Annotated in this window: 83 protein-coding genes and 11 pseudogenes (2 of these 94 only partly in view); 38 read left to right on the forward strand and 56 right to left on the reverse strand. The window is 33.7% G+C overall.

The features are described from left to right. Window positions 1-804, forward strand: the 3' portion of a protein-coding gene (pdhA, locus tag HGO49_RS01035; protein WP_017532273.1) for a pyruvate dehydrogenase (acetyl-transferring) E1 component subunit alpha. Its footprint begins 177 nt before the window's first position; the window shows 804 of its 981 coding nt (coding positions 178-981); its start codon lies off the left edge, out of view; its stop codon occupies window positions 802-804. A gap of 205 nt (window positions 805-1009) precedes the next feature. Continuing rightward, complete coding sequence (gene gatB / locus HGO49_RS01040) at window positions 1010-2440, forward strand: Asp-tRNA(Asn)/Glu-tRNA(Gln) amidotransferase subunit GatB (protein WP_017532274.1); 1431 nt, start codon at window positions 1010-1012, stop codon at window positions 2438-2440. A gap of 213 nt (window positions 2441-2653) precedes the next feature. On the opposite strand, the gene HGO49_RS01045 is transcribed toward gatB, so the two are convergent. The 3 genes from HGO49_RS01045 to HGO49_RS01055 are packed head-to-tail and all read right to left on the reverse strand — an operon-like array spanning window position 2654 to window position 6058. After that, window positions 2654-3574, reverse strand: coding sequence for a tyrosine recombinase XerC (locus tag HGO49_RS01045; protein ID WP_026092663.1), 921 nt, complete (start codon window positions 3572-3574; stop codon window positions 2654-2656). A gap of 2 nt (window positions 3575-3576) precedes the next feature. Then, window positions 3577-4956, reverse strand: coding sequence for a dihydrolipoyl dehydrogenase (lpdA, locus tag HGO49_RS01050; protein ID WP_017532276.1), 1380 nt, complete (start codon window positions 4954-4956; stop codon window positions 3577-3579). After that, window positions 4949-6058, reverse strand: a complete 1110-nt coding sequence (locus HGO49_RS01055) for an outer membrane protein assembly factor BamB family protein (RefSeq protein ID WP_026092664.1) — start codon at window positions 6056-6058, stop codon at window positions 4949-4951. The genes lpdA and HGO49_RS01055 overlap by 8 nt, the downstream gene beginning before the upstream one ends. Window positions 6059-6381: 323 nt before the next feature. On the opposite strand from HGO49_RS01055, the gene HGO49_RS01060 reads away from it, so the two are divergent. After that, window positions 6382-7674: a cbb3-type cytochrome c oxidase subunit I gene (locus HGO49_RS01060; RefSeq protein ID WP_026092665.1), complete on the forward strand. Its 1293-nt coding sequence runs from the start codon at window positions 6382-6384 to the stop codon at window positions 7672-7674. Window positions 7675-7791: 117 nt separating this feature from the next. Here the strand turns inward: HGO49_RS01060 and HGO49_RS01065 are convergent, their stop codons facing one another. Next, window positions 7792-8439 carry a hypothetical protein gene (locus tag HGO49_RS01065; protein WP_017532279.1) on the reverse strand — a complete coding sequence of 216 codons (648 nt, stop codon included), beginning with the start codon at window positions 8437-8439 and terminating at the stop codon, window positions 7792-7794. 149 nt (window positions 8440-8588) lie between these two features. Between HGO49_RS01065 and HGO49_RS01070 the strand changes: the two genes are divergently transcribed. From HGO49_RS01070 to HGO49_RS01105, 8 genes are all read left to right on the forward strand, one after another. Continuing rightward, entirely contained in the window at window positions 8589-11153 is a 2565-nt protein-coding gene (locus HGO49_RS01070) for a valine--tRNA ligase (protein WP_017532280.1), read from the forward strand. Between the two features lie 41 nt (window positions 11154-11194). Beyond that, window positions 11195-11650, forward strand: coding sequence for a hypothetical protein (locus HGO49_RS01075; protein ID WP_237398559.1), 456 nt, complete (start codon window positions 11195-11197; stop codon window positions 11648-11650). A gap of 204 nt (window positions 11651-11854) precedes the next feature. Beyond that, a complete protein-coding gene (locus tag HGO49_RS01080; protein WP_017532282.1) occupies window positions 11855-12799 on the forward strand; it encodes an IS110 family RNA-guided transposase in 945 nt (314 codons plus the stop codon). 251 nt (window positions 12800-13050) lie between these two features. Then, the gene (locus HGO49_RS01085) at window positions 13051-14709 is read left to right on the forward strand and encodes a hypothetical protein (RefSeq protein ID WP_017532283.1); all 1659 of its coding nucleotides are present in this window, start codon (window positions 13051-13053) and stop codon (window positions 14707-14709) included. Window positions 14710-14758: 49 nt separating this feature from the next. Beyond that, the gene (locus tag HGO49_RS01090; RefSeq protein WP_096616077.1) at window positions 14759-15847 is read left to right on the forward strand and encodes an IS481 family transposase; all 1089 of its coding nucleotides are present in this window, start codon (window positions 14759-14761) and stop codon (window positions 15845-15847) included. A gap of 214 nt (window positions 15848-16061) precedes the next feature. Then, window positions 16062-17228, forward strand: coding sequence for a coiled-coil domain-containing protein (locus HGO49_RS01095; RefSeq protein ID WP_026092666.1), 1167 nt, complete (start codon window positions 16062-16064; stop codon window positions 17226-17228). A 43-nt stretch (window positions 17229-17271) separates the two neighbouring features. Beyond that, window positions 17272-17952, forward strand: a complete 681-nt coding sequence (gene pyrF / locus HGO49_RS01100) for an orotidine-5'-phosphate decarboxylase (protein ID WP_017532286.1) — start codon at window positions 17272-17274, stop codon at window positions 17950-17952. Between the two features lie 891 nt (window positions 17953-18843). Beyond that, complete coding sequence (locus HGO49_RS01105) at window positions 18844-19929, forward strand: phage major capsid protein (protein WP_017532288.1); 1086 nt, start codon at window positions 18844-18846, stop codon at window positions 19927-19929. Window positions 19930-19939: 10 nt separating this feature from the next. Here HGO49_RS01105 and HGO49_RS01110 read toward each other — a convergent pair whose 3' ends face one another. The 3 genes from HGO49_RS01110 to HGO49_RS07525 all read right to left on the reverse strand — a co-directional run bounded on the left by HGO49_RS01110 (window position 19940) and on the right by HGO49_RS07525 (window position 21889). After that, on the reverse strand, window positions 19940-21028 hold the full coding sequence (locus HGO49_RS01110; protein WP_096616077.1) for an IS481 family transposase: 1089 nt from the start codon (window positions 21026-21028) through the stop codon (window positions 19940-19942). Window positions 21029-21104: 76 nt separating this feature from the next. After that, complete coding sequence (locus tag HGO49_RS01115; RefSeq protein WP_172758437.1) at window positions 21105-21695, reverse strand: hypothetical protein; 591 nt, start codon at window positions 21693-21695, stop codon at window positions 21105-21107. Window positions 21696-21769: 74 nt separating this feature from the next. Beyond that, window positions 21770-21889, reverse strand: a complete 120-nt coding sequence (locus HGO49_RS07525; protein WP_202132371.1) for a phage major capsid family protein — start codon at window positions 21887-21889, stop codon at window positions 21770-21772. A 46-nt stretch (window positions 21890-21935) separates the two neighbouring features. On the opposite strand from HGO49_RS07525, the gene HGO49_RS01125 reads away from it, so the two are divergent. The 5 genes from HGO49_RS01125 to HGO49_RS01145 all read left to right on the forward strand — a co-directional run bounded on the left by HGO49_RS01125 (window position 21936) and on the right by HGO49_RS01145 (window position 27608). Continuing rightward, window positions 21936-23024: an IS481 family transposase gene (locus HGO49_RS01125; RefSeq protein ID WP_096616077.1), complete on the forward strand. Its 1089-nt coding sequence runs from the start codon at window positions 21936-21938 to the stop codon at window positions 23022-23024. A gap of 168 nt (window positions 23025-23192) precedes the next feature. Then, entirely contained in the window at window positions 23193-24914 is a 1722-nt protein-coding gene (locus HGO49_RS01130) for a hypothetical protein (protein WP_017532289.1), read from the forward strand. A 212-nt stretch (window positions 24915-25126) separates the two neighbouring features. Next, window positions 25127-25915, forward strand: a complete 789-nt coding sequence (gene dapB / locus HGO49_RS01135) for a 4-hydroxy-tetrahydrodipicolinate reductase (RefSeq protein ID WP_017532290.1) — start codon at window positions 25127-25129, stop codon at window positions 25913-25915. Beyond that, entirely contained in the window at window positions 25912-26670 is a 759-nt protein-coding gene (gene pstB / locus HGO49_RS01140; RefSeq protein WP_017532291.1) for a phosphate ABC transporter ATP-binding protein PstB, read from the forward strand. Before dapB ends, pstB begins: the two co-directional genes overlap by 4 nt. A 68-nt stretch (window positions 26671-26738) precedes the next feature. Continuing rightward, window positions 26739-27608, forward strand: a complete 870-nt coding sequence (locus tag HGO49_RS01145; protein ID WP_017532292.1) for an ankyrin repeat domain-containing protein — start codon at window positions 26739-26741, stop codon at window positions 27606-27608. Between the two features lie 241 nt (window positions 27609-27849). Here the strand turns inward: HGO49_RS01145 and dxr are convergent, their stop codons facing one another. Together dxr and HGO49_RS01155 are read right to left on the reverse strand one after the other, a co-directional pair. Then, the gene (dxr, locus tag HGO49_RS01150) at window positions 27850-29028 is read right to left on the reverse strand and encodes a 1-deoxy-D-xylulose-5-phosphate reductoisomerase (RefSeq protein ID WP_026092667.1); all 1179 of its coding nucleotides are present in this window, start codon (window positions 29026-29028) and stop codon (window positions 27850-27852) included. A 27-nt stretch (window positions 29029-29055) separates the two neighbouring features. Further along, a complete protein-coding gene (locus HGO49_RS01155; protein ID WP_017532294.1) occupies window positions 29056-29550 on the reverse strand; it encodes a hypothetical protein in 495 nt (164 codons plus the stop codon). A 318-nt stretch (window positions 29551-29868) separates the two neighbouring features. Here HGO49_RS01155 and HGO49_RS01160 point away from each other — a divergent pair, with 318 nt between their 5' ends. From HGO49_RS01160 to HGO49_RS01170, 3 genes are all read left to right on the forward strand, one after another. Beyond that, on the forward strand, window positions 29869-31446 hold the full coding sequence (locus HGO49_RS01160) for a hypothetical protein (protein WP_017532295.1): 1578 nt from the start codon (window positions 29869-29871) through the stop codon (window positions 31444-31446). 106 nt (window positions 31447-31552) lie between these two features. Beyond that, window positions 31553-32812 carry a proline--tRNA ligase gene (proS, locus tag HGO49_RS01165; protein ID WP_017532296.1) on the forward strand — a complete coding sequence of 420 codons (1260 nt, stop codon included), beginning with the start codon at window positions 31553-31555 and terminating at the stop codon, window positions 32810-32812. Continuing rightward, complete coding sequence (locus tag HGO49_RS01170) at window positions 32809-33180, forward strand: holo-[acyl-carrier-protein] synthase (RefSeq protein ID WP_017532297.1); 372 nt, start codon at window positions 32809-32811, stop codon at window positions 33178-33180. Before proS ends, HGO49_RS01170 begins: the two co-directional genes overlap by 4 nt. A gap of 59 nt (window positions 33181-33239) precedes the next feature. On the opposite strand, the gene HGO49_RS01175 is transcribed toward HGO49_RS01170, so the two are convergent. The 6 genes from HGO49_RS01175 to HGO49_RS01200 all read right to left on the reverse strand — a co-directional run bounded on the left by HGO49_RS01175 (window position 33240) and on the right by HGO49_RS01200 (window position 37103). Then, complete coding sequence (locus tag HGO49_RS01175) at window positions 33240-34328, reverse strand: IS481 family transposase (protein ID WP_096616077.1); 1089 nt, start codon at window positions 34326-34328, stop codon at window positions 33240-33242. A gap of 54 nt (window positions 34329-34382) precedes the next feature. Beyond that, window positions 34383-34979, reverse strand: coding sequence for a hypothetical protein (locus HGO49_RS01180; protein ID WP_017532298.1), 597 nt, complete (start codon window positions 34977-34979; stop codon window positions 34383-34385). A gap of 65 nt (window positions 34980-35044) precedes the next feature. Beyond that, complete coding sequence (locus HGO49_RS01185; protein ID WP_017532299.1) at window positions 35045-35434, reverse strand: phage tail tube protein; 390 nt, start codon at window positions 35432-35434, stop codon at window positions 35045-35047. Continuing rightward, window positions 35400-35810, reverse strand: a complete 411-nt coding sequence (locus HGO49_RS01190; protein ID WP_017532300.1) for a hypothetical protein — start codon at window positions 35808-35810, stop codon at window positions 35400-35402. Before HGO49_RS01190 ends, HGO49_RS01185 begins: the two co-directional genes overlap by 35 nt. A gap of 381 nt (window positions 35811-36191) precedes the next feature. Further along, window positions 36192-36722, reverse strand: a complete 531-nt coding sequence (locus HGO49_RS01195; protein ID WP_017532301.1) for a head-tail connector protein — start codon at window positions 36720-36722, stop codon at window positions 36192-36194. Window positions 36723-36824: 102 nt separating this feature from the next. Continuing rightward, window positions 36825-37103: a hypothetical protein gene (locus HGO49_RS01200; protein ID WP_017532302.1), complete on the reverse strand. Its 279-nt coding sequence runs from the start codon at window positions 37101-37103 to the stop codon at window positions 36825-36827. A 768-nt stretch (window positions 37104-37871) separates the two neighbouring features. On the opposite strand from HGO49_RS01200, the gene dut reads away from it, so the two are divergent. After that, window positions 37872-38333, forward strand: a complete 462-nt coding sequence (gene dut / locus HGO49_RS01205) for a dUTP diphosphatase (RefSeq protein ID WP_017532303.1) — start codon at window positions 37872-37874, stop codon at window positions 38331-38333. A gap of 68 nt (window positions 38334-38401) precedes the next feature. After that, window positions 38402-39046, forward strand: a complete 645-nt coding sequence (locus HGO49_RS01210) for a hypothetical protein (RefSeq protein WP_026092668.1) — start codon at window positions 38402-38404, stop codon at window positions 39044-39046. A 100-nt stretch (window positions 39047-39146) separates the two neighbouring features. Here the strand turns inward: HGO49_RS01210 and nusB are convergent, their stop codons facing one another. Genes nusB through yidC form a run of 3 tightly spaced genes read right to left on the reverse strand, consistent with a single transcriptional unit; the run spans window position 39147 to window position 41735 of the window. After that, window positions 39147-39629 (reverse strand): transcription antitermination factor NusB, encoded by a 483-nt coding sequence (gene nusB / locus HGO49_RS01215; protein ID WP_017532306.1) that lies wholly within the window; start codon window positions 39627-39629, stop codon window positions 39147-39149. Then, window positions 39629-40057, reverse strand: a complete 429-nt coding sequence (locus HGO49_RS01220; RefSeq protein ID WP_017532307.1) for a 6,7-dimethyl-8-ribityllumazine synthase — start codon at window positions 40055-40057, stop codon at window positions 39629-39631. The genes nusB and HGO49_RS01220 overlap by 1 nt, the downstream gene beginning before the upstream one ends. Then, window positions 40035-41735, reverse strand: a complete 1701-nt coding sequence (gene yidC / locus HGO49_RS01225; RefSeq protein WP_017532308.1) for a membrane protein insertase YidC — start codon at window positions 41733-41735, stop codon at window positions 40035-40037. The genes HGO49_RS01220 and yidC overlap by 23 nt, the downstream gene beginning before the upstream one ends. A gap of 113 nt (window positions 41736-41848) precedes the next feature. Here yidC and HGO49_RS01230 point away from each other — a divergent pair, with 113 nt between their 5' ends. Continuing rightward, on the forward strand, window positions 41849-42373 hold the full coding sequence (locus tag HGO49_RS01230) for a TIGR02281 family clan AA aspartic protease (RefSeq protein ID WP_006014802.1): 525 nt from the start codon (window positions 41849-41851) through the stop codon (window positions 42371-42373). Window positions 42374-42437: 64 nt separating this feature from the next. Here the strand turns inward: HGO49_RS01230 and HGO49_RS01235 are convergent, their stop codons facing one another. From HGO49_RS01235 to HGO49_RS01245, 4 genes and pseudogenes are all read right to left on the reverse strand, one after another. Continuing rightward, window positions 42438-43145 (reverse strand): IS6 family transposase, encoded by a 708-nt coding sequence (locus tag HGO49_RS01235; RefSeq protein WP_172758436.1) that lies wholly within the window; start codon window positions 43143-43145, stop codon window positions 42438-42440. 36 nt (window positions 43146-43181) lie between these two features. Then, window positions 43182-43313: a hypothetical protein gene (locus HGO49_RS07440; RefSeq protein ID WP_255419723.1), complete on the reverse strand. Its 132-nt coding sequence runs from the start codon at window positions 43311-43313 to the stop codon at window positions 43182-43184. Window positions 43314-43381: 68 nt separating this feature from the next. Next, a pseudogene (locus HGO49_RS01240) lies at window positions 43382-43729 on the reverse strand (transposase); the annotation flags it as partial. Between the two features lie 28 nt (window positions 43730-43757). Then, window positions 43758-44627, reverse strand: a complete 870-nt coding sequence (locus HGO49_RS01245) for a hypothetical protein (RefSeq protein ID WP_172758435.1) — start codon at window positions 44625-44627, stop codon at window positions 43758-43760. Window positions 44628-45818: 1191 nt separating this feature from the next. On the opposite strand from HGO49_RS01245, the gene HGO49_RS01250 reads away from it, so the two are divergent. Beyond that, a complete protein-coding gene (locus HGO49_RS01250) occupies window positions 45819-47144 on the forward strand; it encodes a hypothetical protein (protein ID WP_017532019.1) in 1326 nt (441 codons plus the stop codon). Between the two features lie 188 nt (window positions 47145-47332). Here the strand turns inward: HGO49_RS01250 and HGO49_RS01255 are convergent, their stop codons facing one another. Further along, window positions 47333-47989 carry an exopolysaccharide biosynthesis protein gene (locus HGO49_RS01255; RefSeq protein WP_172758434.1) on the reverse strand — a complete coding sequence of 219 codons (657 nt, stop codon included), beginning with the start codon at window positions 47987-47989 and terminating at the stop codon, window positions 47333-47335. A 322-nt stretch (window positions 47990-48311) separates the two neighbouring features. Between HGO49_RS01255 and HGO49_RS01260 the strand changes: the two genes are divergently transcribed. Beyond that, window positions 48312-49862 (forward strand): actin-bundling T4SS effector WalE1 family protein, encoded by a 1551-nt coding sequence (locus tag HGO49_RS01260; RefSeq protein WP_172758433.1) that lies wholly within the window; start codon window positions 48312-48314, stop codon window positions 49860-49862. A 295-nt stretch (window positions 49863-50157) separates the two neighbouring features. On the opposite strand, the gene HGO49_RS01265 is transcribed toward HGO49_RS01260, so the two are convergent. The 6 genes and pseudogenes from HGO49_RS01265 to HGO49_RS01290 all read right to left on the reverse strand — a co-directional run. Next, entirely contained in the window at window positions 50158-51402 is a 1245-nt protein-coding gene (locus HGO49_RS01265; protein WP_172758432.1) for a WD_0033/WD_0034 family tandem repeat-containing protein, read from the reverse strand. Between the two features lie 67 nt (window positions 51403-51469). Beyond that, window positions 51470-52945: a recombinase family protein gene (locus HGO49_RS01270; protein WP_172758431.1), complete on the reverse strand. Its 1476-nt coding sequence runs from the start codon at window positions 52943-52945 to the stop codon at window positions 51470-51472. Window positions 52946-52947: 2 nt separating this feature from the next. After that, entirely contained in the window at window positions 52948-53379 is a 432-nt protein-coding gene (locus HGO49_RS01275) for a DUF2924 domain-containing protein (protein WP_172758430.1), read from the reverse strand. 4 nt (window positions 53380-53383) lie between these two features. Then, the gene (locus HGO49_RS01280) at window positions 53384-53857 is read right to left on the reverse strand and encodes an ankyrin repeat domain-containing protein (protein WP_172758429.1); all 474 of its coding nucleotides are present in this window, start codon (window positions 53855-53857) and stop codon (window positions 53384-53386) included. Between the two features lie 25 nt (window positions 53858-53882). Further along, entirely contained in the window at window positions 53883-54611 is a 729-nt protein-coding gene (locus HGO49_RS01285) for an ankyrin repeat domain-containing protein (protein ID WP_172758428.1), read from the reverse strand. Between the two features lie 167 nt (window positions 54612-54778). Next, window positions 54779-55339, reverse strand: a pseudogene (locus HGO49_RS01290) (phage tail protein); the annotation flags it as partial. Between the two features lie 87 nt (window positions 55340-55426). Between HGO49_RS01290 and HGO49_RS01295 the strand changes: the two are divergent. After that, window positions 55427-56239: a transposase family protein gene (locus HGO49_RS01295; RefSeq protein WP_409350570.1), complete on the forward strand. Its 813-nt coding sequence runs from the start codon at window positions 55427-55429 to the stop codon at window positions 56237-56239. Between the two features lie 47 nt (window positions 56240-56286). Further along, window positions 56287-56565, forward strand: a pseudogene (locus HGO49_RS01300) (patatin-like phospholipase family protein); the annotation flags it as partial. A gap of 105 nt (window positions 56566-56670) precedes the next feature. Here the strand turns inward: HGO49_RS01300 and wmk (HGO49_RS01305) are convergent. From wmk (HGO49_RS01305) to wmk (HGO49_RS01325), 5 genes are all read right to left on the reverse strand, one after another. Further along, window positions 56671-57576 carry a WO male-killing family protein Wmk gene (wmk, locus tag HGO49_RS01305; protein WP_172758427.1) on the reverse strand — a complete coding sequence of 302 codons (906 nt, stop codon included), beginning with the start codon at window positions 57574-57576 and terminating at the stop codon, window positions 56671-56673. Window positions 57577-57614: 38 nt separating this feature from the next. Beyond that, window positions 57615-58535, reverse strand: a complete 921-nt coding sequence (gene wmk / locus HGO49_RS01310) for a WO male-killing family protein Wmk (RefSeq protein WP_172758426.1) — start codon at window positions 58533-58535, stop codon at window positions 57615-57617. 96 nt (window positions 58536-58631) lie between these two features. Beyond that, window positions 58632-59768, reverse strand: a complete 1137-nt coding sequence (locus HGO49_RS01315) for a hypothetical protein (protein ID WP_172758400.1) — start codon at window positions 59766-59768, stop codon at window positions 58632-58634. Between the two features lie 132 nt (window positions 59769-59900). Beyond that, window positions 59901-60557: a JAB domain-containing protein gene (locus HGO49_RS01320; protein ID WP_172758425.1), complete on the reverse strand. Its 657-nt coding sequence runs from the start codon at window positions 60555-60557 to the stop codon at window positions 59901-59903. 165 nt (window positions 60558-60722) lie between these two features. Further along, the gene (gene wmk / locus HGO49_RS01325; RefSeq protein ID WP_172758424.1) at window positions 60723-61631 is read right to left on the reverse strand and encodes a WO male-killing family protein Wmk; all 909 of its coding nucleotides are present in this window, start codon (window positions 61629-61631) and stop codon (window positions 60723-60725) included. A 129-nt stretch (window positions 61632-61760) separates the two neighbouring features. Here wmk (HGO49_RS01325) and HGO49_RS01330 point away from each other — a divergent pair, with 129 nt between their 5' ends. Further along, window positions 61761-62705 (forward strand): Rpn family recombination-promoting nuclease/putative transposase, encoded by a 945-nt coding sequence (locus tag HGO49_RS01330; RefSeq protein WP_172758423.1) that lies wholly within the window; start codon window positions 61761-61763, stop codon window positions 62703-62705. A 98-nt stretch (window positions 62706-62803) separates the two neighbouring features. Here the strand turns inward: HGO49_RS01330 and HGO49_RS01335 are convergent, their stop codons facing one another. Then, window positions 62804-71314, reverse strand: a complete 8511-nt coding sequence (locus HGO49_RS01335; RefSeq protein ID WP_172758422.1) for an ankyrin repeat domain-containing protein — start codon at window positions 71312-71314, stop codon at window positions 62804-62806. A gap of 32 nt (window positions 71315-71346) precedes the next feature. After that, window positions 71347-72642 carry a hypothetical protein gene (locus tag HGO49_RS01340; RefSeq protein ID WP_172758421.1) on the reverse strand — a complete coding sequence of 432 codons (1296 nt, stop codon included), beginning with the start codon at window positions 72640-72642 and terminating at the stop codon, window positions 71347-71349. A 711-nt stretch (window positions 72643-73353) separates the two neighbouring features. Between HGO49_RS01340 and HGO49_RS07480 the strand changes: the two genes are divergently transcribed. After that, window positions 73354-75819 carry a TomO hydrophobic C-terminal domain-containing protein gene (locus tag HGO49_RS07480; protein ID WP_172758420.1) on the forward strand — a complete coding sequence of 822 codons (2466 nt, stop codon included), beginning with the start codon at window positions 73354-73356 and terminating at the stop codon, window positions 75817-75819. Window positions 75820-76022: 203 nt separating this feature from the next. Here the strand turns inward: HGO49_RS07480 and HGO49_RS07530 are convergent. Beyond that, a pseudogene (locus tag HGO49_RS07530) lies at window positions 76023-76190 on the reverse strand (zinc ribbon domain-containing protein); the annotation flags it as partial. Between the two features lie 74 nt (window positions 76191-76264). On the opposite strand from HGO49_RS07530, the gene HGO49_RS01350 reads away from it, so the two are divergent. Next, the gene (locus HGO49_RS01350; RefSeq protein WP_096616077.1) at window positions 76265-77353 is read left to right on the forward strand and encodes an IS481 family transposase; all 1089 of its coding nucleotides are present in this window, start codon (window positions 76265-76267) and stop codon (window positions 77351-77353) included. 25 nt (window positions 77354-77378) lie between these two features. Here the strand turns inward: HGO49_RS01350 and HGO49_RS01355 are convergent. Next, window positions 77379-78554, reverse strand: a pseudogene (locus tag HGO49_RS01355) (IS4 family transposase); the annotation flags it as partial. 83 nt (window positions 78555-78637) lie between these two features. Between HGO49_RS01355 and HGO49_RS01360 the strand changes: the two are divergent. The 4 genes from HGO49_RS01360 to HGO49_RS01375 all read left to right on the forward strand — a co-directional run bounded on the left by HGO49_RS01360 (window position 78638) and on the right by HGO49_RS01375 (window position 81271). Beyond that, window positions 78638-79435, forward strand: a complete 798-nt coding sequence (locus HGO49_RS01360; protein ID WP_017531745.1) for a contractile injection system protein, VgrG/Pvc8 family — start codon at window positions 78638-78640, stop codon at window positions 79433-79435. Between the two features lie 52 nt (window positions 79436-79487). Continuing rightward, complete coding sequence (locus tag HGO49_RS01365) at window positions 79488-80021, forward strand: ankyrin repeat domain-containing protein (protein ID WP_017531746.1); 534 nt, start codon at window positions 79488-79490, stop codon at window positions 80019-80021. A gap of 72 nt (window positions 80022-80093) precedes the next feature. Then, on the forward strand, window positions 80094-80321 hold the full coding sequence (locus tag HGO49_RS01370; RefSeq protein ID WP_108784223.1) for a hypothetical protein: 228 nt from the start codon (window positions 80094-80096) through the stop codon (window positions 80319-80321). Window positions 80322-80341: 20 nt separating this feature from the next. Beyond that, a complete protein-coding gene (locus tag HGO49_RS01375) occupies window positions 80342-81271 on the forward strand; it encodes a patatin-like phospholipase family protein (protein WP_172758419.1) in 930 nt (309 codons plus the stop codon). 66 nt (window positions 81272-81337) lie between these two features. Here HGO49_RS01375 and wmk (HGO49_RS01380) read toward each other — a convergent pair whose 3' ends face one another. The 5 genes from wmk (HGO49_RS01380) to HGO49_RS07445 all read right to left on the reverse strand — a co-directional run bounded on the left by wmk (HGO49_RS01380) (window position 81338) and on the right by HGO49_RS07445 (window position 85662). Next, complete coding sequence (gene wmk, locus HGO49_RS01380) at window positions 81338-82303, reverse strand: WO male-killing family protein Wmk (protein WP_017532596.1); 966 nt, start codon at window positions 82301-82303, stop codon at window positions 81338-81340. A gap of 63 nt (window positions 82304-82366) precedes the next feature. Beyond that, on the reverse strand, window positions 82367-83566 hold the full coding sequence (locus tag HGO49_RS01385) for a hypothetical protein (protein ID WP_040754823.1): 1200 nt from the start codon (window positions 83564-83566) through the stop codon (window positions 82367-82369). A 335-nt stretch (window positions 83567-83901) separates the two neighbouring features. Then, entirely contained in the window at window positions 83902-84570 is a 669-nt protein-coding gene (locus HGO49_RS01390) for a JAB domain-containing protein (RefSeq protein ID WP_017532597.1), read from the reverse strand. Window positions 84571-84755: 185 nt separating this feature from the next. Beyond that, on the reverse strand, window positions 84756-85589 hold the full coding sequence (gene wmk / locus HGO49_RS01395) for a WO male-killing family protein Wmk (protein WP_458694618.1): 834 nt from the start codon (window positions 85587-85589) through the stop codon (window positions 84756-84758). Then, window positions 85534-85662, reverse strand: coding sequence for a hypothetical protein (locus tag HGO49_RS07445; protein WP_256390371.1), 129 nt, complete (start codon window positions 85660-85662; stop codon window positions 85534-85536). The genes wmk (HGO49_RS01395) and HGO49_RS07445 overlap by 56 nt, the downstream gene beginning before the upstream one ends. A gap of 129 nt (window positions 85663-85791) precedes the next feature. Between HGO49_RS07445 and HGO49_RS01400 the strand changes: the two genes are divergently transcribed. Next, complete coding sequence (locus HGO49_RS01400) at window positions 85792-86673, forward strand: Rpn family recombination-promoting nuclease/putative transposase (RefSeq protein ID WP_172758418.1); 882 nt, start codon at window positions 85792-85794, stop codon at window positions 86671-86673. A 353-nt stretch (window positions 86674-87026) separates the two neighbouring features. On the opposite strand, the gene HGO49_RS01405 is transcribed toward HGO49_RS01400, so the two are convergent. Continuing rightward, the gene (locus tag HGO49_RS01405) at window positions 87027-100133 is read right to left on the reverse strand and encodes an ankyrin repeat domain-containing protein (protein ID WP_172758417.1); all 13107 of its coding nucleotides are present in this window, start codon (window positions 100131-100133) and stop codon (window positions 87027-87029) included. 101 nt (window positions 100134-100234) lie between these two features. Then, complete coding sequence (locus tag HGO49_RS01410; RefSeq protein WP_172758416.1) at window positions 100235-101470, reverse strand: hypothetical protein; 1236 nt, start codon at window positions 101468-101470, stop codon at window positions 100235-100237. 670 nt (window positions 101471-102140) lie between these two features. Here HGO49_RS01410 and HGO49_RS01415 point away from each other — a divergent pair. Continuing rightward, a complete protein-coding gene (locus HGO49_RS01415; RefSeq protein WP_172758415.1) occupies window positions 102141-104390 on the forward strand; it encodes a hypothetical protein in 2250 nt (749 codons plus the stop codon). Window positions 104391-104630: 240 nt separating this feature from the next. On the opposite strand, the gene HGO49_RS01420 is transcribed toward HGO49_RS01415, so the two are convergent. The 4 genes and pseudogenes from HGO49_RS01420 to rnhA all read right to left on the reverse strand — a co-directional run. After that, window positions 104631-104786, reverse strand: coding sequence for a hypothetical protein (locus HGO49_RS01420; RefSeq protein ID WP_017531891.1), 156 nt, complete (start codon window positions 104784-104786; stop codon window positions 104631-104633). A gap of 33 nt (window positions 104787-104819) precedes the next feature. Then, a pseudogene (locus tag HGO49_RS01425) lies at window positions 104820-105998 on the reverse strand (recombinase family protein); the annotation flags it as partial. Further along, a pseudogene (locus HGO49_RS01430) lies at window positions 105999-106304 on the reverse strand (ATP-binding protein); the annotation flags it as partial. It lies immediately after the preceding pseudogene. A gap of 89 nt (window positions 106305-106393) precedes the next feature. Then, window positions 106394-106831: pseudogene (gene rnhA / locus HGO49_RS01435) on the reverse strand (ribonuclease HI); the annotation flags it as partial. A 423-nt stretch (window positions 106832-107254) separates the two neighbouring features. On the opposite strand from rnhA, the gene HGO49_RS01440 reads away from it, so the two are divergent. Then, complete coding sequence (locus HGO49_RS01440; protein ID WP_172758414.1) at window positions 107255-108124, forward strand: Rpn family recombination-promoting nuclease/putative transposase; 870 nt, start codon at window positions 107255-107257, stop codon at window positions 108122-108124. A gap of 228 nt (window positions 108125-108352) precedes the next feature. On the opposite strand, the gene HGO49_RS01445 is transcribed toward HGO49_RS01440, so the two are convergent. Continuing rightward, window positions 108353-109441, reverse strand: a complete 1089-nt coding sequence (locus HGO49_RS01445) for an IS481 family transposase (RefSeq protein WP_096616077.1) — start codon at window positions 109439-109441, stop codon at window positions 108353-108355. A 55-nt stretch (window positions 109442-109496) separates the two neighbouring features. Between HGO49_RS01445 and HGO49_RS01450 the strand changes: the two are divergent. Next, window positions 109497-110033, forward strand: a pseudogene (locus tag HGO49_RS01450) (integrase core domain-containing protein); the annotation flags it as partial. 103 nt (window positions 110034-110136) lie between these two features. Here HGO49_RS01450 and HGO49_RS01455 read toward each other — a convergent pair. From HGO49_RS01455 to HGO49_RS01475, 5 genes and pseudogenes are all read right to left on the reverse strand, one after another. After that, window positions 110137-111057 (reverse strand): annotated as a pseudogene (locus HGO49_RS01455) (recombinase family protein); the annotation flags it as partial. 10 nt (window positions 111058-111067) lie between these two features. Then, on the reverse strand, window positions 111068-111499 hold the full coding sequence (locus tag HGO49_RS01460; RefSeq protein WP_172758413.1) for a DUF2924 domain-containing protein: 432 nt from the start codon (window positions 111497-111499) through the stop codon (window positions 111068-111070). 4 nt (window positions 111500-111503) lie between these two features. Continuing rightward, complete coding sequence (locus HGO49_RS01465) at window positions 111504-111953, reverse strand: ankyrin repeat domain-containing protein (protein ID WP_172758412.1); 450 nt, start codon at window positions 111951-111953, stop codon at window positions 111504-111506. Between the two features lie 25 nt (window positions 111954-111978). Beyond that, a complete protein-coding gene (locus HGO49_RS01470) occupies window positions 111979-112677 on the reverse strand; it encodes an ankyrin repeat domain-containing protein (protein ID WP_172758411.1) in 699 nt (232 codons plus the stop codon). Window positions 112678-112845: 168 nt separating this feature from the next. Then, window positions 112846-113220, reverse strand: a pseudogene (locus tag HGO49_RS01475) (phage tail protein); the annotation flags it as partial. A gap of 221 nt (window positions 113221-113441) precedes the next feature. On the opposite strand from HGO49_RS01475, the gene HGO49_RS01480 reads away from it, so the two are divergent. After that, window positions 113442-114386, forward strand: a complete 945-nt coding sequence (locus HGO49_RS01480; RefSeq protein WP_017532282.1) for an IS110 family RNA-guided transposase — start codon at window positions 113442-113444, stop codon at window positions 114384-114386. Window positions 114387-114467: 81 nt separating this feature from the next. Here HGO49_RS01480 and HGO49_RS01485 read toward each other — a convergent pair whose 3' ends face one another. Further along, on the reverse strand, window positions 114468-115343 hold the 3' portion of the coding sequence (locus HGO49_RS01485; RefSeq protein ID WP_172758410.1) for a phage tail protein. Its footprint extends 78 nt past the window's final position; the window shows 876 of its 954 coding nt (coding positions 79-954); its start codon lies off the right edge, out of view; it ends in the stop codon at window positions 114468-114470.

Consider the following 115343-nt stretch of genomic DNA (forward strand, 5'->3'; position numbering starts at 1 on the left):
TCTGGTGATGCTTTTATCACAAGCTATAGAGACCATGGCTTAATGCTTGCATGTAATTCTGATCCGAATATTGTGATGGCAGAACTAACCGGCAAAAAAACAGGGTGTTCAAAAGGAAAAGGTGGCTCCATGCACATATTTGATGTTGAAAAAAATTTCTTTGGTGGACATGGAATAGTAGGTGCACAAGTCCCAATTGGTACAGGAATAGCATTTGCTAATAAATACAAGAAAAAAGACAACGTTGTATTCACATATTTTGGTGACGGTGCTACAAATCAAGGACAAGTATATGAATCATTTAATATGGCATCTTTGTGGAAGTTACCTGTGGTTTATATCATAGAAAATAACGGATACGCAATGGGAACTTCTGTGCAAAGATCAACTTTAGTAACTGAACTATATAAAAGAGGAGAGAGTTTTGGTATTTCTGGAAAACAAGTTGATGGAATGGATTTTTTCTCTGTCTATGAGTTAACAAGTGAAATAGCTGAGCACGTACGTGGGGGAAAAGGACCTCTCTTGCTTGAAATGAAGACATATCGATATCGTGGCCATTCAATGTCAGATCCTGCTACTTATCGCTCAAAAGAAGAAGTTGAAGATATGAAGCAAAATCATGATCCTATAAGCACCCTAAAGCAGTATATAACAGACAATAAAATCGCTTCTGATGAAGAATGCAAAGCTATTGATAAGGAAATACGAGATTTAGTAAAAAAGTCAGAAGATTTTGCTAAAAATAGTAAAGAGCCAGACATTGATGAACTATATACTGATGTTTATAAATTTGTTAGCTAATCAGTTTCCATCAAAATTATGTTTTGGCCTACTATAGATATTTTTTGGCAGCACTTAACTTTATTATATAACAGCCTAGTCAATAGAAACTGTAGTAACTCTTATATTATTGATATACACCGCTCTTGGATCATAGGTTAAATGAGTTTTATTTGACTTTTTGCGCTAGTTTGCAGAATATAAAGTTGTTAATTGAATAAAATACATGACAAAAGAAAACTGGGAGACAGTAATTGGACTTGAGGTACACGCTCAGGTTTCTTCTAAGACAAAGCTATTTTCTAGTTCACTAACGGAATTTGGCACTGAGCACAATACTCAAGTTTCTCTAGTTGATGCAGCAATGCCAGGTACATTGCCAATATTAAATTATTTCTGCATAGAGCAAGCAATATGTACCGGTTTTGCACTTTCTGCAGAAATTAATAAATGCTCTTACTTTGATCGTAAAAATTATTTTTATCCCGATTTACCACAAGGTTACCAAATAACCCAGTTCTTTGAGCCAATAGTTAAAAATGGTAAAGTGTTTATCAATAATAATGAAAAAGAAATAAGAATTGCAAGAATTCACTTAGAGCAAGATGCAGGAAAGAGTATTCATGAAGAAAGCAAAACTTACGTAGATTTAAATCGTGCAGGTGTTGCTTTAATGGAAATTGTTTCAGAGCCAGATCTTCGTTCATCTGCAGAAGCTGCAGAATTCATGAAAAAATTGAGGCAGATTTTGCGTTACATCGGTTCATGTGATGGTGATATGGAAAAGGGGTCACTCCGCTGTGATGCAAATGTCTCCGTTCGCCCAAAGGGTAGTAGCACATTTGGCACTCGTTGTGAAATAAAAAACTTAAATTCAATACGTTATATTGTACAAGCTATAGATTATGAAGCACAAAGGCAGATCAAAATTTTGGAAAGCGGAGGAGAAATAAGTCAAGATACCTTATTATTTGATGTCACTTTAGGAAAAACAAAAGTGATGAGAAGCAAAGAAGATTCAAGTGACTATAGATATTTCCCTGAACCTGATTTGCTACCTGTTGAAATAAGCCAAGACAAAATTGATTCTATTAAATCATCTTTACCCGAGTTGCCAGATCAAAAAAAACTTCGATACATAGAGGAATTAGGTATCAATGAATATGATGCAGACGTTATCACTTCTGATAAAGAAATTGCCGATTATTTTGAAAAATTAGCAAAAAAGCATGATTCAAAGATTGCAGTTACCTGGTTAACCGTCGAGCTTTTCGGTCGTTTAAATAAAACAAATATTGATATTGTTAGCTCTCCAATTAAAGCAGATGCTTTATCCGAACTCCTCGACTTTATCGTCGATGGAACGATCTCTGCTAAACTTGGTAAACAAGTTTTTGATATTATGTTTGAAACTGGAAAGCCTGCATCCCTTATTATAGAAGAGCAGAATCTCAAGCAAATAACTGACACATGTCAAATCTCAGAGGTAATAGATAAAATCATCAATGACAACCAAGATAAAGTTCAAGAATATAAGGGTGGTAAAACAAGATTGTATCGGTTCTTTGTTGGTGAAGTCATGAAATCCACCAAAGGAAAAGCCAGCCCTGATGTCGTAAACTTGGTTTTGAGTGAAAAATTAAAATTGAGTGCCTAGGTGTACGGTCCCAGATCTTTTGCTATTTGCTTGACTTGTTTCTTTACATAGCTTCTAATTTAAATTCCGCTGTCTATTCTCTTTCATTCATAACCTTTTGCAAAACGTTTTTGCTTTCTCCTCTGCTGGTCACTATTGCTTATATAAAGCAAGTATAGTACTGAATGATGTTGCAAGCACTCAGTTCGGCAATATTATCGATTTAAGACGAAGTTAAGATTTCGATTTTTTATTCAAACTCTTCTGAAAGTTTTTATACATATTGAAGACATCTTGATAATTCAGGTGAGTGTAAACTTGAGTAGTTTCAAGGCTTGAGTGGCCAAGCAGCTGTTGTATTGATCTTATGTCAATATCTTCCTGAAGCAAATGAGTAGCAAAACTATGGCGAAATGCATGTGGAGATAAAATTTCTGGTAAGTTTAAAAATCTTCTTATTTTTTGCAAACGATTAGCAACATAAGTTCTTCCCAATTTTTTTCCTCTTACCCCGACAAAAAGATGTCCCGCTTCGTCAAAGTGAGGACAAGCTTTTATATATTTTTGTATACACTTTTTTACTACTGGAAGAATAAATACCTGCCTTTGTTTATCTCCCTTACCTGTTACTATTAAACTTTCATTGCTAATATCACTAACCTTAAGATTCAGTGCTTCAGTGATTCTTAAGCCCGTACCATATAGCAGAACGACAATTGCAATTTCTCTTTTTACCACCCAAGGCTCGCCTAGATCAGGCAATTTCATTTCTTTCAATAGAGTTTCTATGTTAGATATTGAAAGTGCTTTAGGTAGAGTTCTTCTCTGAATTGGCCTTGATAAAGAAAATACCGCTTCATTATTTATTTCATAATTGTTTTTTATATATTTGAAAAAATTTCTGATTACTGACAATGCGCGAGTGTTAGATCTCGCATTTACACCTCTTGCATAACGAGAGGTAAACCAACTTCTCAGTTCAGGTATGCTTAATTTTTCTAAAGAGCCAACATTTACTTCTTCACCAATGTGAGTATTTAGGAAATTTATAAGATCTTTGAGGTCCCTCATGTATGACTCCAAAGTGTTTGGTGAGTAAGACCTGTTGTACTTTAGCCAATCATACCATTTTTCAATGATTGAACCGAGGTCCACAGTTACTTTTTAAAGAAAGCATCGATGCACGCATCCCTAAAGGCTTCATTTATATCAGGATGAGAGTGACAAATTCTGTATATATCCTCTGCTGCTGCACCATATGCCATTGCAACCGCTGCTTCATTGATTAGCGTATCAGCGTATGCTCCTATGATATGTACACCGAGTATTGTATCTGCTTTGCTACAAGTCAGAACTTTCACGAATCCCTCAGCATCATCAGTGACTTTTGCTCTACCGTTTGCAGCAAATTGACATTTACCAACTTTATACTTTCGACCAGCACTTTTTAGTTCTTCTTCAGTTTTACCGATTGAAGAAACCGCAGGATGAGTGTAAATGACTGACGGTATGATTTCATAATCAACGTGAGGCAATTGCCTTGCTAGTATCTCTGCAACTGCCACCCCTTCTTCCTCAGCTTTGTGAGCAAGCATTGCTCCGCCAATGACGTCACCAATAGCAAATATTCCTTTTACATTGGTTTCATACCTACTATTGACTTGAATAAAGCCACGACTGTCTTTTTCTATTTTTTCAAGACCATCAGAGCATGGCTTACGCCCTACTGAAATCAGTACCTTATTCACCTCTATAGTACTTGTTTGGTTATCTTTTACAGAACAAACTTTCACATTCAAAAAGTTACTACTTTGTTTTATCTCTTCAACTTTAGTACCAAGTAAAAATTTTATTCCCTGCTTTTGTAGACTAGAAAGCAGAGACTTACTTAATTCTCCATCCATTGCTGCAGCGATTCTATCAAGAAACTCTACTACGGTAACTTCAGATCCTAACCTACTCCATACAGAAGACATTTCAAGCCCTATTGCCCCAGCTCCAATCACAACAAGCTTTTTTGGCACTTCAGTGAGAGATAGTGCACCTGTTGATGAAATGATATTTTCCTCATTAATATCAATTCCTGGAAGAGAACTAACATCAGAACCAGTTGCAATTACTATATTTTTTGTCTTTAGTACCTTACCTTCAACTGAAACTTCAAGGTTGCCTTGATCAAAAGAAGTAATTTTTCCAAGTCCATTGATCTTAGTAATTTTGTAAAGGTTGAATAGATATTCTATGCCTTTTCCAAGCTCCTGAACTCTAGCATCTTTATAGCCTAGCATTTCTTTCAAATCAAGACTTACATCCTTAACCTTTATACCAAGTTTTGATAGATTATTTTTCGCGCTAGCATACTGATAAGAGGAATGTAGTAATGCTTTTGATGGTATACACCCAACTCGCAAACACGTGCCACCAAAAATGCTATTTTTGTCTATACAAGCAACTTTGAGTCCAAGTTTTGCAGCAGCAATAGCGCATTTGTAACCACCTGGGCCACCACCTATAACAATCAAATCATAATCAGTCATAAAGAACAAACCTATTTTCTAAAGAATAAACACCATTTCCTTCAGTCGTTATATACATCTTACCATGAGTAAATACTGGAGCATGAAACACATTACCAGGTATTTTAATTACCCTTCCTGTACTTTCAGATCCAGGAAAAGCAAACATTGAACCTTTATTGCTTGTCACCCACAGTGTATGGGCATACATAATTGGAGCAAACAATTGCACATTTTCTATTAAATCAGACGTCCAGACTGTTTTTCCACTTTGTATGTCAATGCCAATTATTTTATTATCTTTAGTCACCATGAAAATTCTTCCGCCTTCTTTTTGTTTCTCTGCAGGAATAAGAGGGCTATAATATGACTCTATGTCTGATACACTTTTTACTTGTAGTGGTTTTGACCATAAGATATTTCCTGATTTTACATCAATACCGTAAATATAAGAATTACTCGTAGCTATTAAGATGTTATCGTGTACTCTAGGCGTAGTAGTTACATCTGTAAGCTGTGTATCTAAAAGATTTGTAGCTAATTTTTGGCTCCATAGTTTTTTACCTTCTTCATTAAAAGCTATTAACTCACCATTTGAAAATGGTGCCATTATTTTATCATTAGAGACTGCTGGTGAGATGGAATATAAACCTCGAACCTCATTTATACCATTTTGATAAGCCCAAATAGGGCTGCCATCTTTTATATCAAATGCATGTAGATAGTTATCAATAGTCAATACTACCAACTTATTGTTTATTACTATTGCTTTCCCTCTTGCCGGAGCTCTTAATTCTTTTTCCCATTGAATCTCCCCTGTTTTTGCATCTATTGTGTGTAGAATGTTATCCACTACAAAGAAAACATTTTCTTTGTAGCTCGATAAACTCATATTACCAATTTTTTTCCTACTTGAGAGGTATAATTTCCAATTTATAACTCTTGGGTTATCGATATCAAAGGAATATAAGGTACCGTGCTTGTCTGGTAAAATAACGCTATTTTCTGTAAGTATTGGAGCTACATATCCTTGAGATAATTTTTTATCTACTAAACTTATCCGTTCGCTTGCCATTGTATAGTTACTATACAATAACATTATCATGACAATTATTATTTTCATTATTTAGTGAAAACAAGATTCATTAATATACATACTAGAAACGTAAATCACAACGAAAATGTTCTTAATTGTGGATCAAAAGCATTAACGTAATGTCATGCCATTATGTAAAGATTCTCTTACTGTAATAATTTTTATCAAGTATTGATTAAAACACATTTCAATAGCTCAGACTAACGCTGTCAGTAATATTACCATAATATGAAATGGAAATGTACGCAGCATTTTCACGATGAAAGATATTGTTGTAATGTCATTCATTTAAACTATGCATATCAATTTGAAAAATGTACATTGTCTTATGCTATAGTACCTAAAAATAAATGCTCAACATACAAAATAACGCTTCACTTTGCAGGCAATGGATATTCTTGGCAGTACTTGCTCTTGCTTGTTCTGGACTGCTGTCAATAATTGTTATTTTTCTACGATTGCCTTTTATTTCTTCTCTCATTCCTTCCGCACAATATATCTTTGATAATGCACTGGTGATACACGTAAATTTGTCAATTTTGGTATGGATGTGCTCTATAATATCTCTGCTCTTCATCATAAACTTAAAAAACACCAATCATTGGTTTAACTTCTCATGGATTCTCTCAATCCTTTCCATGCTGCTAATGTTTATATCTGCATTTGTTCCAAATACTGAAGTTATCAAAAGTAACTATATACCTGTATTACAAAACAAATTATTTTTACTTGGACTCAGTCTTTTCATTACCAGCATATTGATAAATACAGCTCTAGCCTACATATCAAATAAACAAGACTCATATCTTTCAATCGGACAAATTGGCCTGGTCATTATACTTGTGTCATCATTTCTTTGTGTTGTTTTAGCACATAAAAATATGCCTCCAGGTCTATATCACTCAGACAAGAATTTATTTTATGAATATCTCTTTTGGGGAGGCGGACATTTACTGCAGTTTGCCTTTGCTCAAGCAATGTTTTTAGTTTATTTGATCATACTGAATGCTCGCTATATTAGTCTAAATAAAATTACCATTTTACCACTATTTATAAACACAGTTTTGACCGTAGGTGCGCCGTTTATATACCTTATTTATTCGGCGGATAGTGCTGAATTGATACAGTTTTTTACCTGGCATATGAGAATTGCTGGAGCAGTTCTGCCGTGCTTTTTAACAATATTAGTGTCTTGCAACATAAAAACTCTGCTCAATGATAAGGGCAATTATCTTCTCCACTCGTTTGTATTGTTCATTTATGGAGGTGTGCTTGGAGTACTAACTATTGAAGGAAATGTCACTATCCCTGCTCATTATCACGGTTCTGTGGTTGGTATTACTATAGCTTTTATGAATTTTGTCTACTGGCTGTTACCAAAATTGGGCTGTAAAGAAATAAAAAGCTCCATAGTAAGATTACAGATTTATGCATATAGCTTGGGACATTTTCTCCATATTACTGGCCTTGTTTGGCTTGGTGGATATGGTGCCTTAAGAAAAGTTGCAGATCTGCCAAGTATTTCATCAATGTTAGCACGCACGTGCTTCATTATAGGTGGTGCTATATCAGTTATTGGTGGAATGTTGTTTGTAATAATTGTGCTTTCACATTTGTTAAAAGGCAAAACGCGTACCAACTAACCCACAGAAACAAAACTAAAAATTTTAGTGTGAAATTACTATATTTACTTTGTACTATGGCTTAAACAACCTGCTTCAAATTTGGAAAGGCAGTGAAATGAAAAAAACTATATCAAGCTACACTGAATTCTTATTTGCTACTCCTTGTGGTTCTTGTGTTCCATTTACTTGAGAACTAGGTTGCATTATTAAACCACCAGCTAAGAATGCAGATACTGTTGCTATAACAACGATTAACCACATGTCCAATTTAGTTGTATGTTCAAGTGTAATATACACTACTAACCCAACAGCAAGACCAGTACTAGCAGTAGCGATGTATGTTGCTTTTTCTTTTAGTTGTTTATTTGCTTCATTTTTGGCTCCTAATATTTTCTTTTCTTGCTGTAATTGCTGGATTTGAGTATTTAGTTTATTTTCTTCAGCTTTTAATTCTATATTTTCGTTCTTAGCTGTATTCCTTGCATATTCTAAGGATCTATTTAACCGTTCAGCTCTATCCTTTTTAGTTTGTAAGTCTTTATTTTCCTTCTCTAGCTGCTCAAGTTTATTTATTTTTTGCTTCATTTCACTTTTCATTTCATTTTTTAGTTCATTTCTTATTTTATCTTTTAATGTAGCTACTGCTCCTTCTGGGCTTTTTTTACCTTTTAACTCCAGCACGTCTTCAAGCAATTCTGCTAGATCTATTTTTGCTGGGTGGGGCACATAATATGGGTGAGTTAAAATATCTCTAATCTCTTTTAAGTTGTGAAAGTTAAGCATAATAAACCTCAATACTAAAAATTTATTATGTAATAGATTAAAAATTATAAGATCAAGAAGAATTTGTATCATAAATTAAAACGGTAGACATTAAAATTGCTGTATTCGCTCAATTGTGCTAACTTAAAGCTTAAAACTGAGAAATATTTATGTTAGAAGAAAAATATAGTTTTAGAGAAATTGAAGACAAATACACCGTATTATGGGAAGGTAGCAAGGTTTATAAATGGAATGGTGAAAAGGATAATACTTTCACTATAGATACGCCCCCACCAACGATATCAGGAAAGTTGCATATTGGCCATATATTCAGCTATTGCCACACAGACTTTATTGCAAGGTTTCAGCGTATGCTGGGAAAAGATGTATTTTATCCAATTGGGTTTGATGATAATGGCCTTCCGACTGAAAGGTTAGTTGAGCAAACCTATAAAACCCGCGCAAAAGAAGTTGGCAGAGAAAAATTTATAGAGATGTGCCATGAGGTTATTGAAAAATCAAAGCAAGAATTCAAGGAATTGTTTAAATCAGTTGGCATTAGCTATGACTGGGATTTGGAATACCACACGATCAGCAAGGAAGCTGTGGCACTTTCTCAAATGTCATTCATTGATCTATATAATAAAGAGTATGCATACAGAAAAATGCAACCTATTCTTTGGGACCCAGTCGATAAAACCGCAATTGCGCAAGCGGAAATAGAGGATAAAGTCTTTGAGTCATCTTTGAACACGATAGTTTTTTCCACTGAAAAAAATGAGCAGATTCATATTGCAACTACGCGACCTGAGTTACTTCCTGCATGTGTTGCAGTTTTTTGTCATCCAGAAGATGCACGATATGCCCATCTTATTGGAAAAATAGCCGTAGTGCCAATTACAGAGGCAAAAGTTCCAATAATAGCTGATGATAAGGTCAAAATAGATAAAGGCACTGGGCTTGTTATGTGCTGTACATTCGGTGATGAGCTCGACATATATTGGCAGCAAAAGCATAATCTGCCGGTGACAATTATAATTGATCAGGATGGAAGGATGAATCTGCATGCAGTGTGTGATCAAAAATGGATCCCAGTGTCACGCACTGGGATGACAGGGGAGAAAGATGCCCATTATCAAGCTACTCAGGTGACAGAGGAGACACATGCCGGTGTCATCCGAGTAGCTGACACTGGGATCCATGGACTAAAAGTTAAAGAAGCAAGAAAGAGGATCATTGAAATCCTCAGTGGAAAAGGACTTTTAATAGAAAGCACTAGCATTTCTCATTCTGTTAAATGTGCTGAAAGATCTGGTGTGCCGCTTGAAATATTACCTACTTATCAATGGTTTGTCAAGACTTTAGAGCAAAAAACTCAAGTATTAGATAAAGTGAGTAAATGTAATTGGCATCCAGAATCTATGCGTAAACGTATGGAGGTGTGGATAGAAGGGCTAAGTTGGGATTGGTGCATCTCAAGACAGCGTTATTTTGGTGTACCATTTCCAGTTTGGTATTCAAAACGTAAGGGAGAAGAAGGCAAAATCATTCTAGCTGAAGTAAAGGATTTACCTGTAGATCCACTCAAAGATTTGCCGAAAGGGTATATTAAAGAAGAAGTTACTCCAGATCAAGATGTGATGGATACTTGGGCAACAAGTGCGATCACTCCTCAATTAAGTGCACTGGCAGTAAACAGTGAGCTCGGTTTACCAAGCCATCGGTATGATAAGATATTTCCTGCAGATCTGCGCAGCCAAAGCCATGAGATAATAAGAACTTGGGCTTTTTATACGATTTTGAAGGCACATTATCATGCAGATTCACTGCCGTGGAAAAATATCATGATTAGTGGTTGGTGTTTGGCTGATGATAAAAAAAAGATGAGTAAATCAAAAGGTAATATCATCACTCCTCATGTAATGCTTGAAACCTATGGAGCTGACGTAGTACGCTATTGGGCAGCAAACTCAAGACTTGGAGTTGACACAGTCTACTCTGAAAATATCTTCAAAATTGGCAAACGACTTGTTACGAAACTTTGGAATGCTAGCAAATTTGTTTCCATGTTTATGGAAAAACATCAAGCATTGAGCATAAATTCCATCAGTGAGACGATGGATAAGTGGATATTGTCCAAATTATATAAAGTGATAGAAAAAACGACGAATAACCTATTACAGTTTGAATACTGCGAAGCTTTGAGCGCAATAGAAGAATTTTTTTGGAAAGATTTTTGTGATAATTACTTAGAGTTAGTTAAAAAACGTGCATATGGAGATGCATTGGACAACGAGGCAAACATGAGTGCGAAACAGAGTTTGGCATATGTACTCAATATTATTTTGAGGTTATTTGCACCATTTTTGCCATACATTACAGAGGAAATATATCATCAGTTGTATAGTTATAACTCCGTTCACAATAAAAGTAATTGGCCTAACAAGGAAGAACTTATCTATGATAAGTATTCTGAGGAAATGGGAGATAATTTCGTGCAGATATTAAACCTTGTGAGAAAAATAAAAGCAGATAATAACGTATCAGTTAAGCATCTTATACAAAAGTTGATGATAAAAGCGAGTGTAAAAGAGGATGAGTTAAATTATTCTGCTCAGCATGATTTGCAGTCAGTTTGCAATGCTGAAGTGATAGAATGGGTTGAGAGTACAGAAGCAGAGCTTATAACTGAGAATGGAAAATTTACTGTAAGTTTATTGATTGATGTAACTTAGCATTCGTATTACTATACTAATTATTTAGTTGTGAGGTAATAATGATTGATAATACATATGATAATAAAATTGAAGAACAAAAAGATGATTATCATGACTTCATTCAAAGGTTTTTGTTTTTGCTCGGTAAGATAAAAGAAAAGAATAAATCAATTCACACTGCTGTAGCTAGTTTTCACATATTATCTTTTTTAATAAAATACAATGCCAATTTTAATGAAGATGAAGTGTATAAAGCCGTTATCCAAGATTTCAATAATGTAAAGGAGGCGAGACTAGAGCTTCAAGATAAGGCTAAAAAAGTATTGAATGGATATATTGAAAGTGGTGTTGAAACAGTTTCAATATATGGTAGTTGTGCAGAAGTTAAATTGGGAGCTAATAAAAACAAATTCAAAGTCAGTGAGTTTTTGAATAGTAATTTCTGTCAAGATAATGGAATTATAGGGTTTTCAACTCTGCATAGCAATGGAAAAAATTGTAAGTTAAAAATATGATATAAAGGAGATAAGAGGGAAGATAACCCTACTCACTATAGGAATAGAGTTATCACGGGCGTGTGCGACCGACCAACTGTTGGTATTATAACCGTTCGGATCAAGGTACACTAGCCCATCTCTCGATACGTTTGAATAGTTGCATGGGACATATGTATGCACCCGTTTACAATCTTAAATTAATTAAAACTAATCGAGGTTATTATGATTACATCTTATCAAAATTTTATTGGCATTGATATCGGAAAATTTAAAAATGTTGTTGCAGTTCACAAACAGAAGAATGCTGTCGAATTCGACAATGATACTGCTGGCTGGCAACAATTGTTTCAAGATTTTTCAAATATCTTACCTAATTCTTTAGTAACTCTGGAAAACACTGGAAAATATGAGCTTGGCTTAGCACATTTTCTTGTTGATAAAGATATTGCTGTACATCGAGCTAATACTCGCAAAGTAAAAAGCTTTGTTCTATCTCATGGAACTTTAGCAAAGTCTGATCAATCAGATGCAAGAGCCCTTGCTCAGTATGGGTTTGAACGCTATAGTACTCTATCTCTATTTGCACCTATGTCAAAAGAACAAACAACCTTAGTTGCACTTTGTCAACGTCGTGATGACATTACAAAAATGAGAGCTCAAGAGAAATCTAGGCTTGCAGCACCTGAAAACGACCATATAAAAGAAAGCTGTCAGAAAACTATTGAATTCTTTAATAGCCAGATAGATGAGCTCAACAATACCATACAAAAAATTATTGATGAGAATCCAGAGTTACAAAAGCGCCAAAAAATCCTTAAAACAGTTCCAGGAATAGGTGCAAAATTATCTCAAGATTTTCTGTGTCTAATGCCAGAACTTGGTTATGTAAGTAGGGGAGAAATTGCAAGTCTTGCTGGAGTTGCACCTCATCCGAAAGAAAGTGGTAAAACTATTGGTTATCGCAGAATAAGTGGTGGCAGAAGCAACGTTCGTGAAAAGCTTTTTACAGCTGCGATGTCTGCTTCAAGGTCTAAGTCTGCGCTTGGTGGCTTCTATTCAAGGCTTGTTGGTAAAGGTAAAAAGAAGATGGTGGCTATGACAGCTCTAATGCGTAAAATCATAGTAATTGCCAATGCGAGGCTTAAAGAAGCAGTCAATGTGAATTAAAAAAATCTGCATAGAAAATAGGTTAACGAATATGTGGATAAATACGTCTACACACATTTAAAGTATTTATCCACATATTCGTTAACCATAAGATCTAAGCAGTAACTGTTGTTTGATACAAAATTTTTCTATGATTAAGTTAGGGTTTTTATTGTCAAAAATGCACTTTTTACTCGAATAAAAAACAAAATTACAAACAAAAGTTGTAATGAAACTAAATTCAAAAAATTTTAAAAAACATAGTTGATGGAATGCACGGTTTTGTTTCTGAAGAAGGAATAAGGCACTATGTTGTAACTGATGGTGCATACGAAATGACTCTGAATTGGTGTGATGAGGACGGAAAAAAGTGCACTATTATAATTAATATTGATGCTAATGGTATAGAACTTATCGAGCGTAATCGTGTTACTGATGATCAATTGAAAGCAAATAAAGATGTAAAAATAGGTAACTTATTCTTGTATCAAATAAAATTTAGAAATAAGGAGAAAGGCAATCATAAATCATCTGAGATTGTGATAGAAAATAGTAATAGAAATATTAACATTCAAACAACTCAAGAAATTGAGCGTGGCAGCAAAGAAGCTCAAATAGGCAGTACTAAAATGCAAGACAAAAGTGCACAAGTTGTAGATGACAGCTTAAACGAAAGAATTAATAAATTGGAAAAAGAAAATACAAGATTAACTGGAAATAATCAAACTATATTAGAACAATTACAGCAAAAAATGAGAGAGGTAGAGGAATTAAATGGAAAGGTAAGGGAAAAAGATGAAGTTTTGGCTGAAGTAACACAAAAACTCAAGCAGCTAAGTGATTCGGTAGAGAGTGAATTTGAAAAGAGAAGAGTAGAGAAGGAAGAGTTAGAATCGAAGTTAAGGAAAGCACAAAGAGAGATACAAAAGTTAAGTAAAGAAAAAGCCGAATTAGTGCAAGAAAAGCAAGGCTTGGAAGAATATGCTAAAGTTCTAGTTGTCAAAATAGAAAAACTAACTGATCAAAGAAAGCGATCATATCTTAAACTGGATGAATTAGTGAATAAAAATAGAAGGTTAGAACAAGAATTGAATGATACTAAAAAAGAATTAGATGATAAATATAATCAAATCCAGAGATTAGAAAGTCAATCACATGAATTAGAATCTAAAAAAGTAACAGAATTGATAACATGTTTAGAAAAGAAAGAGAAAAAAATAGCAGAGTTAGAAGCGCAGTTGCAAAAAGAAAGTTCTGAAACTTGTGATTTAATACTTAAATCATCGGATTTAGAAGAAGAAAAAAGACGATTACAAGAAAAATTAGATGAAAAAACTCAAGAAGTGATGAAACTAACTGTAGATTTAGAAGAACTAAGTAATCAATCGGAAGAGAAAGAAACTAAATATTTCAGCAGGATTAAAGAGTTAGAAAAAATTCTTAATAAAGAAAGAAAAAACAGTGAAGAGTTAGAAAATTATAGCATCAATCTGGAGGAAGAAAGTCAAATTCAACATGAAAAGTACAAAGAGTTACTATTTGAGAAGCATTCTATAAAAGAAGAAATTTCAGATTTGAATGATCAATCTTCATTAGTTCATCAGAATCGTGTGAGCTTAGCACAAGATTTGGCAAAAAACATGATATATTTGTTCAAAGAGAATGTAAGAGAAGAAGATAAAGTGATTATATCGCAGGAAACTGTATTAGAGATTTTGAATAGATTGGAGGAATTAATCAAGAATGTTGGAGTCAGTGATCAAGAAATAAAAGGAGTAATTGAAGAAATATCTGTACAAACTAATGATAGCCTTGCTCCTTCAGATATAAGTAATGGAGACTTATCAGCACTACCAAATAAAGAGCTGGTTGAAGCTTCATATTCAGAAGATTTTGGATATTCTAGTTGTATTAAACAAGACTTGATCTGACACTTTAAAAAAGTAAGTTATAAAATAATAAAAGAAAGGAGTGTTAGAAATGAGTACGATACAAACAAAAATACTAAAGCCGAAACTAGGATTGCTAGAGCTAGCAAAACAGCTTGGAAATGTGTCTCAAGCATGCAAGGTTATGGGATATTCAAGGGATACATTTTATAGATTCAAAGAACTATATGAAAATGGAGGAGAAGAAGCGCTGCATGAGATAAGCAAGAAAAAACCACTTATGGCAAACAGAGTCTCTGAAGACATGGAAAGAGCTGTAGTTAATATTGCAACAGAATTTCCTGCATATGGACAACAAAGAGCTGCAAATGAACTGAGAAAAAGGGGCATAATAATCTCTGAAGGTGGAGTGAGATCTGTATGGCTGAGAAATGACCTTGAGACCTTCAAAAAAAGACTGAGGGCTCTTGAGGCAAAAGTTATGCAAGATGGAATAATTCTAACAGAGGAGCAACTTGCGGCTTTAGAAAAAGTTAAAGAACAAAGGGAAGCACATGGTGAAATTGAAACAGAGCATCCAGGTTATTTAGGTTCTCAAGATACTTATTATGTAGGCAACATCAAGGGTATAGGAAGAATCTATCAGCAAACTTTTATTGATACTTATTCGAGAGTGGCTTTTGCTAAGCTTTATACAGATAAAACTGCTATTACCGCTGCTGACTTGCTGAATGATAGAGTAATACCATTTTTTGATGTACAAAGCGTGCCATTATTGCGCATTTTGACCGATAGAGGTACAGAATATTGTGGCAAACCAGAGAATCACGCTTATCAGTTATACTTAGGAATCGAAAATATTGATCACTCAAGAACTAAAGCCAATTCTCCGCAAACTAATGGCATATGCGAGAGATTCCATAAGACTATGCAAGATGAGTGTTACAATATTATTTTTCGCAAGAAAATCTACAATTCTTTGGAAGATCTGCAGATAGATGTTGATCATTGGTTGCGTTCTTATAATGAGACAAGGCCTCATTCAGGCAAATATTGCTATGGCAAAACGCCTACTCAGACTTTTCTTAATAGCAAACACATTGCTTTTCAGAAAAATATTAGTAGCATGAAACAAGAGACTGATATTAGTTTTAACTACCTCAATTCTTCTGTCAGTTAATTCATCCCTGTCAGATTAAGTTGTGTCTAGTACATTCTAGTAGATGTTCTACTCCTAGATGTTCTACTCCCGTCTGATGCCACCTTGTATTTTGAGTTTAGTTAGCATATCAACTAAAGTTTATCACTGGTACAATTGTGATAAGTGTTCTCCTCTACGGGTAAGATAATTTTAATCAATGTATACAAGACTGCTGAAGTTTTGTATATGGGTGATGAGCAATTTACTTAATAAATATAATACATTTTATTTTATAGCTAGTTCTCTGGCTACTCTCACGTTACTTACATCTTTAGCGCTTATTAATGTACCTAGTTCTTTAATTCTCGCTTTAGCTGTATTATCTGTTTTGGCTTTTATGATTTTGTATAAAATAATTATTGACACTAGTAAAGTGGAGAAGAAATTTGCTCACAAAGAGCGTGAGTTGACTCAAGAAAAGCACAATTTATACGAGGAAGAAAGAAAATTTGGTCAAAAAATAGAAGCTGAGAGGAAATCTTTTCTTAAAGAAAAAAAATCTTTGGAGGAGAAATTAGAAGCAAAAATGATCCATATAATTGGAATAACAGACGAATTAGAAAAAGTAACGAAGGAGAAAGATGAGCTTGCTGCACAAGAAAAAGAACTACTCCATAAAATCTCATATTTGTGTAAACAGTTACAGGAAAAAGAAGCTGATCTAACTGAGAGGAAAAAACTTATAATCGAATTGAAAAGAAAAATAGACAATGATAAATATGAGGAATTATATAAGGAAGTAGAGAAATTATCTAAAGAAAAAGAGGAGTTATCTAAGGAAATAGACAAATTACGTAAAGAGAAACATATACTATATATGAAAAAAGAAGAATTACATAAAAGAAAAGAAGAACTTTGTGTGAAATTAGATGAATTACAATGTAAATTTAAAGAAATTGATCAGAAAAATAAAAACTTATCTCAAGAGTTAAAAAGGAAATTTGAAGAGCTAGATAAAGCAGACGGTTTAATTAAAAATCAATCTTTTGAGTTAGACAGAATAAGACAAGATTGTAATAACGAAGTGAAAAATTTAAGAAATTCACTTTTAGAGCGAGACAGTCAAATAAAACAACTTCAATATGTGATAGATAAGATAGAAGAATCGATAAGAGAAAATGAAACAATTAAAGATTATAGCAAAAAAATAATATTAGGGGAGACTCAGAAAATAAAATTTATATTAGGGCAGCTTGTGCAATTCAAGCTAATGAAAGGTTCCAAAACATCGGAGGAAACGTCTGATTCTTTACAGGAAGATCTTGGATATGCCAGTCGTTCACCCACTCCGACCAGATTATCGTGTTCAGTGTCTGTACAAAGCATTGCAAGTGGACCAATCCCTGAATATGGATTGTAAAATGCAACAATTACTCTTATTATAAAAAAAATTATACAAGATAATGAACCCAATAATATGCGCACTGGATACACAAGATTTGAATGAAGCCATATCTTGGGCTAATGGTCTGCGTGATAAGGTTGGCATGGTAAAACTTGGGTTAGAATTTTTTGCTGCACATGGTCCTTCTGGAGTGAGAGAAGTTGCAAAATGCAATGTACCAATTTTTTTAGATCTAAAATTGTATGATATTCCAAACACTGTAGCTAGAACAGTTGAAGCAATAAAAGCTCTAGATGTTGAAATGCTAACATTGCATATCAGTGGTGGAACAAAAATGCTTAAAGAAGCACTAAGTATAGTGCAAGGAAAGAAAATAAAGCTAATTGGAGTAACAGTACTAACTAGTATGGGCAATGAAGATCTGAGTGAACTCGGAGTAGCAAGGGAAGCAAAATCACAGGTAATTTTGCTAGCAAAGCTTGCAAAAAAGATTGGACTACATGGAGTAGTTTGCTCTGCACTAGAAGCTCAAGAAGTGCGCCAAGAATGTGGTAAAGACTTTAAAATTATTACTCCAGGAATCCGTATGAATCGAGGTCATGATGATCAAAAAAGGACAGCAACACCAAAAGAAGCAATAAATTCAGGAGCTGATTATATCGTAATTGGCAGACCAATTACAAAAAGCGGCAATCCCGCAAGTAGTGCAGAATTAATATTGAAATCCCTTACTGATTGAAGCAGGAGAGCGGCAAGGTAGATAAGGTACCATAGAATAAAAGCAACAAACGGTATGTATCCGTTCAGCAGGGTGGCAAAACAAGGTAGACGAGAAAAGATAACTAAATGGGTGTCATCCCAGTGCTTGACACTGGGATCCAGATATAAAAAGTATTTGCAAATTATGCAGTAAACAATAGTCCTTAAGGACATATGTCAAAAACAATGTCCAAAAACTAGATCCCAGTGTCAAGCACTGGGATGACATCATAGACACGCAAAGCTACTTGTTTCAAAAACAGTATGTTAAACTAATTTTGCCTCGAACACAAAGGCAGTGCTTGACACTGTTTACTATGCAAATTGCCACAATGTTCGTACAGCTGTGACTGAAATGATAAAAAGAGGATAATTAAAGGATACCATTTATTGTTTTGGCAAATTTGTACAGCTACGTACTTTATTTGCACATTCTTCTGAACAGATACGCAGCGAAAAAAAATGCTTGACACAAAAAATGGATGCTGTATAGTGCTAACAATTAAGTATAATATTTACCGTGGTGTAATACTACACTGCTTTTTTTTACTTCAACAAGTAATCAGTATAATTTTTCTCTCGTTACCAAGCGCCTTACGTTTATTTGTATCTACCATGAAGCCAATGCTGGAATCCAGAAAAAAGACCGGTGAATGGCAGTATACATATACAGTTGTATGAACGTTGTTTACCATGAGGGCGCCTCCCAGCACTGGGATCCATATTGTAAACAAGCGTTTGAGTTATACTAAGCTGCCATTCACCGGTCTTTTTTCTGAATGCAGTTTGCATAACAACGAAAAGGTACTGAGATTAAAGATTACCTTCAAATTACAATACTATTCTAATTTTATTTTTAAAGGAGGCTATTATGTCACTTACTGATATCGCTCACCGTGTTAATGAACTCGCTTCATCATGGGAGCAATTTAAATTAATAAATGATCGCAAACTAAAAGAAATCGAAAGCAAAGGACCTGAGCAGCTATGCAAGATAAATAGTAATATTGATAATTGCAAAGAGCGCTTAGATTTTATTGAAACTTCAGCTCAACGTCCAGAAATTAGCACAGATTTTAACATGGGTGATAAATATTTTTCTGATTATATCCGCAAAGGAATGGAAAACAGGTTATCACACAAAACCCTAAGTGGAGATGACAATGATATTGGAGGGTATTTAGTTACTCCTCATATTGTAAAACGCATAAACAAGCGTATAGCTGATTCATCTCCAATGCGGCAGATATGTTCTAGTGAAAGAATCTCTACTGAAACATTGGATTATATTATAGAGGATTGTGACCGTGCTGGTGCAGGTTGGAGTGGTGAAGTCGTAGAGGACGAAGATGGTGGCTATAAATCTAAGTATGATTTTACACAAGACACAAGTACACCTAAAATTCAAAAGATTTCCATCACAACTTATGAGCTCTATGCTCAGCCGCAAATATCACAAAAATTGCTCGATGATGCATTTGTCAATGTTGAAAGTTGGCTTGTAGAAAAGGTTGCCGAAACTTTCAGTAAGAAAGAGAATGAAGCCTTTATTAAAGGTGATGGCACTTTTCAGCCTAAAGGAATTTTAGCTTACGAAGATAAAATAGAGCAAATCAAAGCTGATAAGCTAGACAGCGACGCCATAATGATATTGTACTACTCTCTAAATGAACATTACTCTAAAAATGCATCATTTTTAATGAACAGGAGTACGTTAAAGGACGTGAGGCTACTAAAATCTGAAACAGGTCAGTATCTTTGGCAGCCGAGTTTATCGCTTGAAACACCAGATACTTTGATGGGAATACCAGTATATCAATCTGCTGATATGCCACCTACAATGATTGCAGTAGCGGATTTCAAACAAGCTTATAAGATCGTAGATAACAGAGGAATGAGAATACTTAGAGACCCTTATACAAACAAACCTTTGTGTACTAGACACAACTTAATCTGACAGGGATGAATTAACTGACAGAAGAATTGAGGTAGTTAAAACTAATATCAGTCTCTTGTTTCATGCTACTAATATTTTTCTGAAAAGCAATGTGTTTGCTATTAAGAAAAGTCTGAGTAGGCGTTTTGCCATAGCAATATTTGCCTGAATGAGGCCTTGTCTCATTATAAGAACGCAACCAATGATCAACATCTATCTGCAGATCTTCCAAAGAATTGTAGATTTTCTTGCGAAAAATAATATTGTAACACTCATCTTGCATAGTCTTATGGAATCTCTCGCATATGCCATTAGTTTGCGGAGAATTGGCTTTAGTTCTTGAGTGATCAATATTTTCGATTCCTAAGTATAACTGATAAGCGTGATTCTCTGGTTTGCCACAATATTCTGTACCTCTATCGGTCAAAATGCGCAATAATGGCACGCTTTGTACATCAAAAAATGGTATTACTCTATCATTCAGCAAGTCAGCAGCGGTAATAGCAGTTTTATCTGTATAAAGCTTAGCAAAAGCCACTCTCGAATAAGTATCAATAAAAGTTTGCTGATAGATTCTTCCTATACCCTTGATGTTGCCTACATAATAAGTATCTTGAGAACCTAAATAACCTGGATGCTCTGTTTCAATTTCACCATGTGCTTCCCTTTGTTCTTTAACTTTTTCTAAAGCCGCAAGTTGCTCCTCTGTTAGAATTATTCCATCTTGCATAACTTTTGCCTCAAGAGCCCTCAGTCTTTTTTTGAAGGTCTCAAGGTCATTTCTCAGCCATACAGATCTCACTCCACCTTCAGAGATTATTATGCCCCTTTTTCTCAGTTCATTTGCAGCTCTTTGTTGTCCATATGCAGGAAATTCTGTTGCAATATTAACTACAGCTCTTTCCATGTCTTCAGAGACTCTGTTTGCCATAAGTGGTTTTTTCTTGCTTATCTCATGCAGCGCTTCTTCTCCTCCATTTTCATATAGTTCTTTGAATCTATAAAATGTATCCCTTGAATATCCCATAACCTTGCATGCTTGAGACACATTTCCAAGCTGTTTTGCTAGCTCTAGCAATCCTAGTTTCGGCTTTAGTATTTTTGTTTGTATCGTACTCATTTCTAACACTCCTTTCTTTTATTATTTTATAACTTACTTTTTTAAAGTGTCAGATCAAGTCTTGTTTAATACACTTTTAGAAAGTTGGTATAATAAGTTTTGACTTCATAAGTTGTTCTTTAGATGGATTATTTATGAACTTACTAGGTTCTTCTGAGCTTAGTACCTTGCTATCACTTGCAGGCACTTTAGATGTAGAACTTGCAATTTCAGGTTTCTGAGATATTTGATCTATATTACCAACTGTACTCTTACTATTTAAACCCAACATCTTTTTCATTCCTTCTAACTCACAAGACAAAGTTTTACCATCATCTACCGAGTCCACTATAAAGGATGACGAATTACTGTTTGTAACAACAAGTTTGCTATAAGCAATTTTGAACATAGCTTTGTCACGTTTGACATTTATATGATATTTTGATGAATCGTTACAATTAATATTTCTCCAATCCATAACTTCTGACATATTCTTATTACTTATATGCAGTACTAACTGCTTATTACCATTTTCTTTAATAACACCCCAATCATTGGATTCACCCTTCACTAGTTCAATTACACTATTTTTTTGCGGTTTACTAGACCACAAGTTTTTAATGCTGTTCCAGATTGATGCAATACCTCCTGCAATCGACTGAAAAAAGTTTTTTATTTTTTCTAACATATTTTACTCCTTAAATTAATAATAATTTAATTATTACATAAAAAGTATAATATGTCAACTATTTCATAAAAATTTTAGTACTTGCTCGCAATTTTCAACAATTTAATAGCACTGGTGTTGACAACCTCCCCACCGACACGCTTAGTGACAAAAAATCTAACATAAGGTGTATTAAACAAGACTTGATCTGACACTTTAAAAAAGTAAGTTATAAAATAATAAAAGAAAGGAGTGTTAGAAATGAGTACGATACAAACAAAAATACTAAAGCCGAAACTAGGATTGCTAGAGCTAGCAAAACAGCTTGGAAATGTGTCTCAAGCATGCAAGGTTATGGGATATTCAAGGGATACATTTTATAGATTCAAAGAACTATATGAAAATGGAGGAGAAGAAGCGCTGCATGAGATAAGCAAGAAAAAACCACTTATGGCAAACAGAGTCTCTGAAGACATGGAAAGAGCTGTAGTTAATATTGCAACAGAATTTCCTGCATATGGACAACAAAGAGCTGCAAATGAACTGAGAAAAAGGGGCATAATAATCTCTGAAGGTGGAGTGAGATCTGTATGGCTGAGAAATGACCTTGAGACCTTCAAAAAAAGACTGAGGGCTCTTGAGGCAAAAGTTATGCAAGATGGAATAATTCTAACAGAGGAGCAACTTGCGGCTTTAGAAAAAGTTAAAGAACAAAGGGAAGCACATGGTGAAATTGAAACAGAGCATCCAGGTTATTTAGGTTCTCAAGATACTTATTATGTAGGCAACATCAAGGGTATAGGAAGAATCTATCAGCAAACTTTTATTGATACTTATTCGAGAGTGGCTTTTGCTAAGCTTTATACAGATAAAACTGCTATTACCGCTGCTGACTTGCTGAATGATAGAGTAATACCATTTTTTGATGTACAAAGCGTGCCATTATTGCGCATTTTGACCGATAGAGGTACAGAATATTGTGGCAAACCAGAGAATCACGCTTATCAGTTATACTTAGGAATCGAAAATATTGATCACTCAAGAACTAAAGCCAATTCTCCGCAAACTAATGGCATATGCGAGAGATTCCATAAGACTATGCAAGATGAGTGTTACAATATTATTTTTCGCAAGAAAATCTACAATTCTTTGGAAGATCTGCAGATAGATGTTGATCATTGGTTGCGTTCTTATAATGAGACAAGGCCTCATTCAGGCAAATATTGCTATGGCAAAACGCCTACTCAGACTTTTCTTAATAGCAAACACATTGCTTTTCAGAAAAATATTAGTAGCATGAAACAAGAGACTGATATTAGTTTTAACTACCTCAATTCTTCTGTCAGTTAATTCATCCCTGTCAGATTAAGTTGTGTCTAGTACATCTAAAGAGTATCTTTTCTTCACAAAAGAGCACCTCCTTTGGTGCTCTTTTTCTTTATAAGTTTTCTCCATAGGGAAAATTGACAAATTAAATTTTATATGTAATAATTAAGTAAATTCATTAAGGAGTAAACTATGTGGAAAAGTATACAAAAGCTTTTTAAATGGATTGCTGATCACACAGGAATTTCATGGATTGCAAAAAAAGTTTTATCAGGTTGGAATTGGTTATTTAGCAGTAAAGCAAATGCTGCTCAAGAAAATATATCACCAAAGAGACCTTCAGATGAGAATGTAAATAAAAATAATACGTTGCCAAAAACTCTAGATGGTAATCAACTAATACTGCCAAAGCAGATAGATAGACCCAAAGTTTGTCTTGAAGTTATCGATGGTGAACTACTATTAACTATGATAAATAAAAATTATACAATCCTTGAAGAGAAACATAAAAATCCATATCAATATGATGAATTTCATGCATTTGTAAGATGTGACAGTGGAGATTTTCATATTACTGGTCCTTATCGCTCACAGAAAAATATAGGTGTTGAGAGGAAGTCTGTGTCAATAACTTCAGTAAATAAACAAAGTGATGAAGGTTCTGTATTAAGTAATCCATTAGAAATGATACGTGTATTGGGCTTAGGTAAAAACAAAGAGTTCGTTAAAGTGGATAAGATAAATTACAAGCCATTAAAAACAAAAAAAACATCAGTATTAGGTGAGCTTGAATTTGAAGGGAATAACTTTTGGTTAAATTTGGAAGAGTGTATAAACATTAAGGATTATAAAAGTAGTTTAACCAAGGACGCATATCATCCTAAGTTTCTTGTATATCTAAAGTATAATAAAAGAGAATATTGCATTACTGGGAGGAGTGTTAATTCTCCTAAGTTTGCTAAACATTTAATTGTAGAATCGATAATAGAGAAGAACGAAGATGGGAAGTATATCGATAGCGATAAAATATTAGTGCAAGACGATATTGAGCATGTGAAAAAAATGTTAGGATTGGGAATTGGTACAACAAATGTTAAAGTAGATAGTATATCTAATCAGCCGTTTGGAGTTAAAACACCTACTACTACGGCACAACAACCGATTAACAATACACCTGTTGATCGACTAACATCATTGGCAGTAACAAGAGAATCTTCTACTATCAACATTTTTAACGGAAACTTAGAACTACGTCTTGCAGATGATATTCAACAAAATCTAGAGGATTATAAGCATCCAAAAAAGGAGGGTAAATATCGTATAAAAATACACTGCAATAAAAGTGATTTTAACATTAATTTTAGTAAAAGAGATAATGATGATGGTTCCGTATCTCTAATTATTAATATGCTACAAAAAGATAAACGCGAACTTTGTCAGGTAGCGCAAATGAAAAAGTTCTTGGGCTTCAAGAAGGGGTCAACATTTGTTGTAATAGATTCTATTGAAAGTTTTAAAGCGCGTGGCGTGCCAAGCTCAGAAACTACTAGTCTGGAAGCAAAGAACGCTAACTGTAATAAATCTCTCTTAGTTAATGCACATAAAGAAAAAGATGAGCATAATACTGATGCTAGTAACAAGATAATACAGCAAGAGGTTGATAATGAGGATAATGAACAAGAGGAGTTTTATGATGCAGAAGAGGAATTAGATGGTGATTTTCATGATGCATTAGACACATTGTTTATTCCAGAAGAAGCAAAATTGGAGTTTTCTCAAGAATTATCTAACTACTTATCAAAAGCAAAAAGCTCAGAAATAAGAAGATTGCTTTGCGATGAAGTAGTACCAAATTCGTTACTTATTCGACTAACAGTTGACGAAAAGTTTGCTAGTAATAATCGTTCTTGCTAGTTAATTTCACAAAAGAGCATCTTCTTTGGTGCTCTTTTTTTCTTTATACGTTTTCTCCATAATTGACTAATTACAATTTGTATCTTCCTCGTATCAATTTTCAATAGATTTATCGATGTATAGCTATAGTTTTATCAGTGTAAGGCTAAATATGCTAAGCTTATAAAGATGACAAAGCTTCAAAAAAAGCCTAACATAGTGGAAAAAGCTTTATGAAAATCAAAGTTGGAGTAATAGGCTGCTTAGGCAGAATGGGTAAGAAAATACTCAATGAATTAATTACGAATACCAAAGTGGAAGTAGCAGGTGCTGTTGCTCGCTTGGGCAGTGAGTATATAGGCTTAGATATTGGGCCTATTGTAGGCAATAATTGCAATTTAGGAATCAAAGTTACAAGTTCTATTAGTGAGGTATTTGAATCGTCCGATGTTGTAATAGATTTTACAACTAAAGAATGTATGCTAGACTGCCTTAAGGCGGCCGTGAAATTTAAAAAACCGCTAGTTAGTGGCACAACTGGAATAGAAGGTCTAAATTTAAAAGAATATGCTGCTAAAGTTCCAATATTATGGTCAGCAAATATGAGTATAGGAGTTAATGTGTTGCTGAAATTGGTCAAAGAAGCTGCCAAGCTTTTAGGTAATGAGTATGACGTTGAAATTTGGGAAATGCATCACAATTTAAAAAAGGATTCACCATCTGGAACAGCTATAGAGTTTGGTAAAGCAGTTGCTAACGCTGCAAAAGTGGATTTTGAGCTCAATCAATATTCACATAATAATTCAAATATAAGAGGGAAAGGAGGAATAGGCTTTGCAGTATCTCGCGGAGGTGGAGTAATAGGAGATCACAGTGTCATGTTTGTCAATTCCGATGAACGAGTAGAATTAAATCACAAGGCAATTGATCGTACAACGTTTGCTAGAGGGGCTATTCAAGCAGCAATATGGTTGTGCGAGAATAAAACTCCAGGACTTTATTCAATGCAGGATTTAGTATGAACGATAAATACGCTTTCGTTAAAAATTTAAATCTTTGGTATGGCTCTAAACAAGTTTTATTCGATATAAATTTGAATATTTGCAAAAAGAAAGTCACAACTTTTATCGGACCTTCTGGGTGCGGTAAATCGACATTTTTGCGTTGTTTCAATCGTATGAATGATTACGTACCTGAATGTAGAGCGACTGGTGAACTGGTAATCGATGGGCTGGGTAATATATATTCACGTGATATGGATGTTGTATTGCTCAGAGCAAAAGTTGGTATGGTATTTCAAAAACCCAACCCTTTTCCAAAATCAATATATGATAATGTTGCTTATGGGCCTAAATTGCATGGCATGGTGAAAAATAAGCAAAAATTAGATGAAATAGTAGAAAGTAGTTTAACTAAGGTTGGTTTATGGGAAGAGTTGAAAGATAGATTGCAAGATAGTGCACTAAATTTATCTGGTGGCCAGCAACAAAGATTATGCATTGCTCGTGCAATTGCAGTAAAGCCAACTATTTTATTAATGGATGAACCATGCTCTGCTCTTGATCCAATGGCAACCAATGCAATCGAAAATCTTATACAAGAATTGAAATTGAGGTTCACCATAATTATGGTAACTCATTCGATGAAGCAAGCTAAAAAATTATCTGACAGCATAGTTTTCTTTTGCAATGGCAAGATTGTTGAATTCGGAAGTACTCAAGAAATCTTTGAAAATGCTCAGTCTCCTTTAACGAAGGAGTATATTCTGGATCATTAGCTTAATAGTTGATATTTTAATTTTTTCTATGTATAATTTTATCAAGTTTGTTGTGATAGGAGGTTAAAATGTTTTGTACAAGTGAGGCAACAAAAAAGTTGTTTAAAGCTATTGAATTTCAAAATGTTAGTGATGAAAACATAGCACCTGAGGAAGCTTGGAATCATTTTCAACAAGCATTGAAAGAAGGAGCGAATGTTAACGCTTTTGAAGATGGAATGACACCTTTGATGTGCATTGCTTCAGCTTTTGTTGCTAGTACTAACGAAGAACAGCAATCTTTAGAGCTTATGGCTAAGTTGCTTGTAGAGCATAAAAAAATTGATGTAAATATTAAAAGCAAGCAAGCTGTTATTGAGAGAAGACCAAAGGAACATGATGGTTATCCAGTGTACGAATTTGAGGAGAGAGAAGTATTAGATAGGAGTCCATATCTTCGCTGCATATACCTTGACAATTCACAACCTGTTAATGAAGGATTTATACCTCAAAATTATGCTCGTGCAGAGGAGGCAATTAAGACCGGCAAGAAGGAAAAAAATACAGCTCTACACATTGCTTGCATGTTGGGAAATGTGGACATGGTAAAAATATTACTTACACATCCAAAGATCAAAACTAATATTAAAAACTATGAAAACAAAAATCCAAAAGATTGTATTGCAGAACATGTTAAGGAAATAATAGAACCAGAGTTCATAAAGATAGAGAAAAGGAATCAGATTTTAGAACCAGCCACTCAAAAAAGTAATTGTGCTTATACTTTGTTGTTAACTGGAGCACTTGCTGTTGGTCTATGTTTCGTAGTTGACAACCCAGTTCCGCTTGCTGCAGCTGCATTGCTGTTCTTTGCAATAGGGTGTGGTTGTCTGTATAGAGCAAATACAGTTCTTAACGATGTAAATTTCTCTCAGGTTGATTTCGAACATGCTAAGTGATTTATCTGTTCAGGTAAGGTGTCATTCCAGCACTTGATGCTGGTTTTCATTTAATCTCATTGAATTTAGCATAAGCTTTGTAAATTTTTCTAGATCCCAGTGTCAGCTACTAGGATGACATTATGGAAATCTGGATCACGTTGTCAGCTACTAGGATGACAAAAAGGCAAGGTATTGAGATGACAGGAGTATGAAATGGGGCTACTTGACCATTTAGTTGTCTTTTCTCGTCTACCTTATTTTACCACTCTGCTGAACGGATACCTTTACTTTTTATGATTTCATTGGCAAGAATACGGCTTTCAAAGTTAATGCTGATTATATCAGATAGTGAGTTAATATCAGAGTACTTGTCAAAGTTTTCTATTGTTGATTTTACTACCTCTACTACTTCTAAAAAGCCGATTCGTGACTTCAAAAATTCGTTAACAGCTATCTCATTTGCAGCGTTCAAAACAATACTATTTGTATGTGGAGAAGAGGAATTTAACACTTCCATGCTTAGCTTTAGTGCAGGAAAAAGTTTATGATCTGGTTCTTGAAAGGTCAATTTTTTTTGTTTTGTTAAGTCTAACTTGTAGTTCAAAGTTGATCTTTCTGGCCAAGACAAAGCATATGCAATGGGAATTTCCATATCAGTTTCTGCAAGCACAGCAAAGCTGAATCCATCGTGATAAACGACAATTCCATGTACTATCGATTCAGGATGCACTGTTGCTTCAATTCTATTTGGACTGATATTGAACAAATGATATGCTTCTATTATTTCTAGTGCTTTATTCATCATTGTTGCACTATCAACTGAGATTTTCTTTCCCATTTTCCAAGTAGGGTGACTTAGTGCCTGATTTACTGTGATATTTCTTAATTGTTCAAGGCTATAATTTAAAAATGGTCCACCAGAGGCAGTGAGTATAATCTTTTCTACACATTTATCATCATTTTGCAAAACTTGAAAAATTGCGTTGTGTTCAGAGTCGATGGGGATTATTTGTACGCTCCTTTCTTTAGCTTTTTCAAGCAGTAACTTGCCACCACAAACAATGCTTTCTTTATTTGCTAGGGCAATAACTTTAGTACCACTTTCTATAACCTTTATAACTGGCTCAAGGCCTGCGATGCCAACTATTGCAATAACTGAGAGATCAACAGGTAGAGAAGCAACATTTGCTAGACCTGGAGCACCAACTTCTACTTTGACGTTTGTACCAAGCAGATCTTCTTTTAAATCTTTGTAGAACCTTTCATCAGAAATGGCAGCATATTTTGCATTAAGCAGTTTTGCTTGGTGTGCTAGTAGAGCAAAGTTAGAATTGGCACTTAGTGCTTCCACCTGATATTCTTCCTTTCTCTTTGAGAGCAAATCTACAGTCTTTTTTCCAATGCTTCCTGTTGATCCTAAAACTGAAACTTTTTTCACTAATGACAATAAAATCTTCTTAGTTATTTAGTAACCAAGCTCATGATCATCACCAACAGATGGTGAAGGACCAGGTGAAAAAGATTGGCCATGATGATCACCTGCATCATGCATATCATGCAAACCATCGGCACTTTGAGCTATTTCATTGTTAGAATGGGGATAATCATCCGGATGATGCCCCTCATCACCGTAGTCCATACCCATTCCTTCTGATGGCATATCTTCTCCACCACCACCTGAAAAATATTCAGCAAGACTTTCAAGAAATTTTATGCCAAACATATTACCTGATTTCCCAAATAACGTTACTAGACTGCTACCACTTACCAAACCTTCAAACACATTATTATAAGCAGCAATTGCTCCTTCATGAAAGTTGAACATCCACTTCATTCCATCCACAATTGTTGCAACAGAGTCACTATGACCAAGACCGAGACCACTTTTCTCACTAGCAGCTTCCTGGTGTTGCTGCTGTGCCTGCCATTCTGCAATATTTGGACCTTGTGCTTCACTCATAAACTTTTATTCTAAGCCTTAAGCTATTATTTTACCAAAAACACTGTAAAATATCAATTGTTTAAGAGAGGTTATCTAAAAATAGCTGATACTCAGCTATTTTTATGATTCTGATTACTCTATACCAAAACATCGATGATGTGCTGTGGTAACAAAGTGATGACTTGAGGTTTAAGACAGCTTCTATTTCTTCTTAGAAGACTGCTCCTCTCTCTTTCCTTTTTATTTTATTATCTTAATATAAACTTACTCATAAATTATTGACAGATACTAATAATTTAATTATTATTAGTACTATATTCATAATGAGGAAGAAAAATGCTTACTAATAATAATAACACACCATCATCAGCTCCGCCACCACCCCCACCTCCACCACCTGCAGATTGGGGAAAAAATTGGAAGCCAGCGAAAAATAACGATAAAAATGAAAACACTCTTGGTAGTACTCCATCAAAAACCAGCAATAGCACTCAATTAAAAAGAGGTCTATCTGAGGTTTCTAATCCAAATCTTTTTGAAGAGTTGAAAAATAATTCAAAATTCAAGAAAGCAAATAATGCGAGTGACAAAACTGCAGATAAAGGAAGCAAGAATAGTATTCATGTTAAGAATCCAGAAACCAGAAATAGCGCTCAGTCAAAAGAAGAAGATAATGCGAGTGACAAAACTAAAAATGACAGAAGCAATACTAAACAGGTTGTGCCGAAAAAACCTATGACTGGACAACATAATGGTGTACAGTCTGATAGTGAAAATCAAAAGTCATCTGGCTTAAAATATTCAATTGCTATTTTGTTATTGTGTACATCCGGTCCTGTAGCTGGAGTATACACGTATTTCATCATTTCAGCGGTATTAAGTAGTGCTGCAGTGCCAGTGTCTTCTGCAGTTATTGCTTTTGTTTCTGCATTGGTTATGTTGAGCTTAGCTGCATATCTTATCAATTCACACATTTCTGCAATAAACAGCGAGAAAGGAGTTGATCCTGGTAGAAAACAATCACAAGATTTACAGAAAGCAAAAGGACTTGAACACAGCAATAGTGCTAATACTCCTACATCATCACTTCCAGTAATGTCTGGAACACCCAGTGCACCGCCACCACCACCTCCTCCACCTGAGAAATCAAACGATCTGTCTACAGCACAAAGGGTAATAAGAAAAAATAGCCCTAGTGATGCTAATCAAAAAGATGTGCAGCAAAAACAATCTGGTATTCCATTAGATGATCGAAGCAATCTACTTGAAGAGATTAAAAAAGGTACTACTTTGAAACAAGTTTCAGACGAACAGAAAAAAAATTATCTTCCTGAAGATGGAAAGCAAGAGAGCAACGTACAATTGCGAAACACAGGAGCACATCAAGTAAGGAAAGTTGAAAGTCAAAAAACTGACAAAGAGCCAAGCAATAGCGAGAGTATGCAACAAATGAATAGTCTTGCAATAGCAATTCAAAAACAAAGAGGAAAAAGTGGTTTTCAAAATGAACAGCTAGATTCCTTAGACGAAAATGATCACCAAGAGGATTCTCTTTTTTGTCTTGAAGAAGAACAATTTAAACCGGCCAGTCAAGAGCAAAAGAAGTGCGTACAACAGCCAGACGCAGCATTATCCATACTCAAGGATAAGTGTATGGAAACTAAATTTTTACAACCAGAGAGCCCTATTAATAATTTATCGAGCAATAGTGGTAATGTACCTGATGATGAAGATTGGGAAACACAACCATATTCTATGCCTTACATTCACCCTAGAGAGAAAATGGAGGATAGGCATAATCATAATTGCTCAGCTTCTTCTCCAACAAAAATGAATAATGTGGAGCTAGCAAGTAGTGATATGCAAGAACCATTTACTGTTTCTGTTAAGGACTGCCGAAAGAAATTTGAATAATAAGAAAATGTCAAGAAAAGCACCATACACTTTCCTTCCTTTTTAAAATAAGTTTACCCAAAGGTCTGATTGTACTAAGATTACTTAGTACAATCAGATTTATCAAATGCGCTTATCTCAATATTACCTGCCAACTTTAAAAGAAACCCCTGCTGGTGCTGAAATTATTTCTCATCAATATTTATTACGTGCAGGCTTAATCAAGCAAACAGCATCTGGCATTTATTCTTGGCTGCCGCTTGGTCTTTTGGTACTTAAAAATATTGAAAATATTATCAGAGATGAAATTGGTGCGATTGAAGTGTTAATGCCTTGTGTGCAGCCAGCAAGTCTTTGGCGAGAGTCAGGACGTTACGATGATTACGGTAAAGAAATGCTGCGCATTAAAGATAGGCATGAAAGCGATATGCTTTTCGGTCCAACACATGAGGAGGTGGTAACTGATTTGATTAGAAATACGGTAAAAAGTTACAAAGATTTACCACTTTGTTTATATCAAATTCAGTGGAAGTTTCGTGACGAAGTAAGACCTCGTTATGGCGTTATGAGAGGCAGGGAATTTCTGATGAAGGATGCATACAGTTTTGATGTAGATTACGAAGGTGCATTGAATGCATATAATTTGATGTATAAAACTTACATAAAAATCTTCAAACGAATGGGGCTTACTCCAATTGGAGTGAGGGCAGATACAGGACCAATTGGAGGAAATTTAAGTCATGAATTTCATATATTGGCAAACACCGGTGAGAGCACTCTATATTATGACAATAAACTTTTTGAATTACTAGAAAGCGAAGATATTGAAAGCCTGAAGAGCATATATGCAGTTGCAGACGATATGCATGATCCTAAAATTTGTCCTATACCGCAAGAACAGTTAAATGTTAGTAAAGGTATTGAAATAGGGCATATTTTTTATTTTGGCGACAAATATTCAAAGCCTATGAAGGCAAGTGTTACTTCTCAAGATGGAAAAAATGTTAACATGCATATGGGTTCGTATGGCATTGGGGTTTCAAGGCTTGTTGGAGCAATAATAGAAGCTTTCCATGATGATAAAGGAATTATCTGGCCGGAGGCAGTAGCTCCTTTTAAAGTTGGTTTGATCAATTTACAAACAAAAGTACCAGAGGTTGCGAATAAAATATACAAAGCTTTGAAAAGCGATAAAGTGCTTTACGATGATACGGACGAAAGTGTAGGAGTAAAATTTTCTAGAATGGATCTGATAGGCTTGCCGTGGCAAATAATTATTGGAAAGAAAGCAGTAACTTCAAATATAGTTGAAGTAAAAAATAGAGCAACTGGTGAGGTAGAGGAAATACAAGTTGAAGAAGCAATAAATCGTTTTAGCGCAAAATGATATACGGTATTGGCACTGACATAGTATATATACCCAGAATATTGAGAATATCACAAAAATACGGGGAAAAATTTCTCAATAAAGTCTATACTAAGAAGGAGATAGAGATAAGCAAAAAATATAATAGCCAAGAAGTAAGGGCAAAATATTTTGCTAAACGCTTTGCTGCAAAGGAAGCTTTTGTTAAAGCGCTAGGCACTGGATTCAGCCAGGGAATTATAATGAAAGATATAGAAATATACAGTAATATCAGGGGAAAACCACATCTTGCTATCACAAAGGATTTCATCTCAAAAGACTACAAGATACACCTTTCTCTAAGTGATGATCAAGATTATGTTACTGCGTTTGTTGTAATTTGCGTTTAGTAGATATTGTTTAGTACATATGATTTGTACTAGACACAACTTAATCTGACAGGGATGAATTAACTGACAGAAGAATTGAGGTAGTTAAAACTAATATCAGTCTCTTGTTTCATGCTACTAATATTTTTCTGAAAAGCAATGTGTTTGCTATTAAGAAAAGTCTGAGTAGGCGTTTTGCCATAGCAATATTTGCCTGAATGAGGCCTTGTCTCATTATAAGAACGCAACCAATGATCAACATCTATCTGCAGATCTTCCAAAGAATTGTAGATTTTCTTGCGAAAAATAATATTGTAACACTCATCTTGCATAGTCTTATGGAATCTCTCGCATATGCCATTAGTTTGCGGAGAATTGGCTTTAGTTCTTGAGTGATCAATATTTTCGATTCCTAAGTATAACTGATAAGCGTGATTCTCTGGTTTGCCACAATATTCTGTACCTCTATCGGTCAAAATGCGCAATAATGGCACGCTTTGTACATCAAAAAATGGTATTACTCTATCATTCAGCAAGTCAGCAGCGGTAATAGCAGTTTTATCTGTATAAAGCTTAGCAAAAGCCACTCTCGAATAAGTATCAATAAAAGTTTGCTGATAGATTCTTCCTATACCCTTGATGTTGCCTACATAATAAGTATCTTGAGAACCTAAATAACCTGGATGCTCTGTTTCAATTTCACCATGTGCTTCCCTTTGTTCTTTAACTTTTTCTAAAGCCGCAAGTTGCTCCTCTGTTAGAATTATTCCATCTTGCATAACTTTTGCCTCAAGAGCCCTCAGTCTTTTTTTGAAGGTCTCAAGGTCATTTCTCAGCCATACAGATCTCACTCCACCTTCAGAGATTATTATGCCCCTTTTTCTCAGTTCATTTGCAGCTCTTTGTTGTCCATATGCAGGAAATTCTGTTGCAATATTAACTACAGCTCTTTCCATGTCTTCAGAGACTCTGTTTGCCATAAGTGGTTTTTTCTTGCTTATCTCATGCAGCGCTTCTTCTCCTCCATTTTCATATAGTTCTTTGAATCTATAAAATGTATCCCTTGAATATCCCATAACCTTGCATGCTTGAGACACATTTCCAAGCTGTTTTGCTAGCTCTAGCAATCCTAGTTTCGGCTTTAGTATTTTTGTTTGTATCGTACTCATTTCTAACACTCCTTTCTTTTATTATTTTATAACTTACTTTTTTAAAGTGTCAGATCAAGTCTTGTTTAATACAACTCCACCAACTGCTTCTCTACCGTACATACGAGCTTGCTTTTCATTGTCATCAGCAGTTTCCCCTGCCCTCCTTCTTGGATCCATTCTATGAGCAATAACTGAAAACAACACTCCTCTAATTGAAGACTTCATTCGTGCTTTTGCCTTCTGAACATCCCCATCACTTACTGCTTCATGTTTTTGCCTATTATTCATTAGCTCCTTTTGTTGTTGAGCACTTAAGATCTCTTCCATCAATTGTTTTCTTCTCTTTTCCAGAACTCTTTTCTTGGACTCTGATTTATCGCGAGTGTGCTTTGTGGTTTCAAGTTCTACATCAATATCCTCAGATGCTGCTTGGCTATATAAGGTTTCTATGAGCCTATCTATACTTCGCTTTACTTGCATAGTCCTTTCGTAGCTATCTAAATTATCAACTCCTTCATCAATTTGACTTAAAATATCCTCAAAAGGTTTTAAATACTCTTTGCACTGCTCTTCCAGCTGATTTTCATTCTTCAAATTCCTTTCTCTTCTGTCATCGCTATTCTCTTCAACATTATCATCGCCTTCTTTGAAAAGATCCTCATCGTTCATAAATTTTTTTTAATTTAGTTAAAACCCCACCTATTATTATTGTATATGAAAAAATTAAATTAACACTAATGGAAAGTGTTTACAACTTCAGCACTGGCTAAAACTACAGTGAAGCTGTCAAAAGTGGCAGGATCATAATATCTCTCATACAATTCAACCGAACACCTGAGTTTTATTTTCTCCTTAGCATCAAAACTAATCTCATAATCATTATTAGAGTTTAACATTGCAGAATTACGCAATAATTCATCAGCCAATACTGAATTTAAAATGCCATTAATTTTTATTGTAACCTTTCTACTTCCAGCACAATCAAGCACTTTTCTCCAGCCAAAAGAGGAAATATCTTTCATCTCTTCTTTGTTATTACGCAAAGTAAACCTTAAGTTTCGTATATTATTCAGCACAACAAAATTATTGTCATGACCTTTGATTTTCAGCTGTAATTTGCTCATCGCTACCTCCTTGTATTAAAATATCAAAATTAATTGTTGAATGTAAAACTTCATCATGCTGATTCATAGCACAATTACTTTCCAAAATGGTCTCACTACTAATGCTCTTTACCACCAAGCTAACATGCTTTATAGCAGCAAGCATACTGCTTATATGATAAGTATATATGTCGCATGAAAATCTTACTTTTGTAGCAAAGTTAGATAGCATATGCAGGTTAACATAATTTACTATGCGCAATCTCAGATAAGGAATAGTAACCTGCTTAGGCAGGTAATCATAGATGTTAGTAACATATTTCTTTAAATCAGAGTTTGCTTTTAATGTTGCATAAATACTATTATACAACTCATTTATAATTTGAATTTTTTCCATCTCACAGATACGGTTACGAAGATTGCAATTTGCAGGGGTGCTATGAAAGTATTTGCAATGCAGATATAACAGACTCCAGTGGCGCCTTTGGTGTCATTCAAGAAGACTATGTGGTGTCATCCCAGTACTGAAATCCAGTTTTATCTAAATGAATTAACTATTTTTCTTGTTGGTCATTTTATTAAAAATGTTTGCTCATTTACAATCAATTTTCCTGGATCTCAGTACTGGGATGACACCTTCCTTTATGAACCTAAATTACAATATTCATACAGAAGCACTGGAATGACGCCGAAGGGGCTACTCGGATGACACCGTCATGAAGGAACCAGTGTCAGCTACTTAGATCTGTTGTATCTGCTATTGAATGACAAATAGGAACTACAAAACAACCTTTGGTTCGCAAAATGGAGAATATACCTTCTTCACTTCAGACAAATGGCTACTTACCCCTGGCTCACGATTTTTATAAAGAGCAGAAACATGCTGTATAATACCTAGCTTTATTTGCTCAGGAACACTATCATAACCAGCTTCATATACAACATCAGCCCTTATTATGTTTAAATAATTGAAAAATTCAATATAGCTTCCTATATCACTAAAATAATAACTAAGTTTTCTATTCTTATCAGTAGCCAATATTATTTTATTCACAGGATCATAGCTTAAATATATTCTACGAGGTATATAACCTTCATATGAAACTTGCCACGTTTGCTTTACTAGAGACTTTTCCATATGCCACTGAGCATAATCAGTTGCCATAAAAATAAAACTTGAAATCAACTTATCATCTTGATCATTTTCAATTCGTAAAAAAGATTTAACCTCTCCTAAAGTTACTGGAAAAGATTTAGGCTTAGACTTACGTTGTATATTTATGATTGGATACTTTAGTCTTGTTGACATAACAACCCTCCTTTTCTATATATAGCTAAAATAAGTAAGACTTATCTATAAAAAATCTTACTTATTTTAGTTATCACTTAATATTAAATTGCAGCAGCAACTCTATCGTACAAGTATATTGAGAAGAGAACGTATTAACGCTGTTTCTCCTTTTTTTAGGCCGGATTTTAGTAGATTGACATTCTGAGAATGAATGTTATTGAAAGTGAAGTTTAGCTCTTTAGCAAGTAGACTGCGAAATTTCTGCACACTTTCATATGCGATGTTTTCAAGTTCATGCGCAAACTTATCTTGAGCCGCAGCTGCTATGTCTTCTATTTCTTCATTGAACTCTTCTAGCTTTCTTTCCTTACCTTTAAAATTTTTTGCAAAAGTTTTCATATTAATTGGCCTCAACTATTCTTGTAATTATAATGACAATAAAAAAACTACCGAAGTAAAAAATTCGTACTATGAAACTGCAAACAAAATCAGCACACCAAACCGGTTCACTTTATAGCGTGAATTCAAGTATGTCATTCAAGTAGCCCCTTTGATGTCATTCCAGCGCGTGACACTGGAATCGAGTCTTTCAACCGTTGTGTTTTAACATAAAGCAGCTACTTTTGTGCTTACCAACTTAATAAAATTTCTGGATGACAGTGTCTGGACACTGACCATTTGCTGTCTTCAAAAATGAATGTTCGTACAATTATGTGTCACATGCTGGAACATAAGGTGTCATTCAAGTAGCCCCTTTTTTGTCATCCCAGTGCCCAGACACTGAGATCCAGGAACCAGCGTCACGCGCTGGAATGACACCCTCTATGTAAACGTTAAGAAATTTACTAATAAAAAAAGGCAAAAGCGTTAGCTGGTTGTTACTCTCTAATCCTAAAAATTGGCGTTCTATACTGTTTTAAACAGCCCGTTTCAGCTTATATAGTTAAAAAACTGGAAGTTTTATAAAGAAATAAGATACACATAGCGCAGAGATTTATAAGACGCCAACTGTATAATACTTTTGTCGTTTAATCTGCATAGATTGAAGGCAATAAAACAACTTCAGTTTTATAGTAAGGAAGCTGAAAAATTTGTCAAGTAGTTTTCTTATCTTTTACAGGCATAATTTACATGCTACAATCAAATTTTCATAACTGGTGAATAAAAATGCAAAGAGATAAAATTAAAGTAGAAATAAAAAAGTTATCAAATGGCGAAAATCTGCCTCTTCCCTGTTATGCAACTATGCAGAGTGCTGGCATGGACCTTTATGCTGCACCGGATAACTCTATTATTTTAAATCCACTTGAAAGGTTACTTATTCCAACTGGCATTATGATTGCAATACCAAACGGTTTTGAGGGGCAAGTCCGTCCACGTTCTGGGCTTGCTGCAAAACATGGAATCACTGTCTTAAATTCTCCAGGCACTATAGACTCTGATTATCGAGGTGAAGTTAAAGTTTGCCTAATCAATCTAAGTAATCAGTCATATGAGATAAAAAGAGGAGATAGAATCGCACAAATCCTCATCACTCCTGTATCTCAGGTAATTTGGGATGAAAGAGAAGAATTCTGCACAGAAGAAACCGTCCGCAATGCAGGGGGCTTTGGCTCAAGTGGTAGATAATTTATTGCTTATAAGTTGACAATAATAATTTTTTACATATTACTTCAACTTATTTAAATGAGTTAATTATGTTAATTTCTAAGAGCTATCTTCAAAAAACAAACATTGTACTTATAGTACTTACTTCTCTATGTGTCATAAGTGCAGCAACAGCATTTTCAGTTCCATGTTGGACATCTTCAGCTTCGATGATAGGGCCAATTGGAATGAATCTACTTGCAACTGTTACCGTTGCACTGATTGCTTCAGTAACATATTCCATCATGAAAAATAATGAAATATCTGAGCTTAAAGCTCCGAAAATTGTTACTGGTAGCTATCAAAGATACCTGATATTGCAAGTAATAAATGAGGATCTTGAATTTATTGAAGAGAACTATAAGAACGAAAATGGCGAATATACCATAGATTTTACTAACTCAAAAGGTGAAATATTCAAAGCTGCAAGTTATGGCCAGATTAAATACAAGGATAATCCTGATCCGATCTTGCTTGGCAACACTAAACTCCTTGATCTACATCAGCTATATAAGAAGAATGGTGATGGTATATTTGAAGAGATAAATTGTGGACAGGAATTAGAAACGTTAGGTTTAGGCGTTGAAGAAAATGATGCTAAAGAAGTAACCATCGAATTTGTGCCAAGCTCAATTGTTAAGTTACCAAAAGTTGAACACGAGGAGCCAGAAAGATCATTAAGCAGCCAAGTATAAAAGGAATAAGTCTTCCCTCCATTTTTTTAGTGTTAATGACTTAAACTTATTGTAGAAACTGTCTCAAAAAATAGATATTCACATACTTATAAGAAATTTGCTAAGGATTTTTATTTAGTCTGACTGCATCCTTTACCTTATCTAACAACCCATTAATAAAGCCAATTTTGTTTGGAGCATCAAGTAAATCAGATGCAATGTTAGTATACTCATTGATAACAACTGGAGCTGGTGTATCGCAATTAATCAACTCACATATTGCAACACGCAAGATAGATAAGCTTATAAGATTTAACCGTGAGAGGGACCAGCTTGGATGTAAATAAGACTCTATTATTTTATCATATTCTTCACTGCTTTTTATAACCTTACATAACAAGTTTTCTAAGAACTGATGTTCAAATTCTTCACATTCAAATATATCTTTCAACTTACTTATGTAGTCCTTAAGCTCACAATTTCCCAATTTAAAAGTGCTTTTGTTATAACTTACAAAAATATTTGAATAAGCAATTTGTACAGCAAGAAATCTTGCCGTACTTCTTTTTATGCGCCACTTTTTATGTACTGGTTTTTCCTCCATTATTTTAATTTATTGTGTAGATCTATCATATGCAAAACAGTTGAGGCTGCATGGCCACCAACGTTCTTTTTGTCTTTGTCAGCTCTAATTAGTGCTTTATCTTTGCTGTCAGCGGTAATTACGCCCATACTAAGGGGTACTGCATAATGCATAATAACTTCATTTAAGCCTTCGATTACTCCTTTACAAACATATTGATAGTGATCAGTTTCACCGCGAATCACGCATCCAAGAGCTAAATAACCGTTATAATTAGCATTCTTGCTTTTTACTGCAAAGAGAATTGTAGCTGGTATCTCAAATGCACCAGGAACTTCAATTATGTCATAGCTTGCATGACTTTCTTTTAATCTATCGACCGCACCTTTAAGCAAAAGCTTTGCTATTTCATCATAATAAATTGAATTAACTATTAGTATTTTCGACATTCATCCCCATTTTTCTTGTTAAAAGCAACTTTATTAATGATTGTTGAACCAGAGTTATAATATTACTAAATATCCAATATATTACCAAGCCGGCAGGAAAAGAAGAAAAAATAAAGACAGAAATGTAAGGTAAAAACTTCATAACATTTACTTGAATATCATCTTTACTTTTCTCACTTAGCTTCTGCTGAATTATCATGGTAGCACCGAAAATTATAGGTAAAATGCCTATAGAAATAGGAAAGTTATAATTAAACAACCCAAATAATGTAAAAATGTTTGTTGGATCAGAAGCTGAAAGATCCTTAATCCATAAATAAAAAGGGGCGTGTCTCATCTCTATAGTAACAAATAATACTTTATACAGAGCAAAAAATACTGGTATTTGTATGAGCATAGGGAAAATGCTCGACATTGGATTTACATTGTTTCTCTTGAACAACGCAATTGTCTCTTTGTGCTGCTTTAAGCTGTCATTTTTGTACAACTCTTTTATACGAGTTAATTCAGGCTGCAGGCTTTTCACCTTGAACATCGAAATATATGATCTATTAGATAAGGGAAGCATCAAAAGTTTGATTACTAAAGTTAGCAATAATATTGCTAAGCCAAAATTTTTCAAAACAAAGTTAAAATATTCAAGCAGTAAAAACACCGGCTTGGTTATAAAATAAAGAACACCAAAATCTACAGCCTTATCAAACAAAGGTATATTGAGAGTGTCTTTATAAGAATCAAGTAAATTCAATTTCTTTGCCCCAGCAAAAAAGTAGTTCAGAGTAGAAGCACTTGTACCAGGGAGTATGTGTGTGTAAGGTCTAACAAAATCTGCTTGAAACTTATCAATGTTATTAACATTCGTGTGTTTAATGCTCACATTTATTTTATCTGATTTCTCAGGTATGATGGCTGTAAGCCAGTATTTATCAGCAAAACCAAACCAATTTTTTTCACTCGTGCTTGCCTTTATTAAACGCTTCTTAGAAATATCCTTATATGTCCACTCCTCTAGCTTATTGTTAAATGCACCTAGTACTCCTTCATGTGATATCCAATAGGATTCGTTAATATTATCACGTTTACGATTGATTTTACCATAGGGAACCAAAACTACATTATCTTTTGTATTGTTTTCAATAATTTGCTCAACTTTAAACATGTAATTATCGTCAAGGCTAATTTTCATTCTAAATAAAATGCCATTTTCATTATCCCAAAATAAATTGACCTCTTTTTGATTGAGTTTATCTGCTTGCCATACTGTTTTAGAATCTGGAACTTTAATCTTTTCATTCGGATCAAGCCACCCAAATTCTGCGAAATATACATCTTTTGATTCTGCAGGTGACAGTAACACCACTTGTGGAGAAGAAGAACTCGGTTCTAAGTGGTAGTTAGTTAAGATTAAGTCATCAAATCTTGCACCTTTCAGAGAAATTGATCCTTCAAGCATGTTATTGGTTAAATTAACTCTCTGTTCTCTAGTAGAATTAATAATTTCAGAACGATTTTGGTATATCATAGGAGCAAGGTCGTTAGAAGATTCGATATGTTCAATATTTTCAATCGATGGTTGGCTTTGGCTCGTGTTAAGAAAATTATCATAAATAATATGCCATAATACTATAATCAATATAGAAAGAATTGTTGCTAAAATTAAATTTTTTGCTTCTGACATGAAATTAAATCGAACATACCTCCTTAAAGTATATATTAAATATTGTACTAAAACAATAAAATTTACTTATTTTTAATAATAGCTTTTAACGCTAATCTTAAAAATTTACTCTTATGGCTTCAAATTTTAATAATATGAATGCAGCAAAAAATCTAGTTATTTGGCTACTGATAATACTCATTACAGCAATGTTTATTGATTCACAAGGGGATAAACTAAGCAATAGGTTTCTGAGCACTTTTCTACCATACAAAGGAAGGGTTCAAAATGGCGGAAGTATTGAATTTACAAAGTCATATGATGGACACTTTTATATTCAAGCTCAAGTCAATGATCGTAATATAACGTTTCTGCTTGATACTGGAGCAACTGATATTGTTTTATCGCAAAAAGATGCGTTACATGCTGGTATTAACTTACAAAACATTCAAGACTTTAAAATATATGAAACTGCAAAAGGTCAAATAAAAGCTGGTGTTGTTCACATCCCTCAGGTTAAAATAGGAAATTTTTTAATTAATGACGTGCACGCTAGTGTTAATACTCATTCTATGTCCCATTCATTACTTGGAATGAGCTTTTTGAGGTATTTCCATTTCACTATTAGAGATAATAAATTAGTATTGTACCGTGATTAGAGAGGGTTCTGTCGCATCTATAAATTGTAGTACAAGAAGATTGTAAAAACTGGAATTATGAGAGTTATAGAGCCATTAACATAGCAAAATTTTCAAAAGTAGAACCATTATCATTAGCTTTAATAATTTGTCTTTTTTGAATCATACGAATATTTTCTATGCCTGTGATGGTAATCTTTGCAGAATGGAAGCTTTTAAACCCAAGCATTGGTTTTATTAATTTTTTGATAAATCTATGATCTTGTTCAACAATATTATTTAGATATCTTACTTGAAAAACCGTGATTCTATAAGGTTCAGGAATTTCCGTATTCAAGTCATCAATAGCAGCAATATTACTGCCGCTTTTATCAATTACTACTTTCTCAGGAAGATTATTCCTTCTAAAGGCTTTACGAAAGAATGCAAGTGCTGCAGACTTGTCTCTACGAGTACACATCAGAAAGTCTACAGTATTGCCGAGACTATCTAGTGCTCTGTATAGATAAACCCATTTACCGTTTAATTTTATGTAGGTCTCGTCCATTCTCCAGCTACTGCCAACCTGCTTCTTCCTTTTCCTCACCTCTTCATCTATCAGTGGCACAAATCTGATAATCCACCTTTGTAGCGTAGCATGATCAATTTTCGCTCCTCTTATACTCATCATTTCTTCCAAATCTCGATAGCTCAAAGAAAATCGACACTTCATGTATACTGATAACATTATTATCTCTGCTGAAAAGCTAAATCCTTTGAAATAGGGCAATAATTTTGGACTAATACGCAACATCTTTGCTTTTTTAAAGATGATTATATTACTTCTTTTCTATTTTCCTACAAATGAAACTGACTTCGCTCTATAGATGCGACAGAACCCATTTCCAAGCTGTTTTGCTAGCTCTAGCAATCCTAGTTTCGGCTTTAGTATTTTTGTTTGTATCGTACTCATTTCTAACACTCCTTTCTTTTATTATTTTATAACTTACTTTTTTAAAGTGTCAGATCAAGTCTTGTTTAATACAACTATACCTTTGCTTCAAGTTCCGGATGTAAGCTTGTTTGCCTTTTTTTCACTATTTGTGGTTCAAAACTTCCTTCTCTGTCTCTTGGTGTCAATAGTTCAAATGAACCTGCGCTTGTCTTTAAAGTCTTGCCATTCCTCCCGTTTCTACGATTGTTTTCTTCACTTCCAGCAGATAAATGATGTTCTATTTCAACCTCTAGACTAGCTTCAAGCAGCCTTTTTATAAATGGCGTTAATGCACCATCTCTTCCCATCAGTGGCCTACCTTCTCGTATAGACGACAGGATGTTTGTTTCTAATTCTTTGTAATCTACCAATCCAGTAGTTCTATTTGCTATTTTTTGACTCATGTCAAACCTCCATTTTTATATCAATTTATTACTTTTTTTTCGGCTTGACACACTTTTTTGAACATTCCCTATTCTCTGCTTCAGTAGCACTTAATTTACTACTTGGATCTTTCAATCTACCTTCTAGATTATCTTTTTCTTTCTCTAATTGTTGTTTAGATTTCTGAATCCTTTGCAGTTGACTTTCCACACTCTCCATCATCACTTCTTGATCTTTACCTGGTCCTCCATTCAACAGGGTTAAATTGTAATAGTTTTTCTTGACCTTTTCCGCTATTCCTAAAAGTCTTTCTATTTTCTTATCAAACTCTGTTTTGCACTCAGTGAACTTGCTTTGATAGAGTTGCCCTGATTTCTTTGAATTCTCCATAAAACTTCCTAGTAACTTTGCGAATTTCTCATTGTCTTTTATAAGCTCTTTCTGAGCTTTGTGTAATTCTTCATCTGTCTTTATTAACAAAAGCTTGTTTGACTGTAATTTCGCTTTAAGCTTTGTGTGTATACGTCGCAATCCTTCAATTTTCACTTGTAATAAGCCATTTTCTGATTGTAAGCTTGCAATCTGTTGTGCTTGATCATCATTTTTATCTGTTGTTTCAGTAAATTCGATCTGGATTGCTATATCTTTAAATGTAGTCTTACCTTCACTCGTTATTTTACTTTGGACCTCTTGTACTATAACCTCAGAAGTTTGAACACCTTGACTTACTGCTTTAAAAGCATTAGCCTCAACTTCATCCACAATATTATAATATAGTATACTCTTTGCCCATTCATTCCACCTCTCTGGGAATATTCGTCCAATCGTTTTTAGATATAGCCAAGCAAACACAGTAGAGAAGCTGTATTTTTTTTCCCTTTGTGTAGTATTAATAACTATGTTGTTAGTACTTGACATAGATTATGCTTAATTTATTAATTTTAATAGTAGTAATATTATGTATATTATAATAATTATTAAATAAACACTAATGCAAATGTTAAATTGTGGTAAAGCTTTTACAGACTTTAAGAAGAAATACACATATTCGTAAGTACATAACTTGCTTTTTCTATTGCTCTTGCTAATATTTTTTATTCATTGTGCTGATTTTTCACGTTGATTACTTGAGCTGCCAAATTTATAGGTAAAGTGACGAAATTGACTTACCATAATTTCATTCGTTTTAACACTCGAGCTCCGCTTCCACAAGCAACATCATATTCTATTAGGTATAGGGCCAATCGAAAGTTTACTAATAACCACTGTTTTGAGCATCGAATATACTGACCTTACCCAGAGAAAGTTAGAGATATTTTTTTATAAAAATGATAATATTCAAAAAGAATCCTGTTTTTTTAATATAAAGCTGTAGTGAATTTTTCTTTGTTATTATCAAATAAACTATTATTAATCTAGCAATATACTTAGCTAAGAATTTAGATGAAATAACCATTTCTAATGCTTAAAATCAAGGACGGTGAGAGCTTTTTGTTTTGGGATGGCATGATCTACCAAGTGTGCCATACGAACTTTTCTTTATAATAATGTTGCTGTACGCTAAAACTAGCCACATTAGACCATTTCATCAATATCCACATACGAACTGTTTTGCCTAAGCTTATTGAAATAATTTAAATCTTCTATTTTTATAACCTTATTTTTACGCGGCTTGTTCTCACAAATATACGACCTTTTTTGCAATCTTAGGAAGAGTCAATAATTCAATTCTTTAGCTAGCATGGTATCTTCACTAAAATATTTTTTGAAAAAGTTAGTTGACTTATAAATAACTCTCTACTAATACTAGCATGTGTTTGTTTATTCTGCTGAACATGCAAATTTAATGTGCAAACTTCAGCAGCCTCCTTAAAGTATATTCTATCTTCCTTCATATTCTTATGGTCGTGATATTAAACATCATTAGTATTTCTCAATTTTGTTAAATAGAGTAAAGTTAGCCTGCATTTATAAGGAATTTTCAACCATCTCCATACATTAGACCATAAAAACTGAACAAAAATATGAATAGTAAAAAGATTATGGTTATTGACTTAATGTTATATATCGCATACAATATGCCATATATCTTAGTTTAGAGGGACAAGTATGGCGTTAGAACATATTTTAGATAATAAGCAAGTTTGTACAAAAAAGCCATTTGGTGGGTCAGATACTGAGGAACAGCATACGCAACATTTTGGCCGGTACACTCTTGAAAGCAGCGCATCATCGTTAAGTCAAGAACAAACTGATGACTGGAATGAGTCCATTATTGAAGATAAAAATACCGTTTTTGAAAGTTCTTTTATTCCAGAAAACTCACTTTTTATGAATTTATCAAATCTGTTAACTGAAAACGAAAAAGTTTCGATTAATGAATTTCATGAAAAGATGGAAAACATAATGAAAGAGTTTCATGAAAATAGATACGAAAGTTCTGCAAAGGTTACTCTAGAACAGATGGAACGTTTAATAGATGAATATTTGAAAAGGAAAATAAAGCTAAATTTACGCTGTGATCACTATGAATGCACTGTATCGAATTTTGTATTCAAAAAAATAATTGATATTGCTAATGCTAGTAGTGTTATGCGTATAACGCCTACTACTAGATCACGTTATAAAGACAATGGGGAAGAAGCAATGGATGAGTGGGAAGAAGGTTTAGAACCTTTATTTAACATTGTCAATAAACTATTATCATCAGGTGCAAAAATAGAGTCTGATTTTTACAATAATAGTATGATAAGTGAAGTTATGTGGGGAAATGATGAGCCTATTTTTACAGAACGTAAAAAAATCAAAGAGGAACTGAAAAGTATAGCATATGAAGGTTTAGTAAACAAGAATGAACAAGTTCAAGGTGATGATCTGACAGGAGAAGTAGATAACAATCTTGTTCTTTTTAGGTGGCCAAAAAACAGTATCGTTGAAGTTGCAAAGGTTATGAATAGTAAGGTGAATGAAAATTTCAGTATAGAAAGTAGCATCTTACAGATCGGGAAAAGTATAATAAGAGTTGAAAGCATAGGAAGAAAAAGAAATTATACAGATGTCTTGGGAGGTGGAATTGAAATGTCCTTTACCACTGAAGTAGGCAAGATTAGTATTCATCTATGTCCTAGTGATGAAGGTAATAATATAATAGAAGTAAATCTTGATGGAGAGAGCCAAGAGAAGTTTGACAAATTAAAAGATCAATCAATTCTAGGGGAAAGCTGCCTTTTAGGAGGAAAAAGTGTTCTACAAGCTATAAAAGATAAAGGTTTTGAAAGAAATGGTGGAATATTTATAGAGCTAGCTGAAACTATCAAACAATCAGATTTTGTAGTGAAAGAATCAGGTGTTCCGTCTACTCTTATGAGATCGGTTGATAGTTTAGACCAGTTGCAAAAGATGAAAGCTTCGAAAGAAATACTAGTGTGTTCATAAAGTCAACTAAAATTATAAAACAAAAGAAAGGTCTTGGAGGGGTAAAGAGATTGATCTTTCTCAGCCGACTTATCTCTCCCTATGTAACACTTGTCTCTCATTCTTTGTCACTTATATTGCTTGTTACCCTCCTATTTTTTGCTTACCTCATCTTATTCCCTTTCAAAATAGGTTCTCACAGTTAAAAATTAACCATATACACAACTTTTGAGAAAAGAAAACGCACTAATTATAAGCTGTGGTCCTTTAACCATTACAATAAGAGCAAATAATATTCCACATAAAGATACCAACACTCCAAGTATCGAGACAAGCCCATCCTTACTCATAATACCAAGTGAAATAAGGGTTGTACCGATTGCTGGAATAAAGTGAGTTAACGGAAACGGATTTGCTATCATCAACGCACAAATTAACATTATAAATGCCAAAATCTTTTCACCTGGCCCTCGGAAGATAAAGGACATTCTTGGTTTCATGAACTTTTCTATTTTTTTTAATGCAGGTAAAGTTTTTTTGACCACAAGGGTTAGTGTTGAACGTTTAAAGGATTTTCTTTCTAACCAAATTGGCATCCAGGGAGAATGAAACCCAAGCAGAAGCTGCAGTGAAAATAAGATTAACGGTATGGAAAGTATAGTTGTATAGCCAGGTGGAACTGGTATAGGTACAGATAGTGGCAAGGAGAAAATAATTATTAAAATACCAAAACCACGTTCTTGTAGAGATGTTTTAATTTCAAACAACGTCACTTTGTCACTATTAGTATTACCAGCATCTGCAACCTCTTGTAGAATATCAGATGCTAATTTTTTATCTTCAGTCAAATTCTCACTTTTTTGCACAATTACTTTTTAACAAAATCATTCCTAATAAATAGCATAATTACTCGTATATTCCAATCTTGATTTAACACTATTATCAGGATAATCCTCTGATATTCTATATACAGCCTTATCAGTTTGAATCTAATTATTTTGGCTGAACAAAGTCTCTTGATTCATTTATAATGACTATACTCTAGGCTCTAATCGTAAATTTGAGTCTCTATAAAATCATGTCCAGCTAAATTATTTTAAGCTATACCAATATTAGTAATCAAGTTAACACTAATTTAATGATGACATATATAAAATATAATATATTGAATTAATAGTGAGGTTAAAAATGTTACCTAATGAAACAAATTCATATTCTCTTGTAACTCAACAAGAAAATGATCTTGATTTTAAGAAATTTACTGAAGATCTATCGAATATGAAGAGTGTTAATAATCACAAAAAGCTAAAGGAAAGAATCACTGACCTGTTAAAAGGAGATACAGAATTCTCTCGCATGAAACAAGGAGATCAGGCTCTTGTAGTAGGTACAGCAAGTGGGTTATTTACAGCATTATTACCACTTTTAGCAGTTGGTGTAATACTTGCTATACCAGGTGCTATAGTTGGTCTTACTTTATATTTCGCTGTAAAAGTAGCTGTAAAATCAGTTCAATCTGGATATAAAGGACTCAAATGGTCAGCTGAAAAAACTGTTGAAGGAGCACAATATACTGCAGGCACAATAAAAAAAGGCTTTATAAATGCTAGAGATTCATTAAAAGAAGCTGGAAGTTCTGTAGCACAGAAAACAAGAGAAGGCACCAGTGATACACTTAAAAAAGTAGGAAGTAAATTGGGTAATTTGGGTTCAAGTATATCTAATTTGGATAGCATTCCATATTCAATAGACTTACAGAGTCAAACTGTTGTTTTAAAAACAGAAGAAAAAACGAAAAATTTCAACAGTGTGAAGGAGATGCTTGTTAGTGAAATTTTGCAAGACAAGACTGTAAATAAGTCTGCTTTAATTAAGGAAATATTCTCTGGATTAAACAGAAAAATATCAGAAAAAGCTGGTTCTATTGATGGTCCACAAGGTTTCAAAAAGGATCAGTTAATCAATCAATTGAAACAACAAGCAGATTTTGTCAAAAAATTGGATGATAAGAAGTTGCAAAATTTATTGGCTCAAGATGATAACAATCTCTATGAAATTTTCTCTGAACATCATGATGAAATTAAGAGGATTATTAGAGAATGTACAATAGAGCATAAACTTTCTAATTCTATAGAGAAGCTTAATAAGATAGCAAGCAAGTGTGGTGAAAGCAAAAAAGTAAGTAATGTGAAGTATCAAGTTTTAGCTGCAACACCAACTGCAACAATAGGAAGTAGACCAGGAGTAACGCGACGTAATAGCACTGGTAACCTTACTAAGGTATTAACTCCAAAAGTACCAAATATAAGTGCTTCACTGACTAATTTGAATGAGGTTATAAATTCATTTTCACAAAATTCTCTAAGTGAAGATGTTTTCAATCATCCTACTGTCAAACGCAATCTGGATATTTTATCTAATAGAACTCCAACTCGCAGTAATTCTGTTAGTAGTTTTGCTTCTAATAATATCCATTCAAGTTTTAGTAGTAGTATGGATGGCAGTATTGAGTCTAAAAGCAGTTCTTTTATTGACCTTAGTGGTTCTGATAGTGGAAAAGGTACATCTATTCCTTCTACACCAGAGAGGATGATTATTTCTTCGGACGACTTAATTAAAACTAGGTCACAATTGAAAAAAGTAAATTATCAGGAAAAAGTAGGGAAACAACAGCCTTCTACATTTATGTCTGGTCAAGAGCCTATTCAGGTGACACAATCTTTGCAAACATCAATATAAACAAAACAGCTCACCTTCTTCAAAAGGATGTTACTTATTCAGTAATGTCCTTTTATTTCTTATTACAATATAGATTTTCGATTATATTTTAGATAAGTTGTTAAAAATCTTAGTTTATTGCATACTTTATGCAGATATTATTGTGGAATTATTAATAACTCCTGAAACCTGAATTATGTATTAATAATTAAAAAGAGATCGATAACTTATAATTACGAGATTTACGATGGAAAAATTAATGAGCACCTTTTAAATTCGATCAGACTTAGCTAAAAAAATCGATATTTTCAATAATTTATCTAAAATCTAATCCAGAAATCGGGTTTGAAGAGTGGATAGTAGGACTCTCTACTTTTTCAAGCCTGGTATTAGGCTCTAAATTACTACACAATCCAAAACTTACGCAAGCTAACCCAGCAATTCCAATAACTATCCCTAGTATATGTATTTCCATAATATAAAACACAATACCACTTACTAATAACACTGCACCAATAACTCCAGCTAAAATGGGTTGATTTGATGATTTTTTATCTTTGGTAATGCTAGATATAATATGAAAATATGGTTCAGCTTGAAATGACCTATTTGGCTCTTGCATATTAGTTTGCGTAAAAGTATTTTGGTCTTTCTTATTGATTTTACAGATGGGTTGATTTGTATGACGATTTTCTCTGTGCCACTCAATGTTGTTTTCTGTATCTTCCTCAAATATATTAACGATTTCTTCTTGTTCATCAGTAATAAAATTTAAAGAATTTTCTTCGTCTTTGTTTTCCTCTTTTACACTGGTTTCACATGTGAGCTTAAGATCTTTGCTTCCTGTTGAAATATTTTGGGTTTCTTCACTATTTGCAAACATAGTTTCGTGTATTTCAAGATCTCTACAGTCTTTATTGATACCCTCACATCTAGTTTCAACATTACTACTTGCAGCTTCAACTTCTATATTCAGAATTTCCTCAAACTCCTTCAGAATCAGTGCACTTTCTTTGCAATTGTGTTTATTAGCATAGTCAAGTAGTGTATGGCTTATCTCTTTACCTTCTGCTTTCTTTACTTTCACTTTTTGGTTGAGAATTTCTTTTAAAATACCATTCTTTTTAGAAGCTTCTAGAACTGCTCTAATAGCTTTACTATCTTCCTCTAATATGCAGGATACCAGTGCAGTGTAAGTTATTGTTAGACCATTCGGCAATTTTTGGATCAATTCCTCACTAAGAACATCCTTTAAGATTCCTTGATTTATTGCTTCTTGTAAAAGCTCCTCAAAAGCTTGATTATTTTTATAGAACACAGAGTGGCACAGTAGCGTCAGAGTCCCTTCCTTTTTCTCATCCTTGTAAATTATTTTTTTTGTAAGAAGTTTCTGCGTGTTGTAATTAGATTTATTAAATTTTCCACTAATATTTTCACCGTTTTCTATCTTCTTTAACAGCTTGAAAAGCTTTTTTTTATCTTCATTGGTAAAATTATCCTGATCACCTGCCAGCTCATAGATTACATTTTTTGCGTTCTTAATCTTTTTAAACTTTGGCATTACTTTCCTTGCTCTACAATATTTAATTTTATAAATTAGTTATATTAACAACTTATTAATTGTTCAATTAGGTTGCTAATCCATAAAATTTCTCCAATTGCTCACTCCATAGCATCGGTATTTCCCTTAAATCAGCTAACTTCAAACCCCTTGGCTGTCTCCCATTTACTATGTCTTCTTTAATCTTTGGAGCTAAATAATTTAATCTTAAAATTTGCTGTATACGTCTTGTACCTATATTAATTTTGGCACTCAGCTCTCCTACACTTGCATATTTTCCCTCTTCTAGCTGCCGTTTCCACAGATGAGCTCTTACCACTGCTTTCAGTAGCGCATTATTTGTTTTTCCTTCTGGCTCTACTACTGTACATTTGTTTCCTTTCTTTTTTATTAGTATAAATTTTTCCTCTGATTCAGAATGCACCTCTATTCCATCTTCTTTTACCATCACTCCCTTTATTAACTTTTTCACTATTTCTTTCTGCTTTCCAGGGCTTAAATTTTTCCATTCTTCTCCCCATTTTTCATATAGCTGTTCAGCTTTCTTCATCACTTCTTTTTCCACTTCTCCAGCAACTATTGTTCGGTTTACTGATCCACAATCCTTCCCCCTTAAATGGTTATTGCACACATAATATCGGTACCTTTTATTTTCTTTTTTTGAGTATGTCAGCGTCATATTTACATCACAGCTCTTGCACTTAATTATTCCCCTAAGCAACGCTTCCTCATATTTTGCTTTTCTATATGGCTGATTCTTTATCAATTCTTGTGCTTTTTGCCATTTTTCCCCTTTTATTATTGCTTCATGTTTTCCTTCATACTCTTTCTCATAATGCCTTATTTTTCCCATATATATTGGATTTGTTATTATTCTCCTTACCGTCGCTTTTTTAAAGATATCTGATTTTGTTCTGTAACCTTCTCTATTTAACTCTCTTGCCAACTCTGCCATTGACTTCAACTCCAAATATCTTGCAAATATATGCTTTACTGTCTTTGCTTCTTTCTCATTTATCATTAATTCTTTATCTTTTACATCATACCCAAGCGGTAAAGTTCCACCCATCCATAACCCCTGCTCCTTTGATGTTGCTATTTTATTTTTTACCCTTTCTACGATCATCTCTCTTTCTAGTTGTGCTGCTCCTGACAATACCGTTTGTACAAACTTTCCCATTGGCGTATTATTGTCAAATATCTGCGTTACTGCTACAAAATTTACTCGGTGTCTTCTAAAAAATGATGTTACTTCGATGCTGTCTTTTGTTTCTCTTGATAGTCTGTCTAGTGTGTACACTACTACACAATCTACTTCTCCTGCCTTTACATCTTCAAATAATTCCTTTATTGCTGGCCTTTCTAAATTCTTTCCTGAGAAGCCTCCATCATCGTACCTTTTGGCCAATGCTACCCAGCCTTCTCTGCTCTTTATGTACTTTTCACATGCTACTCGCTGGGCATCAAGGCTGTTAAACTTTTGTTCTAGTCCGTCTTCATTTGATTTTCTCGTATATATCGCACATCTTACTTCTTTTAGCATTTTCAACTTCCATTTTTATCACGCATTCCAAATAATAAAGGTCCGTTGTAGCTCATTCCCATTATTTTTCCTGCCACTGCTGACAATGATGTATAAAACTCTTCTTTGTAGATTAAACCCTTGTCTGTTACCATTACCGCATGCGTTTCTTCCCCTCTCTCTAATATTAGCTCTGTTCCTGCTACTGGAAGTTTGTCACTACTTATTCTTTTTCCCTTCTCTAGCCGATCTGCCAGATACTCTAGTCTTTTTGCTCCTTTTCTTGACATTTCTCCATACGCTTTTTCCTGCATTCTATAAGCTAATCTTGGTATCAGATATTTCTTTGAGTATCTAGGCGCCTCTTCCCCAAATACCTTCTTCCACGTTTTTCTCAGCTCACCCAAAGGTTTTCTCTCTAAATTCATTACCTTCTTTTCTATTTCTTTCTCCATATTTTTAGCCCTTCATAAATAGCTTTTCAATTCTGTCTATTTCTTTCTTCAATATTTCAGTGATCTCCTTACTGTTTTTCGCATAATCCATTGCTGTCATTCCAAATTTATCCGCTTGTTCTATTTCTCCTCCAGCCTTCACTAATTCTTTCACTATCTCTTTTTCGCCTATCATGCATGCAAGGTGCAGCGGTGTGCATTTATTTCCATATTCTTCCGCATTTACATTTGCTCCTGATTTTATCAGTTCTCTCACGATTTCTAGACGTTTCTCCGTTACCGCTAGGTGCAGTGCTGTGTGTCCTTTCACATCTGCTGCATTCACATTCGCTCCTTTTTCAACTAATAATCTCACTGTTTTTGCGTCTACTGCATAATGCAAAACTGTTCTTCCCTTTTCGTCTCTTTCATAAATATTTTTAAACGAGTTCTCTAATAATTCTTTTGCTGACTTATTAAATTTGCCAAGTTTTAACATAATCCACCTCACCTTTTCTTTAATTTTAAATCCCTCTTTTCGCTACCTCATCTATCATTTCGTTCACTTGGTTCATTATTTTGCTTGCTAAATTTTGACATTCTTTCTTTATTAGCGATTTATCTCTCTTCCTTATTTCTCCTATCTCTATTATTTTTAGCTCCGGCATGTAGCTTCCATTCAACATGTCTGCTATTTCTCCTACTAGCCCCTCTATTCCATAGCACGTCAGTTTTCTACTTTTTGTTATTCCACCTTTTTCTCTCAAAAATTTACTTGCCTTTTCACTTTCTTTGCTATCACATAGACGATACTTTTCACTTTCCCAGATATAGTACATTGGTGTTGCACCATACTTATTCAGTTGATTAACTTCAGCTCCTGCTTTTACTAGCTCTTTTATTATTTCAACTCCTGCTCCTCCTATTTTGCACGCAGAGTGGAGTGGCGTACATCCACTGACATATTGAGTGGCATTTACTTCTGCTCCCGACCTTATCAGCACTTTTACATTTTCTAAACTTTTTGCGAATACTGCACAGTGTAGTGGCGTATAACCATTTTTATCTCTTGCATTAACCTCTGCTCCTTTTTTTATTAATAATCTCACTGTTTTGTAATCAGAGATTTCTACTGCTTGATGCAATATCGTCTCTCCTTCTTCATTTCTTTTATTAATATCTTTAAATCCGTTACTTGATACTTCTTTAAGAAACTTACTAAAAGATTCTCTCTTCTCTTTGCTAAACTTCATACTTACCTCACAAAATTAGCTTTTCTAGCATCAGATAAATTTCTTATATTTACCTGCTGCTATTCAAGTTATGTCCTTTTTAGCATGAGAAAGCAAGTCCTTTTCTTTTTATTTCATATACTTTTACCTATTATTAATATAATATATGAGGATCTAAATATAAGTACTTAACTTATTAGACATATTACTTGACTATTTTTCCAACTTCTGTGCAAATGTCTATGTTCGTGCCACTTCAGTACTCCTGGGTAAAATACTAAAATGTAATTTTCTAATTCGTGTATTGAGTCTTTTTGCTCTGAATCCAAATCATTTTTATAGTAAACGTTGTGTTCTGCCAAACCATATTTTGTAATCTTCTGATCTGTATAGTTTTCTATTTTGTAGTGGTGAGTAACGCTAAACCTTTCTAAAATTGGCTTGTGTTTTAAATTCCAACGTTGCCCTGAAAGTTTATCGTTTCCCAATACAAATTTATTTCCTCTTTCTTCTACGCTACTAACTGGAAAGCACGTATTTATGTCTCCTAAATCCCAACTGTTTGATAATACTATCTGCGCTTTTGCAAACTTTATTTCTGGCAATAAACTCTGTGGTAATGGATATAGTGCTTTTAAGTTGTACCACAAATGATCTCTTTCATAGATGCCTTTATAATCCCTTGTGTGAGGCTCGGTTTCTCCAAGGATTGCTACATCTAGGCGATATATATCATTAGACCTGCTGCGAAAAGTGATTGAAAAAATGATGTGAAAGAGATAGAAGAAGAATAAGGAGATTGAGTAAGGTAAAAAATGAGCTTTAGTTACTATAAAATGAAGAAGCACCCAAGAAACTTTCGTAGTATAACAGGTTTAACTATAGAGGAGTTTGAAAAGGTGGTGGAAAAAGTGAGGTCTGAGTGGAAAAAACTTGAAAAACAGAAAAAGTGCCATGGTAGAAGATCACAACTACCAACTCTGGAAGATAAGTTATTTTGCGTAATTTTGTACTATCGCACTTACATAACACATAGATTTTTAGGGTGCCTGTTCAATATGCACAACGCAAATGTATGTAGGTTACTGAAGAAAATAGAGCCATTACTTGCCAAGAAAGTTACTATAACAAAAGATAGAAGTATGACATCAGAAAAAATACTAAAGATTCTGGCTGATGTTACAGAACAGCAAATACAGAGGCCAGAAGATAGTAAAAAACGGAAGAAATCATATTCAGGAAAAAAAAGAACCAACACTATGAAAACTGAGATTGTTATCGAAGAAGATGGAAGAATTTTATCAGTGTCAAAGTCATATCGTGGTAGAATTAGTGATTTTCGCATAAGGAAACAAGAAAAATATTTACCAATTAACAGCATAAAACATGCCGATTCTGGATATCAAGGTTGGCAAAAATTGCAAAGCAATGTTATAATTCCATATAAAAAGTATCGTAAAAAGCCATTAACTTCAGAGCAAAAAGAGCATAATAGACGATTAGCATCATTTAGAATGAGAGTAGAAAATAAGATCCGTGAGGTAAAGATATTTAAGATTATGTCCCATGTTTACCGCAATTTTCAGAAAAAATACAACCTGAGGTTCAATATTATTGCTGGTATTGTGAATCTTAAGCACGCCTTTTAGTTAATCTTGATTTTAGCTACTCTCCTTCCTTTTTTTATCCCTTGATTCGCAGCAGGTCTATAGATAATTCAAGGAGATTTGGAAAAATAAGCTGGATAAAACCACTACTACATGTGATGTTTGCCTCAAGTTTAGATGCAGTAAACTATCAACTTAATCAAGTTATAGCTGATAAATATATACGTATACAATCGCAACTAAAAATAGCATCACCTGACATGGATAATATTACATCAAAAAATATCAAATCTCTTCAGCAAGAGGCAAAGGCAATGATAGAGGATAATCAAAAAGTGATAGAGAAATTTTGTGATGTTATATCTTGATAAGTAGAGATGCCAAATTCTGCAGAGCTAAACAAGTTTTTAGAATAGATATATTAAACACATAACTATTTTTACTTATATCTTAATATATTGTTTAACACTCCCTCAATTTTCACACTCATCAGCAGTTAGGCCACTTGCTCGCACAATAATATCAATAGCAACACCTACCTTTGCTAGATTTTTTGCAACCTTGATCCTTTCTGTTTTTTTAACTTTTTCCTTGCCACTTTTCATATTTTCAGATAGAGATTTGACTAATGATTCTTGTTCTCCGTACTCATCCATTAAACTCAATAGCTTTTTGCTTTCTCTTGTTTTAGGTAGCAGAACTTTAATATTCACTGATAATGCATTTGATATTTCATATAATTTATCAAATGTTATAGCAGTATAGCCTCTTTCATACTCGTGTATTTCCTTGAGCGTTAAATCAACTTTATCTGCCAAATCTTTTTGAGTATATCTTCTTATCAACCTCCATTCTCTTATTCTTTGCCCTATTCTGTAATATATAGAATCAGTGCAGACTTCTTTCTCTGTATTATCATACTCGTAAATAGATAAGCCTGTTGCCTGGGAAATTATGTCAACTGACACTCCTTCTTTAACTAGATTTTTTGCTATTTCCAACCTTGCTTCTTCTTGATTAATTTTTTCGCTAATATGAACAAACCTGACTAATGAAGGTACTATCTTACCTAACTTTTGATTCTCGTATATTTTCGTTAGATAGAGTATTTCTTCGTCTTCATCTTTATACTCTCTTACTGTTATTGGTTTAGGTAATAGATCTACAGCATTAACTGATAATACTCTTGCTATTACATATAGTACTCCAATTGGAATAGGAGTATAACCATTCTCATAGCTGTTCACTTCTTGGTATGTTAAACCTATTTGACCTGCTAATCCTATTTGAGTATGACCTTGCATTAACCTACAATTTTCTATTCTTTGCCCTATTCCATAGCTAACATTGCTTGCAGAAACAAACACATATACCTCCATTTAAGAAAAAAACTTTATTGCTATAATTTTTTCATGAGCTACCCATCTAAAACTACATCAACAGGTAAACCTACTGCTTGCAAAATAATATCAATAGAAATTCCACCTTTTACTAGATCCTTTGCAACTTTAATCCTTTCTATCTCTCTCACTTTCTCCTCACAAATCCTTATGCCTTCAAATAAAGATCTTATTAGTGCATTGCGTAGTTCTTGGCTCTCAATTTCTTTGTATTCTTTAATCAAATCAGGTAGCTCATTTTTCACTTTACTCCCTTCCTCTATTAGTAGATCCGTAATATTAATCGATAATGCTTCTGCCACTTCATATAATTTATCAAGTGGAACAGCAGTCCTTCCTTGTTCATAGTTGCTTATTTCGTCACGTGTTGTATTCATTTTCTCTGCTAAATCTTTTTGAGTATACTCTCTCACTAGTCTCCATTCTTTTATCTTCTTTCCTATTTGGCAATAAATAGAACCTCCTTTTTCTTCAACGCATTCATCAGCAGAGAGACCAATTGTTTTTGCAACAATATCAACAGAAACTCCTGCTTTAACCAAACCTTTTGCAATCTTTATTTTCTCTGCTTTCCTACTACTTTTTTCACTAACTTGGACAAATTGGGTTAATAAACAAAACATCTTACGTAACTCCTGATCATTAATCTTTTTATATTCTCTTACTAGATTTAATATTTCTTCTTCCTCATCTTCAAGACAGATTTTTTCATTTGATACAGGAATAAGATCCGTAATACTGATTGATAGTGTCTCAGCTATAGCATACAACCTTTCAATTGGAACTCTACGATTCCCTTTCTCATATTGCAGTATTACCCAGTACTTTACACCAATTTTCTCCGCTAAATCCTTCTGAGTATAACCTCGCTCTAACCTCCAATTTTTTACTTTTTCCCCTACTTCACAGTCTAGACTTTTTTCCACTAAAAGAACCATACATATAATATTTTCTACTATAGCTCAATTTTGTTAAGGCTCCAGATATAACGGTAAGAAAAAAACTCTGGAACCTTAAAGTTGACTGTAGACACATTAAAGTTCCCTAAAGGTTTCTTTACTACCTCCACATACCCTATTTACCCATGAAGACAATACTTCATCATTGCTAATCTCTTTTATAGCATGCTTTTCACTCCATATGCCACATCTAGTGAAACTACCTCTCTCTACTGCTTCTTTAAGTTTTACTCCCCCGAAAAGGCAATTTTTTCCTACTTCTTCTCCTATTTTTTGTAATTCAGCCCACATTTCCTTGTTTTCTACTCTGACTTGTACTTGATCATATTTTTCTACATCATGGTACAATACAATATTTAGCTTACCAACGCTTGTAGGAAATTCCAATATAATGGATCTTCCATCTGACATATCAGTATAGTTTCTTATACCTCCCTTCTCACTTTTAACCTCAACTGCATCATTGCCAATTTTTAAAATATTACTTCCTAATTCTCTCAGTATTTTGGCTACCTCTACCTTGCTATCATCAGAAAATTCTATATACGATGTTGTATTATCTATCTCAACATCTATTAATTCTCCTTCTTGCACAGCACTTTCGCCAGCCTTCTCTAGTTCTTCTAGTCTCTTATCTATCTGTGGCTGAACTTCTGGTTGTAGCTCATTATAGATTTCACCTATCAGTTTATTCTGTAGTAGAGTATCATGAAACTCTGCACCGCTTAGCATTAATTTTCGTATTAGCTTTTTACGATCACTTTTTTCTAATTTGTGAAAATGTGTACCTAATACTACATATTCTGCAAAACTCCATTCGCCATCATTACATGCATTTAGCCTTGCTCCAGAAGTTAGTACTTGGTCTACAGCCTTGTGCAGTTCATTTGGACTTTTTGCTCTTACCACAGCACTTTTAAGCCAGCTCAACTTTTCTGCACTTGGCTTTATTTTTTGCAAAGCTGAAGCAAATGGATTCAACCCTTCTGGATAATCTGCTTGATTACTCAAAGGTTTTGTGCCATATATGTAGTCAAGTCCTTTTCCATAGTTGATTTTGTTTTCGTGAACGTTTCTGCTAGGGAAAGGCATTGTATCTTCCGGTTTTATCTCCTTCTGATTATCAATTTTGCTCACAAACTTAGACTGCTTTATATCAACGCCTTCAAGAGCACCAAATATTTTCTTCAATAACTTGTCTTTACTAGTCATATAACCCCCATATTAAAAATACTTTTTAAGTATATAAATCTTAGTTTATACATTCTATTACTCATTATAAATTATAGTGAGTAGATTTGCAAATACTTTCTCCTAATCAGTTTAGATGCTAAATTCTTTCTGCTATAACAATCCGTTTTCTCTAAAGCTAAAATAGCCCCCACTTGTGATAATAATATGATCAAATAATCTAACGCTTACAGTACTACACGCTGCTGCTAAGCTCTTCGTTACTGCTTGATCTTCTTCTGATGGTTCTAAACTCCCACCTGGGTGGTTGTGTGACATTATTATTAATGTTGCATTTTTTATTAATGCTTTTTTTATAATCTCCTTTATGTATACCGGTGCTTTTTCCATTTCACCGATATAGGATTCTTCTCCAATTAGTTGACGCCTTTTATTCAAGTACAGTATTTTTACACATTCCCTTTCTGAGTGGCCTATACTTACGTTTAAGTACTCTACTAGCCTTTGTAAGTCCATTATTGGCTCACTTTTGAGCTTTTCTCTCAGTACCCTTTCTAGTGTTTCCTTAACACACATAATCATTGCTACTGCAGAATCAGTTACTCCTTCTACAACTTTCAGGTCATCCATTTCTCGACCTAAAATCCTTCCTACTCCTGTATAAGTATTCACCAGATTTTTAGCAATTTCCTGAGCTTGTGGCCTTTCATGTACCGCACTTAGAAACGTTTCCATTATTTCACGATCAAGTAGTGCTTTGCCTTTGCTTTCTAATATTCTGAATTCGATTTCTTCTTTACTTTTATTCATATAATTTACCCTTCACTAACAACAAACTTTTTTTAAATATTTACTGCTGTTTTTTTATCAGCATTGGCATAAAGCCATAGCTTCCGAGTGAAGTCAAATCAATTTTTAAATCTTTTTTACTTATTTTTTTATCAAAAAGTGAAGATATTAATATATGATGATTTTTTATTGTTGAATTTCGCCTAAAGAGAGGCCTGTTATTTGCAAAATAATATCGGTAGAAATTCCTTTTTTAACTAAGTTCTTTGCAATTTTCATCTTTTCTACTCTCTTCACTTTCTCTTTGCAAACTTGTATGCTTTCAAACAGAGATTTTATTAGTACATGACGTAATTCTTGGCTTTTAATCTTTTTGTATTCTTCTATTAACCTTGATAGTTCCACTTCACTATTCTCATTTTCTCTTGTTTCTGGAAGCAGATCTGTAATATTAATTAATAGCATCTTTGCTATTTCATCTAACATTTCAAGTGAAACAGCAGCTCGTCCTTGTTCATATTCATATATTCTTTGATTTATTACGCCCACTTTGCTTGCTAAATCTTCTTGAGTGTATCCTCGTATCAATCTCCATTCTTTTATTCTTTGACCTACTTTATACGGAATAGAAATTTTTTTCTCATCATTATCATATTCATCAATAGATAAACTGGTCGTTTGAGAGATAGAAACTCCTTCCTTAACCAAACCCTTTGCTACTTCTATTTTTACCGCTTTTCCACTTTTTTCCTCACTAATACGGATGAATTTAGTTAATAAATAAAACGTTTCACGTAATTCTTGATCCTTAATCTCTCTATGTCTTCTTACTAGATTTAATACCTCTTCTCCCTCATACCTTCCCTCATTTGATACTTCTTGTCCGCAAGCTAGATCTCTAGCAGTTGTTGATAATGCTTCTGCTAATTCATATAACTTCTTAATTGAAATTCTGCGTGTTCCTTTTTCATATTGCAGTATTACCTGATATGTTGTACCGATTTTTTTTGCTAATTCTTTTTGAGTATATTTTCTTTTTAACCTCCAGCTTTTCACTTTTTCTGCTATCTGATACCTTATAGAGATATTTGCCATAAATATTATACAGGTTAATACTACCAAATAAAGATATACAAAAGGGATGCTTCTTTCTATGTTTGAATTTTAGTTGAATATTTCTTCACAATTGTGTATAATTATTAATGCTTTTTATCTTACTTTCTCATGGCTCTTTCGAAGTTTCTCGATCCAAAATTAGATTTAACATTTAAGAAAATCTTCGGTACTGAAAAAAACAAGAATATCCTTATCCATTTTTTGAATGATATCTTAGGCTTTACTGGAGTTAATGCTATTCAGGATGTTGAGTTTCTCAGCACCATTATGAATCCTGAGATTGCTTCTGATAAACAAAGCATTGTTGATGTCCTCTGTAAGGATTCTCTCGGAAATAGGTATATTGCGGAAATGCAGCTTGCTCGTGATAAAGGCTTTGAGAAACGTGCCCAACTTTATGCTGCCAAAGCCTACTCGAGACAGTCTGGCAATTACATTGATTTTAAAACTGTTTTCTTTATTGCTATTTCCAATAGTACTCTTTTTCCCTCAGATGTTTATTATATTTCCACTCATAATATACGCGATATAAAGACTAACGGACATTATTTAAAAGATTTTCAATTTGTCTTCATTGAACTACCTAAATTTACAAAAAGTAAAGTAGAGCAGTTGGAAACTACTGTTGAGAGATGGTGCTTTTTCTTCAAATACGCAGAAGAGACAACTGATGAAGATTTAAGGAAAATAGCAGAAAAGTCACCGATAATAAAGTTAGCATATGATGAGTTAGATAAGTTTCATTGGAATGAGAAAGATCTTGTAGCTTATGAAGAAAGGGTAATGGATTTACAAAAAGAAGCTGCTATCTTGGAACAAAAACTCGATGATGCTACTCAAAAAGGTAGACAAAAAGGTAGACAAGAAGGTAGACTAGAAGGTAGACTAGAAGGTAGACTAGAAGGCATCCAAATCGGCCATGAAAAAGGTAAAATTGAAGGTAAAATTGAAGTTGCAAAAAATTCACTCAAGGCCGGTGTCCCTATAGATGTTATCGCTCAAATTACCGGTCTCTCTCATTCTGAAATTTCACAACTCAAAGAAAAAACATAATTATTCACTTCAATATTAGTGAACTGTCTAAAATAGCTATAAAGATTGCACATAGAATTAGATAGATTACTACCATAACGAAACATCTAGCCCTCCATTTATTTTCCGATTTCAGTCTTATCGCCTATAATTCTTACTTCATCCATGTTAGTGCCAGGAACTCCAAACTTTTCCTTACCTTGCTGTATAGCTCTTATAATCATATCCTCATCTATAGACCTCATCGATTGCTCTCTTGGTGATAAAAGATTTTCATAAATCGGTTGTTTATGTCTCCTCCCATTAACAAGACGAACAGCTAAGTCACCTAATATTAGTGCACTATCTACCACAGCGTTGTTTATTTCTGGCACAACTGTAACATTTGATCTTACTTTTTCCCGATTGGAAGACCAATTCCTATTGGTAATATTTCCTTTCGGTGCACCTAGTGATTTTCTAGACTGTGGTATGGTAGCATTATACATCTTTTCTAACCCTGCAGAGCATGCATCGGTATCTCCTGATTTAGAGTCTTCCGATTCTTTGACAGCAAATTTGTTTGTCACACTTGATACTAACCCATCCACAGAGCTTTTTAAACAACCAAGTAAACCATTTATCCACGAAGATGGTTTTGCGCCACTGCTTGTTGCTATCTCTGGTTGATTACTTAAATCCGTAGCAAGAGGTTTGCGTGACAAGTGATGAGAATTATGATCTCCATGGTGATGACGGCGTCTGCGTTGTACAGGTTTTTCCTCATTACCTTTAATATTCGCTACTTGGCTCACAAACTCCCCAAACATAGTTCGATTAGAGCTATCTAGCAAGTAATCACCTAACCTTTCTGGTAACACTAGGATCTGAGAATCATTTGACTTGTTCCTAGCCCTTATAGCTTCGAGGGAATGAGAACCTGCTTTACCATCTAATTCTTGTATATCACGTTTCTTGTGAACAGAACTGCAATCCTCAATCTTCCACATACCTTCCCTATCATTACCGCATGAGCCTGGAGGATTATTTTTGCTTGATGGAACCCAGTTATATACTCCTCTCCTCTGGTTTTCATAACTTAAAGCAGAACTACCACTAGCGGCGTATAAGTATTCATCAAAATTAACATTCGTGATACAAACATAATCTCCATATGGTTGAATCTTCCACATACCCTGTCTATCATTACCACATGAACCTGGAGGATTATTTTTACTTGATGGAACCCAGTTATATATTGCTCTCCTCTGGTTTTCATAACTTAAAGCAGAATTACCACTAGCAGCGTATAAGTATTCATCAAAATTAACATTCGTGATACAAACATAATCTCCATATGGTTGAATCTTCCACATACCTTGCCTATCATTACCGCATGAGCCCGGAGGATTATTTTTACTTGATGGAACCCAGTTATATACTCCTCTCCTCTGGTTTTCATAACTTAAAGCAGAACTACCACTAGCGGCGTATAAGTATTCATCAAAATTAACATTTATAATACATACTTTTGACGAAAACACTGCATTTTTTATTGATTCTGGTAACTTGCTTTTTAATTCTTCAAAGTGAGATATTTGTTCTTTATTATTTATCTTCTCCATAACTTCCTTTATACAATAGGCTAACTTCAGTATTGAACCATCATTAAAGTTACTTGCTTCAATATTAGCACCTCTATCTAGTAGAAAGTCAATTATATCCGGCTTATTATATTGAGCAGCTACGCACATAGGTACTTGACCATTTTTGTCTTTCGCTTTAATATCAGCTCCTTTCTCAATGAGAAACTCAGTAGCTCCTAAACATCCTCTCCGTGCAGCATAGTGTAGTGATGTCCAACCATCTTTATCAGCATTATCAACACTTACTCCTTTGCTTAGGAAAAGCTCTATAATATTTTTATTATTGTTCTCACTAGCAATATGAATAGGTTTTTTACCAGAATTGTCTGCAGTATTAATATTGGCTCCCTTACCAATAAGAAATCTAGCACTATCTAATTGACCAAACTCAGCAGCATAGTGTAGAGAGGTTGAACCATTTTTATCAGTTTCATCAACTCTTACTCCCTGTTTCAGAAGAAACTCTGTAATATTTACGTGATTATTCATAACAGCAAAGTGCATAGGAGTCCTGCCAAGTATATCTTTAGCATTTACATTAGCTCCCCTATCAACTAAAAACTTAGCAATATCTGAATGACCTTTCAATGCAGCCCAGTGTAGTAATGTGCAGCCATATTTATCAGTCGCATTAACACTCACATCTTTACTAACAAAAAACTCTACTGTGCCTAAGTTACCACTCCAGGTATAATAAAACTCGCCATGCGTTCTGTCGTCAATATCTTTAGCGATAAGATCATTAATTGTCTTTAGATCCTTTTCATTTTTTACAGTAAGTAACAATTCTTTATCTAAGTGTGCTTGCATAAAAACTTGCCTCATTGTACCAGAATTAGTATAACGTTCCTCATCCTCAGGAGTTCTACCACTGTTATCTTTAACATCAATATCAGCACCTTTACTTATAAGATACTTCACCATACCTAAATGATGAATAGAACGTGAAGCATAATGTAGAGGGGTTTTACCATCTTTATCTTTAATATTAACATCAGCACCCAGATTTACAAGATCTTTTACTTTATTAAAATCACCATCTTGTGCTGCAGCCAGTAATTTTCTGTCTAATTCTGTGTGTTTTAAAAATCCTACTATGTCTGTATAATTCCCTTGAATAGCCAAGTCTAAAGGTGTTTTTCCATCTTTATTTTTAGCTTCAATATTAGCCCCTCTACTTGAAAGTACTCTAACTATATCAAGCCTGTCTTTGAAAACTGCATGATGTAAAGGTGTCTGGTCATCTTTGATTTTAGCTTCAATGTTAACACCTTTATCTATAAGAAATTCAATTATTTTAGGTGTAGTATTATTGTGCTGAATAGCCACATGCAAAGGTGTTAAACCATCATTAGTTTTAGCTTCAAGGCTAGCCCCTTTATCTACAAGAAGCTCAATTATTTTCAATTGACCATAAGCATTTGCTATATGTAAAGGTGTTTCCCCAATGTTAGTTCTAGCCTCAATATTAGCATTTCGATTTAAAATTGCCCTAGATATATCAAGCTTATTATCATTGTCAGCAGCACAGTGCAAAGGCGCCCAACTACGTTTATCTCTAATACTAACATCTGCACCCATACTGAGAAGATTCTCAACTTCACTAAGATTATTTCGTCTCACAGCATCAAACAGTTGCTCTGTCGATAGAATTGCTTTTTCCTTATTAAATTCCACTATAACATCTTCTGAGTTACAAATAGAAGCTATACACTTTGAGTTAGAAACTATTGCATCATTAAAAGCAAGCATCATTTCTCTTGCTGGTTGGTAAGTATTCCAATTCTCTACTTTTACAAGAGTGTTATTTTTATGTGATAGCAATAAGGTATCATTCATAACTTTCATATCGAAATCTAATATAGACTTACCTTTCAAATCAACCAAACCAATATCATTCTTATTAATAGGCTGATTATGATAAATCTCTAACCCTTGCTCATCTGGTTGGTAATACCTGAAAGAACTAAATTCATCAGCTCTTTCTCCAAATTCTTCTGGTTCCATAATTTTGTCGCTCAACTCTATGGATAAATCCCAGTTTTTATGAACAGAAGAATAGTAATCCGATATTGATAATGCTCCTCTATCTGATAACAATAGCAAATCATTATTTAGCTTCAAAAAAAGTACTTTGTCTGAGTCAAATGTGAAACAATTATGATGATTTAAAAGATCAGTACCATTAACACTAAATCTTCCATCTATTCTCAAACTATGAGAGCAATAATCTCGCTCTAATTCTCCATTCTGAAGTTTGTAATATTTTTCCCCATCAAATGTAACTGTGACATCTTTATAATCTGGTAGCAAGGTTACATTTAGGCCATTTTTATTAATCTTTATTTCCCCTTTATCGTTTTCTATAAATGGCATATCATTTAATGTACTATTTAATTGGCTAAAATCTAATATACCATTTGCTTGAGCAATCGTAATATTAGCGTTCCTGTTATCGAAAAGATAAAGATGACTTATATTACTTGGAGCTTCCCAGTAAAAATTATGATGTTCTTTATCAGGATAAAAAATATGATTACTGGAACTACCTATAGTACTATGATAATTAGCACTTGATAATTGCTTTGTAATATTAAAGTTTGAATTTTCTATTTTTCTTAAATTATCTAATTCATCATCTAACACAATATCACCTCTCAAGCTTTTTGTCACATGCAAGTTTGTTACTATGCTAGTCTTATCATCTATTTTCGTTGGTGTTACAAATAAACCATCTGCTGTTTTTACCGACGTTTGTTTATCTACACTTATAAAGGCTCCACTTTTATTATAGATGTTTGTTATGTTATTAACGTGGGTTATGTTACCTACATCATTAAAGTTTATCGGCAATAATACTAAACCTTTTCCATAAATAGAATCACCAAAATAACCCTTTATTGTGGTAAAATTCTTTACCGTTATTACATCATTTCCACCTTTACCGTCTACATAATCTGCATAAGAAACTTTTATGTGATTAGCTTGATTGCTACCAATAATAGAATGTATGTTTATTGAATCTGTGGTAAGATTACCTTGTGTTATGACTATGTTCTTTTGTCCATCTGCTCCTAAATCACAAGAGAACTTTCCTGTTATATAAAAAAAATTGCTACCAGGATTATGCACCTTACAGCTATCTAGCGACTTTTCAAAATAGTACCTATTCTCTACCTTATCTCTTCTATATCGATCACCATTTAAAATATCCTTTTCTTGAAAAACAACATTAATATTAGCATTTTGAGATGGTATATGATACATGCTCCCATACCCACGGGAATTTGTATTTCTATATATAACCGAATTATAACAGTCGCTAGGGTACTCTTGTAAAAACCACTTTTCAAATGTTCTATTCAGTAATACATTGCTATGATCATATAAATTATCACATCCTGAACCAATTCCATTTACAACACAGTCAGTACAGGGAGGGTTATCAACTTGTACTTTAACATCACTATCACGTGGTCCACAAACGACACTATAACTTTCAATGTTTGTAGGAATCACTCTGGAATTAATATCACTGATATGAAACGGATATGCAACATTTGTATTGAATCCAAAATCAAACTTAGTATCAACTATTTTTGTGTTAGTATGACAGTAAGCTCTAAAGAGTTGTATCTCCGCATCACCACGCTTTTCCTTTGTAACCAATATATAAGGCAATGACATAACTATTTTATCATAATTATCTTTATATTGGCTTATAAGCTTTAATACATATTGTTTATATATACTTTCTGCTTCCATATCATTTTCTATATAATCTGGTACCTTTTTGCCAAGAAAAAAATCCCAATAAAAATCATGCTTTTCCTGGTCTGTAAGATTTATGTGCTCTTCTAATTTTTCTACCTCAAGCTCTGCTTCTACAAATTGTGATATGATAATAACAGCAACTGAAACAGCAGCGCCAACCGGACCAGCAAATTCTCCTACTACTCCAGCTTCTAAACCTGCTACTGACATTGTTTCAGTAACAACCGCAGGTACATCTGCAGCTATAAAGATGGAATTAGTTGCGATGTTTAGGTCAGCAATCTTTATATCTACAGGATCTGTTGCACTCTGACGAGCCTTTATCGACTCTGCTAGCCCTAAAAATGCCGCAAAATTACCTATAGCACGTCCCATAACTGGAGCAAATCCCTTTAGCATCTGAGAATCAAGCTTTGTTCCTAATTCTAACATTTTTCCAGAGATTTTTTCACCAATCTTTGGCATCACCCAGAGATTTAATGCATCGTAGCCTAACCCCTCTATGTCCCCATTTGCTATATGCTTACCAACTAAGAATGCTGTAAAGGCAAGACCTGCACCTTCTGCTACTTTTCCTATTTTTTCTGCTACTCCTGATCTTCTCAGAATATTTTTCACTTCTTCTTTGTTCTCTATATTTTCCCTCATTTCTTTCACAATATCCCTAATCTCTGAGTCTATTGAATCCAGATCTATGTCTTTAATCTTTACTACAAATGCTTCTTCAACATTTTTGTCTATAATTTCACCTTTAGATATCTTCTGAGAAACCTTGAAAAGCTGATCATAAAACTCAATATTCTTTACTTTTTCCACCACCTTGTCAGTACTGAACAACTCTTTGATACGCTGTTCTTTTTCCTCCTCTGTAATCTTTTCTTTATCAAGTGAGTCTATGCAGGATATACCTATACTACGTGTTCTTCTTCCTTTAGAACATTGCTGCTGACCAATACTAAAGACAGAACTGTGAACTACCTCAACAGAAGCAAACTCATCTTTGCTCATTAAGATAAGAGAATCTGCACTATTTGCACCTTTATCAAACACAACACCCATAAAAGCCACTTTCTTTCCATCTGTCAGCGTCTTATAAGTTACACCTCTCTTGTATTCATCGGTTATTTGTTTATTTGCTTCATCCCTTAACGCATCAGCTGTTGTGTCTTTCCTTGGTCCTTTAAGTTCTAACCCTACTGGATCGTATTCTTTAGCATTGCTATCATGACCTACAAACTTAATACCATGAATTAGCATATCAATACGTTTTCCCCTTCCAGTTTGAAATTCTGTTAATACTAATGCTCTATTTTCTTGTAACTCTCCTAACTTTATATCACTATAGTGGCTGAATGCTCCATGAAATACAGCTTGAGTATGTGCTTCCTTTTCTACTAAGTTTTTAAAAGGCAGCATTGCCTCACCTATTTTTTTAAATAACTCTTCATATTTGCCTATTGATTGAGATCGATCTTGTGAAGAAACAAGCTGAGACTCTAATACCTTATCAAATGTTTCCTTGAACTCGGCAGGATAAGGAATGTTTTTCCATTCTCCATTAAAAGATTCCTTTCCCCCTTTATACTCATTTAAGGAATTATATCTATTAACCTTCTCTACATCAAAAAAATCTGATTTTCTTTCCTCTTGTAAACTTATACATACCTCTGTTATTTTACCAACTTTTGGTAGATTAATTGGTATTTTCTTCTCACTAAACTCTCCTTTTCCTCCCTCTTTAATGTGAAAAATAAACACCTCTTTATCCTGTCCTTGATTTCCTTTAGTCAGCATAAATGTTGTCACAGGCCTTTCAGTTGATTGTGGACCCGATCTTGTAGAAGCGGCAAGTGGGTACTCATTATATAAAAATACGTATTTCTCTAAATGAATTCTCTCGAACTCATTAGCAAGAAGAAGTTGCCCTAATAGAAATCTACTAAAGTAATTACCTCCTTTCTCCGGCGTACCAGGAAATGTGTGATAAATACGTTCTAGTGGCTGCTTTATTTTATCTTTAACATCAGGAATCGTATCTTGTCTTCCATTCCAGTCTGAAGCTTCCTTCAAGAGTGCTTGCATTGTAGGTGGAGCAATTTTTCTGTCTTCGCGAGGTGATATATGCATTAAAAACTTTTCACTTTCAGTTGAATCCAAGTTTAACCCTACACAAAGCAGATTATCTGAAATGGTTAAAACACGCATCGTATTTGGCTGAAACCCTTTTGCATAATCCTTTGCTTGCTCCAAAGCATTGTTTGGTGTAGTACCACTACTTGTTCCTGCTTTCAATTCAATAATAATTGGAACAGCATTTAATGATCTATCCTTACCACGAGGCACTAGAACAATATCAGCATAACCTCTTCCTGCAAATTGCTCTAAGTAAACTCTAAGGTTATATCTATAGCGGAAATTCACTAGAGCTCCTGCTAAAAACCCATGATGTGCTGCCTCTCTTGTTCCTTGAGCATAGGTAAGTGAATTCTCATATTCAGAGTGAATTTTACCGACTTTTTTAAGAATATTTTCAACAGGTTTTTTCACTTCTTCTGCATTAGGGTTAGTCAGCTTTTCTATATCACCTTCTGGATTATTCCATAATCCCTTCTTTACTTCTAAAAACTCACGTGACGTAGAAATATCTTCATATAACTTATTATCTTCTACCTCAATAAACATTCCTTCATTACTTTTACCAACCTTTACTGATCGAACTTGAAGTTTATTTTTAACATTCCTTATATGCTCACCCTGTGACGTTAAGCCCGATTGATTAAGTATATTTTCTAGATCGCCATAGGTAAACTTTTTATTTATGCTATCAGAATCTGAAATCATAAAAAGACTTACATTCTCTTCATAAGCACCATAACCTTTATCTTTATACTCCTTGTCATTACCCGCATCTCTTACAACAGCAACCTTCAAAGTTTTCGGACCATCAAAGCGAAAATATATTTTTTTAATCCTTAATTCCTTTGCAACTTCTGTGTCTATGAAAGTAGAAAAGCTCCCCAAAAAGAATTGAGGAAAAAATCCTTCTTTACCTACTGAATGTAAATACGAAGGCACCTGATCAACATATGATTGAAACCTTGCTTTGAAAGATTTAAATTCACTGCTTGGTTGAGTTGAAGGATTGACATGACCATCGCCTTTAACAGACCTTGCTTCTTTAATCAATAACTCTATTAACTCAAAATCCTGTGGTCTTTCTTCGTTTGGCATAAAACTCCCTGTTAATATATAACTTTTTTTATTTACCTAGACTGGCTATGTGTTCTTCTAACTTCCACTTCAGTTAGTTCACCACTTGGGCCAGGTCTAATCTCTTGATCAATTCCTTTATCAACAAACTTACCATAGCCTAAAAACTTATTTAATGAGTTACTATCTCCCTTCCCTAATAATATAGAACTTATATGATCTTTTTTAGAGTCCATAAACTCTTTTATTTGCCTAGAATTAGCCTTATCTAACATTGCCCACACTGGCTTCATAAAACCTTTTTCAACCAAATGCACCGAAAATTTTCCTTGAAAAGAAGAATCTTCCATCATTTCCTCGTCCAATGTGAAAGTACGATGATTATCAAATCCTTCTTTTTTCCACATATGCATAAAAACTTCCACACCAGAACCTAAATAATCCTCTGGACAGTCTTTTATCATGAATTTTAACCAAAGAGAGTAATCATCTTCTGAAACTTCACTTGATTTTAAACAATCAAATAGTTCCTGAAATTTATCAAAACTAAGCATGTCTTTCATTCTACCTAAAGAACCATAATAACCATTTTTCTCTAAATCTCTTTTCAAAAGCTCCGAATATTTATCAGGATTTATTTGGCTTAAACAAAATTCAAACACATCAGGATAGCCATTATCATGTGCCGCATGCACTGCAATTCTCATGAAAACTTCATCTTTTTCCTGAGTACTTAACTCACTTTCAGGTAATGAATTAACTTTATCCCAAAAGAATTCTACTGCTTCTACACGTCTTCTCCTCGAACTTATTGCTGCACGGTGTAAACCAAAGACATAAGGATGCTGACCTTTTAGATCTAACTCGGAAATATATCCACTAATGAAATGTGACCAAAATTGCATCATTGCATCTGTACACCAACTTCCACTTACTGATTTAACTAATTTTTTTAGTGCATCTGAATCTCCTTCTTTTATTTTATCTTCCTGTTTAAAATGTTCAAATAGAGAGATTATATCCTCTTCTAAGCAACACCAACATGCGATTTGGTAAAGATAAAAGTCCTTCAGTGGATTGCTTGTACCTTTCCAACTCTGGGGTTCTATCATCTTTTTAGCAACTACTCTTCTATTGAGTTTGATACCATGTATTGTATCGGTTTTTTCCCAACATTCTTCACTTGATAACACATCTAAAAAGAATGGAAGCTTTGCTTCACCCCAGGTACCAAACAAAGGCAAAAATGCACCGCACCAGTTTGTCAATTGAAGTCGTTTAGATTCCTTATAAGGATCATCATCTTTAATAGTAGAGAAAACCGCCTTACTTAGCTCATCAAAGTCCATAATTCTTACCTCACAAACAAAACCATATAAGATATAGAGCTATAATAACTTATAAACTCTATACTAATTTCAACATCATACTACACCTTTGTAACCTGTCAATCACTATTTTAGAAAAATTTTCCAACCTAAAGTGGTTTTAGGCAAAAGACCCTTAATAGGCTCAATACACGACATTTTATTTATTTTGAATTTTGTTCCGTCATGAGCTTGTCTTCATTATTCTTCTGCAAATAAATCAATATTAATTTAGTAAAATATATTATTAAGATCTCAAGCAAAATAACCATTTTCAGCACTCAAAACTAAAAGCCATGAGAAGAAGTTTTCTTGGGATGGGATGGTCTACCAAATGATACATACGAACTTTTTAATATAATAATTTTAACATACGCTAAAATCAGCTATATTGGCTCACTTTTGCTAAATCTATATACGAACTGTTTTGCCTAACCTCATTATAAAGATTTCAAGATTTTATTTTTATAAACCTATTTTTACACAGCTTGTTCTCACAAATGTACGATCTTTTTTACAATTTTAGAAAAAGTCAATAATTGAATTTTTTGTGATGCTAATTTTTAGTATATTCCTAAAGCTAAAGTAGTTATTAACAATACTATATAAAGTGTGAAGAAGTATATAAATCTTGACTTTATTTGTTAAAAATATAATAATTGTACTATATTATTAATATAATGAACATTTAAAATGGCATATCAAGATTTTGACTACTATGAAGCTCTAGGAGTTGATAGTAGCGCTAGTAGACTTGAAATAAGGAAGGCATATCATAAGATATCAAAGATATACCATCCTGATAAGGCTTTGAGTTTTGATGAACAACAACAATACAAAGCTTTAAGAGAAGCTAAGGAAAAAGATACAGAACTTTCACAGTTAGAAAAAAATTTATTGAATAAGCTTGAGAAGAAAATTGAACCGTTCTCTAAGGCTGCTATTGCATACGAAACGTTATGTGATCCTGATAAAAGGAAAAAATATAATAAATACAAAGGGATAAAAAACAGTTATCAACCGGAAAAGAGTTATCAACCGAAAACGAACACAAAGAAAGATATTGAATCTGATTTAATTGAGGCTCTTCACCATAAAGATTTAAAAAAAGTAAAGTCTTTAATAAAAGAATTAAATGATCTGTGTAGGTTAGAAATAATTTCATCAATGTCATTTTTGTTTGTTGAAAATGCTTGTAGTGATGATAATTGGTTCACATTCTTTGAAGAAATTCTATCGTCTAAACAGATTAATTTTAGATACAACTATTATTTTTATAATACCGCTTTCCAACATGCATTTAATGCAAACAACAGAAAAGTTGTGGAGTTGCTATTAAAAAATAGTGTTTATAATATTAATAAAACTTACTCTTTTACTCAAGAAGAAACAGTACCAATTTATCACGCATTAAAACACAATAATCACGACCTAGTAAGCTTGTTTTTTCAATATGGAGCAACCATTCATGTGAGTGATGAAATTGAACAAAAAATTATTGCTACTAGTCATCTTTATAATAAGCAGACAATGGAAATTCTGTTGCAATACACTTCTCCTGAACAAAATACTAAAATAGTAAGGAATCTCATTAAGAATGAATCTAAAATGGATGCGTGTACTGAAATTTTAGCACTATTTGTAGATAAGGGAATTGATCTCTTCGATATAAGATTATCCGAAGCCTTTAGTGATCAGAATCTTGAAAAAGCACAAAACTTAATTAAAGATATTAAGAACTCCAGTACGTGTTTCACTAAGAATCCTGAAAACTTCGGTTTACTTGTTGAAATGGCTTGTAAGAATAATGACTGGTTCAAGTTTTTTAAAGAGGTTTTATCTGATAAAAGGATCAAAATTGACCTTGATGTCAGTATTAAAAGATGTCGAGGTACAGCTTTACAATATGCGTGCAGATTGAAGAAAAAAGATGTTGCAGAGTTACTCTTAGATAATGGGGCTGGTGTTAATAAGGTTGTTAGTGGCAGAACAGCAATCTTTTTTGCTACAATAAAATGCACAAATTCAGAAGAGGTTGAACTTGTAAGATTACTTTTAAACAGGGGAGCTGATCCTTATCTTGGACAAGTCAATATACGTTATCTAAATCATGAAAATGAGGATTTGAAAGAATTGCTCAATCAGGATTACAAATCGAGGTTGTCTGAAGCTTTTAAAAGAGGAAATCTTGAAATAGTAAAGAATCTGGGAAGGCAAATATATCTTTCTAATGCCCTACTTGCTCAAGAGCATTTATATTACTTTGTTAAAAATTCTTGTGATAATGATGATTGGTTCAATTATTTTCAAGACCTGATAAATAGTAAATGTGTCAAGATTAACCTCGATGTTGATATTTCTAGTAGAGCTTTAAATTATGCAGTATTCCACAAAAATGGCAGAAAAGTTGTAGAATTACTAATCAGGCGAAATACTGGTAATAAGATCTATAATAGTGATAATATATCAGATTTTATCACAGCTAGAAGAAGTGCTAAGACTACACAGTCACCTCCAACTGAAGAAACTGGACCTAATCTTATTGATAATAGTAGCAAATCTCTTGTGTGTGAACAAAATACAAAGCAAGTTCCAATCAATCCTACATCAACTATAAAAGACAGTGGATTGACTGGTTGTAACTCTATTCCTTATTCTTCTGAAGAGAAAGCTTTATTAAATACGTCAGCAAGCAATAATAAACAAGATGTACAATCAGAAGTTTTGCTAAGTGAATCTAAAAGTGAAGACGATAAGAGTGATATTACTGTGATATTAGCTGACACTAAAAAGGAAAAACAAGCTCCTACTCAACCTGATGAGCAAGCAAATTCTATAGCTAGGGAAAGTACACAGCCAAAACCAGTAACTAATGAGCAAGACATTAGTGCTAAGGACAATAGCAAAAGTAAACCAAAAGAAAATAATGTGACTTCTCAAAATAAAAATATATATATTGTAGCTACTTCTGCACTTGCACTATCTGGAATTGTTTCAGGAATAGTTATTGCAGTTTACTCAGGAATGTTAGCGATAGGAATAGCAGTTGGAGTTTGTTGTCTAATTACTGCTGCAGTCATGTACTATTGTAATAGTCCTTCAAATTTACTTAAAGATAGCAATACTGAAGTTGCAATGAATCAAGGGCAGGAACTGTAAGGCAGAGTAAGAAGAAATAGCAGGAGGGTTGGCTTTTTGTTACCTATGAAAGGCCAACTATACAAGCAAATTATTGAAAATCCTATCTTTTTGCAATCAATTTATCCAATTTAGTGGGAGTATTAAATTTACTAATCTTTCCATAAAAGAATGATAGAGAAGTTTAATAATTCAAGATCCTTCTAAAGAAATTATCTTATTTTTTACTGGCAGACAGCTTGCTTAAACCCGTAAAACTTCTCCATCTGCTCACTCCACAGCATCGGTATTTCTCTCAAATCAGCTAACTTCAAACCCCTTGGTTGCCTCCCATTTACTATATCTTCTTTAATTTTTGGTGCTAAATAATTCAGCCTTAAAATTTGCTGTATATGTATTAAACAAGACTTGATCTGACACTTTAAAAAAGTAAGTTATAAAATAATAAAAGAAAGGAGTGTTAGAAATGAGTACGATACAAACAAAAATACTAAAGCCGAAACTAGGATTGCTAGAGCTAGCAAAACAGCTTGGAAATGTGTCTCAAGCATGCAAGGTTATGGGATATTCAAGGGATACATTTTATAGATTCAAAGAACTATATGAAAATGGAGGAGAAGAAGCGCTGCATGAGATAAGCAAGAAAAAACCACTTATGGCAAACAGAGTCTCTGAAGACATGGAAAGAGCTGTAGTTAATATTGCAACAGAATTTCCTGCATATGGACAACAAAGAGCTGCAAATGAACTGAGAAAAAGGGGCATAATAATCTCTGAAGGTGGAGTGAGATCTGTATGGCTGAGAAATGACCTTGAGACCTTCAAAAAAAGACTGAGGGCTCTTGAGGCAAAAGTTATGCAAGATGGAATAATTCTAACAGAGGAGCAACTTGCGGCTTTAGAAAAAGTTAAAGAACAAAGGGAAGCACATGGTGAAATTGAAACAGAGCATCCAGGTTATTTAGGTTCTCAAGATACTTATTATGTAGGCAACATCAAGGGTATAGGAAGAATCTATCAGCAAACTTTTATTGATACTTATTCGAGAGTGGCTTTTGCTAAGCTTTATACAGATAAAACTGCTATTACCGCTGCTGACTTGCTGAATGATAGAGTAATACCATTTTTTGATGTACAAAGCGTGCCATTATTGCGCATTTTGACCGATAGAGGTACAGAATATTGTGGCAAACCAGAGAATCACGCTTATCAGTTATACTTAGGAATCGAAAATATTGATCACTCAAGAACTAAAGCCAATTCTCCGCAAACTAATGGCATATGCGAGAGATTCCATAAGACTATGCAAGATGAGTGTTACAATATTATTTTTCGCAAGAAAATCTACAATTCTTTGGAAGATCTGCAGATAGATGTTGATCATTGGTTGCGTTCTTATAATGAGACAAGGCCTCATTCAGGCAAATATTGCTATGGCAAAACGCCTACTCAGACTTTTCTTAATAGCAAACACATTGCTTTTCAGAAAAATATTAGTAGCATGAAACAAGAGACTGATATTAGTTTTAACTACCTCAATTCTTCTGTCAGTTAATTCATCCCTGTCAGATTAAGTTGTGTCTAGTACAAATTATACTCATAATTGTAAGAAAGCGGATCAATCTATCTGCTGTTTGGAGCCTACATTCTTCAACTTTAAGACCGGATTTCAAAATTTTATGAAAAACCTCTATTCTCCATCTTAAGCAATACCATTGTATTTTTTCTACTGCTTCTTCAAAATTATTAATATTTATATTTGTTAACAAAATCCAGTTTATGGGCTCTTCGCCAAATGGGGGATATCTTTCTATAACATAGACAGCATTTAAATTTAAATTAGGAAGTTTTTGGGTTTTACGTCTAGCGTTGTTTTTTGATGCATTCATCACAAAGTTACTAAACTTTACTTCTAAAACTGTTGTTCTTTGAGGTTTTTTATCGCGAGCAGGAATACTCACTTGAATTTCTCCTTGACAAGACATGCGATTCATCAAATCCCACAATCTTTCACCACCTTTTTCAGAATAAGTCGACTTCTTGTTTACTGTTCTGTTTTGATTTCCTCTTACTACAAAAAGAGATTGATTAGTGGAAGCAACTTCAAATAAATCATAAATATCTGCTTCTCTATCACAAACGGTAACTACCTTAACATCCTTTAATCCAGGATGTTTAGTAGAGTCTTTAAGTGATGCTATCCACCGTATGCTTTCTTTCTCTTCTATGGGAAGAGCAGTATTATGGCTTCTTCTTTTCAACTCCTTTAGGTCTTCAGTTAAGGAAGGTCTAGTACTAATTTTTTGATCCAATAATCCTATAGGTAGTCCTTCTGTTGTAACTGCAAACGTTGTATGCATCACTAATCCATGGGTTTTAAAATTAGTTGTTTTAGATGTTAATCTTGCTGCTATAATCCCTAATCCTTCGGTCTTTTTATGATTTTTATATGAAATATAACTCGTATCCTGGATAGCTAAGATAGTTGAGTATTCTTTAGCTCTTTCAACAGTTTTAATTATATGACTGTCTAATATTTTTCTTTCAGAAATGGCATCGTTTTGGAAAAATCTATAAGCTGCTTTACTTTGATGCCAATCTTCACAAGCTTGATTTATTGAACGCTCAGGCGATTCAGCAAAACTATTAACTATTTTTAGAAGCCTTTTACTTAATCTTATATCACCAAAATTAACAATTCCAAATTCACTTTCTGCCCATTCGCCAGTTGAGGTATTTATAGTTCTTTTCATCATATATTCCATTTTTAGACCATAGATCTATTTATAATAGAAAGTTGAATTAGTAAAATAGCAGCTTTTTCTCCATTTTTAGATTTATGGGTAATAGTAAGGGTTATAAGGAAACGGGAATCTTTCCAATGGGTATATATACAGTCAACGAAGTTACGATACAAGGTCCACCTAAGACTCTATTAATCAAAGCTCATGCAACAAATTTAAGAATATCTTTAAAAGCAAAGGTATCAAAAGAATGGCATCAAATTACCATAGAAAACTTAGTGAAAGAAATAGCTCAAAAACATGGATATGGACATAAAGTTGCTGAGGAATTTAAGAATGTATTGATACCCCATATTAATCAGGCAGATGAAAGTGATATAAGTCTGTTAACAAAGATCGCAACAGAGCGTGAAGCAATGGCAAAATTAGCTGGTGGGTATATATTGTTTATTTCAAAAAATATGGCAAAATCAGCCACAGGAAAAGCTTTAGGAACAACTACTATTATACCTCAAGACACAATTAATTGGAAAGTGCATTTTACCGTACGTGATAAGTATAATTCAGTAGTAGCAAAATGGTATAGCTATGAAAAAGGTGAAACTATTAAAGAAACAGTTGGTAGCGGTGAACCAAGTTATATTATGCTGGAACTTTACTCAAATGCAGAGTCAGCACTAAGTGCAGCAAATGCCAAGTTAAAACAATTGAAACGTAACAATGAAACTTTAGATATAACTATGCCTGGTAATCCAGAGTTATTTGCAGAAGCTAAACTTAATCTTATAGGTTTCAATCAAGCAGTAGATAGTGAATGGATAGTTAATAGAGCGGAGCATACTTTAAATAGCTCAGGTTACCTTACTATGTTGTCAGCATCTTTGAGTAAGTGATGTTAATAAAAAATGAGTAAATGATCTATTTAATATTAAAAAGATGTTGAATATGGATAAATTGGGTCAAGATACAAAAAACAAGCTGCATTTTTGGTGGCTTATAACAGTAATAGTATGTATTATTGCTACCTATTCCTACATGAGGGCAAAAGCTGTAGATAATTATAAAACGATATTACGCATTGCTTCTCAAAATTGTAACTTAGAGACTGTAAAATTCTCAGTAAAAAATTTATTAGATATTGATACACACATGCCTAAGTTAACTGCGTTACATTACGCTGCAGAAGGGGGATGTTTAGAGATAGTTAGGTTTTTAATAGATGAGGGAGTTAACGTAAACATTATTAACAAGTATGGAAGCACAGCACTACATAATGCTGCATATTATGGTGATTTAAGGATTATCAAATTTTTGCTAGAAAAAGGCGCTAATCCTAACATTATAAACGATGATGGAAAAAAACCTAGAAATGTAGCTGTGTTAAGGTCAAGGCACAACAAAGACAAGCCCTACGATCAAATAATAAAGTTACTTGCAGAAGCAGAGGATCAATACGAATCAACAAAAAGTAATCACTAAAGCTATAAGTTTTCTATAATCTGTACATAAACTTCCAAAACTATCCATAATAAATTCACATTTTAAATTATTATGCAAAATCAAAAAATCCCAATTACAGTAATTATCACGTTATTAATCCAAACCGTAGCATTTATATGGTGGTTATCCAAGCTAGACTCAAGGGTACAATTTCACGATAAACTTATTGAATATGGTTTAATGGAAAAAGTGTTAGTACTTGAGGAAAGGGTAAAAAATCTTTCTGAAGAATTAGATGAGTTTAAATTGCAGGTTTTAAGCGGAAAAATTAAATCTTAATATCCTTACCTAAATTCATAATGATTAAATATATTTTATCCGTTGACGGAGGAGGCATAAGGGGCATAATACCAGCCATAATATTAGCAGAAATAGAAAAAAGAACAAGAAGAACTATAGCTGAAATCTTTCACTTAATGGCAGGAACCTCAACCGGTGGAATTGTTATAGCAGGATTATGTAAAAAAGATAAACAAGGAAATCCTCAATATTCAGCCAATGATTTAGTCGAGCTTTACCAAAAATACGGGTCATATATTTTTAAGTCTTCATTCTTCCGGCGATCAATATTATCTTGGTTTAACTGTGCACAATACCCACATAAAAATATTGAATTTGTATTGGACAAATATTTTGGTGATGATACTCTACAAAACACTTTAAATAATGTACTGCTTACCAGTTACGACATTCAGAATAATTGCCCATTTTTCTTCAAAAGCTGGAAAGAAGGTAATATTAAGCTGAAAGATGCACTCAGAGCTGCAACGGCTGCACCTACTTACTTTGCACCTAAATATCTTAAAATCAACCACAAGGAAATGGTATTAGTGGATGGCGGGGTATTTGCAAATAATCCAGCGGCTTGTGCATATGCAAGTGGTAAGAGGTTATTTCCAAATGATGATATTCTACTGTTATCGATAGGTACTGGAAGAACAGATAGAAGCATAGAGTATGCCAATTCAAAGAGATTTGGAAAAATAGGCTGGATAAAACCTTTGTTAAGTGTGATGTTTGCCTCTGGATTGGACTGCGTAAATTATCAGATGAATCAAGTAATAGGCAATAGATACGTAAGAATACAATCGCAATTGAAGCTAGCGTCGGCTGACATGGATAACATTACATCAAAAAATATCAAATTTCTTCAACAGGAGGCAAATGCAATGATAGAAGATAATCAGAAAGTGATAGAGAAATTCTGTATAGAAATATTAAATATATAACTATTCTCTCTAATATTTTAATATATTATTTATGAGTCAGTAAACTACTGAGGTTTTTAATCCAGGTTAAGTTTTGAAAGCATAATTTTCAAGCTCCTCAATAGATAAATCTGTTATTTTAGAAATAGCATCAATAGAAACGTCCAACATACGTAAATTATTCGCAACTTTTATTGCCTCTGCTTTGTAAATCTTTTCTTTGTAAACTTGCTTTCTTTGCGATAAAAATTCTACCCATATATCCAGTTCATCTCGTGATTCTTGATTGTCAATTTTTTTAGACTCTCTCACCCAACTTAATAGCTCGTTTTCTGCTTTATAATTATCTTCTTCTTTCTTCATCAGATCTTCAGGATTAACTGATAACTTTTCTGCTATTTCCCATAATCTTTCACTTAAAATGGTAACACTACCTTGTTCATAGTGATGTATCTGTGAGGGTCCTATATCTAGCTCTCTTGCTAAATCTTCTTGAGTATATCCTCTTATTATTCTCCATTTTTTTATCTCTTGTCCTTCGTTTGAATGCTCAGAGCCTTTTTTCTCATCATATTCATCAGTTGATAAACCAGTTGCTCGATAGATAATATCATTATCAAACCCCACTTTCGCTAAGTTCTTGGCTATGCTTACCCTTGCAGCTTTTACATTATTTTCCTCTTCAGCTTGAATAAACCCAGTCAAGTCCCGAATCAACTTGCATGACTCTTGTCCCTTTATTTTTGCTATAAAGTTGTATATCCATTCTTTATTAAAAGAACAATTTTCTCTCAGTACTTTTTGTCTAGGAAATAAGCTACCAACATGAACTGATAATGCTTCCGCTATAACTTTTAATTTTTTAATTGGAATGCCACATGTTCCTTTCTCATATCTTAGCAACATATGATACTTTATACCTGTTTTCTCTACTAGATCTTTTAGGGTATACTTTTGTTTTAGCCTCCAGCTTCTTATTTTTTGTGCTATTTTGTATCTTGCAGGGCTAATGTTCTTTGTATTATTGTTCACTATTTTTGCGGAAATAAACATATATACCCTGCTAGAAAATTTTTTGCTATAGCTTAACTTTATTGAGGAAAAGTTTCCGATTGTTTAAAGCTTTCGAGAGGTTTCTTTACTACCTCCACACACCCTATCAACCCATGATAATGTTTCATTATTACTAATCGCCCTTATTTCTTCTTTTGCCTTTTCTTTACTCCACTTACCACTCCTAGGGAAACTTCCTTTTTCTACCGCTTCTGTGACCGTCATTCCTCCAAAAAGGCAGCCTTTTCCTATAGTTTCTTTTCTTTTTTGTAATTCAGACCACATTTCTTTATCTGCTACTCTGACCTCTACTTGACTGTCATTTTCCGCATTATGGTATACTACAACTTTTAGGCTACCAATACTTGTGGAAAATGTTATCTCAAAAGCACTATTGTCGGACACATCAACGTAATTCCTTTCACCTTCTTTTCCACTTCTAACTTCAACCTTACTATTCCCTATTTCTATAACATCACCTCCTAATTTTACCTCTCCTGTGGTTAACCCTAAATTTTTTGTACCTTCCAATACTCTTGCAATATTTACCTTGCTATTATCAGAAAATTTCATAAAAAATGTCTGATTGTCTATTTCCACATCCTCTATGATTCCCTCATTTTCAATAGCACTTTCACCGATTTCTCTCAATTCTTTAAGCCACTCATCTATCTGTGGACGAATCTCTTGATACAGTTTGTTATGCATTTCACTTATTCCCTTATCCTGCAATAGATCGTAACTGAATATTGCTCCATTTAGCATCAATTCACATATTATGTCTTCCTTCTCATTTTCTTTGCATTTGATCGAAGGCATTTTCGATATCACCGTATCAGCAAAACTCTTCTGTCCTTCGCTATACGCATTTATCCTTATTCCAGTACTTAGTGCTTGATCTATAGTTTTGTTCAGTTCGTCTACGCTTTTTGCCTTTACTACTCTACTTTTAAACCACCTCAATTCTGCATTTTCACTTGCACTTGGCTCTATCTTGCTTAAGGCTGGAATAAACGGATTTTGACGATTTGAAGATTTTTTGTTATAAACCTCACGTCCTTCTCCAAGATTGATTGATTTTCCAGAAACATCGCTAGGGGAAGGCACACCTTCAGGCTTCTCAAACCTGCTTTTATCACCAAATATTTTTGGTTTATTATCGGTCTCGTCTACAAATATAGGCTGCTGATTTTTTTTGCCAGTACGACTTATACCTTCAATAGCACTATATAGTCCTTTTGGTAATTTTTTAGAATCAATCATAAGTATTTCCATCTGTATCATCAAATGATACTGTTTTTTTAGTAGTCATATAGCCTCCTATTAAGCATGTTATTCAAGTCTACAGAGCAATTTATTGCTTTATAATTAACTTAATACGCAAATTATAAAAAGATCTTGTATATCTTGCAACTATTTATAATAAAAGAATAGATTTTTTAGGACTTTTATTCTTTAATCACGACTTAATATACAAGCTATACAAAGATCTTTTATATTGTGCAGTTCTTGCTCTCCAGATTCTTAACTAAGTTTTTTTGCTACTTGATTTTATATTTCATTGTGTAGCCAAACTTCTCAAGTAATTGAAATTTGGTTTATAACAGCTCTCTTTCCTTAAAACTGCAATATCCTTTGTCTGTCATAATAATGTGATCCTCTAACTCAATTCCCACTCCTTGACATGCTGACACTAATTCTCTAGTCATTACTTTATCATCTTCTGATGGTTCTAAACTCCCTCCTGGATGATTGTGGGATAATATTATCGACGCTGCTTCCATTGATAATGCCTTTTTTACCACTTTCCTTTCAGACAGTTGTACTTCATCTATTGTACCAAAATACACTTCGTCTCTTATCAAACGGTTCTGTTTATCCAAATATATTATTTGAACAGCTTCTTTTGCTGAAAAGCCTATATTTACCCTTACATACTCTATCAGCTTTTCTTGGCTATCCATTACTGGGCCTCTCTTTAATCCTTCTCTGAGTGCTCTTTTATAAGCTTCTTTTACACATTCAATTGCTGCAGCTGCATGTTCGGTCATTCCTTCTATCATTTTCAGATCATCGATTTCTCGTCCCAAAATTTCTCCTATTCCTGGGCAGTTATCCATTAAAGTTTTAGTAACATCTTGTGCTTGCTTTCTGTCATGAACTGCTCCTAGAAGCACTGCCATTATTTCACGATCAAATAGAGCACTTCCTCCTCCACTTTGTAATACTCTCTCTATTTCTTCTGTAAGTTTTTTACCATTATTCATAAAATATACTCCTCGTTAATAACAAATTGTTTTTAATTATTTACTGCTGTTTTTTATCAGCATTGGCATAGAGCCATAGCTTCCGAGTGAAGTCAAATCAATTTTTCAATCTTTTTTACTTATTTTTTCATGAATAATTTAAGATATTAACGTATGCTTATTTTATCTAATTGAAAATTAATTCTTTATGTAAAAGAAGTTGTTACTATTTTAGAAATAACATCAGTAGAAAAACCTAACTGAAGTAAATTATTTGCAACTTTCATTTCCTCTGTTTTGTAAATCTTTTCTTTGTAAATTTGCTTTCTTTGCAATAGAAATTCTACCCATATATTCAGCTCATCTCGTGATTCTTGATTGTCAATTTTTCTATATTCTCTTGCCAAACCTAATAACTCATTTTCTGCTTCACCATCTTCATAATTATCTTCTTCTTTTATCAAATCTTCAGCATCCACTGATAATTCCCTTGCTATTTCACATAACCTTTCACTTAAAATAGTAGCACTACCTTGTTCATAATGATGTACCTGCGAGGGTCCTACATTAAGCTTTTTTGCTAATTCTTCTTGCGTATAGCCTCTGATTATTCTCCACTTTTTTATCTCTTGTCCTCCGTTTGGCTCGTATCTCTCTTTATCAGCATATTCTTCAGTTGATAAGCCTGTTGTTCGATAGATAATCTCAGTATCAAACCCTGCTTTAACTAGATTCCTTGCAATTCTTATTCTTGCTGCTTTTATATTACTTTCTTCTTCAGCTCGGACAGATTTGGTTAATGCATAAATTGCTTTGTGTCCTCCTGTTTTTTCTATGAAATTATACATTTCCTGGCTTCTAGCTTCATCAAAACAACAGCTCTCTTTTAGTACTTTTCGTCTTGGAAAGAGATTTCCAACAGGAATTGATAATGCCCCTGCTAATATTTTTAACTTTTCAATTGGAATGCCACATGTTCCTTGTTCATATCTTAGCAGTGTATGATAGTTTATGTTTGCTTTGCCTGCTAAATCTTTCAGGGTATATTTTCTTTTTAACCTCCAGCTCCTTACTTTTTGTGCTATCTGATACCTTATTTGAGATGTTTGCCATAAATATTATACATGTTAATACTACCAAACAAAGATATACAAAAGGGATGCTTCATTCTATGTTTGAATTTTAGTTGAATATTTCTTCACAATTGTGTATAATTGTTAATGCTTTTTACCTTACTTTCTCATGGCTCTTTCGAAGTTTCTCGATCCAAAAAATGATATATCGTTCAAGCGCATCTTTGGTACTGAAAAAAATAAGGACATCCTTATTCACTTTCTTAATGATATTCTTGGCTTCACTGGTAAAAGTGCAATAAAGGATATAGAGTTTTTAAGTACTATTCAAGACCCTGATATTGCCTCTAAAAAACAAAGCATTGTCGATGTTCTTTGTAGAGATGAAAATGGGCTGCAAGTGATAGTCGAAATGCAGGTCGCTAAAACCAAAGGCTTTGAAAAACGTGCTCAATACTATGCTGCTAAAGCTTACTCAAGACAAGCTGATAAAGGTGATCAATACCATGACCTTAAGGAAATTATCTTTATTGCTATAGCAGATTGTATACTATTTCCTGATAAGGCTGAGTATAAATCAAAACACACCATTCGGGATGAAGATACTAATGAACATGATCTAAAAGATTTTTATTTTGTATTTATTGAGCTGCCTAAATTTCCAAAAACCAAAGAAGATCAGCTTTCAAGTATAGTTGAAAAATGGGTCTACTTTTTTAGATATGCAGATGAAACTAGTGAAGAAGAGTTAGAAAGAATAATAGGAAGTGATCTAATAATTAAAAGAGCGTATGAAGAACTAAATAGGTTCAACTGGTCAGAAAAAGAATTTATTGCCTATGAACAAGAGATAAAGCGTATCCGTGATGAACAGGCTGTCCTCGCTCAAAAACTCGATGATGCTAAACATGAAGGCATCCAAATCGGCCATCAAAAAGGTAAAATTGAAGTTGCCAAGAACTCACTCAAGGCTGGTGTCTCTATTGATGTTATAGCTCAAATCACCGGTCTCTCTCATTCTGAAATTTTACAACTCAAGGAAAAAACATAATATTCTTACTTATTCACTTCAATATTTATGAAAACCTCTCCTAAGTTAAACATACCACATAATTAAGAGTCTAATGAACTGTCTAAAACAGCTATAAAGATAGCACACAGAATTATATAAATTACTATCATAACGTTACCCAAACTTCTATATCAAAGCGACGTACTGTAAGTTTAATATGGATAGTATATTAACCATTTATTCCCCAACTCTAGTCTTGTATTCCCACTTCATTCATGTTAGTATTAGAGCCATCAAACTTGCTACTGGTATACCTAATTATTTTGTGGCTAATTTTGCCACCTTCACTTTAAATTTTCCACTACTTGGCATATTACCTCTTATATTATAACCTACCTATTGAGATTACCTCCAAGTTTGGTTACTCCTATATCAGAAAGACAAGTTGATACTTCCTTTGGTAGAACATTTGTACAAAAGCACTTCTTGCACTTTTCTAAAACATTATCTAACCCAACATTACCACTAAATTCAACTCCTCTTTCAAGACTTGCTGTTATTTCTGGATATGCATCTTTAAGTTCAACACGTATTCTCGCTTGTTCTTTTGAATCTAGGTTTCTTATTTTATCTTCTACAAATGAATTAAATTTTTTCAGAGCAAATTCAACTGCAACTCTTCTGCTTGGCACAACTTCTACTCCTTTACTCATTAAATCTTGATAGCGCCTACTTGGAGTATTATCTAATGCATCGGCAACACAATTCGCAAGGGCAATATTTTCATTATTTAGGAATTTATTCCAACCAACAGATGATGTACTTTGTGGTATGTTTTTATTATCACTTTTTACATTATTCTTGTCTGCAATGTTATATTGAGCAGGTAATCCAGGAACTATAGAAAAAGTGCTAGCTGCTAAGTTTTTTGCCCAAGAAATAAAATTATTTATCCATGAAGATGGTCTTATGCCACTACTTGCCGCTATTTCAGATTTATTACTTGAATCTATAGTACGAGGCTGGTGTGATAAGTGATGAGAATTATGATCTCCATGATGATGACGGCGCTTGCGTTGTAAAGGTTCCTCTCTCTCTTTATTGAGCACTTCCTCTAAATAATTTACAATATTATTGTATCCTTTGTCTCTAGCAATATCTAGCGGTGTTTTACCATCCTTATTTTTAGCATTAACATTAGCTCCTTTGCTTACAAGATACCCTACTATATCTAATTTACCAATCAAAGAAGATATACATAAAGGAGTATTACCACCATTATCTTTAACTTCTAAGTTAACACCTAACCTGATAAGATCTACAATTTTGTTACGATCTACACCTTGTACTGCAGTCAATAATTCTTTACCTCGTTGTACTTGTTTTAAAATTCCTGCTATATCTAGATAACCTTTCCGAGTAGCTAAGTCTAAAGATGTTTGGTTATAAATATCTCTAACTTCAGTATCAGCACCTCTATCGAGAAGGAGTTCGACTGTATTTAATTTGTTTCCCTGTATAGCTACATGCAATGGTGTCCAACCATTATTGGTTATATCATTAATACTGTTAATATCCTTGTCTAAAAGAAACTTAACTATTTCAAGCTTACTACTATACTGAGCAGCCATATGTAAAGGCGTATTACCGTAGGTATCTCTAGCTTTAATATTAGCATTCTTATCAAATAGAAGCTTAACTATGTCAAACTTGTTACTAGAAGCAGCAAAGTGTAAAGGTGTCCATCCATATTTGTCTTTAATTTCAATATTAGCACCTCTATCAAGGAAAAATTGGACCATGCCGAAATCGCCTTCTTGAGCGGCAAAATGCAAAGGTGTTTTTCCTTCCTTATCTTGAGCATCAATGTTAGCATCTTCCAAACTAGCACCTCGATTTACAAGATCTTTAACTTTTTTAAAATCACCACCTTGCACTGCAGTCAACAATTGCTCATTTAGCTTTAATTGTGTTTGTTTTAAAAACTCTGCAACATTATCATACCTTTTATCTTTAGCAACATCTAGCGGTGTTCTACCATCCTTATCTTTAGCACTGATATTAGCTCCTTTACCTATAAGGTACTCTACTACACCTAAATTACCGCTCCAAGAAGCCCAGTGTAGTGGTATCCTGTTATCTTTGTCAGTATCATTAACACTCACTCCCTTGCTAAGAAGAAACTCTATAACACCTTTACTATTATTCTCAGCAGCAACATGTATAGGCTTTTTACCAGCAGTAGAGGCATCTGCAGCATTGATATTAGCTCCTTTTTCTATCAAGAATTTTGCAACCTCTAATTGATCAAACTTAGCGGCATAGTGTAAAGGTGTCCAACCATTTTTATCAGCTTCATCAACGTTTACCCCCTTGATGAGAAGAAACTCTATAACACTTTTACTATTATTTTCAGCAGCAACATGTATAGGCTTTTTACCAGCAGTAGAGGCATCTGCAGCATTGATATTAGCTCCCTTATCAAAAAGAAGACTAGCAACCTCTGAACGGCTTCTCCATGCAGCGTAGTGCAGTGGTGTATAACCTTGCTTGTCAGTATCATTAACATCCACTCCTTTGCTAAGAAGAAACTTTACAATGTTTTCATTATTATTCTCAACAGCAATATGTATAGGCTTGCTACCATAAAGATTTTCACTTGCAACATTAACATCAGCACCTTTCTTTACCAAAAACTCTGCAACTTCTAAATAACCTTTGAATGCAGCCCAATGTAGTGGTGTCCAACTGTACATATCTCTAGCATTAACATTAGCATTCCGATTGATGAGATCCCCAACTTCACTAAGATTGTTGTCTTTCACTGCCATCAACAATTTTTCATCTAACTCTGATTGTACTTCTTCTATCATTTCTATTATATTTGTATAATCTTCTTGTTTAGCCAAATCTAAAGGTGTTTTACCATTTTTATCTTTAACTACAATACTCGCACCTTTCCTGAGAAGGAGTTCAATCGTATCTGGTTTATTCCCTTTTATGGCTAAATGTAAAGGCGTTCTACCTTCATTAGTTACATCATTAATACCACTAAGATCTCTGCTCAAAATAAACTCAATCACTTCAAGTGTGCCATCATGTTGAACAGCTACGTGTAAAGGTGCTTCACCATCTTTGTTTTTAGCCTTTAAGCTAGCTCCCTCTTCGACAAGATATTCTACTACTTTTACATAACCATTATTACAAGCGTTATGTAAAGGAGTATTATCACTATTATCTTTCGCTTCTAAACTAGCACCTTGGCTAACAAGAGCCTTGACTCTATTAAGATCGTCACTGTTTGCTACAGCCAACAATTCTTTATCTAAATCTAACTGTGTTTTTTTCAAAAATTCTATTATATCTATGTAATTCTTTTGAACAGCCAAGTCTAAAGGTGTTTCACCATCTTTGTTTTTAGCTTTTAAGCTAGCTTCCTTCTTGATAAGATATTTCACTACTCTCAAATGATTATTCTGAGAAGCATAATGTAAAAGAGTGTTACCATTGCTATCTTTCACCTCTAAGCTAGTACCTTGGCTAATAAGATCCTCAACTTTATTAAGATCACCATTTTTTACTGCAGATAACAATTTTTCATTTAAGTCTAACTGCATTTGTTCTATCGTTTGTACTATATCTGCGTAATCTTTTTGGACAGCCAAATCTAAAGGTGTTTTACCCTCTTTATTTTTAGCCTTTAAACTAGCTCCCTTTTCGATGAGATATTCTACTACCTTCAAGTGACCATTACTACAAGCATTATGTAGAGCAGTATTACCATTATTATCTTTAGTCTCTAAATCGGCACCTTGAGCGATAAGATCTTTTACTTTATCAAGATTACCATCCCTTGCATTAATTAACAATCCTTGATCCAACTGTGCTTTCTCCAAAACTTCTATCACATCTTCTTCAGTAGCTAAGTCTAAAGGCGTTTTGCCATACATATCTGTAACGTTGACATTAGCACCCCTATCAAGAAGAAGTTTAACTACACTCAACCTGTTTGCATCAACAGCAAGATGCAAAGGCTTTTTATTATCTTTGTCTTGAGATTCAATATCAGCACCTTCATCAAGAAGAAATCTAATTATATCCAAGTTACCCTCTTGCACAGCAAAATGTAAAGGTGTTCCTTGAATCGTTATTTTATTATTAAATTTAGCACCGTTACTAATAAGAAGTTTGACCACATCCCATTTACCTGACTGAGCAGCATAAAGTATCGGTGTCCAAGCAAGCTTGTCTTGAATTTCAATATCAGCATCTCTATCAAGAAGGAATTGGATCATGTCTAAATTATTTCCTGACGCAGCAAAGTGTAAAAGTGTTTGACCTTTCTTATCTTGAGTATCAATATTAGCACCTCTATCAAGAAGCAGTTCTACTACACTCCATTTACCTAATTGAGTAGCAAGAGATATTGGTGTGTACCCAAATTTATCTTGAACTTCAATATTAGCACCTCTATCAAGAAGAAGTTTAACATTATCACGTTTACCAGCTTTAGAAGCAAGATGCAAAGACGTCCTACCAAGTTCACCTGGAGCATTTATGTCTCCGCTGTTTGGGAATTCTAGAGGTATAGAACTCTCTTGTAAGTTAATAATAGAACTTACATTATTTAATTTATCAATACTATCTGAATTATTTATTTTATCTATTTCATCACTTAATAATATTTCTTTGTCAATAAACTTTATAGATAATGTTTTCATTTTAGGTTCTTTATAGAAATCTCTAAAATATATAATACACAACTCATTTTCTTCTATGCCAGCATTAAAGGCATTGGTAACTATCAAGTCATACTTATCATGAAGGTAGGTATAATGCCCTGCTTTCTTAGATATAATTAGCTTATTCCCTTCTTCTATATCTTGAGGTGTTACTAGAATGATTTTTTCATCAGAAATAAAGAATGAAGACTTCAAATCTAAATTATCATCTATTTTCAACGGTGCATTATCAAAAATAATTTGTAATTTTTTATACCACTTATTTATAAGTGCATCTTTCAGCCTGACTGTTATTACATCTTGCTGCAAATCAGTAGCTGATATAGAAAGTTTAATTAACAAATCATTTTTGTCTTTAATAACCATTGGTGCTGGTTTTATACTTAAATCCTTATCTACTTGTTTCACTAACTGACGAAAATCTAATGTTCTCTTTAAACTTTTCTTTCCATTGGTATCATCATTTATTACTTTTTCTTGAATAGGGAAATTTTCAGTATCAAGTCTTGCATGGCCTGAAGTAATTACGTCTTTTTCATCCACACTAATATTTTTTCTCTCGTCTATATTAGGTTTATTATGTATATCTCTCATGAAAGCAGGACAGGAATCAGTATTGCCCTTTTCGCTATTTCTTGCACAACTACCTAAATCTAACTTACTCTCTGATGGAGAAACAAGCTCTCTAATATTTTCAACCACAGAGGATATTTTACTTACTACTTCCTGACCACTGTCCAACTTTAACCTAAGGTATTGATCCACTGCATTTTGATCGTGCCCATTCAATGAGAAAATATTCTGTAACCTTTTTGATAACTCCAAAATCTGAGTACTATTCAATTTGTCCTTAACCCCTATAGCTTTAAAGGGATCAGAGCCTAGACTCACTTTACTATCTATTTCTTGTATATCACACCCCTTGTGAGTAGATCCACAATCTTCAACCTTCCATACAAATTGTGAATCCTTCGTTTGTGGAGTCCAAGTAAACACTTGCCTTCTATTTTCATCATAATGAAGATAATCAAGAGCAGCGTATAAATACTCATTAAACTTAACATTCTTTATGTGAAGGTTATCGTAATAAGGTTCAATCTTCCATACAAATTGTGAATCCTTCGTTTGCGGAGTCCAAGTAAACACTCTCCTTCTTGCCTCATCATAATTAAGAACATCAAGAGCAGCATATAAGTACTCATTAAACATAAAACTCTTTATGTGAAAGCTGTCACCATAAGGTTCAATCTCCCATACAAATTGTTGATCTCTTGTCTTTGGAATCCAAGTAAATACATTACGCCTATTTTCATCATACTTTAAGGAATCAACAACAGCATAAAGATCTTCATTAAACTTAACATTTTTAATACATACTTTTGACGAAAATACCACATTCTTTACTGATTCTGGTAATTTGCTTCTTATCTCTTCAAGACTAGATCTCTCTTCTGGATGGAGACTACGGCAATTGTCTTTCTCCATAATTTCCTTCACATAATAGGCTAACTTAAACACTGCCTTGTTATTAAGATCATTTTTCTTTTGCATTGCATCAAATACAGCTACATAACCTTGAACACTTTGTGTGATACTACTACAATCGTGTATAAGCCTTAACATCTTTTTCGTATCTACTTTTTCATACACATTATTTACAGCTTCTTTCATTGCTTCACTACATAACTTTTTGTCAAGATTACAAATCCCATTTGTAGCGCTACTGGTCAAAGGAGAATTATTTAACATACTATTCTCTAGATCCATCTTTATTATATTTTTAACCATAGAAGAGACTTTTCTTTGCTGATTACTTTCCTCAGTCATCATTAATTCAGAGCACCGGTTTATTACGTCTTGATCATAGCCACTTAATAAAAGATTATTTTGTAAAGTCCTTGACAATGCTGAGATCTGCGTACTATTTAAATCACCTCTAAACTCAGATAACTGCTCTAAGCTACAAAAACCCTCTACAAAGTTAACTTGATCTTGGAGTGAAGAAAAGCCTAAACATTGATATGTTGAATTTTTATTTGCAAAACCAGCAGTTGATACCAAACATTTAAAGTCAGTTTCTACTTTAGATGTATACTCATTTCTACTTTGGTAATTCTCTGAAGCTTTATCAATTAAACTTTGTATTTCTTTTACCTCAGATAGACTAAACCTATTTAATCTCAGGATCTTTATAGGTTCTAAACCCAGATCGAATTCCAATCTAGAAATTCTATAAGATTCATTATGATCCCAATCTTTTATCTTGATCGTATGATTGGACTTCTTATCACGAAATATCAGATCTGTACCACTACTAGAAACTTTAACCCGATCAGGAGTAATATTCTTTAATATCATTACTCCTATGCGTTCCTCATCTTGTCCTACAGAAGTAGAAATATTTTTGTCTAATTTTTGATTATGTTGAATGATACTAGTAGAGTTACCAAAGTCTTCTATATATTCTTTTACAATTCTTTCATAATCATTTCTAAGTTTATCCTTATATTCCATTACATTATCAACGTTCTCCAACAACCCAGAAGATGGAAGAAGATCATTGTTATTCCATAAAGAATAAGAAATACTCTCCCATTTGCTTCGATCAATATAGAACTCTTCTATTCTAATGATAAAAGGAATTTCACTTTCTCTTATTAATAAGAGATCATCTCTATCTTTATACTTTTTAATATCTTCAAGATGAGAATCTATTACTACATGATCACCTTGAAAATCCTTAGGCAACAAAAACATATTCTGAGTTTGTGTAGCTTGTAGAAAGGGAACTAATTTCCCTTTTCCTGAAGAAGAACATGACATTGATTGTACATAAGGAATAAATGCTTCTCCTTTGTTATTCATAACTATAAGATGCCTATAATTAGGATCTTTAAGGTAATTTTTTACTTGAATGTTACTATTATTGTGTTTTAAATACAGGTCACATTGCTGGATTGAAAAATCCTTTTCAACCTCTGACATAAATAACGTATCCATTTTTTCATTATCTGAATGATTATCAATCTTAATTCCTTTATTATTTATATCACCAGCAATAACATACACGTCACTTCCTTTTCCTCCTCTTGCAAACATAGTCCCTTGATCGAAGTTGATTACATCGTCTCCCGAAGAACCAAAAACCATATGTGGAACTACACTATTATCTTGACTCTGTGTTTTGTCTCTAATAACACTCAAAACTTTATAATCCTTATTATTGTTTAGAATCTTTTTGTAATGAGTTTCAACATCATCTAGAGAATATTCTGAATGTAATTCAAATGAATTGATCTTTATAATCGATGAGTCTGATTTTTCAATCTTAGGAACAATATTACTACCATTTTTATCTATTAGTACAAAGTGAGGTTTATTACTGCTTTGCTCAACGTAATTTTTTATATCGAGAGTAAATTGGTTATCTTGACCAAAATTTATCTTTAAAGATAAAGTATTACTGCTTGTGGAATAAGTAATTTGTTCACAATCACTTAATAAATCAAATTCTGAAAAAACTACAGTTCCTGTCCCCTTTATATTAATTTCTGAGCGTAAACTTCTACCTTTATAACCTGCGGTTTTTACGTAAAAAGTATAATTGCTTTCTCTACCTTCAACTGTAGTATATGGTGAAATAATTACTTTTTTACAATTTTCAACTATGTCTTTTGCATTATTACTAGAACCACCACCACTATCTATTATAACCTCACGATCATCAATTTCTGCAAAGTGTTCGGAATAACCCATACATAACACCCTATCTACTTTGTTTTTCCTTCCAACATAGTGATAATTAAAACTACTATTATTGATATAATCATCAATCAATAAATGATTATTCATTTTTACTTTTAATTGTCCAGAAGCACTAGGTTCAAAACGATAGTTAACATTCACCCCTACAACTGGGTTTTTCAATTGACTTAAGTCAAGTATATTAACAGAGTTACCTCCACCAATAATTTTACCTGAAAAGTCGATGTTATTCACAACAAACCTATTTACTACATTATTACCACCAGTTATTCTTGTTGTACCTGGATAAATTAGAAAATTATTGTTCCATTTATTGCTTCCAACAATTTCGCCTTTATCTATATTTTGTAAATCATAAACAATTATTTTGCCATCTCTACCATCGTGACTAATAACCATTGCATTATCACAGTAGTATAAAGGCGGTTGAACTGAATTTGTAATACCTTTTTCATAATCTTGCCCAGTAATCTTTGGCAAACAAATCCTGCTAGCACCTGGTATACGATCAGGTATAACACGTGAAAGATCTTCGGTATTAGTGTCTTCCTTATCCATCAGAATTCTTGCATAATCTGGACGAAGGGTATTACCTCTCACCTCTCCAAAACCAATACCATAAGCAACAACGCTGCTAGGACTATCTCTCAAAGCTTGCCAAACTCCTTTAGTTAGGCTATTAACTACGTCTTTCCTTGCTGCAAGATGTTGTACATCATCTGCCATAGGTTGAAAGAAAATTGTGCGCCAAAATATACTCCAATTTTCTCCATGAGTTGTATCATATCTCTTTTCATATTCTATAATATTGCTAACACCACTATAAATTCCATAACCTACCATTAACCCAACCCCAACTGCAATACCAACTCCAGGCATGCTAAGTGCTGTAAGAGCAACACCAGATACAAACGATGCAGTAGAAAAAGATATCGATGCTATATTATCCCTTATCTCCTTCTCTCCACATGGATTATCACTATTCTCTCTTTTTTTACAATCTACAAGATTACTTGCTGATATGCCTATATCAACAATATCAAAGACACCGGTTATAGCTCCTGCCACTCCTCCTGCTATTTTACTTCCAAACTTTACTCCTGCAACTTGAACAGCAAATTTTGTCTGCTTACCTAAAACACCTGGTATCTTTCCTACCACCTTTTCAGCTGATGCTAAAACTTTTGGAGTAATTTTAACCATCGCATTTTCGATTGGTTGAGATGCAAAAGACCATCCCATTCCTCCTAAATTTAATCCACAATCTGTTGTCATTCCATCCTGACAAGATACAATAGCACCATGGATCCCTCTGATTAATTGTATTCCACCTGCAGCATTCATTAATCTGCCCTTTAGCTTTGGATTTTTTGTTAAACTACTATCTTGATGTACAATATCACCGTGCAAATCCTTGATACGTTCATTCTGAACATAGCGTTCATATCCTTGATCCCCAACAACCTTATCAAGTAAGTACTTGTGATCACCTTCAATACTTTTGTCCCCAACAAACTCTACTAGCTGAGCATTTTTTGCTTCATCTTGACTATTTTTAACATAAGTTAGAAACTTTTCACTATCAATTATAATCTTATCTACATTATTTTCATCTACCTTTCCTTTACTGAACTTTTCTACATCATCCCTTGAAAATAAGCAATTATTAATGCTTCTCTTGCTTCTACTACTTTGACCTACGCAAATATTTGGGTCAAATTCCCTATTAGATTGTTGTGTTCCAGCAAGAATATTTTGTAGGTTATCTATGCGTTGTTGATCTACACTCAATCTTTCCAAAAGATCCATTCTACTACTTATAAAATGATTTTCATTCCTTTCAATTTGCAAACGATTACGTATTTCATCTTCAACAGGAATACTACGTGGTCTACTTTCTTGCAACACAGCATTAATATCTCTGGCGTTTTCCAATGCCCATAAACCGCAATTATAACCATCTCTCTGTTGATCAACAAGAACATCATTAACATTAATTTGAGCACTTTGTAAAATTTCACTAATATCACTTGTAATATGATTACCCAACGAGTCTGCATAGTAACCATTGTACTGCTCATCTTGATGGGAGACAACTAACGTAACCCAATGATTATTATTTAAATTAACAATTAAAGTTAATGGCCTTTGTTCACCATCTCTTACACTATTTTGAAACTGCTGCAATTGACTTGATATATGTTCTGGTGACTCAACGATCTCAAACAGCGTATCAGTTCCATCGGTTGTATAACCATATTTTACCCTTGCAATATCAGCTATATCGTGTTGTTGAAGCCAGTAACGATAATTCTTTTCCGCTGTTGCAGATTCTAAAGTCCGCCGATTTTCTTCTTGTATAGATGAATATTCGATTTTACGTATTACTTCTTCTACTGATCCTAAAGGCTTTTCCTTGGGTTTATCAATAACTTCATCACTACCAATCAGAAGTACAGAACTATGGACTACTTTAGCAGGAACAAACTTATCACTCGTTAATATTAAAGAATTTTTATCTTTAGCTTTCACATTAACAACTACACCCATGAAAAGCATTTTGTCACTATCTGTGATTGCTTTCAGTGCTGCCCCTTTAGCATATCTAACATTTTGTTCTTTTGTTAATTTATCAACTTCCTGTTTCAGCTGATCTTGATTTAAATTTTTATCTATAAGCTTAAATTCCAGCGCTATAGGAGTGTATTCTTTAGTACCCTGATGTGAAAAACCAATACCTTGTATTACCATATCAACACGACCACCTGCTCCTACTTGAAATTCAGGTATAATTAAAGTCTTTGCAGAAGTTTCCTGTAGCTTTAAATCACTGTAACTACTAAGTAAACCATTAAGAACAGCTTGTAATCTTGCTTCATTGGTAATCAAATCTTTAATAGGGTAAATCTTGTCTTCTACTTCAGTAAGCCACTTTTTGTAGGCTTGCAATGAAACTTCACCGTCAGAAGCATGTTGAGAAGTGATTGCTTGATCAAGCTTTGCCTTTAATTCATCAGCATTAGGGATCTCAAGAAAACTACCTGCAAATTGTTGATCTGCACCACTTGGGTTATATTTGCTTATCTGTTCTATTTCAAAAAGTTCTTCAAAAGATAATCCTGTTTCATATTTTTTGAGACTCATTTTAGTTTCTATGACATTTTTTACTTCTCCTATTCCAGGTATGTTCAGCACTGGAATTTTTTTATCAGCATAGAATTTCTTTGTATTAGACTCTCGTATATGAAAAATGAATGCTGTTTTCTCTTGCCCTTCATTACCTTGAACAAATATTAATGTCATAACCGGGCTTTTGGACAAAGTGTACTCCGTTCCTCCAGACCAATTCAGAGGGTACTCACCATATGAGTATATATATTTTCTTACGTTACCCTGATCTTGACCAATCTTGTTGATTAAAATTGATTGACCTAACATATCTCTACTGAAATAGTAATGATCTTTTGTTTCTTTATTCGCTGGAAAAGTATGGTATTCGCTTGATAACAAATCTTTTACCTTTCGCTTAAAAACTTCCTCAGAAATTGATTGATTATCCCACTCGCCAACTAGTTCGATAAATTCCTCCATCAAAGGAGCTGGTGGTTGTTTAATAGGTTTTACTTCAGTTTTAAACGGTTCCGCATTATCTAAATTCAACCCAACAGCAATAGCATTATCTGCGTTGGTTAAAATCCTCATCTTATTTGGTCTAAAACCTTCTATGTAATCTTCAGCTTGCCTCAGCGCGTCACTTGGATCAACTTGCCCTTCAGTTCCAGCCTTGAGTTCAATAAGAATTGGAACTGAATCAACAGCACGATTAGGACCACGAACAAGCAAAACAATATCAGCATAACCTCCTCCAGCAAACTGCTCCAGATAGAGTTTGGTATTATCACGATATCGAAAGTTATCAAATACTCCTGCTACAAAGCCATGTTGATCAGCTTCGCGAGCACTAGTGCCATAAACATTATCTTGTAAATTTAAATTAGTATGAACTTCTTTTATGTAAGTTAGAATTTCTTTAAGATTATCCTGAACTTGATCTATTTCTGCATCTGGATTAGCAAGCTTTTCAATATAATTTTCTAAATAATCAGACTGACCTAACTTTTTTTCCACTTCTATAAATGGAAACCCTTTTGGAGAAGGAAGAGGTATATCTTTGATCTTCTTGTTACTTTCTACCTTAATATTTATTTTTGTATCTTCTCCATTACTCTTTAAGGTATACCCCTTTGCCGATGTGATTCTTGATAACTCCTTTCCAACATCATCACTAAGATCTTTACCTGACTTACCTAGAAATTGCTTAATTTGATCAAAAAATTTATTTTTAAACGCATAATCACCCTTTAATTCACCAGAATCAATTTGCATTGTTTGAATATTTCCATTTATATCCTTAGCTTTACACTCCAATACGTTATTCTTCAGATATAAATGTAACTTCTTCGACTTAACATCTTTATCTGACTTTGGTTTGCTTTTTACTAACTCATACTTATCTTTCAAGATTTTTATTACATCAATTTGAAGCTTACGAGCATCCAATTCAGTATAATCTCTACCTATTACACTCTTGAACTCGCCCTTGGTGAATTCAAAACTCTTAGTATTTGTTTGTTTAGAATGTTGGGCCTCTACATCTTCAGTGAAAATAAAAACATGTATTTTCGATTCTGTTTCTGCTACAACCTTTAAAGTTCTTGCTCCCTCAAAACGAAAGTGTAACTTCTTTATACCTAGCTTGTCATTAAGTTTAGTATCCAATACACTGGAAAAAGAACCTAAAACCCTATGAGGAAAAAAGCCAGGTTTTTCACTAGAATGTAAATAGGATTGTATTTGATCAACCAATGACTGATATCTTGCTTCAAAAGATTTATCCAGTGAATCAGAAGTTAAAGAATCCACCTTACCAAAAAGTAACTCCATTAGCTCGAAATCTTGTGGTTTTTCTTGCTGTTGATTATTATTAACCATAACTAGCCCCCAATTTTAACCTTTTATAAATTTCATCCTCACTAAGCTCTTTGCATGCTTTCGTTTAAGTCTAAGCAACTGAATTTCCTAAAACATAAACACTATACTTTGCTTCTAATATCAGTAACTTCCTGTTTTACAGATTCTACATCTAATGATGAACTTGGTAACTGACTATCACCTTCTCCACAATTCAATTGCTTGTTTCTAACTCTAATAAACACCTCATATTCTGACTTGTTGCGTTCCATAATAGACTCCATTTGCTCCTGACTAAGAGAATTGATAATTTCTGATACTACTTTAGTAGCTTTGTTTTCCTTGATAAGATGGATAATTAAATCTCTCGATGATAATCTTATGCTTAGCTTATGTAAATAGTGTTGTCTATGAGCCTCAAAGCCAGGACGATTCCACATAGAGGTAAGCATGTCACTACCAGATTTGATAAAATTATCATCTGGTGCAGAAACAAGCGAGTTTAATGCTGAAAACATTGATGTACTATAAGCTTCAGGAGATAAATCTTCTGGCTTTAAATGTTCAAATAGCTTTCTGGCGCTCTCAAAAGAATGGTTTCTTCTTAATATACTTAAAGTATAATAACATCCATGTTGTTTAAAATCTCTTTTTAATAATTCATGATATCTATTAGGATCAAGATGACGTAGGCAAAAATCAACCATTCCAACATCATCAGTAGAAAAACGTCCTTTATTATACGCTGCTTCCATCAACAAATCTTCTTTCCTTTTTGGAGATACAGAATCAATTGACTGTAACTTATCCCAGAAGAATTCCAAAGCTTCAACATGCTTTTCTAGCATCGCACATTTAAAAGCGTAAACATATGGATGCTCATTATTTAATTCCAACTGATGTTCTTGGTTATTCATAGCATGTGACCAATAGATCATTAAAGCCCCTTTATCACATCCCTTAACTAAACTCTCTACTGGTTTACTACCTAATGTTAATTTAAATTCTTCAAAAATGGCTCTTATCTCGTCTTCAAAACAACACCAGCAGGCAATTCTGTAGCGATCAAAGGGTCTAATAAGACTTCTTTGCCCATCTAAAGTTTTCAAGGCTAACAATTTTTCCCCGAAAGTATACCTATTGAGTCTAATTTGTCCTGAAGCATCTTCTATCTTCCAACAAGTTTCATCTTCTAAAACTTTCTTAAAAAGGGGTGGTATTATTGTGCTATCCCATTTATTCAGCAATGTCTGATATGCAATACACCATCTTTTAATCTCTAACTCTTTAAGCCCTTTATGAGGATCATCCTCTTTAATGGAAGTTAGTAATACCTTTTGTACATTTTCGTAACCCATACTTACCCCTTAACAAGATTTAATATATTTTAGACATGTTGCTCTACCTTTAAAACTTTGTCAATTACCATTATGTATAGAAAAATTTTCTAACCCAAAGTAGTTTTAGGCAAAAGACCCTTAATAGACTCAATACATGACATTTTATTTATTTTGAATTTTGTTTCGTCATGAGCTTGTCTTCATTATTCTTCCGCAAGTAAATCAATATTAATTTAGCAAAATATATTATTAAGATCTCAAGTAAAATAACCATTTCTAGTGCTCAAAATCAAGGACCGTGAGAACTATTTTTCTTGGGATGGCATGGTCTACCATGTGTACCATACGAACTTTTTAATATAGTGATTTCATTATACGCTAAAACTAGCCATATTAGCCCATTTCATCCATATCTACATAGGAACTGTTTTGCCTAAGCTTATGAAAATAATTTAAATCTTCTATTTTTGTAATCATGTTTTTATACAACGCGTTCTCGCAAATATACGATGTTTTTATGTTTTTGAAAAAGTAAACATTCAAGATTTTTATGGTGCTAATTTATAGTATATTTCTGAAGCTGAAGGAAATTAAATTAATTGTTAGTAACTTTCTGTAAAATATAAAAAATAAATAAATCTTGACTTTATCTATTAAAAATTAAAATTAAGTAAATTGAAATAAGATTATGGATTTTGATAAGGCAGGCAATGCAGAAGACTTATATAACGAAAAACTTCAACTGATACGTAAGACTTACGACAGAGAATTACTATCAAATCAAAGAGTTGTTGATGGCATTAATTCAATGGATTACAGTAAGCTTAAAATCTTATGCAAGTATCATAATAAGTTTAGTCACAAAGGTATTGAAGAATTACTATCAGATAAAGAAATTGTTGATAACATCAACGATTTCGATGATGAAATGTTTAGTTCCATGCTAAATGATGCACCTCCGGAACACAATATTCTAGAAATACTAAAAGGTGGGGAGGTTTGCAATATCAACAATGAATTTGAAAGTAGTGATAGTGAGGAGAATGAAGGAGATTATGGATATTATGATAATTCTGATTACGAGGAAGATGAAAAAAATGATCTGAATAACTTTGCTAAAGAAGCACTAGGAAATAAAGGAACTGTTGACGATGGTCAGTTTTATATTAATGAAGAAATACTTAAATGCATATTTGAAAGTGGTAAGCTTAGTGATGAAGATGTTACAAAGTTATTAAAAAATAAGGAAATTCTTGAATGCATCAATTCGGCTGATCCTGAAAAATTTCAACTCATACTTGGTAGTCGTAAGTTTGATGATATCAATATTATTGTAGAATTACTAAAAAATCAAAATACTGCTAGGAACATCAATCTTATTGATAAAGAAAAGTTGGAATATATAATTAAGAGTGATAAATTTAGTAATAAAGGTATTATAAAATTACTAGAAAATCAGGAAGTTGTTGAATGCATCAATTTGATTGCTCCTGAAAGATTTCAACTCATACTTGGTAGTCGTAAGTTTGATGATATCAATATTATTGTAGAATTACTAAAAAATCAAAATACTGCTAGGAACATCGATCTTATTGATGAAGAAGCACTTAAATACATAGTTGAGAATAATTATTTTAGTAATAAAGGTATTATAAAATTACTAGAAAATAAGAAAATTCTTGAACGTATCAATTCGATTGATCCTAAAAAATTTAAAATCATACTTAATACTGATAAGTTTAATGATACCAGTATTATTGTAGAATTACTAAAAAATCCAAACACTATTGAGAATATCAACCTTATTAGTGAAGAACTACTTAAATACATATTTGAGAATGATAAGTTTACTAGTGAACATATTATAAGAATACTAGAAGATCGAGAATTTATTAAGCTTACCAATTTGATTGATCCTGGAAAATCTAAATTCGTATTGAGGCAATTTTATCATACCAGTACTATTATAGAATTACTAGAAAATCAGGAAGTTGTTGAACGTATCAATTCGATGAATTGTAAAATATTTGACTTGATATTTAAGTATTCTGATCAAGGATATATTATGAATTTACTAAAAGATCAGAGTTTGTTTGATCAAATCAATTCTCTTGATGATAGTAAAGTTAGTATCATGAAAAGTGATTATTTTTTTACAGATAAAGAGATTGCAGAAATACTAAAGACTTCATTACCTCAACTCCATTCTATTGATGGTAATAGATTAAAAATTATATGCAAAAGCATTAAGTTTGATTCTACAGATGTTAGAGAAATACTAGAAGATCAGAGTCTATTCGTTCGAGTCAATTCTATCGATCTTGAAAAACTTGAACTTATATCTAGTAGTAGTAAGTTTGATCGCTCCATGGTTATGGATTTACTAAAAAGTCGGAATTTTATCGATTCTATTAATACTGAAAAATTTCGACTTCTACTTGATAGTGCAAGCTTAAATGACAAAAGGATTATAACACTACTAAAAGATCAAAATGCTGTTAAGAAGATCAATTCTGTTACCACTAAAGAGCTAAAAGCAATAACAGATAATGTTACTGGTAAGGTATTTGTCAGTATATTTAAAAATTTTAAACCTAGCGTAAAGTCGACTTTGAGGCTTGCTATACTCCTTCGTAAAGCTGGTAAAATTACAGATATTAATATCGATTACTTGAACAACAAGGAACGTATTTACGAAGATATAATTAAATATGTTCCCCAAGAGCTGAGCATATATACTCAATATCCTTTCCCAGGGATTTTCTTAGGCGGTAAAGATCTTCCTCAAGAGCAGGACATAAATATAAATTCACTTGTACCATTCCTTACATTTGAAAGATATATTGAATGCAAAGAACCTGTGTCAAAATTATATAGTTTAGCTCTAGAGCAGGTTATTAAGAATATCAATCCAGATAACATAGCTAGGTATTCCTAACATCACTAAAGGGAGTGTTAAACAAAGCATACACATCAAGTTAAGGAAAAATTGCCTAATATAGCAGTATTTAAAGTGGATATTGAGTTATTTTTTTTAGAGTAGTCTATAAATTACTAACTTTATTACTTAACATATAAATAGTTTTTTATTTTCTTTCTTCATTATATCACTTTTCCTGAACTTGACGCGTATGATTGGCTGAGCTGACCTTTTGCAGAATTTTTTCCAGATCTACTATTAAAATATGCACCTAAAATTGGATACATTTTCTACCACTGTTACATTCAATATGTTAAAATACTCATCATCTATATTGATATTTTTGCATAATTGAGTTTCAATTTCTGTAACATTGATTTGCTCTTCTTCATCAATCTCAACATCTTTTAGCATGGCCCTAGCTCCTTCTTACACCTACTCTTTCTGTTACTTTTGTAAATTAAGACCATAGAATTTCTCCATCTGCTCACTCCACAACATCGGTATTTCTCTTAAATCAACTAATTTCAAATCTCTTGGCTGCCTCCCCTTTACTATGTCTTCCTTTATTTTTGGTGCTAAATAATTCAGCCTTAAAATTTGCTGTATACGTCTTGTACCTATATTAATTTTGGCACTCAGTTCCTTCACACTTCCATATTTTCCCTCTTCTAGTTGCCGTTTCCACAGATGGGCTCTTACCACTGCTTTCAGTAATGCATTGTTTGTTTTACCTTCTGGTTCTACTACCGTGCATTTATTTCCTTTCTTCTTTATTGGTATAAATTTTTTCTCTGATTCAGAATGCACCTCCATTCCATCCTCTTTCACCATTACTCCCTTTATTAACTTTTTCACTACTTCTTTTTGCTTTCCAAAACTTAAATTTTTCCATTCTTCTCCCCATTTTTCATATAGCTGCTCTGTCTCCCTCATCACTTCTTTTTCTACTTCTCCGGCTACTACTGTTCGGTTTATTGATTCACAATTTTTTCCTCTTAAATGGTTATTACATATATAATATCGATACCTTTTATTCTCTTTTTTTGAGTATGTCAGCGTCATGTTCACATTACAACTCTTGCACTTAATTATTCCCCTAAGCAGCGCTTCCTCATATTTTGCTTTTCTATATGGTTGATTCCTTATCAATTCCTGCGCTTTTTGCCATTTTTCTTCCTCTATTATCGCCTCATGTTTTCCTTCATACTCTTTCTCATAATGTCTTATCTTTCCCGTATATATTGGATTTGTTATTATTCTTCTCACCGTTGCCTTTTTAAAGGTATCTGATTTTGTTCTGTAACCTTCTCTATTTAGCTCCCTTGCCAGTCCTGCCATTGACTTCAGCTCCAAATATCTTGCAAATATATGCTTTACTGTCTTTGCTTCTTTCTCATTTATTATTAATTCTTTATCCTTTACATCATATCCAAGCGGTAAAGTTCCACCCATCCATATTCCTTGCTCTTTTGATGTTGCTATTTTGTTTTTTACTCTCTCTACTATCATCTCTCTTTCTAGCTATGCTGCTCCTGATAATACCGTTTGTACGAATTTTCCCATTGGCGTATTATTGTCAAATATCTGCGTTACTGCTACAAAATTTACTCGATGTCTTCTAAAATTTGCTCCACTTGCCTTAGACGATAATTTCATTCTGCTTACTGCTGCAATTGAAGGTAAAGCTTCTCCTCTAAACCCAACATGCCTCATAAATGCTAGTTCTAAGTCGTCCTTTTCTATTCCATTTCCATCATCTGTCACAGTTATAAGGTTACGTCCACCACTTTCTATTTTGATCTCTATCTCTGAACTTCCAGCATCTATTGCATTTTCTACTAATTCCTTTACTACACTCGCTGGCCTTTCTATTACCTCTCCTGCTGCTATACGATTTATAGTTTTTGTGTCTAAAAGAATTATTGCCATAACACTCCCTCCAATCTATGAAACCTAGAGCTCCCTCTATTTTTTTTTGATTTCTCGATCTCACAATCTCTATATTTTAGCTTTTTAGATTCCTTTCTAGCGAGTCTATCTGCCTCTTCATTATAGGTATTACCACTGTGAGCTCTAACCCACTTCTAATCAACATCATGCTGTAAAGCAACTTCATCTAGCTCCTGCCATAATTCCCTGTTCTTCACTGGCTTTTTATCAGCTGTCTTCCAACCATTTGTTTTCCACTTGTTGATCCATCCTGTTATACCTTGTTTAATATACTGACTATCAGTGTGTACAATAACTCTGCAGGAAATTTTTAACATCTTTAGCCCATTAATTACAGCCTTTAGCTCCATCTTGTTATTTGTTGTGTTCTCTTCACCTCCAGAGATACGTTTTTTGATAAAGACACTTTTATTTTCATACATTACCACGGCTGCCCATCCACCAGGCCCTGGATTTCCAGAACATGCTCCATCTGTATATATTATAACCTTCTTTTTTTCGCCCATACTTACAGGATATAGATTCAACGTAAATTTGCTACCAAAATATGTTGATATTATTTTTTGAATATTTTAAAATATAAAATATAAGGTGTGAGAGATTGACAAACCTGTCCTCACGATGTTAGGTAAATCGTAATTGAGCTTTTAGGCTCGTATTTTTATTAGGAGGTTAGTCTCTCACACTGAAAATAAATATTTTTAAGCTCTTAATAGCTCATCAATTCATTTGCTGGGGTTTATAGAGGGAGTTGTAAAAGATGATAAAATATAACATTAAGGTGCGTGGTAGCATTCTAGGGTCATTTATGAAGGTAGTTTTTTGCCGACTCTTGAAATTTAGCTAACCTTAATAGGCTTTAGTATAAAAACGTTGAATATTTCTTCACAATTGTGTATAATTATTAATGCTTTCTTGGTTAATTTCTCATGGCTCTTTCTAAGTTTCTCGATCCAAAAAATGATATATCGTTCAAGCGCATCTTTGGTACTGAAAAAAATAAGGACATCCTTATTCACTTTCTTAATGATATTCTTGGCTTCACTGGTAAAAGTGCAATAAAGGATATAGAGTTTTTAAGTACTATTCAAGACCCTGATATTGCCTCTAAAAAACAAAGCATTGTTGATGTTCTCTGTAGAGATGAAAATGGGCTGCAAGTGATAGTCGAAATGCAGGTCGCTAAAACCAAAGGCTTTGAGAAACGTGCCCAATATTATGCTGCTAAAGCTTACTCAAGACAGGCTGATAAAGGTGATCAATATCATGATCTTAAGGAAATTATCTTTATTGCTATAGCAGATTGTATTTTATTTCCTGATAAGTCTGAGTACAAATCAAAGCACACTATTCGCGATGAAGATACTAATGAACATGATCTAAAAGATTTTTACTTTATATTTATTGAGTTGCCTAAATTTCCCAAAACAAAAGAAGATCAGCTTTCAAGTATAGTTGAAAAATGGGTCTACTTCTTTAGATATGCAGATGAAACTAGTGAAGAAGAGCTAGAGAGAATAATAGGAAGTGATCTAATAATTAAAAGAGCATATGAAGAACTAAATAGATTCAACTGGTCAGAAAAAGAATTTATAGCCTATGAACAAGAGATCAAGCGTATTCGTGATGAACAGGCTGTCCTCGCTCAAAAACTCGATGATGCTACTCACAAAGGTAGACAAGAAGAAAAAATCGAAGTAGCCAAAAACTCACTCAAGGCCGGTATCTCTATAGATGTTATAGCTCAAATTACCGGTCTCTCTCATTCTGAAATTTCACAACTCAAAGAAAAAATATAATACTCCTACTTATTCACTTTAACATTTATGAAAATCTTTTCTAAGTTAGACATATCCCCTAATTAAGAATCTAGTGAACTGTCTAAAACAGCTATAAAGATTACACATAGAATTATATAAATTACTATCATAACGTTATCCAAATTTCTGTATCAAAGCTACGTGCTGTAAGTTCGGGAATGTTCAAAAAAGTGTGTACTAGACACAACTTAATCTGACAGGGATGAATTAACTGACAGAAGAATTGAGGTAGTTAAAACTAATATCAGTCTCTTGTTTCATGCTACTAATATTTTTCTGAAAAGCAATGTGTTTGCTATTAAGAAAAGTCTGAGTAGGCGTTTTGCCATAGCAATATTTGCCTGAATGAGGCCTTGTCTCATTATAAGAACGCAACCAATGATCAACATCTATCTGCAGATCTTCCAAAGAATTGTAGATTTTCTTGCGAAAAATAATATTGTAACACTCATCTTGCATAGTCTTATGGAATCTCTCGCATATGCCATTAGTTTGCGGAGAATTGGCTTTAGTTCTTGAGTGATCAATATTTTCGATTCCTAAGTATAACTGATAAGCGTGATTCTCTGGTTTGCCACAATATTCTGTACCTCTATCGGTCAAAATGCGCAATAATGGCACGCTTTGTACATCAAAAAATGGTATTACTCTATCATTCAGCAAGTCAGCAGCGGTAATAGCAGTTTTATCTGTATAAAGCTTAGCAAAAGCCACTCTCGAATAAGTATCAATAAAAGTTTGCTGATAGATTCTTCCTATACCCTTGATGTTGCCTACATAATAAGTATCTTGAGAACCTAAATAACCTGGATGCTCTGTTTCAATTTCACCATGTGCTTCCCTTTGTTCTTTAACTTTTTCTAAAGCCGCAAGTTGCTCCTCTGTTAGAATTATTCCATCTTGCATAACTTTTGCCTCAAGAGCCCTCAGTCTTTTTTTGAAGGTCTCAAGGTCATTTCTCAGCCATACAGATCTCACTCCACCTTCAGAGATTATTATGCCCCTTTTTCTCAGTTCATTTGCAGCTCTTTGTTGTCCATATGCAGGAAATTCTGTTGCAATATTAACTACAGCTCTTTCCATGTCTTCAGAGACTCTGTTTGCCATAAGTGGTTTTTTCTTGCTTATCTCATGCAGCGCTTCTTCTCCTCCATTTTCATATAGTTCTTTGAATCTATAAAATGTATCCCTTGAATATCCCATAACCTTGCATGCTTGAGACACATTTCCAAGCTGTTTTGCTAGCTCTAGCAATCCTAGTTTCGGCTTTAGTATTTTTGTTTGTATCGTACTCATTTCTAACACTCCTTTCTTTTATTATTTTATAACTTACTTTTTTAAAGTGTCAGATCAAGTCTTGTTTAATACAACTTATTCGAGAGTGGCTTTTGCTAAGCTTTATACAGATAAAACTGCTATTACCGCTGCTGACTTGCTGAATGATAGAGTAATACCATTTTTTGATGTACAAAGCGTGCCATTATTGCGCATTTTGACCGATAGAGGTACAGAATATTGTGGCAAACCAGAGAATCACGCTTATCAGTTATACTTAGGAATCGAAAATATTGATCACTCAAGAACTAAAGCCAATTCTCCGCAAACTAATGGCATATGCGAGAGATTCCATAAGACTATGCAAGATGAGTGTTACAATATTATTTTTCGCAAGAAAATCTACAATTCTTTGGAAGATCTGCAGATAGATGTTGATCATTGGTTGCGTTCTTATAATGAGACAAGGCCTCATTCAGGCAAATATTGCTATGGCAAAACGCCTACTCAGACTTTTCTTAATAGCAAACACATTGCTTTTCAGAAAAATATTAGTAGCATGAAACAAGAGACTGATATTAGTTTTAACTACCTCAATTCTTCTGTCAGTTAATTCATCCCTGTCAGATTAAGTTGTGTCTAGTACATATTAGTTTTAACTACCTCAATTCTTCTGTCAGTTAATTCATCCCTGTCAGATTAAGTTGTGTCTAGTACACGTAATATCTATACCTTTTATTCTCTTTTTTTGCGTACGTCAGCGTCATATTTGCATTACAGCCCTTGCACTTAATTATTCCCTTAAGCAGTGCTTCCTCATATTTTGCTTTTTTATATGGTTGATTCTTTATTAATTCTTGTGCTTTTTGCCATTTTTCTTCTTCTATTATTGCTTCATGTTTTCCTTCATACTCTTTCTCATAATGCCGTATTTTTCCCATATATATTGGATTTGTTATTATTCTCCTTACCGTCGCTTTTTTAAAGATATCTGATTTCCCTTTCGTACGGTACCCTTGGCTATTTAACTCTCTTGCCAACTCTGCCATTGACTTCAGCTCCACATATCTTTCAAATATATGCTTTACTGTTTTTGCTTCTTTTTCATTTATTATTAATTCTTTATCTTTTACATCATACCCAAGCGGTAAAGTTCCACCCATCCATAAACCTTGTTCTTTTGATGTTGCTATTTTATTTTTTACTCTCTCTACTATCATTTCTCTTTCTAGTTGTGCTGCTCCTGATAACACTGTTTGTACAAACTTTCCCATCGGCGTATTATTGTCAAATATTTGCGTTACTGCTACAAAATTTACTCTATGCCTTCTAAAAAATGACGTTACTTCTATACTATCTTTTGTTTCTCTTGATAGTCTATCTAATGTATATACTACTACACAATCTACTTCTCCTCCTTTAACATCTTCAAATAATTCCTTTATTGCTGGTCTTTCTAAGTTTTTCCCTGAATATCCTCCATCATCGTACCTTTTTGCCAATACCACCCAACCCTCTCTGCTCTTTATATACTTTTCACATGCTACTCGCTGCGCATCTAAGCTGTTAAACTTTTGTTCTAGACCGTCTTCATTTGACTTCCTCGTATATATTGCGCATCTCACCTCTTTCAGCATTTTCTCCTCTTCAGCTCCCATTTTTATCACGCATTCCAAATAATAAAGGTCCGTTGTAACTCATTCCCATTATTCTTCCGGCTACTGCTGATAATGATGTGAAAAATTCTTCTCTGTAGATTAAACCCTTGTCTGTTACCATCACCGCATGCGTCTCTTCTCCTCTCTCTAGTATTAATTCTGTCCCTTCTACTGGTAATTTATCGCTACTTATTCTTTTTCCCTTCTCTAGCCGATCTGCCAGATACTCTAGTCTTTTTAATCCTTTTCTTGACATTTCTCCATATACTTTTTCCTGCATTCTATAAGCTAATCTTGGTATCAGATATTTCTTTGAGTATCTAGGTGCTTCTTCCACAAATACCTTCTTCCACATTTTTCTCAGCTCACCCAAAGGTTTTCTCTCTAAATTCATTACTTTCTTTTCTATTTCTTCCTCCATATTTTTAGCCTTTCATAAATAACTTTTCAATTCTGTCTATTTCTTTCTTCAACACTTCAGTTACTTCTTTACTGTTTTTTGCATAATCCATCGCTGTCATTCCAAATTTATCCGCTTGCTCTATTTCTCCTCCAGCCTTCACTAATTCTTTCACTATCTCTTTTTCGCCTATCATGCATGCAAGGTGCAGCGGTGTGCATTTATTTCCATATTCCTCAGCATTTACTTCTGCTCCTGATTTTATCAATTCTCTCACGATTTCTAGACGTTTCTCCGTTACCGCTAGGTGCAGTGCTGTATATCCTTCTACATCTTTAGCATTCACATTCGCTCCTTTTTTGACTAATAATCTCACTGTTTTTGCGTCTACTGCATAATGTAGTTCCCTTTTCGTCTCTTTCTTTTTAAATGAGCTCTCTAATAGAGATTTCTCTTTCTTACCAAGCTTTATCATAATCTACCCCTACCTTTCTTTAAACCTAAGCCTTCCTTTTCACCACCTCATCTATCATCTCATTTACTTGGCTCATTATCTTGCTTGCTAAATTTTGACATTCCTCCTTTATTAGTGATTTGTCTCTTTTCCTTATTTCTCCTATCTCTATTATTTTTAGCTCCGGCATGTAGCTTCCATTCAACATGTCTGCTATTTCTCCCACTAGCCCCTCTATTCCATAGCACGTCAGTTCTCTACTTTTTGTTATTCCTCCTTTTTCTCTCAAAAATTTACTCGCCTTTTCACTCTCTTTGCTATCACATAGACGATACTTTTCACTTTCCCAGATGTAATATATTGGCGTTGCGCCGTACTTATTCAGTTGATTAACTTCAGCTCCAGCCTTTACCAGCTCTTTTATTATTTCAACTCCTGCTCCTTTGCATGCAGAGTGGAGTGGCGTACATCCAGTAACATATTGAGTAGCATTTACTTCCGCTCCTTCCCTTAGCAGCACTTTTACATTTTCTAAACTCTTTGCAAATACTGCACAGTGTAGAGGTGTATAACCATTTTTATCTCTTGCATTTACCTCTGCCCCTTTTTTTATTAATAATCTCACTGTTTTGTAATCGGAGATTTCTACTGCTTGATGCAAGATCGTCTCTCCTTCTTCATTTCTTTTATTAATGTCTTTAAATCCGTTACTTGATACTTCTTTAAAAAACTTGCTAAAACTCATTTCATACCTCACAAAATTAGCTTTTCTAGCACCAGACAAATTTCTTATATTTACCTGCTGCTATTCAAGTCATGTCCTTTTTAGCATGAGAAAGCAAGTCTTTTTCTTTTTATTTCATACACTTTTACCTATTATTAATATAATATATGAGTATCTAAATATAAGTACTTAACTTATTAGAGATATTATTCGACTATCTTTCCAACTTCTGTGCAAATGTCGATGTTCATGCCACTTCAGTACTCCCAGGTAAAATACTAAAATGTGCTTTTCTAATTCGTGTATTGAGTCTTTTTGCTCTGAATCCAAATCATTTTTATAGTAAACGTTGTGTTCTGCTAAAACATATTTTCTGACCTTCTGATCTGTATAATTTTCTACTTTATAGTTGTGAGTAACGCTAAATCTTTCTAAAATTGGCTTGTGTTTTAAATTCCAATATTGCCCTGAAAGTTTATCGCTTCCCAATACAAATTTATTTCCTCTTTCTTCTACGCTACTAACTGGAAAGCACGTATTTATGTCTCCTAAATCCCAACTGTTGTAAGTTAAAAATATGATATAAAGGAGATAAGAGGGAAGATAACCCTACTCACTATAGGAATAGAGTTATCACGGGCGTGTGCGACCGACCAACTGTTGGTATTATAACCGTTCGGATCAAGGTACACTAGCCCATCTCTCGATACGTTTGAATAGTTGCATGGGACATATGTATGCACCCGTTTACAATCTTAAATTAATTAAAACTAATCGAGGTTATTATGATTACATCTTATCAAAATTTTATTGGCATTGATATCGGAAAATTTAAAAATGTTGTTGCAGTTCACAAACAGAAGAATGCTGTCGAATTCGACAATGATACTGCTGGCTGGCAACAATTGTTTCAAGATTTTTCAAATATCTTACCTAATTCTTTAGTAACTCTGGAAAACACTGGAAAATATGAGCTTGGCTTAGCACATTTTCTTGTTGATAAAGATATTGCTGTACATCGAGCTAATACTCGCAAAGTAAAAAGCTTTGTTCTATCTCATGGAACTTTAGCAAAGTCTGATCAATCAGATGCAAGAGCCCTTGCTCAGTATGGGTTTGAACGCTATAGTACTCTATCTCTATTTGCACCTATGTCAAAAGAACAAACAACCTTAGTTGCACTTTGTCAACGTCGTGATGACATTACAAAAATGAGAGCTCAAGAGAAATCTAGGCTTGCAGCACCTGAAAACGACCATATAAAAGAAAGCTGTCAGAAAACTATTGAATTCTTTAATAGCCAGATAGATGAGCTCAACAATACCATACAAAAAATTATTGATGAGAATCCAGAGTTACAAAAGCGCCAAAAAATCCTTAAAACAGTTCCAGGAATAGGTGCAAAATTATCTCAAGATTTTCTGTGTCTAATGCCAGAACTTGGTTATGTAAGTAGGGGAGAAATTGCAAGTCTTGCTGGAGTTGCACCTCATCCGAAAGAAAGTGGTAAAACTATTGGTTATCGCAGAATAAGTGGTGGCAGAAGCAACGTTCGTGAAAAGCTTTTTACAGCTGCGATGTCTGCTTCAAGGTCTAAGTCTGCGCTTGGTGGCTTCTATTCAAGGCTTGTTGGTAAAGGTAAAAAGAAGATGGTGGCTATGACAGCTCTAATGCGTAAAATCATAGTAATTGCCAATGCGAGGCTTAAAGAAGCAGTCAATGTGAATTAAAAAAATCTGCATAGAAAATAGGTTAACGAATATGTGGATAAATACGTCTACACACATTTAAAGTATTTATCCACATATTCGTTAACCATAAGATCTAAGCAGTAACTGTTGTTTGATACAAAATTTTTCTATGATTAAGTTAGGGTTTTTATTGTCAAAAATGCACTTTTTACTCGAATAAAAAACAAAATTACAAACAAAAGTTGTAATGAAACTAAATTCAAAAAATTTTAAAAAACATAGTTGATCTGATAATACTATCTGCGCTTTTGCAAATTTAATCGATGGTAATAAACTCTGTGGTAATGGATATAGTGCTTTTACGTTATACCACTGATGACTTCTTTCATAAATGCCTTGGTAATCCTTTATGTGAGGTTCTGTTTCTCCAAGTACTGCCACATCTAACCGATATACGTCATTACTAAATGCCTGCTCATAATGAACACGAAAAGTACTAAACTTAAAATTTGGATTTAAGCTTTTTAGCTCAAATGTATTCTTCCGACCAAACGATAATACTGGTCCATCCTTTTCAACCTTTATCCCTGAGTACTCCGATAACAAATTTCCAAAAAAGCTTTCATCTAAAATAAACCTATCAACGTTGTAGTAATCATTAAACATCCTCATTAGCCGCGATCTTGCTGGCAATGACAGCTTTGCAAGTTCTACTACTGCATCTACAAAAAAGTCATTTGGAACATCTTTTATACCTATCTGCAGCTCAAAGAAGTGCTTGCCAGGTGGTTCTTCGATAATTTTAATATCTTCTATATTCGCCCACTTTAGTGCTATTTTGAGTGATGCTGGAGTTCCTCTCAGTCTTTGAAATTTTACTCCTTCTACTACAGCTTTTCTTTTATCCTTTATCCAACGTAGTATTTCCCCCAATTCATATTCCTCAATCAACCACGGCAATGTTTCTTCTTTAAGACTAAACTTAAATCCCCTGAT

It is taken from the genome of Wolbachia endosymbiont of Diaphorina citri, assembly GCF_013096535.2.
Lineage (GTDB): Bacteria > Pseudomonadota > Alphaproteobacteria > Rickettsiales > Anaplasmataceae > Wolbachia.

Bases quoted from the DNA above. Each gene is read 5' to 3' on its own strand.
- wmk (WP_172758426.1), bottom strand. From the start codon at position 58,535: ATGGTTCTTTTAGTGGAAAAAAGTCTAGACTGTGAAGTAGGGGAAAAA.
- HGO49_RS01320 (WP_172758425.1), bottom strand. From the start codon at position 60,557: ATGAATAAAAGTAAAGAAGAAATCGAATTCAGAATATTAGAAAGCAAA.
- HGO49_RS01060 (WP_026092665.1), top strand. From the start codon at position 6,382: ATGCTCAACATACAAAATAACGCTTCACTTTGCAGGCAATGGATATTC.
- HGO49_RS01155 (WP_017532294.1), bottom strand. From the start codon at position 29,550: ATGAGTGAAGCACAAGGTCCAAATATTGCAGAATGGCAGGCACAGCAG.
- HGO49_RS01390 (WP_017532597.1), bottom strand. From the start codon at position 84,570: ATGAATAATGGTAAAAAACTTACAGAAGAAATAGAGAGAGTATTACAA.
- HGO49_RS01245 (WP_172758435.1), bottom strand. From the start codon at position 44,627: ATGTCAAGTACTAACAACATAGTTATTAATACTACACAAAGGGAAAAA.
- wmk (WP_172758424.1), bottom strand. From the start codon at position 61,631: ATGGCAAATATCTCTATAAGGTATCAGATAGCAGAAAAAGTGAAAAGC.
- HGO49_RS01130 (WP_017532289.1), top strand. From the start codon at position 23,193: ATGTGGAAAAGTATACAAAAGCTTTTTAAATGGATTGCTGATCACACA.
- HGO49_RS01440 (WP_172758414.1), top strand. From the start codon at position 107,255: ATGGCTCTTTCTAAGTTTCTCGATCCAAAAAATGATATATCGTTCAAG.
- nusB (WP_017532306.1), bottom strand. From the start codon at position 39,629: ATGGAGGAAAAACCAGTACATAAAAAGTGGCGCATAAAAAGAAGTACG.
- dapB (WP_017532290.1), top strand. From the start codon at position 25,127: ATGAAAATCAAAGTTGGAGTAATAGGCTGCTTAGGCAGAATGGGTAAG.
- HGO49_RS01445 (WP_096616077.1), bottom strand. From the start codon at position 109,441: ATGAGTACGATACAAACAAAAATACTAAAGCCGAAACTAGGATTGCTA.
- HGO49_RS01115 (WP_172758437.1), bottom strand. From the start codon at position 21,695: ATGTTAGAAAAAATAAAAAACTTTTTTCAGTCGATTGCAGGAGGTATT.
- HGO49_RS01170 (WP_017532297.1), top strand. From the start codon at position 32,809: ATGATATACGGTATTGGCACTGACATAGTATATATACCCAGAATATTG.
- HGO49_RS01405 (WP_172758417.1), bottom strand. From the start codon at position 100,133: ATGGTTAATAATAATCAACAGCAAGAAAAACCACAAGATTTCGAGCTA.
- HGO49_RS01210 (WP_026092668.1), top strand. From the start codon at position 38,402: ATGTTAATTTCTAAGAGCTATCTTCAAAAAACAAACATTGTACTTATA.
- HGO49_RS01480 (WP_017532282.1), top strand. From the start codon at position 113,442: ATGATTACATCTTATCAAAATTTTATTGGCATTGATATCGGAAAATTT.
- HGO49_RS01180 (WP_017532298.1), bottom strand. From the start codon at position 34,979: ATGAACGATGAGGATCTTTTCAAAGAAGGCGATGATAATGTTGAAGAG.
- HGO49_RS01175 (WP_096616077.1), bottom strand. From the start codon at position 34,328: ATGAGTACGATACAAACAAAAATACTAAAGCCGAAACTAGGATTGCTA.
- HGO49_RS01260 (WP_172758433.1), top strand. From the start codon at position 48,312: ATGTTACCTAATGAAACAAATTCATATTCTCTTGTAACTCAACAAGAA.
- wmk (WP_017532596.1), bottom strand. From the start codon at position 82,303: ATGTTTATTTCCGCAAAAATAGTGAACAATAATACAAAGAACATTAGC.
- wmk (WP_172758427.1), bottom strand. From the start codon at position 57,576: ATGGAGGTATATGTGTTTGTTTCTGCAAGCAATGTTAGCTATGGAATA.
- HGO49_RS01295 (WP_409350570.1), top strand. From the start codon at position 55,427: ATGAAGAAGCACCCAAGAAACTTTCGTAGTATAACAGGTTTAACTATA.
- proS (WP_017532296.1), top strand. From the start codon at position 31,553: ATGCGCTTATCTCAATATTACCTGCCAACTTTAAAAGAAACCCCTGCT.
- HGO49_RS01340 (WP_172758421.1), bottom strand. From the start codon at position 72,642: ATGGACTTTGATGAGCTAAGTAAGGCGGTTTTCTCTACTATTAAAGAT.
- gatB (WP_017532274.1), top strand. From the start codon at position 1,010: ATGACAAAAGAAAACTGGGAGACAGTAATTGGACTTGAGGTACACGCT.
- lpdA (WP_017532276.1), bottom strand. From the start codon at position 4,956: ATGACTGATTATGATTTGATTGTTATAGGTGGTGGCCCAGGTGGTTAC.
- pyrF (WP_017532286.1), top strand. From the start codon at position 17,272: ATGAACCCAATAATATGCGCACTGGATACACAAGATTTGAATGAAGCC.
- HGO49_RS01465 (WP_172758412.1), bottom strand. From the start codon at position 111,953: ATGATAAAGCTTGGTAAGAAAGAGAAATCTCTATTAGAGAGCTCATTT.
- HGO49_RS01085 (WP_017532283.1), top strand. From the start codon at position 13,051: ATGCACGGTTTTGTTTCTGAAGAAGGAATAAGGCACTATGTTGTAACT.
- HGO49_RS01090 (WP_096616077.1), top strand. From the start codon at position 14,759: ATGAGTACGATACAAACAAAAATACTAAAGCCGAAACTAGGATTGCTA.
- HGO49_RS01145 (WP_017532292.1), top strand. From the start codon at position 26,739: ATGTTTTGTACAAGTGAGGCAACAAAAAAGTTGTTTAAAGCTATTGAA.
- HGO49_RS01375 (WP_172758419.1), top strand. From the start codon at position 80,342: ATGATTAAATATATTTTATCCGTTGACGGAGGAGGCATAAGGGGCATA.
- HGO49_RS01230 (WP_006014802.1), top strand. From the start codon at position 41,849: ATGGCTTCAAATTTTAATAATATGAATGCAGCAAAAAATCTAGTTATT.
- HGO49_RS01470 (WP_172758411.1), bottom strand. From the start codon at position 112,677: ATGAGTTTTAGCAAGTTTTTTAAAGAAGTATCAAGTAACGGATTTAAA.
- HGO49_RS01095 (WP_026092666.1), top strand. From the start codon at position 16,062: ATGAGCAATTTACTTAATAAATATAATACATTTTATTTTATAGCTAGT.
- HGO49_RS01365 (WP_017531746.1), top strand. From the start codon at position 79,488: ATGGATAAATTGGGTCAAGATACAAAAAACAAGCTGCATTTTTGGTGG.
- HGO49_RS01195 (WP_017532301.1), bottom strand. From the start codon at position 36,722: ATGTCAACAAGACTAAAGTATCCAATCATAAATATACAACGTAAGTCT.
- HGO49_RS01275 (WP_172758430.1), bottom strand. From the start codon at position 53,379: ATGGAGAAAGAAATAGAAAAGAAGGTAATGAATTTAGAGAGAAAACCT.
- HGO49_RS01265 (WP_172758432.1), bottom strand. From the start codon at position 51,402: ATGCCAAAGTTTAAAAAGATTAAGAACGCAAAAAATGTAATCTATGAG.
- HGO49_RS01415 (WP_172758415.1), top strand. From the start codon at position 102,141: ATGGATTTTGATAAGGCAGGCAATGCAGAAGACTTATATAACGAAAAA.
- HGO49_RS01360 (WP_017531745.1), top strand. From the start codon at position 78,638: ATGGGTAATAGTAAGGGTTATAAGGAAACGGGAATCTTTCCAATGGGT.
- yidC (WP_017532308.1), bottom strand. From the start codon at position 41,735: ATGTCAGAAGCAAAAAATTTAATTTTAGCAACAATTCTTTCTATATTG.
- HGO49_RS01460 (WP_172758413.1), bottom strand. From the start codon at position 111,499: ATGGAGGAAGAAATAGAAAAGAAAGTAATGAATTTAGAGAGAAAACCT.
- HGO49_RS01110 (WP_096616077.1), bottom strand. From the start codon at position 21,028: ATGAGTACGATACAAACAAAAATACTAAAGCCGAAACTAGGATTGCTA.
- HGO49_RS01385 (WP_040754823.1), bottom strand. From the start codon at position 83,566: ATGATTGATTCTAAAAAATTACCAAAAGGACTATATAGTGCTATTGAA.
- HGO49_RS01235 (WP_172758436.1), bottom strand. From the start codon at position 43,145: ATGTTGCGTATTAGTCCAAAATTATTGCCCTATTTCAAAGGATTTAGC.
- HGO49_RS01070 (WP_017532280.1), top strand. From the start codon at position 8,589: ATGTTAGAAGAAAAATATAGTTTTAGAGAAATTGAAGACAAATACACC.
- HGO49_RS01270 (WP_172758431.1), bottom strand. From the start codon at position 52,945: ATGCTAAAAGAAGTAAGATGTGCGATATATACGAGAAAATCAAATGAA.
- dut (WP_017532303.1), top strand. From the start codon at position 37,872: ATGCAAAGAGATAAAATTAAAGTAGAAATAAAAAAGTTATCAAATGGC.
- HGO49_RS01335 (WP_172758422.1), bottom strand. From the start codon at position 71,314: ATGCCAAACGAAGAAAGACCACAGGATTTTGAGTTAATAGAGTTATTG.
- HGO49_RS01190 (WP_017532300.1), bottom strand. From the start codon at position 35,810: ATGGAAAAAATTCAAATTATAAATGAGTTGTATAATAGTATTTATGCA.
- HGO49_RS01350 (WP_096616077.1), top strand. From the start codon at position 76,265: ATGAGTACGATACAAACAAAAATACTAAAGCCGAAACTAGGATTGCTA.
- pstB (WP_017532291.1), top strand. From the start codon at position 25,912: ATGAACGATAAATACGCTTTCGTTAAAAATTTAAATCTTTGGTATGGC.
- HGO49_RS01400 (WP_172758418.1), top strand. From the start codon at position 85,792: ATGGCTCTTTCGAAGTTTCTCGATCCAAAAAATGATATATCGTTCAAG.
- HGO49_RS01075 (WP_237398559.1), top strand. From the start codon at position 11,195: ATGATTGATAATACATATGATAATAAAATTGAAGAACAAAAAGATGAT.
- HGO49_RS01250 (WP_017532019.1), top strand. From the start codon at position 45,819: ATGGCGTTAGAACATATTTTAGATAATAAGCAAGTTTGTACAAAAAAG.
- HGO49_RS07480 (WP_172758420.1), top strand. From the start codon at position 73,354: ATGGCATATCAAGATTTTGACTACTATGAAGCTCTAGGAGTTGATAGT.
- HGO49_RS01370 (WP_108784223.1), top strand. From the start codon at position 80,094: ATGCAAAATCAAAAAATCCCAATTACAGTAATTATCACGTTATTAATC.
- HGO49_RS01080 (WP_017532282.1), top strand. From the start codon at position 11,855: ATGATTACATCTTATCAAAATTTTATTGGCATTGATATCGGAAAATTT.
- HGO49_RS01185 (WP_017532299.1), bottom strand. From the start codon at position 35,434: ATGAGCAAATTACAGCTGAAAATCAAAGGTCATGACAATAATTTTGTT.
- HGO49_RS01420 (WP_017531891.1), bottom strand. From the start codon at position 104,786: ATGCTAAAAGATGTTGAGATTGATGAAGAAGAGCAAATCAATGTTACA.
- HGO49_RS01200 (WP_017532302.1), bottom strand. From the start codon at position 37,103: ATGAAAACTTTTGCAAAAAATTTTAAAGGTAAGGAAAGAAAGCTAGAA.
- HGO49_RS07445 (WP_256390371.1), bottom strand. From the start codon at position 85,662: ATGGCAAACATCTCAAATAAGGTATCAGATAGCACAAAAAGTAAGGAG.
- HGO49_RS01065 (WP_017532279.1), bottom strand. From the start codon at position 8,439: ATGCTTAACTTTCACAACTTAAAAGAGATTAGAGATATTTTAACTCAC.
- HGO49_RS01220 (WP_017532307.1), bottom strand. From the start codon at position 40,057: ATGTCGAAAATACTAATAGTTAATTCAATTTATTATGATGAAATAGCA.
- HGO49_RS01280 (WP_172758429.1), bottom strand. From the start codon at position 53,857: ATGTTAAAACTTGGCAAATTTAATAAGTCAGCAAAAGAATTATTAGAG.
- HGO49_RS01410 (WP_172758416.1), bottom strand. From the start codon at position 101,470: ATGGGTTACGAAAATGTACAAAAGGTATTACTAACTTCCATTAAAGAG.
- HGO49_RS01160 (WP_017532295.1), top strand. From the start codon at position 29,869: ATGCTTACTAATAATAATAACACACCATCATCAGCTCCGCCACCACCC.
- HGO49_RS01315 (WP_172758400.1), bottom strand. From the start codon at position 59,768: ATGACTAGTAAAGACAAGTTATTGAAGAAAATATTTGGTGCTCTTGAA.
- HGO49_RS01285 (WP_172758428.1), bottom strand. From the start codon at position 54,611: ATGAAGTTTAGCAAAGAGAAGAGAGAATCTTTTAGTAAGTTTCTTAAA.
- HGO49_RS01125 (WP_096616077.1), top strand. From the start codon at position 21,936: ATGAGTACGATACAAACAAAAATACTAAAGCCGAAACTAGGATTGCTA.
- HGO49_RS01330 (WP_172758423.1), top strand. From the start codon at position 61,761: ATGGCTCTTTCGAAGTTTCTCGATCCAAAATTAGATTTAACATTTAAG.
- HGO49_RS01105 (WP_017532288.1), top strand. From the start codon at position 18,844: ATGTCACTTACTGATATCGCTCACCGTGTTAATGAACTCGCTTCATCA.
- HGO49_RS01055 (WP_026092664.1), bottom strand. From the start codon at position 6,058: ATGAAAATAATAATTGTCATGATAATGTTATTGTATAGTAACTATACA.